Below are 115,343 nucleotides of genomic sequence, written 5' to 3'. Positions count from 1 at the left end.
AGCTATCCGCAACACTGACTGGTTAGTGGTTAAACCCGTTTCAGCGATTCCGATCGCTGTGGCAGAGTGGCGTCTTGGGGCCGGAGAATCTGCCGTGCTTGCGCTGGCGACAGAGTACGGTTTAGAAGCCATTATCGATGATCTGGCAGGTAGAAAATGCGCTGCAAGCCTCGACGTTTTTGTTAGAGGTACGCTGGGCATTGTATTGGTCGCCAAACAACGAGGAACGATTGAACTGGCTCGGCCCGTTATTGAAGATATGATTACCGCCGGACTTTACCTATCCAGAAAAGTGCTCGATAGGGCATTACAGCGCGTTGGTGAATAGCCCATTTCAACGTGAGAGGCTCAACCGAGCTGATCGAAAAGCGCCTGCAAAAAAGCACCCCACAATCACTGCTCATCACATCACCAAAATAACCGTTTACAAAAAAACTGGACAAAAACTGGACAGGAATTAGCTAAAAACAGCTAACCTATTGATTTAAAACAAGAATAATGGCGGACCGGACGGGACTCGAAACCGACACCCGACCGACGTCCGCAGACTGAGGTTTTCACCGACTACTCTCCCGCAAACATCAGGCACTAGCCCAACTACAACCGCAGGCGCTGTTTGCGAAAATCCCCCAATACTTCCCGCGCAGCATTATGCCCGGGTATACCCGTCACCCCCCCACCGGGATGGGCACCGGAACCGCACAGGTAAAGATTGCCGATGGGCGTGCGGTAATTCGCATAACCGAGCAGCGGCCGGTTGCTGTAAATCTGGTCCAACCCCATACAGCCGTGAAAAATATCGCCGTCCACCAGCCCAAACTTTCTCTCCAGATCCAATGGCGAGTGTATTTGCGTGGCGATAATACTGTCGCGAAAGTTCGGCGCATAGCGGGTCACTGTGTCGATAATAGTCTCGGCTGCCGCCTCTCGATGCCGATCCCAGCTAGCACCGCCGGCCAGGTGCGGGCGGAACTGCTGGCAGAATAGACTGGCCACATGTTGACCGGGCGGCGCCAGGGAATCATCCACGGTAGAGGGAATCAACATTTCCACAATCGGCGCCTTGGACCAACCGTAACGGCGCGCATCGGTGTAGGCACAGTCCATATAATCCATGGTGGGTGCGATCACAATGCCGGCACTGTGGTGCACGCCACTGCCGGGCCGGCTGCGAAACTCGGGCAGCGCCGACAGTGCCACGTTCATGCGAAACGTACCGGAGCCGCTGCGGTAGCCGCGCAGGCGCCGCACTAACTCCGGCGCCAACTCCCGTTCGTTAATCAGCCGCAGATAGAGCAACTTGGGCCCGACGTTCGCCACCACCGCGCGCGCTCGCACAGTGCTACCGCCAACAAGTCTGACACCAGTGGCAACACGATTGTGCACCAGCACCTCGGCCACTTCGGCTTCGGTCTCCACCTCCACCCCACGGGCCCGCGCCACTTTCAGCATCGCCTGCGTAATGGCCCCCATGCCGCCCACTGCATGCCCCCAGGCACCGCGCACCCCATTGGCTTCACCAAACACATGGTGCAGGAGGACGTAGGCGGAACCGGGCGCATAGGGACTGGTAAAATTGCCCACGGTGGCATCAAACGCAAATACCGCCTTGACATTTTCGTGCTCAAACCAGGTATCGAGAATGGCGGCGGCACTCTTGGTAAACATATCCAGCAGGTCGCGCCGGCGCGCCATGGGCAACTTGCGCAAACGCCGGCCCAACCCGCCGGCGCGCATCAAGTCGGCAAGGCCGCCGCCGATATTGGGCGGCGTGCGCAGCAGCTCGCCGCGCAACGCGTCCACCACACCGTCCAGCATCTGCTGGTAAGGCGCCAACTGGTCCGCGTCGTGCGCCGACAACGCGGCAATCGCCGCATAGTCGGCTTCACGGCCGGCGCCAAAACTCAGGTTTTCGGTGGGCGACAATAAAAAGAAATTGGATAACGGCCGCAGCAACACCTGCAATCCATGCTGATATAACTGCAGGTCATCGATGACTTTGGGATTGAGCAGGCTGACGGTATAGCTGGCGACGGAATTTCGAAACCCGGGGTGGAATTCTTCAGTAACCGCAGCGCCGCCGACCAGGGCGCGGCGTTCGAGCACTTTTACCTTGAGCCCGCCGGCCGCCAGGTAGGCGGCGCAGACCAGGCCATTATGCCCGCCGCCGATAATCAGCACATCGCAGTCGGTCGCCATGGCGCCGGTTAGCCGGCCCGACGCTGCGCCGGTTCAGGCCGGCCACCGATAGCGGTGCTTAGTTGAGTTCTTCGTCCTTCCAGAACTTGGTCCCCTTGATCGTAGCCTGGAGCACCAGGCCGCTCTCGGTCAGTTGATAAACGGTGATATCGTCGATAATCGCCTCACCGCCGACCGCACCGCCTTTATCACTGGCTTTGGCAGCCGCATCGGCCTGGGCGCCGAAAGTCCAGCCGCTGTCCAGAAAACGGTTCATGGCCGCCCGTGTATGGTAGACGAACACCAGGCGAAAATCCTTGGCGCCGGCGCCGAGCCCGAGTCCGAACTCACCCATTTTCATATAGGTGTCCCTGGCGGCGGCATTGTCCCGGACGATGCCGTAACCACCGCCAAAGCTGGCGAAAATGACATTGATATTGGCGTTGCTGAATACCCCGTAGCCGGCCGCACTGTTGACCTGCGCCTGTACATCGGGCTTGAGTTTGTACAGATCATTCAACACCTGGGTTCTCATATTTAAAATGGACTGGCGTTTCTCCGCGGGTGTTACGCCACCGGTGGTCGAGCAACCGCCGACAAACACCGCCACACCTATAATAAGCCCGCACAATATACGAATATTCATGGTTTTATCACATCCCCCTTTGCCACACAGATACTGCCAGAACAGCTAGCTGCCGTCCTTACCCGGCCACCATACTACTGCTGGTCGCTTAATAACAACTGAACAGGTGTCAGGCCTGCACCTAATTGACGCAGTTCACATAAAAACCACCTATCGACTGCCCTCAATAGAAAGCTTTTAACAATAATGCTCAAGAAAGCGCCCGCCGGCAGTGTCATTGTAGCCCCACTACCGTCCCATGGTACGCCCTACACAGCGCGGTTTTGCTTTGCAGTCAGGGCGAGACCCGGCGCGTTTTCGACCCTGAGTTCACTGGCGCGAAAAATATAAACCGCACCAGTACCGGGCTGCCCTGATTGTGCCTCCCCACGGCGGTGCAGGCCCGACACCGGAACAGTGCTTGAGAGCGGATTTTGAGTGGCCCGTTAATTGCTCCGATATCTACTCAACCTGACCGGGAGGCGGGTATGCAATACACGAGACCCATGATCGAGTTGGTGTACGAACTGCGCAGGCGTGTGCACGCGGACCTGAAACCGAGCATTAAACTCAGCAATCCCGAACTGTTCGACGAGTTGACGACACACTTCCACGCCACAAAATGCCCCATTACCAGAGCACTCACCAAAGAACTGTTTTCCCTGGCGGGCGATCCCTGGACGACCCTGCTGGAAAAAAATGAAAAACACGCCAGCAAACAGGTGGCCAAGGTATATCGGGGCCAGGCCAGCCTGGAGGACGCACCGGACCGGTCCGACAGCGGCCAGACCAGGCAAAAGCCGGTCAAGATATACCGCGGTCAGGTCGTCAGGTAACAGGGTCGAGCCGTCATTGCAGCCAACAGCCGCCACGTCCACAGAGCCGATGGAGACCTGCGGGCCTGCCGTTCAAACCACTCGCTGTCGCCACCACCACAGCACATGACTGCCGTCATGCCCCTCTTCCCACCCCCGCCTCATAAGGTTTGATAAATTGCAAAAATAACAACGAAAATTCCAATATCAAAAAATGCACAGTTATCTAGCAAAAAGCAGGTAGTAACAGCTATATCAGCCACTTAACATCCGGCACTTAAGGTTTGACGGTACCATGTTGCCTGGTCGTCTCCCGGTCGAATACCGCCTTTGGCAATTCATAAAGATAGCAAAAAGTCCTATTCTACAGACACACTGAGAGATAATTTATGAACTTCTTTAAGCTACTTGCAACAGGCGCGATGGTCGCGATACTAGCGGCCTGTACCACCGGCCAGCATCCGCTCACCGACGGCGCCAACGCACTTACCACGTCTACAGTTGGTAAAAATGCACAACAGACATTCGCGTCGACGGGTGGCCGGCTCTCCTTCGAGGACGAAATAGTTTACCACCTGTTTCAGCGCAGTTTCTACGACAGCAATGGCGACAATCACGGGGACCTCAACGGCATCACTAAAAAGCTGGACTACCTGCAGGAACTGGGGGTCACATCAATCCTGCTCACACCGCTCTACGATTCCCCCTTCTATCACAACTACTTCGCTGACGATTTTGAAAAAATAGACCCGCGCTACGGCTCCCTGGCCGACTACCTGAAGCTGGTGGAGGAAGTCCATCGCCGCGGCATGAAGATCTATATGGACATGGAAGTGCACTACGTGGCGGAAAACCATATCTGGTTTAAGGATTCGCTGCACAACCCAGACTCCAGGTACTCCGACTACATCCTTTACAACGGGCCGAACAACTCCAAACCGGAATCGGCCATCTTCTTTTTGGAAGAAATGTACTCCTACACCGGCGATAAATACAAGCTCGCCACCATCAATCTCGAAAGCGATAAGGTGAAGGCCTATCTCAACAATCTGTTTGCCTACTGGGTCGACCCGAACGGCGACGGCGATTTCAGCGACGGGGTCGACGGCTTTCGCATCGACCATATGATGGATGATTTGGATTTGAAGGGCCAGTTGACCAACCTGTTTACCGACCTGTGGGCACCGATTTTCGCCGATATCAAGCGTATCAATCCCAACCTGGTCATTATTGCGGAACAGGCTGACTGGGGTTACGGCGAGGAATTCTGGACCAAGGGTAACGTCGATGCCGTATTTGGCTTCCCGATCATGAAAGCACTGGTGGACTTTGACAAAGCGGCGCTGGGCACTGCCATAAAAACGACACAACAAAAACAACCGGCCGGCAAATTCAACCTGTTGTTTATTGAAAATCATGATACCCATCGTTTTGCCTCGGTTGTCGACAACGATCCCGGCAAGCTGCGTGTGGCCGCCGCGGCAAACATGCTGTTACCGGGTGTGCCGTCGTTGTACTACGGTCAGGAAATCGGCATGCAGGGAAAAAAGCAACAGTACAACACCTCTGACGCCAACGATATTCCTGTGCGTGAAGCCTTTAACTGGAAAACAGATAAAAACTACGACGGTATGGCATTCTGGTACCGGGGTAACGGGCCCTGGTGGGCAGACTCCGCAGTCAAGGACGACCGCACCCGGTCACTGGAGCAGCAGGCCGCCGATCCGCAATCCCTTTGGAATTTTTACAGGAAGCTTATCGCCCTGCGCAAACAAAAAGACGCTTTGCGATCCGGCGATATCCGCATTTTGAATCGCGAGCATGCCTCCGTGCTTTCCTTTATTCGCAGTGACGGCGACGCCGCTTACCTGATTTCAATCAACTTTGGCGACCAACCGGCCCGGACTAACCTGGCTGTCGCGGACTTAGGTACCGTGGGTGGATTACAATTGAGGAACTTAAAATCGGAGGCATCGAGCACACTATCGGTAAATGGAGGCAGATTGTCTTACGACCTAAGTCCTTACGGTGTCTATCTAACGAAACTTCGATAGACTGCATCCCGGGAGTTCTGTAGCAGTAAAGGAATCTGATGCGGGCGGCCAAACCAGCCCCCGCAAACTCCCAACACCAATTGTGCTCGCACCTGAATACCGATATAATTGCGGACCTGATTTATTCAGTTCGCAGCATCCTCAGGAGCCGAGAGACTCAGAAGCAGAGAGACTCAGAAGCAGAGAGACTCAGAAACAGAGAAAAAATAGGGACGAAAATAGACACGAAAACGCAGATAAAATGGGGCCAAAAGTAGAAACAAAAAAGCAGACGTGCAAATAAAATGTAAACAGCAGTAAAAGACATCGGGATAGAAATACAGAAGTAAAAATATATAAAACATATAATGAGAAGCCCTGAAAAAAGCACTGAAACGACAGCGATAAATAAAAAAAACAAAAATGAAAGCACTAAAAAAAAGCACTAAAGAAAAAGCACTGAAATGAAAATACTGAAATAAGAATACCGAAATAAAAATTCAGAAACAGGGTCGCACAAATATAGGTTGCACAAGTAACGGCACTACAGATAATGCAACCCGCACAGCCAGAAGGTAACTCACAAAAGAAATAGGTGCAGAAAGACAGGTGGACCCCAAATTTGAGGCTATAGAATCCGACGCTAACAGCTCTTTTCGCTGTCATCACTTCTACTGTACCAGTTTCGCGGACGATCACACCTGGCACTACCACCCCGAATATGAATTGACCTGGATTATTCAAAGCTCGGGGACACGCTTTGTCGGCGACAGTATCGAGCATTTCAGCCCCGACGACCTGGTACTGGTCGGCCCCAATCTTCCGCACTGCTGGTACAACGACCTGATTCCCAGAACACCGGATTCCCATACGGAAACCATGGTGGTCCAGTTTCGCAAAGACTTTCTGGGCCATGATTTTTTGCGCTTGCCGGAGTCTGTACCGATCAAATACCTGCTGGAACGCGCCAAAAACGGTATCGCCATCGAAGCCGATACCGCGGTCAAGATTAGAAAGCTACTGCGGGATATGTTGGCGGCAGGCAGCCTGGAGCGGATGATTATCTTGCTGCAAATACTGCACGCACTGGCCAGCTCCAAAGATATTCGCACTCTGACTTCGGAAAAGTATCATCTCGAAAACGACATCAATCCCCTTAACCGCAGTCGTATAGAGCGTATTCACAAATACGTCAGGGAACATATAGGCGAGGAAATCAGCCAGACTGAAATTGCTAAGCTGGCGGCGCTGACACCGCCGGCCTTCAGCCGTTTTTTTAAAAAGGCAACCGGACTGACTTTTGTCAAATTCGTCAACCTGCTGCGTATCAACGAGGCCTGCAGGCTGCTGGTTATTGACGAAATGGAAATCACCGAAATTGCCTATGCCTGCGGCTACAATAATATTTCCAACTTCAACCGCCAGTTTCTCAGTATCAAAGGTCTTAACCCCAGTGACTACAAGGCCCACTGGGTCAAGCTGATGGAAAACGACAAACCCGGTCCAGAATAACAAGCGCAGCCCCGTAGAGCACAAGGTCCAGCAACCTACGGTGATAAACAGCACCCATAGAGCGAAAGCAGATACACCCTGCCTCACTGCCGTATTGAGGCTTCGTTCACCAAATAGATCAGATGCCGGTAGGGAATGCCGGCATGATGGCTCAAACCAATCTCGCAAGTGCGACTGTTCGAATAACCCCGGGTGCAACCGGCAGGTATCTCCGCGGCCAACGGCGCCAGTGCCGAGGCATTTAGCGCCGGTAGCGAGAACCCCTTATCACCGGCAAATCCGCAACAGGAGACACTTGCCGGGCGCACCACTGTCCGGGCACAACGCTGTGCCACACGCACCATCTTCGCCGCACTGCCGGCGAGCTGGGTGCTACAGGTAACATGCAACATAACCGTATCGTCCACCGGCTCCAGCTCCAGCCGCGGCAGCAGATAGTCGTGAGTAAACTCAACCAGATCCATAACCTGTAAAGAGCGGGACTTTAAATGCGCTGTTACACGGTCGCTAAAGGACCTCAACATCGTTGCACACGGGCTTGCATCCGTTACCACAAGCAGGTCCCTGTCGGGACCGGCATCAATTATCCCGCCCAGGCAGTTCTCGCCGCAGCGCCTGGCGACCTCGGCAAACCCTTTGCTGGAAAACGGCATCCCGCAGCAATGACTCTGCGCATCCGGCGCAAGCGCGAATGCCAGCCCGGCGCGGCTGACCAGGCGCTCGACAACCTTTGGCAGCTTCTCAGCTTCGCCCGCTGTTCCCCCCGCCAGCAAACGACCGGGACAGGACGGAAAATATACCACCAGGGGCTCGTCGGGCCCGGGTGGCAACGCCGCTGTCGGTGGGTAGCCAGCCGTCTCGCCCCTGGCGTCTGTGTGCCTCGACTCGGTCGCCAGGTCTGTCAATAACCCCGGCGACAACAGCGGCACCAGTCCGCCGCTGGTCTTATTGACCCATCTTATCCAGCGATGCAAGCGCACCGGGCCAATAACCCGAGCCGACAGACCGCAGATTCCCAATACCCGCCGAAACACTGAACTCACCAGCTTCATATGTCGTGCCGCAACCGCTGCCAAAGAGGCGAACCGGCGATTGCGCCGGCCCCTTAACGCGCGGGTCAGATCGCCGGTATTGATATCCACCGGGCAGCTTATCGAACACAAACCACAAGCAGCGCAAGAGTCCAAGCCGGCATAATCGTAGTCTTTACTGAGTTTGCGGTATCGCCGGCGCGCCGCCGGCGTCGACTGGTCGCCCAGCCGTGTCAGCTCACGCTGCACGGCTATGCGTTGGCGCGGTGTCAGGGTTAAATTCTTAGACGGGCAGGAGGGTTCGCAAAAACCGCATTCAATACAGCGATCGACCAGCGGATGGGTAACGGGCAGGGTTTTCAAATGCTGTAAATGTAACTGCGAATTACGGGACAGTATCACCTCGGGATTTAACAAATTAGCAGGGTCGAGTATCTCCTTGATACGCCACATCACGGCATAACCGGCATCACCCCACTCCTGCCGCACAAACGGCGCCACATTGCGCCCGGTGCCGTGTTCAGCTTTCAGTGAGCCCCGATACCGGTTGATCACCAGATCGGCCAATTGCTGCATCAAGCGTTGATACCGGTCTACGGCGGACTTGCTGTCGAAACCCTGCGTAAATACGATATGCAGATTACCGGCCAGGGCATGCCCGAAGAGGACGGCATCGTTATAACCATTGCGCTCAAACAACGCCTGTAAATCCCGGACTCCATCGGCCAGGGTAGGAAGCGGAAAGGCAACATCTTCGATGATCACCGTGGTACCCGCAGCGCGACCGGCGCCGACGATCGGCAAGACGGATTTGCGCATCGCCCACAGCTTCTCGTACGCCTGCGTATCACTGCAAAAGTCAACCGGGTTCAACAGGCCCGGAAACGTTGCCGGCATACCGGCCAGGCTGCCGGCAAGCGCCTGGGCAGTCTCGCACCGCACATCCACAAGCAGCGCGGTAACACCACTGCCGGCGTTCATCACACTGTGCTGGATGGTAGCCGGTAGCTGCTCAACGACACAATGCAGGCAGCGACTGTCAAGAAGCTCAACGGCATTGACCTCTCGCTGCCTTAACGTCGATACCGCCGCAACAGCACATGCGATCGATTCAAACAGCAGTAAAGCGGCGGCCTTATGCGGGTGATCCGGTACCGTCGCCAGACAGAGTTCCGCGATAAAGCCGAGCGTGCCTTCCGAGCCCACCATCAGGTGTTGCAGCATATCGATCGGGTCCGGGAAATCCAGCAGGGCATTGAGACCATAACCCGTGGTGTTTTTAATACGGTACTTGTAGCGAATCTTCTCTTCCAGCTCCCGGTCTTCCAACACCTCCTCTCGCAGTTTTACCAGTTCCCCCAATAATACCGAGTGACTGCGCCTGAATTCTGCAACACTTTCTTCACAACCGGTATCCAGTACCGAGCCGTCGGCCAAGACCAACTTCATGGAACGCAGCGTGTTATAGGTATTCCAACTGGTGCCGCAACACATACCGCTGGCGTTGTTGGCCGCAATACCGCCAATCTTTGCGGTGTTGATCGATGCCGGGTCCGGCCCTATCTTGCGGAAGTGGACCGCCAGCGCGCGATTAGCATCGGCGCCTACAACCGCCGGACCCAGGACAATCTGCCACCCCTCGTCGAGTACTTGCAATTGTGCCCACCGCCGGTGTGTCAACAAAACAAGCACACTGTCGGACACCGCCTGGCCGGACAGGCTGGTGCCCGCCGCTCTAAACGTCAGTGCCACTTTATAACGACCGGCTGCCCGGATAACGGCAACGACCTCATCCAGCGCGTCCAGCTTTAACACCAGCTCGGGCACCAGCCGGTAGCAACTCGCGTCGGTGCCGAAAGCCACCCGCTCCAGGTAGTTGTCGATAATGCGCTGTTTCGGTAAAAACGCAGCAAGCGCTTTGACGAAATCGCGATAGGGCTGCACCAGAGTCTTCATCCGGCCGGTCTACGGGTCCTTGTAAGGCCAAGCCGGCTGGGTGAAGACACCGCCGTCGACATAGAGGGTCTGGCCGGTGACATAGCGACCGGCATCAGATGCAAAAAACAACACCACCTCGGCGACATCCGCCGGTAGCCCGGGGCGCCCCAGCGGTACAAACGCCGACCACACGGTGTGATAGTCGGGGTTTTCCTGCAGCGTGCGCTCTATTTCGATGGCGCCGGGGGCGACGCAGTTGACGCGGATATTATGCTTTCCCAACTCCACTGCCGCAGACTGCGTCAGCATCTCGATGCCGCCCTTGGACGCCGTATAACTCACCAGATTTGGAAACGGGTGCTTATTGCAACCGGAGCCGATATTAATAATGCTGCCGGATTTCCCCCCCGCCACCAGCAATCTCGCAAACGCCTGCATATTCAAAAAACAGCCCTTTAAATTGGTCTGGATAACGCGGTCCCAATCGTGCTCCTCCAGCTCCAGCAGGGAACCCCAGGCCTGGATACCGGCGTTATTGACCAGCAGATCCGGCGCCCTGCCAAAGCGCGTTTCCACGCATTGATAAAAGTGGTCGACTTCACTTTTCACGCCCGCATTACAACGCTGCGCCAGCGCCGCGCCGCAGCTGGCGCCTGCGCCGGCCTCCAGTTGCGCCAACAGCGCCGCCTGAGCCCGGTCGGAACCAAACCAGGTAAACGCGACATCCCAGCCGGCGGCCGCCAGTGCCAGGGTAATTTCTCTACCAATACCCGAGGCGCCTCCGGTGATAACAGCGAGCTTGCCCGTCATCTTGCCACTTCCTCTTCACCGATGTCGGCAGATACCTCCGCGACGACACACTGCCGCTGAACGCCCAGCCCCTGTATCCCCAGACGCATGACGTCCCCAACCTGTAAAAAGCGCGGCGGCGTCATTCCCAGCCCCACACCCGGCGGCGTGCCCGTGCTGATAATGTCACCAGGCTCCAGTCTCATAAACTGGCTGATGTAATGCACCAGATAAGGCACATCGAAAACCATCGTGCGCGTATTGCCGTCCTGGACCCGCTCGCCGTTGAGTTCCAACCATATCGGCAGCGCGTTGATATCGTTCAGTTCATCCAGGGTAACCAGGTAGGGTCCAATCGGCCCGAAGGTGTCGCACCCCTTGCCCTTTACCCATTGGCCGCCGCGCTCCAACTGAAATTCCCGCTCGGAGATATCGTTGACGACAGTAAGCCCGGCAATATAGTCAAGGGCCCTGGCCTCGGGCACATATTTGGCCGTCTTGCCAATCACGATACCGAGTTCAACTTCCCAGTCCACTTTGTGGGCATTGCGCGGAATCACAACGTCGTCACCGGGACCGACAATGGCGGTGGTTGCCTTCATAAACAAAATGGGCTCCTGCGGCACGTCCATGCCGGACTCCTGCGCATGGTCGCGGTAATTCAACCCGACACAGATCATCTTACCCACACCGGCCACCGGCGGTGCCAGTCGCGGTTGCCCCGGCACCATCGGCAGGCCGGAAACTTCAGCCGTTTTCAACCAGGAGAAGTTCTTACTGTTTAAAAATGCCGGGGTGATATCATCAACCACCTCGGACAAGTCCCTGATGTTATTGTCCTGGTCCAACAATCCGGGCTTTTCATGCCGCCGGTCGCCATATCGCAACAATTTCATAACACGTTATTTACTCAAAGAGTAAATCCTCCATCGATAATGATGTTTTCCCCGGTCAGAAAACCGACCTCGTCAGAGGCCAGAAAAACAACCGCCGCCGCCACTTCATCCGGCAAACCAAGGCGTCCCATCGGTTGCCGCGCGATAAAAGTCGCCCGGGTGCCGGCGTAGTCGCCGGTGTCTCTAAGCCGCTGCTGCAACGAGGGGCTGTCAATGGTGCCGGGGCTTATAGCATTGCAGCGGATGCCCTGTTTGATATAGTCCAAAGCAACGGATTTCGTCAGGGCAATCACACCACCTTTAAAAACCGAATAGGCAAACCGCGAAGGCGCCGCTTTTACGGTGGAAACGGTTGACGCGAGATTGATAATATTGCCTTTTTTTCGCGCCAGCATATTGGGCAGAATATTTTTAATCATGGTAAATATGCCAAACAGATTCACCTGATAAGCAAGCTCAAACTCCTCGGCACTGCACTCCAACAGCGTGCCGTTGGCTACATAGCCGGCGCAGTTGACCAACGTATCTATTCCCGGGTGGCTCCGGGCCACTTCAGACACAGCGGCACCGTCGGTCACATCCAGCAAGACCGGGGTAACGCGGGGGGTATCTGAAAGACTGTCCAGGGTTTCGCTGTTGCGGTCGGCGGCCAGAACCCGGGCGCCCTGCTCCACAAGCCGGTTGACAGCGGCCAACCCGATACCCTGCCCCGCCCCGGTAACCAGGACCAATCGATTTTGCATTCTATTTTCCATACGCTATCCCCTGCCGCCAATATGCAAACCCATACCCGTTATTGCGGTCGCAACCGCACCGCCTGACCGCCGCCCGGGGCGAGCTTTATAGTCAGGCTGTCGGCGCTGGTCACGGTGCGCTGTTCAATAGCGTAAGCCAGGGGTCGCGAGCGCCAGTCGGCATCATCGCCATCCCGGTAGATATCGGCTACGTAGGCAACGCCGGGCGTGAGAAAATCCAGGGGGACCTGCAACTCGCGCCCGTTTTCGTCGGTTACACTGCCGATATACCAGTCTTCGCTATCGCGGTCTTTGCGCGCCACGGTAAAGTAGTCACCGATCTCACCATTTATCGCGCGGGTCTCGGCCCAGTCCACCGGCACGTCCACGACAAAGGTAAACATCGGATGTCCTTCATAGTTTTCCGGAAAGTCCGGCACCATCTGCAGCGGACTGTAGACCACCACATAGAGCGCCAACTGTTTCGCCAGCGTGGTGTGTATACGGGTCTCCAGGATGGTGATGGTTTCCGCCGCCTTTTTGGTGGTGTCGTCGTCCTCACCGCTATCCTCGCCACCAGTACTGTCGTTTTCAAAAATCGATGCCGTTGCCCGGGTTTCCGGCTGGCTGCTTTCGAACAGGAGGTCGAATATGCCCGGCGTGAAATCCATGGGTCCCGCCAACATCCGGGTGAACGGTAAAATCGTCGTGTGCGCCGGCGGATTACCTTCGCTCCAGGCATTGTATTCCTGGCCGCGCGCCGCTTCGCGGGTCATCATATTCGGGAAGGTTCGGCGAATGCCGGTGCCCTTGATCGGCTCGTGGGAAACAATCATTAACTTATTGGCAGCCGCTTCTTTAACGACCCGGCGAAAGTGGTTTACCATCGGCTGACCGTGGTGCCACTCCTTGTTGATCCGGCCCTCGGCATCCGCAATATCTATGTCCTGGCCCTCGGCAACATAACCGGTCTTCACGCCGATGATGCCCAAGTCGCCGTATTTCTTAAACGCTGCGGCGAGATGCTGCTCATAGTTGGCAACACCGCCGGCGGTTTCATTCTGCAGAATCAAACCGACATTGCGCTGGCGGGCATAATCGACGAGGTAATCGAGATCGAAATCCGCATAGGGTGTGTCGTACTTAAACTGCCAGCGGTTTTTCAGCCAGTTGCCGTCCCAACCCTGGTTCCAGCCCTCCACCAAGACCCCCTCGAAACCGTATCTGGCGGCAAAATCAATATGCCTGCGGGTGTTTTCCGTGGTGGCGCCGTGAGCCGGACCCGAGCCCCAGGTTTTGACCGCCCGGTGCATCTCCCACCAAACCCCTACATATTTACCGGGCTGAATCCAGGCGGTGTCGGCCAGTGCGTTGGGTTCATTGAGATTCAACTGCAGGGTTGACTCCACCAGCCCGGCGGCATTGTCAGCCACCTGAATCGTGCGCCAGGGGGACACCCGCTTATTGCCACCGGCCAGTTTAACGGCACTGCCGTCGGCCCGCGGCACCAGTTCGGCCAGCAGTCCGCCGCCACCGTCGCCCGCCAGAATCATACTTGCGAAGTCCGTCAACGCCGCCTCGTGAATGCTGATATGGATGCCTTCGGATGATTGCAGTGTCAGCGGTGTATGCACCTTGGCCACGGCATCGAGCGGCTGTGACTCATAGAGATATTCATAGCGAAAGGGGCTCAACGCCGGCGTCACCCAGGCGCGATAATCGCCGACCGGTTTAAACTCGGTCAGTTCGCGGTCGATTTGCAGCACGGTATCAGCCGGCAGCGCCGGCATTTCGTAGCGCAACCCAAGACCGTCGTCGAAAACCCGCACTCTCACACTCAGCTTGCGCCGCGGCGCCTGGCGCTGCTGCATAGCCACCAGCAGCTCCTCATAGTGGTCGTCGACAAAACGCTGCTCGCCCCAGGGCTGTTCCCAGGTGGCGCGATGCGATTGACGGGTCACCTCGAGCACAGTGTAGCTGTTGTGCTGCGGGGTATCACCGGCGAACTGCAGACCGAGCACCGAGTTTTCAAGCAGCGGTTTGTCGCGGTAGGTTACCGCGTAGTGCGCGGTTCCATAATCATCCAGGGAGAGCGAAACCTTCAGCAGGCCGTTCGGCGAGACCGCCGAACCCACCACACCCTGCTGCGGCACCGTGCCACTACAGCCCGCCAGCAGCAGTAGCACCGCGACTACCCCGGTGCCAAACAATGCGCTGCACCTGGCCGTCGCTGCCACTCTCGCAATACGCCCTGCCGGGATACTGCGATAAAACACCTGCACTAGCCGTCGAAAATCAATCATTTGCCACCTGTTACCCGCTGTTGTCCACTCTCGGTCATTTTTACACCCTGAGCAGGTTCACTTCGCACGCCCTGCGCCAGTTGTTGTTTTCCCGCTACTTTCGCATTTACAAGCCCCGCTTTTCTAGCTCTTTATTGGCCAGTTATCGATACTTTTTTGCAGGCTTTGCGGCGGCTAAAAAAATAGCAGTTGCCGGTCAATTGAGCGGTAGCAAATTCGGTGCGACGCCACTATGGTCAAGGCTTACCGACCCCCAGTTACCCACGCGGAAATCCTATATTCCTATGCGAAAACCCGACAGCAAGCCCCGCTCTTTATTGCGCAGCGAACAGTGGTTCAACAACCTCGCCCGGGCGGATCAGACCGCCATCTACGTCGAACGGTATTTGAACTACGGACTGACCCGCGAAGAACTGCAGTCCGGCAGACCGATTATCGGTATCGCCCAGTCCGGCAGTGACCTCGCCCCCTGCAACCGCCACCATGTGCAACTGGCCGAGCGGGTCAAAGCCGGTATTCGCGATGCCGGCGGAGTGCCGTTTGAGTTTCCGGTGCATGCGATTCACGAAATGGGCAAACGCCCCACCGCCGCGCTGGACCGCAACCTGTGCTATCTGGGCCTGGTTGAAATCCTCTACGGTTACCCCCTGGACGGCGTGGTGTTGACCACCGGTTGCGATAAAACCACGCCGTCGCAGTTGATGGCGGCCGCGCTGGTGGATATTCCGACGATTGTGTTGTCGGGCGGCCCGATGTTAAACGGCTGGATCGACGGCCGGCGCTCGGGCTCCGGCGCCATGATCTGGCAGTCCCGGGAAGCCTACGCCGCCGGCACCATCGATTACGACCAGTTTATGGAGAACGTCATCAGTTCGGTGCCGAGCATCGGCCACTGCAATACCATGGGCACAGCGCTCACCATGAACTGCCTGGCCGAGGCCATGGGTATGTCACTGCCGGGCTGCGCCGCGATTCCGGCCCCCTACCGGCAGCGGGCCGAGATAGCCTACAACACGGGGCGGCGCATCGTCGCCGCCGTGGGCGCGGACTTGACGCCGTCGGCAATTATGACCCGCGCCGCTTTTGTCAACGCCATTCGGGTCTGCACCGCCTTGGGCGGTTCCACCAATGCACCGATTCACCTGCAGGCCATAGCCGCGCAACTGGATATCGAGCTGGATATACAAGACTGGCAGGACTACGGGGAGGCCGTGCCGAGGTTGGTGGACTGCCAGCCTGCCGGCGACTATCTCGGCGAGGACTTTTATCGCGCCGGCGGCGTGCCTGCAGTCATTGGAGAATTGCTGCGCGGCGACCTCTTCGACGGCGAAACACAGACCGTCAGCGGCATAAAAATGTCGGAACTGCATCGGGGTTGCCGCAGCCGGGACACTCGCGTTATCGCCAGCGCCGACCAGCCGTTTCAGTCCGATGCCGGCTTTGCGGTTATGAAAGGCAACCTGTTTCGCTCGGCGCTGTTGAAAAAATCGGTGATCAGCCCTGAGTTTCGCCAGCGTTACCTGTCCGATCCCGACTCGCCCGAGTGTTTTACCGCGCGGGCCATTGTGTTCGAGGGACCGGAGGATTACCACCGGCGTATCAACGACCCGGCGCTGGAGATTGACAAGCACTGCGTGCTGGTAATGCGCTACTGCGGACCGCTGGCCTACCCCGGTTCCGCCGAAGTTGTCAACATGCTGCCGCCGGACCACCTGGTGCAAGAGGGTATCACCAGCCTGCCCTGCATTGGCGACGGTCGCCAGAGCGGTACATCGGCAAGCCCCTCGATCCTCAACGCGGCGCCGGAAGCGGCCGCCGGCGGCGGGCTGGCGCTACTGCAGACCAATGACCCGGTGCGCATCGACCTGGCCAACAACACCGTCGATGTACTGGTGGACGAAGCCACCTTGACCGCACGGGCCCGGGCGCTCAAAATACCCGCGCTGGAAAACCAAACGCCCTGGCAGGAAATTTACCGGGACACAGTCAACCAGTTGGACGAGGGCGGTGTCATGCGTCTGAAGTCGCACTACCGCTCCCTGCATAAAACCAAAGGTATTCCCCGCCATTCCCATTAGTCAAACGGTTATAAAAAAAGCGGTTATGAAAAACGAGGCTAACCACGGCGACACCGACAACCCACCCACCACAGCGAACGCCGGGGCGCATTGCGTTTGGCAATTGGAGTCCGCACTGGGCGAGGGTATTGTCTGGTGTCCCGATCTGCAGGCGCTGCTGTGGACAGATATTCTCGGCCATCGCCTCTACTATTACCAACCCACCACCGGCAGCAAAGCGACATGGACTCTGCCGGAGCCGCTGACCTGTATTGTACCCTGCATCCAGGGCGGCTATCTCGCCACTTTTCCCTCGGGCTTGTATCTGTGTCAACTGAAACTTGACGGTGAAAAAAACTTTTCGCGTTTAATGCGCCTGGCGAGCCTCGACCAGGAGCCCGCCAATAACCGCCCCAATGACGGCTGCTGCGACTACTGGGGCAACCTGTGGTTCGGCACCATGGACAGCGGGGAAAAGCAGCCGAGCGGTGCCTTCTACCACTACAGTGCGTTGGGGGGACTCAGGAAAGTCGTCGACGGCATAGCGATTACCAACGGACCGGTTATCACACCTCCAACACCGAGTGCAGACACAGGGGACGCGAAAGAAACCACCAGTCGCATCTACTATACCGACACCGTGCAACAAACCCTGTTTCAGGCCACCATTACCGCTGCCGGGGAACTCTACGATGCACGCAGTTTTTATCAGTTCTCCCCTGCCGACGGCTATCCCGACGGTATGACGATCGACGCAGAGCATCACCTCTGGTGCTGCCTCTGGGGCGGTGGCAGGATTGTCCGTATCAGTCCTGCCGGCAGTATCGTAGATGAGCTTCCACTGCCCGTAAGTCAGGTTACGAAATGCGCCTTTGCCGGTGCCGGACAGACAGGCTTATATGCCGTCACAGCGCGCAAGGGACTCGACGCCACCGCCCTTGCCGGGCAGCCACTGGCCGGCAGTCTGTTTTATCTGCCGACGGTAACCGGCGGCCTGCCCACCGCCCGCTTCGCGCTGAGCGATTGAACTCTACTGGGTAGTCATTCGACAGCGTAATTACAGGATCGAAAAGGCAAGATCGAACCAAACACCGCCGGCGTCACCACCAGGTCGTATAAAAAGCCACCAGCACCAGCACAATCATCAAAGTAGCCACATTGAATTGCGCCGTGGTTGCAAATGCGGGGTTGTCGAGGCGCGCGATATCGTGGTACAAACTGCCGCCGTAAACTCTCCACTCCCACTGAGTAACCGCCACCGCCATCAACAACGCCACGCAGAAGGCAACCCCCATGCGGTCCAGAAACGGGAAGTCCGGCAGCAACACCTTCATTAGAAAAGACAGAATCACCGAAGCCAGTGCCGCCACTATGGCCGACAGCGAGGTCGCCTTGTCCCAAAAAAAGCCCAGCAGAAAAATAACCAGAATTCCCGGTGAAAAGAAACCGGTAAACTCCTGGATATACTGAAATGCTTGACTGAACTGCCCGAGCAACGGCCTGGCGACAGTAACGGCAATCAACAACGATACCACGCTTACCGTCCGGCCGACAAAAACCAGGTGTCTCTCGCTGCTGTCTTTTCGCAACACGGATTTATAGAGGTCCATGGTAAATATCGTCGATATGCTATTGGTCATGGAACTCAACGACGATACTATCGCAGCCACCAAAGCGGCAAACGTCAGCCCCAGAAAGCCGCTGGGCAGGAGCTGCATCAGTGCCGGGTAGGCCCGGTCTGCCGGCGACAGACCGGGCATCAGTTTAACTGCGGCAATGCCCGGTATCACAACGATCAGCGGCAGGATCAACTTCAATCCCGCCGCAAAGAGAATGCCTTTTCTCGCCTCGTTCAGGCTGGCCGCCGCCAGTGCGCGCTGGGTGATATATTGGTTAATCCCCCAGTAAGCGAAATGTGCTATCCAGAGACCGCCCAGCAGCACCGACAGGCCCGGCAGGTCTTTGTAAAACGGGTGATCCTGCGCCAGGATCATATCGAACTTCTCGGGCATGGTATCCCACAGCACCATAAAACCCGCGTAGACACCTTTCGACTCCGAGATTTCATTCAGAGCAATCGCGGTCAAACAAAACCCGCCGACCATCAGAATGACTATTTGAAAAATATCCGTCAACGCCACAGCCTTAAGGCCGCCGTAGAGGGAATACAGCAGTGAAAAAGCCACCAGGCCCAACATCGCGTAATACATATCCAGGCCGGTGACGGCGTTAACCGCCAGGCCACCCAAATACAACACCGCGGTCAGGTTGACAAAAATATAAACACCCAGCCAGAACACCGCCAACACCGTGCGCACCCGGCGATCGTAGCGCTGTTCGAGGAATTGGGGCATGGTGTAAATATTTTTCTGCAAGTAGATAGGCAGAAAGTACTTGCCCACCACAATAAGCGCGATGGCGGCAGTCCATTCATAGGTCGCAATACCGAGTCCGATCAGATAACCCGACCCCGACATACCGATAATCTGCTCGGCGGAGATATTCGCGGCAATCAATGACGATCCGATGGCCCACCAGGGCAGCGCCTTGCCCGCCAGAAAGTAATCTCGGGTATTTTTTTTGTGGCCGGGTTTTTCCCGAGAGACGTAGAGTGCAATGAGTAACAGGCAAACGCCATAAATACCGAGAACCGCCAGATCGAGATTGGATAGCTGCATAATTATTTTTTATTGATTCGCTGTGCATTGGAGAGAATGCCGCCAGTGTGCAGACATATCACCACCGCCGCCACCAGCAGCTTGCCGTTTTATCAATACTTAATTGACGCATCGATAACGGATAGCCACCACGAAATGACGGCGAGTTTATGGGCAAAAGCCAACAGCGCAAGTTTGCGTTGTCAAAAATGTTGTAGGTCTACTACATGGGTACTGACCTGGATGGTAATTACTTAAGCAAATGCGTGCCAACTGACCGGTCCGCCCGCCCGGGCCGCTCCGCTCGCCAAAGGCAAAAATGTATCGGCCAAACGTTAAAGCCAATGTGGCAACACCACCCACATGAGGTCTAAGGTGTACTCTTATAACTAATACAAGCATATATAATAATCAGGAGAGATAGACGATGAGACCACAGCTTCTCGCGGTGATCGCCGCGCCCTTGTGCTATAGCGGTTTTTTGTCGGCGCAGACTGACAATGAAGCCGAGAAACTGTCCGCGCTGGAGGAGGTGGTCGTCACCGCCCAGAAGCGCGAAACAACCCTGCAAAGCACGCCGGCCACCGTCGCCGCCCTTGATGGTGCCGAACTGGCAAGCCGCAATGCCGTCACCCTGCAGGACCTCAACAGCTTGCTGCCCAACACCCATGTGGGCGAGGAGGGACTGCGGCTGGAGTTCGCCATCCGCGGCGTTTCCAACGGTTCGGCAAGTGCGGGTGGCGATGCGTCTGTCGCGGTGCATACCGACGGCGTCTATACCGAGGGCACCGGTGCGCTGTTTTACGATTTGGAGCGGGTAGAAGTCATTTACGGCCCGCAAGGCACTTTCTACGGCCGTAACGCTACCGGTGGCGCCATCAATGTGATTTCCCGTAAACCGGATTACAAAGAGTTCGCCGCCGACTTCAGCTACACCCGTGGCAACTACTCGCAGGATTTAACCCGGGCGCTGATCAACGCACCGCTGATTGAAGATACCCTGGCCCTGCGCCTGGCGGTCGTCGCAGAGGATCGGGAGGGTTACAACATCAATACCTTCGATGGTGCAAGGGAAAACAGCAGTGACGATGCCGAACGCTGGAGCGCGCGCTTGTCGCTCGGTTACCAGCCCCGCCATGATTTGTCTATTACGTTGCGCGGCACCTTCAATGAGGTCGACGGGGTTGGCGGCGGCGAGGTGCCCAATGCGCATATTCAAGTGGTCGATCCGCTGACCGGGGAAGTACTGGCCCCCTTACCCGCGAACCTGGCATCACTGACGGCCGAGCAGATCCGGCAAAACCGCGATGACCCCCGCGCCTTTCCCACCTTCTTCGCCGGTAAGACGTCACTGGAAGAATACGCCTACAATATAGCGGTGCAATGGCAACTCGAAAATATGGTCGTCAACTATATCGGCGGTATCTCCAACACCGACGCCGGCGGCGGTGCGGGGGCACGGTTGTTCAGCTCCAGCCAAATACCCAGTATCCCGAAATCCGTTACGGATCAATACAGCAACGAGCTTCGCCTCACCTCAAACACTAATGGTGACTGGCAGTGGGTGGTGGGCCTGTTCCAATATCAAAGCGAGCGCTCATCCAAGATACTCGTGGAGTCCGGTAACCTGGCGGATATCCTTCAGCCAATCTCGGTGGACATTGATACTCGGGCATTTGACGCCGAAGCAACGGCCGTCTTTTCATCTGTTTCTTTTCAGGCGAGTGAAAATCTATCTTTAAGGGCCGGCGCCAGGCACAGCCGCGATAAAAAAAGTATTAGTCAAACCACCACTGTTATAAGCGATCCGCTTCTTGCCCTGATATTCGATATTCCCGAAGTGCTTGTCAGACTCAACGACAACGAATCAGACTTCGACAATTTCGATTGGATGCTGGGTTCAGAATATCAGTTCAACGCCGATCAAATGCTCTACTTTTCCGCATCGACCGGCTACAAGGCCGGCGGTCTGAACGGCAGCAACGCCTCTTCGCTGACCTTTGATCAAGAGCAGGTGCTGGCCTTCGAACTCGGTTCAAAAAATAAGTTCCTGGACGGACGTCTTATCCTTAACTCAGCACTGTTCGCCTACGACTATGAAGACTACCAGGTAAATACCCGGGACCCTGTCACCCTCGACGGTATCGTAACCAATACGGACGGCGCTGATTTCTCGGGCGCGGAGGTAAGCTGGATGTTCAGCCACAACCAGCTTTTGTTAAGCGGCGGCCTCGCTTATCTGGACGCGAACTTCAAAAATGATACGGTCGTCTTCGATTCAACCCTGGGGCGCGAAGTGGATGTCAGCGGGCTGAGACTGCCGAAAGCCCCCAGATGGTCGGCAACCCTGGGCGCCGAGCACACCTGGGAGGCCGCCCCTCTGAAAGGCTCTATCAAGCTGAAAGCCGATCTCTACTTCGAGGCGGAGACCTATCTGTCTTTCACACCGCTAACCAACCTGCAGGACGAGCGGGTGGACGTACAAGACAGCTACAGCCGGCTCGATTTAAGCCTGGGCTATGAAAACGCCGGCCGCGACTACCTGATTGAATTGTTTGTCACCAACGTCACCGATGAGGAAATTATGACGGGTTATTCGCAGGTGGATGCCGGCTTTGCCAGGTTCAACTTCAGCCCGCCCAAAACCTACGGCGCTCGCTTTAATGTACGTCTGTAGCTCCTAACTTCGCCACACCGCGGCCGCATGGACAGCGGCCAGCCCGGTTGGGCTCGGTAAGACTTGTGCCCAAATTCAGGTTTAACCTCTGGTTTAATCCTAAGCTTGGACTCAGCTTGGGTTTTGGGCCAGGACAAGCGGGGTCATCCTGCTCCCAGACGCGAAAATACTTCGGCACCGGTTTCCGCGGTCGCTGTGCGGCCGCCCATTAAAAAGCGCATTAGTCCCGCACTCAAACCGCTACCGGCCACATACAAACAGGGTATAAACAATAATGTAATAAAAGTGGCAAACAAAACACCAAAGGCCAGCGATACCGCCATGGGGATCACCGTCCTGGCTTGCAAACTGGTCTCGGCGATAATGGGGATCAGGCCGATAAACGTGGTCAGCGAAGTCAGTAATACCGCCCTGAAGCGCTGGCAGCCCGATTGCACCACCGCCTCCACCACCGGCAATCCCCGCCGGCGGGCGCGATTGATGTGGTCGACGATTACCAGCGAGTCGTTGATCACGACGCCCGCCGCCGCCACGATACCGAATAAAGAGAATGCGTTCATATCCATACCTAAAATAAGGTGTCCCAACATAGCGCCAATCACCCCAAAAGGAATCACCGACATAATGACCAGGGGTTGCAGGTAAGATCGCAGCGGCACCGCCAGCAAGACAAAAATGACCATCAGGGCAATCAACATATTGCGCAGATTGGTTTGTTGACTCTGTTCACTTTCCGTGAAACTTCCGCCCGGTTCATAAACGATATCGGGGTAGTGCCGGGCCAGTGCGGGCAGAAACACCCGGTTAATCCTGTCGTGCACCGCGCGCGGCTCAACCCGGGCCGGATCGATAGTGGCCCACACGCTGATATTCTTACGGCCGTTCTCCCGCCGGATCTGGTCAGCACCCGGGATTAACGTAAACTCCGCCACCTCGGACAGTGCTATTTCCTGCCCGGTACCCGTCTGGATCAGGGCTTCCTCCAGAGTGCCAAATCCATTGCGCTGTCGCTCGGGATAGCGAACCATCACCTTGATCTCTTCTCCATCGCGCATCAGTCTCTGGGCTTCGAGACCGTAATAACCAAAATTCAACTGCGAGGCGATATCCTCCAGGGTCAGTCCCATCGCATAGGCTACCGGCCTGAGGGAAAAGCGCACTTCCCGGGTCGGTAACATTCTGCTGTCGTTAATATCGACAATACCATCGATACTGCTCAGTTCCCGGCGCAGGTCCCCGGCTGCTAAAATCAGCGCATCATAATTATCACCGTTGAGGCGGAAACTGATATCACCGTCTTCCAACCCCGGCGCAAAGAGGTTATCTTTAATCGTCAGGGACTTCCTGTTCGGCATCAAAGGCATGGCCTCCCGCCACCGGTTTGCCAGTTCGAAGGTATTGATCGGACGTCGCTCCGGCTCAATCAGTTTCACTTTGACAACGGCATGAGTGCGCGACTGCAGCTCTACCTGCCGCCCGGCTATCATACTGAGACCATACTGCGCCTGAATAGCAGCATCCACCTTATTCAACACCTGCTCTACTTGCCCGACGGCAGCCAAAGTGGCTTGCTGTGAAGCGGTACTGTGCATTTCAATTTCGATACTCGGGAAGTCGTGCGGCACCTTCGGCACGCCGACATAGCGAATCACACCGCCTTGGAACAAACCGATACTCACAAAAATCAAGGCGACAGAAAAGGTGATCACGCAATACCTGTAAGTTATAGCCGCACGCAGCAGTGGCCGATAACAATCCTGAATCAGGCACTGCAAACCACGATTGACTGCCCGGCGCAGCCGCATCGCGGCATTGGGCTGCGTGGAGGGCGGGGGGCTTTTCATAGCGGCGAGATGGGCGGGCAAGATCAGCTTGGACTCCACCAGCGAAAACGCCAGGCACAGCACCACCACATAGCCGATAGAGTGCGCTATGGGCGCTTCCGGACCGGAGGATGCAACCAGGGGGGAGAATGCCGCTATAGTCGTCAACACCCCGAAGGTAGCCGGCAAGGCCACGCGCTTCACGCCCCGCACAACACTATCGGCGCTATGGCCGTGTTGTTCAATCGCCGTATTCACGCTCTCGCCGATAACAACGGCATCGTCCACCACGATACCGAGCACCATAATAAATGCAAACAGGCTGGTAATATTGATACTGACATCAATCCAGCTCATCGGCATTAAGAACAGCGCGCCCAAAAACGCCACCGGCAAACCCAGCATTACCCAGAAAGCCAGGCGAAAATGCAGAAAGATACCGATCACGATAAAGACCAGCAAAGCGCCGTAGAACATGTTTTCAAGCATCATATTCAGTCGTCCCTGCAGATAAGTCGTAAAATCGACCCATGACTCCAGGTGAACATTGTGCGGCAACGAGGTGTTCTTGCTGTCCACATAGCGCCCGACGGCAGCGGAAACATCGGTGATACTTTGTGAATCGGTAGCCCCGATAAAGTAGGTCACGGCGTTTTGACCGTTAAACCGGGTAAGCTGGCCGCCGTCTGTAAAACCGTCTTTTACCGTTGCCACCTGCGACAGGTAAATACGCGAACCGTCGTCCAGGTTGAGCAGGGGAATCGATTCGAAGTCCCGGGCCGTATACGCCTGATTTTGCACACGCAGGTTGATGGTGCCATCGGCGGCCTTGATCTGTCCGGCGGACTGGTTGGTGGAGAATTCCCGAATGGCGGTGGCAATATCCTGGAAGCTGATAGCATATTCCCTCAACTTATCCCGACTGACTTCAATGGTGACCTCAAAATCCGGCCCGCTGTAGTACTCGCTGACATCCACCGCGGGAATCTCTTGAATCTCCCGGTGAATTTCACGCCCGAGACGCTTTAACTGGGCGAGGGGCAGGTCTCCGTACAAACTGATGTAAAGCACCTCCTGCCGGTATCTGTCGACTTTCACCACCGGACGTTCGGCGCGCTCGGGCAGTGATGATATGGCATCTACCTGATTTTTGACCTCATCCAACACTGCCTGAACATCATAAGCATTTTCCACCCGAATATAGGCCTGAAAGCTGTCGCGCCTGGAGTAGGTGATCACCCGTTGCAGACCCTGGATGCCCTCCAGCGACTTTTCAACCTTGATGGCAATGCCCTCCTCCACTTCTTGAGGTGCAGCGCCGGGGTACTCGATATCGATACGGATGGCATTGATGACAAAAGGGGGAAACGCCTGCTTTTTAATACTGAATGTGCTGAGCAAGCCGCCGAGTATAATAAAGATCATCAGCAGGTTGGCGGCGACGGGATTGCGGGTAAACCAGGCGATCAGCCCGCGGCTGTTTTCACTGGGTTGTTCAGACATACCCCGGCCCCTCTGAAGTTAGCGCACATCAACGAACAAGACCCAATGTATTGTCCGGAACCTGGCTTACATCGACCGCCGGGGTAGCGAGCGGCAACAAGTCGGTGCCTTCAACCGCATAGGTCAGCGCCGACAGTATCAGGTGTTCACTATCCTCGATACCCGACACAATAATGACATCGTCGCCCTCTCGCCTGGCTATCTCAACAGTCTTCAACCTCAACTTGTGGTTTTCGTCCATGACCGCAACGCGCTCGTCAATCACCAAGTGTTGGGGAATGGAGCTGGCTCGCGATAGTTTCTTTCCGGCAATAACCGCCGTCACATAGATACCAAACTGCAACGGCGCTCCGTGTCGATCAACCGCCTGTAAGCCATAGGGGTCCGGTATTTCCGCGACCAGGTAGGTCATTCTGCTGGTTTGATCAATCACGCCTTCTTCGCGCACGATACGACCTGACCATTGCTGCTTTTTACCCTCGTACAGGGCCTCTATAACCACTTCGCGGACTGCGTCCGGTGCCGGCAAATACTGTAGCTGGTTACCCGCCACCGGCAACCGGACCTCAGCGACGCTGCTGTCAAACACCGTGCCGATGTCCTGTCCTTTTTGTACATAGGTCGCCAGACTCACATCGCGTTCATAAACCAGGAGATCGAAGGGCGCATGTATATTCGTCTTGGCCAGATCGCTCTCAGCCCGCCGCAACGCCGCCGAGGCTGCCTTCACGCGCGCGGTTTCCATAGCCAATTGCGGCTTTCTCAACCCCAGACGTGATGCTATGGCCTGGTGGGTGCGGCGTTCGTCGCGAGCGATACGCCCCCGTGCCAGCTCCAGTTCATAGGCCGCCTCCGCCTCGGCCAGTTGCGCCTCGGCTTCGGTCAGCGCCGCCTGGTAGTCTTCAGCATCGACCTGCACCAACAGCTCCCCTTTCTTTACAAAACCCCCGCGCACAAAGCCGCCGGCAAGGTAAATGATTTTACCCTCGACTTCCGCGGTTAACCGGGTCTGGTATTTTGGCTGGACAACCCCTTGGGAAAAGACCCTGAGTTGCCTGGCGGTATACTCCACCGGCGCCACATGCACCGGCTGAGCCGGGGTTTCGACCACCCGCCTCACCGGTTCTTTACTCAGTGACGCAAACCCCAACATCGCGCCCAGGCCGCAGAGGAGAATACAGACGGGGTAGAGTAATTTTTTGTATCCGGACATAGCCTCTATCAACTAAATGGCAACGAGATGCCTCTGTCGCCGGCATCTCCTACCCATTAACTTGCCGCCGCCAAAATGAGATCCTCCAGGTATCTGCCATAACCGCTCTTGTGGAGAGGCTGGGCCAGATCGAGCAACTCCTGATCGTCTATCCAACCCATGCGCCAGGATATTTCTTCCGGGCAGGCTATTTTTAGACCCTGTCGGTGTTCTATGGTCTGGATAAACTCCCCCGCCTGTAACAGCGAGTCGTGGGTGCCGGTATCGAGCCAGGCGGTGCCGCGGCTCATCACTTCCACACTCAGGTTCTCAGCTTCCAGATAGACGTTGTTAACATCGGTAATTTCCAGCTCCCCGCGATGGGAAGGCTTTATGGCCTCAGCGATATCGACCACCGAATTGTCATAGAAATACAAACCGGTGACCGCGTAGCGGCTCTTCGGGTCACTCGGCTTTTCCTCGAGACTTATCGCCCGACCGTTGACATCGAACTCCACCACGCCGAATTGACGCGGGTCCTCCACCGGATAGGCAAATATCGTCGCGCCCTGTTGGCGCGCGGCTGCCCGCCGGCCGGCCTCGGACAAATTGCTGCCATAAAACAGGTTATCCCCGAGCACCAGCGCACAGCTATCGTTACCAATAAAATGCTTGCCGATAATAAATGCCTGCGCCAAACCGTCGGGGCTTGGCTGCACAGCGTACTGGAGACTTAACCCCCAAGTGGCGCCGTCGCCCAGAATCTGCCTGAAGCGATCGATATCCTGCGGTGTGGATATCACCAGAATCTCGCGAATACCAGCCAACATCAGGGTGGTCAACGGATAATAGATCATTGGCTTGTCGTATACCGGCAGCAGCTGTTTACAGACACCCAAGGTCACCGGGTGCAGCCGTGTACCGCTACCGCCGGCCAAAATTATGCCTTTCATGATAGATCACCTTCCTTCACAGTGAGAGCGCCCAATCGCTCTCGTTGATAACTGCCATCCTGTACCCGACGGCACCATTCGTTATTTTCCAGATACCAGACAACGGTTTTGCGAATGCCCGTTGCAAATGTCTCTTCCGGCCGCCATCCCAACTCGCGGTAGATCTTACCGGCGTCAATCGCATAGCGCCGGTCGTGCCCGGGCCTGTCGCCCACATACGTGATCAAATCACTGTACCTGGCAATACCTTCGGGTTTCGGCAGCGCCAGCTCTTCGAGTACATCACAGATAGCGCGCACCACCTGGATATTCCTGCGTTCATTGTGACCGCCGATATTGTAGGTCTCACCCACTGCCCCTTTTGTCAGCGCAGTCATCAAAGCGCGCGCATGATCTTCCACGTAGAGCCAGTCCCTTACCTGACACCCATCGCCATAAACCGGCAGCGGCTTTCCTTCCAACGCGTTGAGGATCACCAGGGGAATCAACTTTTCCGGAAACTGGTAAGGCCCGTAGTTATTGGAACAGTTAGTGACCAGCACCGGCAGGCCGTAGGTGCGATGCCAGGCGCGCACCAGATGATCTGACGCTGCCTTGGATGCGGAGTACGGTGAACTCGGCTCGTAAGCTGTCTGCTCGGTGAACAGGGTGTCCGACTCCGTATCCAAGTCGCCGTAGACCTCATCGGTGGAAATATGGTGAAAGCGAAAGCGAGCCCGCGCTTCCGCATCCATTTTCCCCCAGTAGTAACGCGCCGACTCCAACAGTGTGTAGGTCCCGACAATATTGGTATCAATAAACTCGCTGGGGCCGTCTATCGAGCGGTCGACGTGACTTTCGGCAGCCAGGTGCATCACACAATCCGGCCGATGACCGGCAAAAACCCGCGCTATCTCGCCCGAATTACAAATGTCGACCTGCTCAAATTTATACTGTGGACTGTTCGCAACCGGAGCCAGGGAATCCAGGTTTCCGGCGTAGGTCAACTTGTCGACATTAACCACGCTGTGCTGCCCTTGTTTTATCAGGTGGCGAATCAGCGCCGAACCAATAAAGCCCGCACCGCCGGTAATTAGAATCTTCATACCGCACCTTCCTGCAGCGAACCCGCCTGCGCCTTATTACACCGATCAAAATGCCACACCCGCCGCTTCAACCTCTCCAGGTAGCTGTCAGCTTTGACACTGCCCTCCCGGGGTGCCCAGGGCGCGGCATCCACTGCAGCCAGAGGGACATAAGGTCCCTGCTTGACTTCAAATACCACACCGCCGGGCTCCAGGCTGATCAGGGTATGCCATATGCCCGGTACGATATCCACGCCACGATCACTGTTCTCACCTAAATGGATGGTGTGCGTAATGTCTCCGCTGTTATTGAATATGACCACAATAAAGCTACCCCGCAACACGACAAAGCACTCCTGCCTTTCAGGTTGGGTATGCCGGTGCGGTTGTACGTAGGCATCGGGTTCGATGGCATTCAAAAACCGGTGCACCGGATCGACCATCTGATGCAAATTATAGTTCTTGCGACGTCTTTGCGAGCGACCGGCGTCAAAACACAGATTACCGATCAATTCGTTATCGATAACTTGAATGGCAGCACTGTTCATTTAAAAGCCTCCTGCATTAGGGTCTTCATATTCACTGTCAGTATTCAAAAACAGCCGGTAAGTGCGCAACAGCAAAAACGGCATAACAAGAAATGCACTTAAAATAAAACCGCCGGAGATTAAGACAGTGACCGGTATAACTTCGGCCAGCATCCCACTCAACAACATGGCTACCGGGGTCAGTGAGAGTATCACAGCGCCCATCAAGCCCAATACCTTACCGCGATCGCCTTCCGGTACGACGAGTTGGATCACGGAGTTTACGATGACGTGCATATGGGCGGTAAAAATACCAACGACAAACATCAGCGGAATCATCGCGTAGAACATCAAATGCGGGAATACAGCCATTAGTGCCAGCGCCCCATAGATAGAGGTAAAGAAGTATCTGCTGCGGTGGGAAGATTTGATATGCAGCATGGCCGTCAGGGCAAAGCCGCTGAACATACCGGCGGTAAGGCTGCCGAGCACCAATCCGTAGCGGGCCGGACCCAGCCCCTCGGACTGATGGAACAGCGGCACCAGAAGAATCAGCGTGCCGACACTGACAAAGGTTATCAGGGCAAAAAACAGGATATGGCAGCGCAAACCGACAAAATGCCACACAAAGCGAATACCGCCTTTCAAATCCTGCATAAAAGAAGTGCGCACACCGTCGGGCTTGATTTTCTCAGGCAACTGTAAAAAAGTTTCCGAGGCGGCAGAAACCAGATAGCTGAAACCGTTGAACAAAAACAGCAAAGGCGCTCCCAACCATTGATAAAGAAAACCCGCCAGCATATTGCCGAGCACACTGGTGCCGGTGTCGGTCATACCCCGAAAAGAATTCGCTTTCGTCAAAAGTGTTCTGGGCACGATAGACGGGATCAGCGCATTGACCGCCGGGTTAAAAAAGACGTCACACAAACCGATCACTATGGCGGCCACGAATATCATCCAAATCTCCAGCCCCCCGAGCAGGGCTGCCAGCGCCACGCAAAGCACACAGACGCCGCGGACAACATCCATGGCGACAATAAGCCACTTCTTGTTCATTCTATCGACAACAATACCGGCAAAAGGAGAGACAAAGATAGCCGGCAACATAGCGGATGCCATAATAGACCCCATGATCGCAGTAGAATTGGTGGCACTGAGAATCCAGAAAGCCAGCACAACCTGATATATTTTGTCTCCCAACTGGCTGACAAGATGGCCTTGCAGTAACAAGACGAAATTTCTACTCCACAGAGTCTCTGCGGAGGCAGGCTTTTCTCTTAACCGGATACCGCTATCTACTTCTGCACGCATAGTATTAAACGCAAATAGCGGCCTCGGTTGGTGGAACTGTGAGTCTGATACAGTCACCTTCGGGAACGATGCAAAGATCATGTAGCACCTCCCGCAGCGCGCCCGGGTCCCTGCACCCCAAATCCCCGGACGACAGCTCGACGGTTTGTGCAGCGGTGCTTCTGTTGACGATCACATAGGCCTTCTCTACCGCACTGAACCGCTCGTAAACATATATCTCCTGCTCGTCATCGAGAGCAACGGTTCTGATATCACCTGAACGTAAAGCCCGGTATTGCTTGCGAATCGATATCAGCTTTTTGATATAGGCCATCAACGTTTTATCCCAGGTTTCTACATCCCAGTCCATGGGAAATCTGATAAACTGGCTCTCGTGCCCGGATTTCAACCCGGTCTCCGTGCCGAAGTAAATACTGGGAACGCCGGGATAAGTCATCTGCATGGCAAACATCAAGCGCAATACAGCTTTGTTATCGTCTGTGGAATAGAGAATACGATGCGTATCATGGCTCTCGATAACGTTCCAGGCGGCGTGTACCGCTTTTTTTGGGTAGCTGATCCGGTTTAACGTCAATTGACCGTCAAATTCGCTGACTGATAACTTGCGTTTGTAGAAGAAGTCGAACAAGGTAGTGGCCAGATGGTAGTTCATGACACCATCGAGCTGATCGCCATGTAAAAAGTCTATGCTGTTGTGCCATATTTCACCGACGATATACACATCTTTCTTGCAGGCTTTTATCCGATTGCGAAATTCCCGCAAAAATTTATGGTCTACCTCATTGGCAGTATCGATACGCCAACCGTCGATATCGAACTCGCGTGTCCAGTAGCTGGCGATGTCCAGCATCAATGCCTGTACCTTCGCATTACCTATTCGCAGCTTCGGCAGCCGCCAGGAGCCGGCAAAGCAGTCGTAATTCGGCGGATCGCGGCGAACGGGGTATGAGTACAGGTAGAACATATCCCAATACTCCGACTTTACACCCTTTTCCACCACATCCTGAAAGTAAGGTGAATAGTAGCCGCAACTATGGAAAACACCGTCCAATATAACCCGCATGTTGCGCTTATGGCATTGCTCGACCAGATGCTTAAAATCGGCCTGGCTGCCAAACCGGGGATTGATACGATAGTAGTTGGAGGTATCGTAACCATGATTGGTATCGGCATCGAAGATGGGGCTCAGGTAGAGGACGTTGACCCCCAGCAGTTTTAGATAATCGAGTTTTTGTATAATGCCGGCAAGATCGCCGCCGTAGAAGTCCAGATCGCCCTCGGGCGGCACACCGGCGGCTAACACATCGGCATCGTCCTGTTCGGTGCTACCTTTGCAAAAGCGGTCCACGAACACCTGGTACACTACAGCGCCGTCCAGCCAGCGGGGAACTTCATACAGGTCACTTTCGCCGATATGAGGATAGTGAAAGTAAGCGCCGTTGAAACCTTTGCTGGGTTCCGTGTAGAGACCCAATTCGTTATACCAAAGCGTCTCCCGGCCATCGTCAATAACGAAATAGTAGCGAAACTTTTTGCTGCGTTCCTTTACCTGGGCCCGGTAGTAGTCATATAGAAGATCGGACGCATATTTTTCCAGAACGACTTCGGTTTCGTCGACATCATAGCGGCTGCCGTAGACCACACTAACACGGCGCACGTCCTGTTTGGCGGTACGCACCTGAAGCAGTAGCGTATCCTTGGCAACCGGGTAAGCATAATTCGCGCCGGCTTGATGGTGAATCGCTTCTCTAAGCAACGTATCTCTCCTTCTAAGCCGTCATGCCGCCGTCGACACACAGCACGGCACCGGTGGTCCAGGCAGAATCTTCGGCGGTGAGGAATTTGATAGCCGCGGCAATTTGCGCCTGACTGCCGAAGTGTTTAATCGGTTGGTGGGCGAGAAATCGGTTCAACGCCTTAATTTTTTCCAGGTAATCAGCTCCGGCGCCGGAGGCATCGGGGCTCAGAATACCGGGGCAAACACAGTTGACCCGTATGTTGTGGATACCCAACTCGACCGCCAGCATTTTACTGAACTGGATAACACCGGCTTTGACAGCGGCATAGTGAGAACAGGGCGTATCGGGGAGCGACTGATAGCCGAGAATGGACGCCACATTAACGATAGCCCCTTTACTTCTGTCTATCATATACGGGACCACTATTTTGGTGGTATTGAATATGGCCAACAGGTTGATGTTGAAACTACCGATGAAGTCGGCCGGCTTCAGTTCGGTGATGGTACCGGCACTGAAACTGCCTACCGCATTGATCAGGTAGTCCACCCGCCCTCCCAGACGCGTTATCGCGGCGTCCACTTTATCTCGGGTCTGTTCATAATCGACGATATCCGTCTCGACCACATGCGGTTCAATATGGTTGGCTTGATCCGGAAAGTATTCGAGCAGCTTGGACTTATTGCGGGTAATCGAAATGACATCGACTCCCTCTGCAATATAAGCTTGCAACAGCTCGCGGGCCATCTCGGACGTTGCCCCGGAAATAACAGCGACTTTATTCGTATTCAATTGACTAACTCCAGCTTGACGTTGTCGTTCAATAGAGATCGATACACATCGAAAGTCTGCGCGACTACATCGTCGAGACTACGACTGACCCTCGGCAGGTTTAGGGAGTCATTTCCGCTTTTGACAGCTTGTGCGGCGGTCTTCATCGCCAAATAAAGCTCATCCACATCGAGCGGATTGACTTTTATCAGCGACTCACACTCCGTCACTATTTCCTCTATGCCGCAGAAACGCGATAGCACCAGGGGGACATGGAGTGCCACACAGTCATAGCCGATTATATTGAAAGGATCGTAGAGGCTCGGCAACACCATAACGTCGCACCCCTTCAAGAAGTCTATATAGCGCTTTCTCTCTTTTTGCCAGGGCAGGACTTCTATAGCACCGATTTTCGACAAGGCCTTAAATTTGCGCACGGTTTGCGGCTCCATGACCACATCCAACTCCTCATCTTCCGGAATATGAGAAAGAATTCGAAGTTGCGAGTTTTGGTGCATGGCGAAATACCGGAAAAAACTCTCAACCAGAAATTGGATACCTTTGCGGTACTCCCAGCGACCGGCAAAACCAAATACGGTTTTTTCCCGGGCCTGTGCCGGCGCATAAATTTTAGGCTCCTCATTGACAAAAGGTAGCGGGTAGATAGCTGAATGTCGCTTGATAGCCGACCCGAAATATCGCTCGCCGTAGAAAGCGTCGCTGGCACTATTGAAGATGACATGATCGGCATTTTCAATGGACTTTTTCTGTTCCGCCAGGGCCAGGTCATACTTGTACCACTTACTCTGTTTGACAATCATATACTCATGCCAGAGGATAGACGGCAACCAATAGATGACCTGAGTGCCGGGATAACGGGTTTTCAGCTGCTCCAGCACGTCACCCCAAAAGTAGATAGTGCTGACAATCAGGTCGCAATCACTCAACTGTTGCAGCTCAGCCTCGGAGAAATCATAACAGTCAGTCGAAACTACCTTGACGTCCTCCGGATAGTCACTGATACGGAAATCCGCCATAATCTCTTCGAATGTATATTCGGCACCCTCACTACCTTTATGGGTATAGATAGAGAACTCATCGCCTTCGAAGCAGCTTTTGCAGTAGCTCAAAAGGACACCGATATAGTAGTTGATGGAAAAGCTTTTATTTCCCAAAAAATCAACAGTCAAAAAAGCGATTTTTGTTTTCGATGACATAACTTAATCCTCAAGCGGTTTCGACATCCTGGTATAAACTCGAGCAACGAGTACATATGGGAAAACGTTCAACGGTCATCAATTTCTTTCTGAAATTGTCACTCTTGTCACCACCCCAGGCATCCCAAAACCCCTCGGCCTGAATATTGCCGGCGGCATATCCGAGACACAGCGATACGTCGCCATTGGACTCGATAGTGGGGAATTGCCAGGGCTTCAGGCAGACGCGTTTGGGAAGAATGAGAAAGTGCTCCTGTTCGGAGTAATACCTTTTGATATCTGACACAGATATGTCCGGCGTGAAGACAATATTGAAATCCGAGGCGTAACAGGCCTTTATTTCAGCTACGACATCGGCCACTTTCTCACTGAATTCAGCAGCCTTTATCGAGGTCGCGGTCGGGATATGACGCTCGTCAAATCCTGCACTATATTCCTTGTCCCAGCAGGCCTGCATAAGATTGTTCAACAACGGTGATGAAAATTGCGGGTGCTGAAACACCATTTTTACCGGACTTAGCGACTTAGTCCTCTCAATAAAGGCGACCGCGTCACTGACATTGTCAGGCAAAAAAGTGTAGTGTAGCGTGATCTTTTCGTAGCCCGCTTTCTTCAGGCCGCCCAATGCACTGATCGAACGCTGAAAGCTGTCATCCACACCGAGTATCTTATTATGGCTTTTTTCATCACCCGCGAAGCAAACAGTAAGCTCGGTGTGGTCGGCCAAGATGCTGTCCATATAATCGTTCAGCAGATAACCGTCGGTAATGATTTCCGTGCGACAATTGTTCTCGCCGAGCATATCTAACAGCGATTCGAAATCCGGGTACAGTAAGGGTTCACCACCGGTCAGCACCACTTTTGGGGTGGTCCAGCCTATGTTATCTATAAAGCCTTCCCACACCGACACTGGCAGCTCCGGTTCGTCGGCTGACGTTACCACACACTCCTGCGTATCAAATCTATGTGAGAAGTTGGTTTTGCTGGTGAGTTTTAGCACAAATTTTTGCGGCGCAGAAAAGCCGTTTCGCAAACCTTTGTAGTCCACGGCATATTTCACGTCATCTTTGGAAACCTTTTCCAGGTTGTGTGGAATTGCCATTTTCTAACTCCTTAGTAATTAACTATAGATACCGCTGTAAGGAAAATTTCGCTGTTTACTACAAAAAGGTGCTTCGCCTGTATTGCCTTTAAAACCAGTTTTCTAAAAATTTTCGGCATACTCAAAAGTAGCAAGAGCAAGTGGGCAACAACATGTTAATTTCGCACACATCAATTACAGGTGCAGACAACATGCCAAATGTTTCGCCTCACTAACGCAAGCCCAAAAATTCCAACATATACAATTGGTTACCGGCTCAGGAGCGATAAAACCGAACAGGACGCAGAAGGGATTTAGCAATCCTATATGCGCTAAAATATATCAGCACTTCAACGGTCGCACCAAGACCTCGCCAGCTTGACAAAAGCGGGCTGTGCTGAAAAAAATGGAACGCGCGTCGAGACGTACAGAAACGCGACACGAGAAAAATCAGTTGAGCTGTCGTGCGAAACTGTTTTACCTTATGCCCGTAGTCGGCAAAATTTTTTTACTACATTTTCGCAGCCAACTTTCAGATCGGATAATAATACGAGTCGTGGTTTCGCTCTGGGGCATCGTGAAAGTCAGTATGCACAAGCATGGATTAGCAAAAAACGTAGGCCATGCAGCAGGACAGATAGTGTCGGGGCGGTAGAGAATGGCACTCGCCTCAGATGCCTACTTCTGGTACTTAAGAGGATTTGCACAGTTTATCGACCCTCACTCTCTCTCGATATTGATTAAAAATACCGAGGTAGGTCTGCCTCTGAATGGGGCTTTCAGAAACTCTCGACAGCAGGGATGCTGTCGTGAAGTCCCCATGGACGGGTTCACGACGTGTTTCTGAAAGCCCCATTCAGAGGCAGACCGGTCAATTGGCACGCCTTCGCTTAAGTACCAGAAGTAGGCATCTGAGGCGAGTACCATTCGGGTCGGAGAACAACTGAGAAACGGGCGGGCAACCTCCGCCCGCCCGGCAAAACTGGGATCGACGTTATCGAAGGTTCATACAATTAGCGTAGTAGGTTACCGTAGCCGGCCAGTCGGAAAAGATGCCGATAATGCCGACATCCTTAGCCAGCACATGCAAGACTTCCAGCATATCGCCATCATTATTGATAGCCTCGGTAGTCGTCTGGTAATACCAACCGCCGCCATCTTTTAAGAGACCTGAGCGCTCGATAGTCCAGGTAATGATATCGAGACCTGCGGCCCTGGCAAACTCCGCGTAGGGCGAAGGCACTATAGCACCGCGCTCGTTTAGTGTTAGCAGCGCCCACATGGGAGGCGCGACAATGTTTACACCCTGCCCCGCCAAAGCTTCCATATCCGCCAGCGAGGCGGTGAAATTGGGATCATTGTAGACCCGGTCGTCCAGAAAGACTGCCTGCCTGCCAAACCGCGGTTCATTCTCGATCCAGTAAAGTACATCACTGAGATTAAATGACTGCGCCCACACCTTGCGCGGATGCACCCCGGCCGCCTTGTATTCATCAATCATTTGCTGGGCGTAGTCTTCCTGAGTGTAATCACCCTCATAAGGCATGGGAACGCTGGGCGCCTTAAGTTCCGGCGTAAACTTTACGCGCAGTTTCTTAAACAGTTCAATACTCTCGGCGTGTGTCAGTAGAGTACCGCTGCCCGTATACAAGTCGGTGCGCCAACCGGGAGTGGCGTTCAGGTAATCCTCGACAGTGGTGGCGGTCGGATCGGCCGCATCCATCTTTCCGGTCAGCGTTTTGAACTCCGTCAGTGTGATATCACTGGTACAACAGCGGGCGGAAGCCGGTGTGCCATTCACCGGGTCGGCTGGGGTAAATGGCTGCGAGCACTTCTGCGCCAAAGGTGTGGCGAGAATATTGGTGGTGGTGTGAAGGTCGCACTGGGAGTGACGGCAGACCAGTTCACGGTCCTTGGTAAAAGTTACATCGCACTCCATGATACCGGCCCCCATTCTGGCGGCAGCCTCGTAGGATTCTTTCGTGTGTTCGGGAAACTGCAGCGGTGCCCCGCGATGGCCGATGGAAAAATCCGTCTTGTAGAACGGCCGCCTGGCGCACTGTTGTAGACGTCGTTTGAGGCGACTGTCGTCCATATCTTCAACCAGGTAAAACGGCCTCGGTCCCAACTCTGCCCGCGACCCACGCTGCCAATAGCTTTTATGCTCCCGGCTTTCATCGGCGTTGAGGTTCCCGGTCAAACCCTCACGGCCATCGGATATTGCACAGGCGGATGTAAAAACTGTAACTGCCGCCACAGTCAGGCTTGCAATTGTTTGGCGCATAATGCTCCTCCGTTTGTCGATATTTAAGTACCCGTTGTCGACCATACAGAGGTTTTATTGCTGTCACATGCCGGTTTTATGACAGCGACAACCGACAAGAAGATCAGCAGCCATTCAAGGTTCAGCCTGGATAAAACGCTCCATACGCTCACGGGTTCCCGGGTGGGAAGAAAGATAACTCGACCAGTCGTCCTTCGTGCCCGGCTCCAGACAGTCCTCACAGGCAGGCCGTTCATCCTCGTTTGCCTGCGACGTGTGACTATCCATCAGTTTGCCGAGCATACTGGCAAAGGCTGACAACGGTAACTGGTGAGCCCGCATCCCCTCCAGCGCATAGGTATCCGCTTCCCATTCCATAGCGCGGGAGTAATCGGCATTTAACAGCACCGTCGGCGCAATAACAATCAGCGAACTGGCCGTACTGATATCGCCGGTTATCCAGACGATCAGGGACGACAGCAGCGACTGGCGAATAACCTGCTGCAGGCCGTGACGATGAACCACATGACCGATTTCATGCAGCATAATCCCCTGTAGCTCCGCGTCGTCCTCAGCCAGTGCGACAATTTCATCGGTAAACACGACGGTGGCATCAGGCAGCGCAAAGGCGTTGGCGCCAATACCGTCACCGCCCTGGCGAAACAGTATCCTGTAGTCAAAGCCCTCGGTGTCCCGCGGCAACAGACGTTTGAACTGTGCCCGCAACTCCTCCTGTCGCTGCTCCGGTAATTCCGAGGGCGAAAAAAAACTGGCATCGAGAAAAGTCAGGGTCTGGCTACTGACCGAGTGGGTAACGGCTACCGGCAACGCATGAGCGGTAGCTTCGCTCACCGCCGGCACCCCGTAACGCAGCAGCGACCAGATGCCAGCCACCACCACTACCACGGTAGCGGCAATAAAACCTTTATGGTTTTCTATCGTCTCGGCAAACGCCATCAGGTGAAAACCCGGCCGGTGCCGGCGCAGCACCGCATCGATGGCGTCGTTCTCGGGAGATTCAAATATCTGGCCGTCGGGAAAGGTGATCATCCGGGCGGTTGCCCCGACCCGCGGCGAAACCGTGGCTTCGTCGAAGGCGACACTGAGTATCGTATCGCCGTCTACCCGCAGTACCCAGCGCCCGCTGCCGCCACAACTCAGTTCAGCTGCCCGACGCCTGGAAGTCTTACCGTCAAAAAACCACCCTTGGATCATATCCCTATCTCGAGGTCGAAGACGCCGTCCACCTCCTCGCCCAGCGCCCGTACCTGTTCCCGTTCGCCGGCGGCAAAGTCGTTCAGGTCGGCAACCGCCACCAGTACCAGGGTCGAGGCCCGGTATTTAGCCGTGCGCACCTTGGCCCAGGGCAGCAGTAAACCGAGGGAAACAACCACCGCCAGGGTATTGGTAAAAATCAGGAACATCATATAGCCCACCCGCAACCGACTCTCGAAGTAATGTCCCTGCTCGAGCTGCAGGTTGTTGTAGAGCAGGTTCTCCCTGGCCACTTTGAAATAGGCAAACAGCCATAGGTACAACACCATACCGGCAACCGCCATCAGGAGAGTGATACCAGTGCCGGCAGCCCCCGTTGTCCCCTCGCCTATCTCAACACCCGCCGCCATATTGATTCCACCGGCCATCAAACCGATGACAATGCCAAAGAGAAGGAACACGCCGACGGCGACGGCGTAAATCTTATAAAAGTCCCAGTGACCGGCGCCGAACCGAAAAGCACTCTGGCCATAACGCACGCCAGTCGTCACATAGCGATAGAGAAAAAACTCCACCAGGGGGGTGAACAGACCGGCGAGAAGGAAAACACCGAGCATAATCAACATCGGCACCATGGACACCTGATCTCCCTCCTCCTCCGGCATCACTCCCCAGACCGTTAAAAATATCGCGCCGAAAAAAAGCAGCGTCGGCAGGAGAAGAATCAGATAGGCCTGGAGAATATCGCCCTTAAAGGCAAAAGTCACACCCCGATAGGCGGTGTGGCGCATGCGAAACGACATGGCGGCGACAAAGATAAACGGCAACGCCGCAAACAGAATGACAATCGCCGCGATACCGGCTATCGGTGATATCCAGTCCGCCAGCAAGTAGGCCAGCAATGCCAGACAGGCGAAAATACGGCCACGCAGAATCTGCATCGGCGTGGCCAGATACTGGAACGACGACCCGTCCAACTGGGTGTGCCCATAAAAATACTGGTTAGTGCGCACTTTGGCCCAGGCCGAGTAAATACCGAGGGTTACTATTGTCAGCAGGATATTGACGATCCAGACACTGAAATAACCGGCCGCAGTGCCGGCGAAAGAGAAGGGTTTTACCTGTTGCTTTGTATCTTCCATGGAATCCATCCCCCATTAGATGAATATCTGTTTTATTAGATGGCTTGCGCCTGCTTTATTACTGCTACTCTTTGCTACTACCCCATTGTGTTAAGTATTGGCAAACGGGCGTAGCCTATAGGTATTGAGACGACATATCAACACCCCGACAGATCCGGTGCCCAGCTACTGTGATTGGTCAATGCGATATTGAAGCTCAACCCGCTAACAGGGTTGCGGGGAGAGAGAGTGAACCGGATATAAGTCTCGGCTTGCCGGTTAGCCGAAGACCTGCTAGCTAACGGGAACGCACAGTCAATTTGAGCAACAACTGTACGCCGAAACCGCCGGGCGCGCTGAAAACCGATCCCTACACCAGCCCGTTTGCCTTGTTTTTTGGGGGCGGTTATTTTTTGGTCACAACTGTTACATAAAAGCAGAAACAGAAAGGGAAAACAGCGATTTCTTCTCGACCGCAAATCAATAGGCAAGTTTCTAATGCAGCAATAGTAGCCCTGTTGCCTAACTTGCCGGCAGCTTATCTAGTGTAAAAGCTCCAAGAAACTTAAAAACTCTAAGGTAGTTTTCTTCCAGCAATAATTTAATGAATACTCCCGGGCATCAGCCGAATCTAGCTTAAGAGCCTTCTCAATCGCCACATCCAAGTTACCATCCATAGCGCCGACCTTTGAGTTAAGAACATTCTTCGGCCCTTCTGCCGGGAATGCAGCAACAGGCGTTCCTGAGGACAGGGCCTCAAGTTGAACCAGCCCATACGTCTCCACTTTACTTGGAAAAACGAAAACGTCAGCTCCCGAATAGAGCTGAGCCAATTCCTCTCCATTTCTAGCGCCAAGAAAAAGAATGCTCTTATTATTTTTATAGCGCGACTTAAGGCTACCAAGCCCTGGCCCGTCACCGACAACAATTTTTGTTCCCTTCACATTAGAAGAAAGAAATACTTCAATATTTTTTTCTGCAGAAACTCTACCAACATGAAGCATGTAAGGACCTTTTCCACTTTCAAATATCTCTCTAACCTCAGGCACAAAATCAGCCCTATCGCGAGGTCTAAAAAAGTCTGTATTCACACCATGAGACCAGATTCGAACTTTGCTCTCATCAAATCCCATATTAAGAACTCTCTCTTTGACTGACTTAGAAGGAACCATAACACCTGCCGCAGGCGCGTGGAAGAATCTCATAAAAGCCTCTCCCCAAGAGATAGGTATACCGATAGCTCGATTTGCGGCCTCCGGCCAGGATGTATGATAAGCCGTTGTAAAGGGAATTTTGTTTTTTTTGCAATAAAATCGAACGCAATTGCTCATAAAAAGCTCATTGACAATATGTATAGCGATCGGGTCATATTCTTTAACAAGTTTGTCAATTTCTTTTTGTTTAAAATACTTAAAAGCAATCTTGACCCCTACATCTATTGCGCGATTAGGTCCAGGCACATCATCAGGGTGAATAATAATATAGTTAACACCAAAGCCATCCAACTCCTTAAGAACGGCATTCATTACAGTTTGCACCCCGGTAATATCACCTTTAAGGGTATTGGTTATGATCAAAATAGGTTTATTAGTTCGTTTGAATGGTCTTAAAATATCATCTTTACCAGCAGCAAATTTGTGGGCGAGATTGTCAGTATAAGAGTGTGGGATAGGCAAAGAGACTACTCTCCTGTAACATTTCATCAAATATTTTTGTCAATTCGTTCGCATTGATGCAAAATAAAAACCACTTCATTCAATCAGCACCTTCTTTTGTCCTTGCCATCCTCAAGCTCAGCAACCGATTCAATCAAGCTCCGGGGATTCCTCGGACTGTTTAGAAGATAGGCAGTTTCTTGCAGGGCTTGATCGTCATCCATCGAAACTATTACCACAACTCTCTTACCTCAGCATGTAATCGCCATGGGGCAGTGTTTTAAAAAACCTGCTCCATTGCCTTGGCATGGTTGTTTCGGACAGTGGTATAGCTTATGCTTTGCATGCTATAAACCTCGCACCCAAACGCCCCATAGTACGCATTGCGGTGACATTTAGCAAGGCACTCCAAATCGACCGCTAACGCTGCGCTGGCTATTGAGACGCTATACGAGCGTATGAAGCAATATTACGGGTTAAAAACAATGAAAGAAGATAGAGATATAGAGAAAGGCTATACGACTTCAGAGTTTGTATCTAAGTTACGGCGATTGGCTGATGCCTTGGAACAAGGAGAGAAATTTGAAATTCAAATTGCTGGAGAGCGCATCTACGTTCCTGTTCGCGCGGTTTATAACATTGAGCATGAGCGAGAGGGACCAGAGGAAGAAATAGAATTTCAAATAAAATGGTCAAACTAAACCACATAAAAGCGTTAGCACTCAAGGAGACTTATGAGCGCATCACTTGACGAACTTAAAACAATAAAGTGGATTCTTGTCGGGATTTTGCTGGTATTTACCGTCTTCTTCATATTTGCGTCTGTGGTGCTTAAGGGAGTTCTTGGGGCAATTCGAGACATGAGAGAGCTTAGGAAATCAGAAGGTTTCCGTATTCTTGGCGAGCAGTACCTGGACAAAGGACAAATATCCGAGCTTATGGCCGAAGCTAAAGATGTTCTTAAAACCCACCCTAACCATGCTTATGCAAATTACTATTTGGCTATGGCCTACTACCGAAAAGAAAGGTGGGTAGACGCTCAAAAAATATTTGAAACGCTACGCGACAACAAACCTGAATGGGGTGACGCAGTAGACCCTTACATAGCTGAAACAAGAGAGAAAATAAGTAATGGCAAACCTAAATTGGTGCGGTAGTGCCGGCAAGCTGCAGCAGTTGGCGCCTGCGGCGCCGGACCCTTGTACACCGCACTGGCTGTTTTGGCATTAAGGGTAGCTATGGGTAGAACTATCGCCGGCATAATGTCAGTTAGTGGGGCAGAAAATACGGCACCGATTGGCGTTTTTGAAGTGGTCTACGCTGATAACGCCTTTAACCAACTGGCTACACCAACAAACAGCACCGGCAGAAACACAAATCCCGCACTTACTTTAGGTAAAGGATATAACGTTACCGAAGGGCGATATACCACTGATACCTATTTGGACACTTCAGATTTGACCGAGGTTTTTACCCCTTACCCTGAAAATCAGGCCTACACAGCTAAGCTCCCGGTATTGCCGGGAGCGCTAGCAATAATTTAAGCTCTCGAATTTGCAGCTTTTCCTGAGCAGGCTACAGTTTCGGAATCGCGACTGTGATCTCGGGGATCTGAGCTGGCCCAGAGTAGTGTCGCTGCCAACATAGTTGAATATTTCACTGCCAAACATATCCGAATCAGCTATACCTTTAATGACATCTTCGGAGTTTCCCAAAAAGTATAGATGGATAGTGAAGTCTATAGGGTTTGGTATATTCCAAAAAGTTATATTTTCCTTTGTTGTCTATAGAGGCTGGTTATGTCATCGCCCGGTTCATTTCAAAATCTTACTGCAGAAGAACAGCTTAAAATTTATAAGGCCGAACTCGAGGCCATCGGTAAGTCGCAAGGGGTGATCGAATTCAATATGGATGGCACCATTATCACCGCCAACGATAACTTCCTCAATGCCATGGGTTATCGCCTCGATGAAATCCAGGGCCGCCATCACAGCCTGTTTGTGGAGCCGCAGTATAAAAACAGCAGTGAATACAAGGCATTTTGGGCAAAACTGAACCGGGGTGAATACGATTCACATGAATACAAACGGCGTGGCAAAGGCGGTAAGGAAGTCTGGATCCAAGCTTCCTACAACCCGATTCTGGACCTAAACGGCAGGCCGTTTAAGGTGGTCAAATACGCCACCGATGTCACCGAGCAAAAATTGCAAAGTGCAGATTTCGCGGGCCAGATCAAGGCGATTGATATGTCCCAGGCGGTGATCGAGTTCAATATGGACGGCACGATTATCACCGCCAATGAAAACTTCCTCAATGCGATGGGTTACCGCCTCGATGAAGTCCAGGGTCGCCACCACAGCCTGTTTGTGGAGCCGCGCTACAGAGACAGCGCAGAGTACCGGCAATTTTGGGCAAAGCTGAACCGGGGTGAGTACGATGTTCACGAGTACAAACGGCTCGGCAAAGGGGGCAAGGAAGTCTGGATCCGGGCCTCCTACAACCCGATTCTGGATTTAAACGGCAGGCCCTTTAAAGTGGTGAAATATGCCACTGATGTCACCGAACAAAAATTGCAAAATGCGGACTTTGCCGGCCAGATCAAAGCCATTGATATGTCCCAGGCAGTGATCGAGTTCAATATGGACGGCACGATTATCACCGCCAACGATAACTTCCTCAACGTCATGGGTTACCGTCTCGATGAAGTCCAGGGTCGCCACCACAGCCTGTTTGTGGAGCCGCAGCACAGGGACAGCGCAGAGTACCGGCAATTCTGGGCGAAGCTGAATCAGGGTGAATACGAGGCACATGAATACAAACGGCTTGGCAAAGGCGGTAAGGAGGTCTGGATCCAGGCTTCCTATAACCCGATTCTGGACCTAAACGGCAAGCCGTTCAAGGTCGTGAAATATGCAACGGATGTTACGGAGCAAATGAATGCGTTAAAGCAAATTGACAAACTCGTCCAGAGCGCTATCGCCGGACAACTGCAAAATCGTATCGACACCTCACAGTCAAAAGGCTTTACCGCATCGCTGGGCGATGGCATCAATCAGTTGCTTGAAGCGGTCACTGTGCCTGTCAGCGCCAGCGCCCGGCTTATGGAAGCCATCGCCAACGGCAACCTCAGCCAGAGTATGTCCGGTGAGTTCCAAGGAGAATTTAAAACACTGAGCAATGCAATAAATTCGTCAGTGGCTAACTTGCGTAGTATGGTGGATGAAATTCGCTGTGTGTCGAGAAGCGTTTTTAGCGCATCCAGAAAGATTGCTCAAGGGAATACCGATCTCAGCCAGCGTACTGAAGAGCAGGCTGACAGTCTTCAGAAAACTACTTCAGCAATAGAAGCACTTACCGACACTGTGCAGAAAAACTCGGAGAATGCTACTGAAGCCACGAAGAAGTCCAGCAGCGCCATGCAAAAAGCCACCGCCGGCAGTGAGGTCATCTCCAATGCCGTTGCAGCAATGGAGGCTATTGATAAGTCCAGCAAACAGATTGCCGATATCATTGGTGTTATTGACGAAATTGCGTTTCAAACTAATCTTTTGGCTTTAAATGCCGCGGTGGAGGCAGCCAGGGCGGGAGAACAGGGCCGAGGGTTTGCTGTTGTGGCCGCAGAGGTACGCAGTCTGGCCGGGCGCAGTGCCAGCGCGGCCAAGGAAATCAAAGCGCTGATTAACGACAGTGTAGAAACGGTCGGCGAAGGCACGCGTTTGGTGGACGAAACCGGCCGGACTTTTACCGAGTTGGCTGAGGCGGTTGACGAGGTGGTATCCATGATTTCCGATATCGATATCGCCAGCCAAGAACAAGCGCAGGGAATTAACGAAGTGAGACAAGCAGTTTCAGTGATGGAAAAAATGAGAGAAAAAAACGTTGCCTTGGTAGAAGATGTGATGTCTTCCAGCAAAGCTATGGAGCAACAGGCTCAGACCCTGTTAAACCAGGTGGGCTCTTTCAATACGGGTAATCAGTAGTTTTTTCAGTCCTGGCAGGATTTTCCAGATGGCAGCAAGCCAGTGGCAAAAGCAAGCCTGAGTCGGGACAAAAGGTTGACAGCAAACGCCCTTAGCCGGTCACAATCAGGCTTCCGGTGCTGTCGCCTGGTTGTGACCGGCTGTAGATTCAAGAATTGTAATAATAGGTAATCCGCGCACTGATCGCCTCGCCCTCGCCACTCACGACATTGACGACACCGAAATACTGATGCAGGCGCCGGCTGCGACGGTCGTAAACCAGTTGCAGCGGATCGACAAACCAGCGCAGCAAACGATTTTTCGGCTCCACAAAGAAGCATTGCAAACGATCATCGGCGATATCCTCGCCGGTCTCCGGCGTATCACAATCCGCCCGTTCTTTGGCCACCACCTGCAGTTTGATACTGCGCTGATGTACCGGTGAAGCAAAGTCGATCACAAACGGCTTGCCGCTGACCAACTCGTCCCAGTGATCGCGTACCACAACATCGAACCCGCCGTCGACCACATCGATTCGGCGGCTCGCCACCTCAATTTCGCGCCAGGGCTGCTGCGCCGAGGATTTGTAACGCAACAACATATCGTCGCCACGCCACAGCGCCTGGCGCTTTTCGCCGATGCGGAAGTCCTCCTGTTCAACTTCGGGGCGGGCCAGGTCCAGACCGTCGTTATCGCCGGAGTAACGCAGCAGCTTTTTGGCAAACAGGCGGCTGCTGTCCTTGCGATACTCCACCGTGGTGGTTTGGCCATCGGCGGCGATAAAGTGATACTCGCAATAAAGAAACTCACCCGTTTCCACATCGGTGGCACGTCCCACGATGGAGGCTTGGGAGTCCGGACTGCATTCGGACAGCGTCGGTGAGGACACAGTCAAAATACCCATAACTAGTGCGCTGGTAAACATGGTAATACTCCCGCTAAACAGTCCCGGTTTTTCTGCCCCAGTACAGCAATCCCGGCAATAACACCGCCCAATAGACCGCCAGGGCGGCAAAGGACAGCCACAGCGGCTGGGCAAACTCCACACCACCATTTAAGGCCGCACCGGCCAGATAACTTAAAGGCCCGGCCACCGCACCCACCAGCGCTGCCAGCCACCAAAAATTGCCCAGCTTGGCAAAGCTGTGCTTCAACGTGGTGGCAAACGCCAACCACAACAACATCAGCCACAGCGGCGGCAGCAACATCTGGTCGGTGCGTTGAAAAACGCCGAATCCGAACCACAGACAATCACCGGCAATCCCCACCAGCGCCACTGCGGCGATAAATCGCCACTCGGCCGTATCGCGCATCACCAACCAGCCGTGCACCGCAAGCAAGGCAATGACTGCCGCCGCCGCCATCCCGTCACCACCCCAGACACAGGCAAACCACACGACCTCGAACAACGCGGCATTGAGCACCAGTCGTCCAAGTTCGGAGTTTTTCACCCGTGTCTGCAGGCGTTGCGCCAGGGCCGTCACAATGCTAGCCCCGCACCCCGAGGTGGGTCGATACGGGCAGTTGGTGACAGCGTGGTTTGGCAAACAAAAACTGCGAGGTGCCGATCACCCGTTCGGCAAAGCCGCCTTCGCAATAACTCAAATAGAAATCCCACATACGGATAAAAATATCATCAAATCCACATTGCCTGACTTCATCGAGACGCAATTGGAAACGCTGCTTCCATTCCGCGAGGGTTTTTGCGTAGTGGTGAGTGATATCCTCGAGACCGACTATCTGCATATCGGTGTCACTCGACACGTGTCGGGCAATTACCTCGATCGAGGGCAGGGCCCCGCCCGGGAATATATAACGCTGAATAAAGTCCACCGTGTTGCGCGACTGTTCGTAACGCTGATCAGGAATCGTAATGGACTGAATCAGCATCAGGCCATCCTGTTTCAACAACGCGGCACAGCGGCGGAAGTAAGTCTGGTAATACTGGTGACCGACCGCCTCGATCATCTCGATGGAAACGAGTTTGTCGTACACACCGGTAAGCTCCCGATAATCCTTCAGCAATACCGTGACGCGCTCCTCCAGCCCTTCCTGCCGTACCCAGGCCAGGGCGTGGTCGTGCTGCTCTCTGGAAATAGTGGTTGTGGTTACCCGGCAGCCGTAGTGTTTGGCCGCGTAAATCGCCATACCGCCCCAGCCGGTGCCGATCTCCAACAGGTGGTCGGTGGGGCCGAGTTGCAAACGCTCGCAAATATGCTTGAGCTTGTTTTCGGAAGCCTCTTCCAGACTCGCCGCCGCTGAGGGAAAAATGGCCGCCGAGTACATCATCGAGTGATCCAGAAACAACTGGAAAAAATCGTTGCCCAAATCATAGTGCGCGGCAATGTTCTTGCGCGAACCGGTGCGGGAGTTGTGGTTAAACGCGTGCATCAGGCGCGCCAGCGACTGCTTGATCCAGTTCCACTTCGAATCCATCGCCTTCAACATCGACATATTCAACACCATCAGGCGGATGACTTTCACCAGATCCGGCGAGCGCCAACTGCCGAGCATATAGCCCTCGCCCGAACCGACGGTGCCATTGAACAACACATCACGATAAATTGACGGGTGCTCGACATGAATATGCGCGACCAGGTCAGTCTGGTCTTTGGGTTGACCGAAGTTATAGGTAACCCCGTTATCTTCTACAATCAGGTGGCCGACGGCAATGTTTTCCAACAGCTTGAACACCATCTTTTTCGCTATATTATCCACGAAGCGCGGTTTGAGTTTTTTTTGTGTTTTAGTTTCGTTTACACTAACTGCGGTCATGTTTGTGCCTCAACTTTTCTTTCCTGGTTAGGTCTTTACAAATTAAGATTTTCCGGCCACCGACTCGGGGTGTCCATAAAAGGGTATGCGTTTCATAAACAGCTTCAACGCCTGCCAGTAGATACCGCCAACGACTTTACCGGTCATAAAGGGGTATTGCCAAAGCACACGGCGCAAACTGGCAGCACTGATCTCCTCCCGATTGAGCGTCAGGGTCGCATCGAAGAAGCGCTCGCTGCCGGAAAAATTCTCCATATGCAGAGCCAGGGTTTTTCCGGGACAGTTGCTCAACCACAGATAACGGGTGTCCATGGGCTGAAACGGCGAGACGTGAAAGGTTTTGCCGAACGTCAGCCGCTGCTTATCGCGGCCAGGATCACAGTTGAGTACATAGCGATGGCGCTGATTCCAGGGCGTGTTGTTGACTTCCGCCACTATGGTTTCCACGCCCTGGCCACTCTCATCGAAACAGTAGTAACAGGTAATCGGGTTCATGATATACCCAAAGTACCTGAGATTGGCCAATAGCCGAATCGGCCCTCGCGGGCGCCGCCCGGTCTGCTGCAGCACGTGATCGCGCACGCTGTCGGCCAGTGGTGTGTCGCCCTGGTCAAAGAAATCCCGGCGCCGAAACCGGGCGATAGCCGGGCGGGTAGCAGACCAGCACCAGCTCTCGGCAAATACCCGATCGAGTTCGTCGAGATCGAGATACACCATAAAAACATCGTAGGTAAAAGCGTGGGACCTGGGACTGAAACGGCGGTGGCGAACACGCCCTTTGTAGATCGCGCTGTGCAGGGCCGTGTCACCACCGGCGACCGGACTGTCCACGGCTGCCTCACGCGAGACAGGATCAGGCGCAGTGGAGCTAGGCATAGGACGCTTCCGCCGGCGAGTCGGTGCTGGCGGCCGGCGCATCAGGTGCTGCCAGGGGAGTATCGCCCAGCGCCTCGGCTACCCGCAACGCGCTGCTCACGCCGTCTTCGTGAAAACCGTTACCCCAATACGCGCCGCAGAACCAAGTCCGGTTGACGCCGTTGATATCGCCCCAGCGCTGCTGGGCTGCAATGCCATCGAGATTGAACACCGGGTGTGCATAGTTGAAGTGACCGAGTATTTTGGCCGGATCGATCGCCGCGGTCTGGTTGAGAGTGACGCAAAAGGTGGTGGGGTGATCAAGCCCCTGCAGGATGTTCATATTGTAAGTCAACACCGGGCGTTCCTGGCGATAGTCGGTCAGCAGGTAATTCCAACTGGACCAGGTGGAGCGCCGCCGCGGCAGCAGGGTGGTGTCGGTGTGCAAAATCACTTCATTGTCCTGGTAGGGTATGGCGCCGAGCAGCCGCTGTTCGGCCGCGCTGGCATCACCCAACAGTTGCAGCGCCTGATCGCTGTGACAGGCCATCACCACATGATCGTAGCTTTCCGTGCGCGGGCCGTCGTCACCCCGATAGCTGAGCAGAACCCGATCTCCCTGCCGCCGCACCGACTGAATCGGCGTGGCCACCTTGATGCGCTTCTTGAAGCCTGCCGTCAGCGGCCCGAGGTATTCCCGCGAGCCGCCTTTTATAACACGCCACTGGGGTCTGTCGGTGATACTGAGAAGACCATGGTTTTTAAAAAAACGCACGAAAAATGCCAGGGGGAAATTAAGCATGGTATCGGTGCTGGCCGACCAAATGGCCGCCCCCATAGGCACCAGATAATGTCGGATAAACGCCTGCGAGTAACGCCGCCGCGTCAGGTAATCACCGAGTGTGGCAGCGGCATCGATACGCCCCTGCTCCAGGTCCGCGACAGCTTCGCGGTTAAACCGCACGATATCGGCCAACATGCGCCAGTGCCGGGGGCGCAGCAGATTGCGGCGCTGGGCAAACAGCGTACTGAAACCGGCGCCGCTGTATTCCAGTCCGGTCTGCCGGCAACTGACGCTAAAACCCATATTGGTTGGCTGGGAAGCCACCCCCAATTGCGCCAACAGATCGATAAAGTTGGGATAAGTCCAATCGTTATATACAATAAAACCGGTATCTATGGCCTGCTCACTGCCATTGACCGAAACATCGATGGTGGCGGTGTGGCCGCCAATCCGGTCCCGACTCTCAAACACAGTAATATCGTGTTCACGGTTGAGCAGGTAAGCAGCGGTCAACCCGGATATACCACTGCCGATAATGGCAATTCTCATACGTCTCTCTCTCTGGATATCCTGTTTATCAATGTTCTCTCTCCGGTACGACGTCGGTTCCCGCTCGTCACAGTTTGCCGCTACAGTTTATTGGCGCGGTTTAAGCGCGGCGCCGCCACCCGATACCACAACCCTGAACACAGCGCCGCCAGTTTCAGTGACCAACTCAGCCGCAGTGGGAATTCAACCACCCGCTGCCGCCCGGCAATACCGCGCAGGATGATAGTTGCCGCTCGCTCGGCGTCCATGGCAAACGGCATGGGAAAATCATTGGCGGCGGTCATGGGTGTTTCCACAAAGCCGGGGCGAACCACAGTAACGTCTATCTTTTCATGTGCCAGGTCTACGCGCAGGGAGTCGAGCAAATACTGCATGGCCGCCTTGGAGGCGCCGTAGGCTTCCGCCCGGGGCAGCCCCACCACGGTCGAGAGACTGCCGATGCCGACGATATGTCCCCGCCGCTGGGCTTTTTGCAGCAGCGGTTTGGCCACCGTCAGCGTATTGACCACGCCAAACAGGTTGACTGCGAATACACGTCGAAACAGCGCGTTGTCGAGTTCGGCGTTATCGACGTATTCACAGGTGCCGGCGTTCAGGATCACCATATCAAGACTGTCGGTCATGGACCGCAGGCGGCGACCCGCCTCCTCCATCCCGTTATCGTCGCTGACGTCGCAGGCCAGCGCCACCAGCCGCTGGGGATTTTGGGCGCACAGACCTGCCAGCGCCGCCTCGTTGCGACCACTGGCAAAGACAGTATTGCCGGCCTCCGCCAGCTGCAGGGCCAGCGCCCTGCCGATGCCTGAACTGGCACCGGTGATCCAGATATTTGCTCCGCTTACTGAAGCCATGGTTTACATTCCCAAGTCGTTGGGCGCTAGGGCGCCAGGCGTCGTCGCAGCCACTGGACCAGGCGGCCGAGCAGCGGTACATGCTCGTACACCATAGCACCCATGTCGTAAAAATCTTCGTGGTAATAGATGCGTTCATTGAACCGCACCTCGGTTATCCCGCGTACCATCACCTCTTTACCGCCCGCCAGTTTCGGGTGGCTGAAATGCATATTCCACTTGATGAAGGCCACGCCGGGCATCACCTGCTCATCCAGGTAAAAAAAGCGACAGGAGTTGAGATTGCGAGCCATATCGCGGAGATAGGCTTTAACCTCGATCCTGCCGGACAGGGTGTGAATGGGATCGCGGAATTCGATATCGTCGCTGTAGACGGCGTCCAGGTCATCCAGCGTGTCGGGATCATAGATCTCGTAATACCGTTTGAACCGCTCAACGACATCAGTCATGGCAAACGGCTTTCCGGCGGTGAGTGTGGTTGGAGGCTGCACTGTAATATTCATACCCCAAATTACGATTTAGCCGGCGCCTTGGATCACTGGCGTGCCACACTGCTGCCGGCTTTCTCTATATACTGGGCCCGTGGATGCGCCGGTGATCCAATCGCCGGAAAAGTGCGTAGAGTTGTGCTGAAGATACCAACTATTCGATATTGGCACTCACACAGCGACTGGTTACTATGCTTAAAAGCCACCCAGATTATAGGGTTGAATCCGGCCCTCATGCCAGACCCGACCCGGACAGAGACAGCGTAATGGAATTGAAGTCCGAGCGCCGAGACGACTGGAGCAACCTGCTATCACAGGTGGGCAAGCAGCGGGACCGGAGCGCCTTCAAAGAGCTATTCAAACACTTCGCGCCCCTGATCAAGGGCTACAGCCTGTCGAAGATGCCGGCGGCGGCAGGCCCCCACGGCGGCGACGAGCTGGTCCAGGAGGTCATGCTCAAAGTCTGGCAAAAGGCCCCTTACTTCGATCCCCGCAAGGCCGCCGCCAGCACCTGGATTTACACCATCGCCCGCAACTGCCGCATCGATCTGTTGCGCCGCGGCGCCAAGCACCAGAGTACGAGTCTGGCGGCGGACGATGTCTGGCAACAGGAAGATGAAAACGAACCCTACTCGCTGTTGCAGCACACGCGCAATCAGGACTCCATTCGCTCATCGTTCCGCGAACTGCCGCCGGAACAGTCGCACATCCTGACCAAGGTCTATATGGAGGGCAAATCCCACGCCGAAGTGGCTCAGGAGCTGGACCTGCCCCTGGGGACGGTAAAATCCCGGGTGCGCCTGGCAATCAAGAAACTACAGGTGCTGATAACAGCCCGGTAGGATTAAGGTAAGGCCTCACAGGCAAAGGCTATTTCAAGGTTAAGGTTATTAAAGGTTATAGGTGAGTACGATGGTAAAACACCACCCCAATGAAAACCTACTGGCAGAGTACGCCGCAGGCAGCCTCCCGTTCGGTCTATCGATCGGCGTCTCGGCACACCTGCACTTCTGTTCCCGCTGCCGGCATCGCCTGGAGTCGCTCAACGACCTCGGCGGCACGCTGCTGGCCGATACCCAGGCGGTACCCGTTGCAGCCGACCTGCTCGACAGCGTCATGGCCCGACTTGACACCCCTGTGCAGCAGCAGCCCAAGCCGGCCAATCGCTTCAACCTGCCCCAGGTGCTGGAAAAGCTGGTGCCCGACCTTAAATCCCTGCGCTGGCGGCGACTGTCGCCATCGCTGCGGGTATCGCGGCTTCAGGCCGGACAGGACCGTTATGAAGTCGCGCTGCACAAAATCAGCCGCGGCGGCAAGGTAGCAGAACACGATCACCGGGGCCAGGAAGTGACAGTAGTGTTAAAGGGCAGCTTTTCCGACGATGAAGGGGTTTACACCCCGGGTGACTTCCTGTTGCGGGAGCCCGGCGACGTACACCGCCCCCGCGCGACACAAAATCAGGATTGTCTGTGTCTGTCGGTAGTCGAGGCCCCGGTACTGCTGACCGGTTGGTTCAATCGCTGGCTAAATCCCCTGCTCAGCTTTAAACCCGGCTGAGCATTTACGCTCTGAGTCCCCCAACTTCAGAGCCCAGGCTCGGGTTACAAGGTCAATCCGGGCCTTTTTTACATCCCAATAATTTAAAAAATCTATAAAATAAATACTTATAATTAATTTTATCTATGTAAAAATACGGCCTATTATGCTTCTCGAATTCAAACACCTTATGAGAGGCAGCACACATGTTACTGAATAAAGAAGGTCATCAAGTCCCCCAGGTGACTTTTCCGATCCGCCGGGACAACGACTGGGTCAAGCTCAACACGGACGACATTTTCAAAGGCAAAACCGTGGTGTTGTTCGCCCTGCCCGGCGCTTTTACGCCCACTTGTTCGTCCACCCATTTACCTCGCTACAACGAATTGGCACCGGTTTTCAAAGCCAGCGGGGTCGATACGCTGGTATGCCTGTCGGTAAATGACACCTTCGTCATGAACGCCTGGGCCGAAGATCAGAAAGCTGAAAATATTGTATTCCTGCCCGATGGCAACGGGGAGTTTTCCGCGGAGATGGGCATGCTGGTGGAAAAACAGGGCCTGGGTTTCGGCAACCGCTCCTGGCGCTACAGCATGCTGGTAAAAGATGGCGTGATCGAGAAAATGTTTATCGAACCGCAGGAGCCCGGCGACCCGTTTACCGTGAGTGACGCCGATACCATGCTCAGCTATATCAACCCCGACGCTGAGCAGCCGCGCCGTGTCACCCTGTTCAGCAAGCCCGGCTGCACCCACTGTGCACGCGCTAAACGGCTGCTTGACGGGGCGGGCCTGCGCTATGAGGAAATCGCTCTGGGCGCCAATGGCGTCAGCCAAAACTCCCTGGCGGCGGTCACCGGGCGCGGCACCACACCGCAGGTTTTCGTCGAGGGCGATCTGGTCGGCGGCGCCGATGAATTGCAGGAGTGGCTGCAGGCAGGCTAGCCCTGCAACACCGGGCAGAGTGGCCCCGCGGGCCCCCGGTTTCGCCCCACGGGGCATTTGGGCTACACTAGCGCCCCTCTTTACCAAGGCTTTACCCGGATAGATGCCAGCGAGTCCAACCAACACCGGCACCGGCATATGGTCCCTCGCCTGGCCCAGTATCGCGGTTTACCTGCTCAATACGCTCAGCGGCCTGGCGATCATCAAAATTGTCAGCGGCCTCGGCACCGACGGCGTCGCTGCGGTAACCGCCGGTACCCGCGTGTTGTTTATTCTGCAGGCGGTGATGATGGGGCTCGGTGCCGGCGCCACCGCCCTGATCTCCCGCGCCTGGGGCGCCGGCGACCGCGACGACGTCGCCCTCTACACCAACCTGGCCATGTCCACCGGCGTGCTGATCACCCTGCTGTTCAGCGCGCTGATCATTGCCGGCGCGCCCCTGATTGCCGATTTATTCCGGCTCGCGGCCGGGGCTCACAGCGCCGCCGTCAGCTATATTCGCTGGACCATGCTGTTCAGCGTCACCTTCAGCATCAATATCGTTCTGGCCACCGCCTTGCGGGCGGCCGGTGACGCCCGCACGGCCCTGTATATCGTCGGCGGTGCCACCGTTGTTTATCTGCCGCTGAGCGCGGCGCTGACCTACGGCTGGTGGGGCATGCCCGACTGGGGCATCAGCGGCACCGCCCTCGGCGGCGGTATCGCCTATGCCCTGGGCAGTGTGGTCGCGGTGTATTTATGGATCGGCAATCGCCTGGTCATTCCATTCACCGTCACCCCGCTGGCGCGCCTGTGCGCGCAGTTCAAACGGCTATGGCATGTCGCCTACCCGGCCATGGCCGAACAGGGCGTGATGCAACTGGCGCTGTTTCTGTTCGTGTGGCTGATTTCCAGTTACAGTACCGCCGCCTTTGCAGCCTACGGCATTGGCCTGAGCCTGTTGTCGGTCACCATGGTCATCGGCCTGGGATTTTCCATTGCCGGCTCGGCCCTGGTGGGCCAGCAACTGGGCGCCGGCAATCCCGCCGGCGCGGTAGCGATGGGCTACCGCGCCCTGCGACTGGCGCTGGTGGCCATGACCGTATTTGGGGTGCTGGCCATTGTTTTCGCCCGACCGCTGGCGGCGATGATGATCGACGACCCGGAGGTGATTCGTCTGACCGTGGTATTCCTGTGGTGCCTGGGTCTGGCGCAACCCCTGCTGGCGGTGGACTTTGCCCTCGGCGGCGCCCTGCGCGGCGCCGGTGACACCCGGTTTCCGCTGCTGTCTACGTTTTGCGGCTTTATTTTGACACGCATGGTAATCGCCGCGCTGTTTACCCGGCTGGGATTGCCGGTGGAGTGGGTGTTCGCCACACTGATCGGTGATTACCTGGTCAAAGCGAGCATGATTTTGTGGCGGTTTCGCTCGCGCCGCTGGCTCGGTACACGCTGAGTGACATCAGGCCAGGACTCGCCGACGTGAAAGTCCTGCCCTGATTTCACTTTAAGGACCTGACCATGAATCAATCGCGTATCGTTATCGTAGGAGGTGGCGCCGGCGGCCTGGAGCTGGCTACGAAACTGGGAAAAAAACTGGGGCGTAAAAAAAAGGCGGAGATTATCTTAATCGACGCCAGTCCGGTACACCTGTGGAAGCCACGTTTACACGAGGTGGCCGCCGGCGTGCTCAACGCCAATATCGACGAACTCAGTTATGCAGCCCACGGCCGGCACTGCCACTTTCGCTATGTGCTGGGCCGTATGCACGGTCTCGACCGCAAGGCACAAACTGTCAAACTGGCCGCCCATTGCGATGATGCCGTCAATGCACCTGAAGACCGCCAAATCCTGCCCGAACGCGAGGTGCGTTACGACTATCTGGTGTTGGCGCTGGGCAGCCAGACCAACGATTTCGACACCGCCGGTGCCCGGGAGCACTGCATTTTTCTCGACAATCGGCGCGCCGCCGAGCATTTTCACCAATCGTTTCTGAACGTCTACCTGCGCGCCTCTCAAAAAAACACCGATCGGCAACCGCAAAAGTTTGCCATCGCGATTGTCGGCGCGGGCGCGACCGGGGTGGAGTTGGCTGCCGAACTCAACCATACCGCCCACCAGCTCAATCACTATGGCTTTGACGGCATCAAACCGGAAAACGTGGAAATCACGCTGATCGAGGCAGCCGACCGAGTAATGCCGGCGCTGTCGGAAAAAGCCTCCGCCGCCATTGCGCGGCAACTGCAAAAACTCAATATCCGCATACTGAGCAGCGAGCGGGTCACCGAGGTGACCGACAGCGCGGTGATCACCGGCAGCGGCAAGACAATTCCGGCACAGTTGAAAGTCTGGTCGGCAGGCATTAAAGCGCCGGCACTGCTCGGTTCGCTGGACGGTCTGGAAGCCAACCGCATCAATCAACTGGCGGTCACCTCAACGCTGCAAACCACCAGAGACCAGCGCATTTTCGCCATCGGCGATTGCGCCCACTTCCAGCCACCGAACAGCGACAGACCGGTGCCGCCGCGGGCCCAGGCCGCCAGCCAGCAGGCAAGCCTGCTGGTCAGGGCGCTGCCGGCGCTACTCAATGGCAGCGCCCTGCCCGAGTTCCGCTACCGGGACAAAGGCTCGCTGATCTCGCTGAGCAGGCACAGCAGTGTCGGGCAGCTGATGGGCAACCTGAGCGGCGACTTCACCTTTGAGGGAAAACTGGCCCGGCTGTTTTACATCACGCTCTACCGGCTGCACCAAATTGCCCTGCACGGCGTGTTTAAAACGGGGTTGCTGCTATTGCGGGACCGGCTTAACCACCGCACCGGGCCGACCATGAAATTACATTGATATGCCATGAAAAGTAGAAGCATATAAACGGCAAACCGAGGGAGGCGGTCACTCCCCCAGGTACAACGCCCCAATATAGCGGTCAATGCTTGCCTGCCAGGAAAAACGCGCCGCCGCCGCCGCGCGGCGCAGTTTCTGCCACTGTTTCGGCTTATCGGTTTTGCACGCCAGTGCCATCGCGAAGGTCTCCACCAACTGCGCCGCCTGGTCAACAAGGCTGTCGCCGTTGAATGCAAAGCCGTTGACACCGTCGGTCACCGTATCCTTGAGCCCGCCGACACTGTGCACGAGACAGGGTTGCCCGGCGCGCAGCGCCAGCATCTGGCTGATACCGCAGGGCTCGAACGAACTGGGCATCAGAAACAAATCGCCGCTGGCATAAAGGGCCTGCGCCAGCGCATCCGAATAGCCGCGCAGGAAAATAAAATTATCAAAGCGGGCATTGATCTGCGTAAGAAAAAGTTCCAACTCCGGATCGCCGCTGCCGAGAAATATATACACGCCGCGCGGGCCCAGGGTCTCGAGAATGCCCGCCAGTGCCGGTCGGCCGTTCTCGTCGACCTGGCGCAGCAACTGCGCTTTCTGCTCGGTAATGCGCCCGACGCTGGTCACCAGTATGCCGGGTTTGTGCTCCTCCCAGCGCGGCAGCTGCTCCCCGGCGACAAAGTGGGCGGAACGAACCTGCGGCTGCTGCGCCACCCAGCGCAATAACTGGTCCCGCAGTTGGGCCACCAGCGCCTCCCATTCCAGAGGTTCGGGCAGGGCCGCCGTATAATCGCAACCGTTGAGGATGCCGTGTAGACGCTTCTCTCCGTGGGCCCGCACCAGGTCCTGTTCCAGGCCCTCGCCGCCGTAATAGCCGCGGCTGCCGACCTCGCTCGGCAACAGAATTTCGCGCGCGTAGGTGGGCGATACGGCGTGCACGGCATCGGCCAGTCGAATCCCCACCGCCATCGGGTTCAGGCAGTCGGGCCAGCGGGGATCGGCCAACAGGGCGCGATCATAGTGCAGTGACGGGTACCAACTGTGCAGGGAAGACGGGTGGCCGGAAAACGGCCTGACCCCCTGCAGCCCCAGGTTGTGGATGGTGTAAACACAGCGCACCCCCTTCAATACCTCAAACCCCGGATCAAACTGACGCAGCACCAATACCAATGCCGCGTGCCAGTCGTGCAAATGCAACACATCGAGCTTGCCACAGTGACCCTGCTCCACCATTTCCGCAACGGCGGCGGCAAACAGTGCAAACTTATTCGCATCGGTGGCAAAGGGCGTCTCCGGCAGGTCGTCGCAATAGATAACACCGGCCCCGCCACTGCCAAATAGCGAATGTTCCAGGACCCAATGGCGCACGGCAGGTGTGCCGGCGGCACTTCTGACTTCGTAGAGTTCCACCAGTTGGTTCACGCCTCTGAAATCCACTTTCAGAATCGCCAGACGACGGGCACCGGCAAGGCGATGAAACGCGCCGTAAGCCGGCGTCACCACCGTGACCTCGCAACCCTTTTGCGCCAGCTCCTGCGGCACCTCGCGCACCACATCGCCAATGCCGCCGACTTTACCACCGGCCAGGGCGCCGTTTTCCGCCGCTACCATGAGTATATTGAGGGGATTTGCCATAACTACCTTCTATTGTTCTTATGGGTTCCTGCTGTTGTTCTTGAATTGTGCTTAGCATCTATTTGAGCGCCGGGCGGTCATCCCAATCGATCCCGCGGCCGATCTTTGCCCCGGATGATAAAACACGCGCGCCCTGACGGCTACCGGCGATATTGCCGCCGGGTTGGTCCAAGTGCCAGCCCGGCCCAACATCCAGGTTTGTTAACTCATATTTACATTTACCGACACGAAAGGCATTCGCTTCAGGCGCCTGCTTCTGGTGGTGACGATGGCGGTGGCGGTGCTTTAACAAGCAAGTGCAATTATTTACCGACTCTCGAAAAGTTCGAAAAAAGCCATCTGGAATTTTCGACTTGCACACCGGTGCGAAAATCACTGCTGAATTTTCACAGCAACGGGTGCAGTGAAACCTGTCACAGGACGCTGTAACCGGCGATTGTAACCTCGTCGCAATTATAATAGACTGCTGCCGGTTTGCCTGAAGACCGGGAACGCCCTGAGAGCTAATGACCTCAGGGTTAATTACATGAAGTTTAATAACTGAGGTTTAATAACTGAAGGTTAATACCTGAAGTTTAGTAAGAGTACTGAACAGTCATATTTAGACTGCTCTAGAAAATGAACTCGCATAAAGCGTGCACCCACTAGAAAGTGTACCGACAAAGTAAAGCGTACTGATATCAACAACACACTGTTAAGCCTGGTGTACCGGCAAACCTGGTGTCCTGATAAGCGAGGGAAACCGGTTGCCTTTCTCAACTCGGACCAGAGTGGAGAACGGCGCAGAGCACGAGGTTGAGGTTGAGGTTGACAACTACAACAGAAATTCCCTGTTCGCGGAATCAAATTCGGCACTGTTGTCAAAGCTCGGGGCCCAAGCCTGATATCAAAGCCTGGCAGCAAATTGAGCGTTTGATCACAGGCCGACCAGCCGACAACCCCCTGCAGCGACAGCAGTGAAATCCAGCTCCCGGACTCTTTTCAGTGCAGGGTCGGGTGCTCATCGGTACATTGAGTTACTGCGCCGGGACCAACGGGTCAAACTCGGCCTTCAAGCCAGGTAAAAAGAAAAAGCGCGGGGCATTGGCAATAATCCGCAGGTTTAACCCGACACCTCGGCAACATCCGGGTTATAAGTGGATGACTTCTGGTTAACGCTAAACAGGTGAGGCAGGCAAATGTCCATTCAATTCACATCCAGACAAAAAAGCCCCTGGCAGGAATTAACGTTAAGCAAACAGGAAAAAACCGGCGCAAACGTCGAAGCGACAGATACTTATAGTCCGCAACAGTACCTGCCGCAGTTACATCAGACCAAAGATATGGAAGAGCTGCATCTATCGATACAAAAAATCCTCAATAAAATGAACTTTTCCGATTACAGCTTTATGCGAATAGACAGTGCGGGCTATCACATTCCGTTAACCACCTTTCCCGCCGCGCTGACAGAAAAATATGCCGCCAACAACTATTTCAGCAAGGATTTTTTAGTCCACTACGTCGCGGGGAACGAGCGTCCTATTTTTATGTCGGAGCTTTACAGCGTCGCCTATGACACCCCCTACGATGTCGATTTGTTCCGTGCCAATCAAAAGATCTACGAACTCAATCAAACATTTGGCTATTTAGACAGCTACTGCGTGCCCTTGGACTCCTGCCGGGAAAACAGTAAAGCGGTGCTGATCGTCTCTCAACGCAACAGCGGAGCGAAAAACTACGAACCGGCGGCGCCAATAGAATTCCGAGCCAGGGCCGCCGTCCATAAACCCACGTTGCGAGTCTTGTGTGAGTTCATCGACAGCGCTGTTGCGCGGCATTCCCCGCAGGACGAACAGTATTCACAGGAAACCGAAGCCACTAAATTGACGAAAAAACAGCTGCTGGTGCTGAGCACTTTAGCCAACAATGATTTTACGATGAAGCAGGTAGCTGAAGAACTCTGTGTCAGCCCAATCACTGTCAACCAGCACGTCGCCGCTGCCAAAAAAGCCCTTAATGCCAAAACCACCATAGGTGCCATAAAAAAGGCGATAAAGCTCGGGCTTATCAAGTATTCGTAGTATCTACCACAGTGCCGATCACTGCAGTAAGTGCCGGTGTCAAAAATCAAGTAATCACAGTAGGCGCGGCACGACCGGTGCGGCGCCGAATAGCGGCTATCTCATCGGCCAGATCGATTAAACCTTGCAGCGCGATCTGGGGGTCTTGCTCGTGTTGGGTGGCATCGGTTTCCAACCGCTCGATATAAACCCGCAGCGTCGCGCCTTCGGTGCCGGTACCCGACAGGCGGAAGACGATGCGCGCCCCGCCGGCTAACAGGATGCGCACACCCTGCCCGCTGCTGACAGTGTCGTCCACCGGATCGCGATAACTGAAGTCGTCGGCCTGCTCAACCTGCCCCGCCGCGAAACGCTCGCCTACCAACTCGGGCAGGCGCGCTTTCAGATCGTTCATCAGGGTCTCGGCCAGTGTTTTGTCGAGGGCCTCGTAGTCGTGTCTTGTGTAGTAATTGCGTCCGAAGTGCCGCCAGTGAGAGCGCACCACCGCCGCCACCGACTCACCGCGCACGGCCAGCAGATTGAGCCAAAACAGCACTGCCCAGAGGCCGTCTTTTTCCCGCACGTGATCGGAGCCGGTGCCGAAGCTTTCCTCGCCGCACAGCGTAATCTTGCCGGCATCGAGCAGGTTGCCGAAGAATTTCCAGCCGGTCGGTGTTTCGAAACACGGCAGACCCAGGGTATCGGCGACCCGGTCAACCGCCTGGCTGGTGGGCATGGAGCGGGCCACCCCGGCGATGCCGGCGGCATAACCCGGCAGCAGGTGGGCATTGGCCGCCATAATGGCGAGGCTGTCGCTCGGGGTCACATAAAAATTCGCGCCCAGAATCATATTGCGATCGCCGTCGCCGTCCGAGGCGGCACCCAGGTCCGGCGCGCCGGGGCCGTTCATACGCGCCACCAGGTCCCGGGCATGGGCCAGGTTGGGGTCGGGGTGGATGCCGCCAAAGTCCGCCAGCGGCCGGTCACGAATCACGCTGCCGGCCGGCGCGCCCAAACGCTCGATAAGAATCTCGCGCGCATAGGGACCGGTAACGGCATTCATGGCATCGAAGCACAGCGACAGCTCGCCACTGCTCAGCAGCGCGCGCATGCGCTCGAAGTCAAACAACTGCTCCATCAAAGCGGTGTAATCGGCCACCGGGTCGATGACTTCAACCGCCATCTCCCCCACCCGTGCGCTGCCGATACGATCCAGCGCTATGTCATCGGCGTCGCAGCTGCGGTACTCGTCGATGGCAAGGCTGTTGCGATAGATAGCCTCGGTAATTTTCTCCGCTGCCGGCCCGCCGTTGCCGGTGTTGAACTTGATACCAAAGTCGGCCGCCGGACCGCCGGGGTTGTGACTGGCCGAGAGAATGATGCCGCCAAAGGCGCGGTGCTTGCGAATCACACAGGATGCCGCCGGCGTGGAGAGAATACCGTTCAATCCCACTAAAGCTCGCCCGAAACCATTGGCAGCGGCCATTTTGAGAATCGTCTGCAGCGCTTCGCGGTTGTAAAAGCGGCCATCGCCACCGAGGACCAGGGTCTGGCCCCGATAGCCGTCCACCGCATCAAAGATGGACTGGACAAAATTTTCCAGGTAATGAGGCTGGCGGAAAACCTCGACTTTTTTTCGCAGCCCCGAGGTACCCGGGCGCTGATCGGTAAACGGCTGTGTCGCCACCGTGGTGATATTCATTACACTACTCCCCAAAACCCTCTTAAAAAATAAACCCCCCGCCGGGTCAACGATGCACGTGCATGCGCTGGCCCAACATATCGGGCGTTACCAGTACCACGCCGCTGGCGCTGACGCGGTATTGCTTACTGTCCTGCTCGGCGTCCTCCCCGATGACGGTTCCCGCCGGTATTTTACAGCCGCGATCAATAACCGCTTTGCGGATCCGGCAGTTCTCACCAACCTCCACCTCGGGCAGCAACACCGAATCTTCCACCAATGAATAGGAGTGCACCCTGACTTTCGAAAACAGCGCCGAGTGATGCACTTTGGCGCCGGAAATAATGCAACCGGCGGACACAGTGGAATCTGTCGCCATACCGCGCCGGTCTTCATCGTTAAACACAAATTTGCACGGTGGCAACTGCGCCTGATAGGTGAGAATCGGCCAATCGCCGTCATAGATATCAAGCGGCGGCGTCACGTCCGCCAGTTCCAGGTTGGCCTGCCAGAATGCATCGACAGTGCCGACGTCGCGCCAATAGGCCTGCTCGCCGGTGACCGGGTCGCGAAACGAATAGGCAAACACGCGGTGATCGTCCAGCAGGGTGGGAATGATATCGTTGCCGAAATCGCGGCTGGAGTTGGGGTTGTCGGCATCCTTGATCAGTTGCTGGTAGAGAAACTCGGTGTTGAAAACATAATTGCCCATCGAGGCCAGGGCCACATCATCGCGGCCGGCGACCGGCTGCGGCTGCTCGGGCTTTTCGTCAAATCCGACCACCCGCCCGTCGGCATCGGCGGTCATGACGCCGAACTGACTGGCCTCCTCCAGCGGTACCTCGAGACATGACACGGTCATATCCGCGCCGTTCTCCACGTGGTGGGCCAGCAGCGGACCGTAGTCCATTTTGTAGATATGATCGCCCGAAAGCACCAGCACATACTTGGGCATGCGCCGGCGGATGATATCGAGGTTCTGGTAAATGGCATCGGCAGTGCCGCTGTACCAGCTCTCGGAAGTGCGTTGAGAGGCGGGCAACACTTCCACGAATTCGCCCAATTCACCGCGAAAATCGCCCCAACCGCGCATCAGGTGGCGAATCAGCGAGTGCGCCTTGTATTGGGTGAGCACCCCGATACAACGGATGCCGGAGTTGACGCAGTTGGACAGCGGAAAGTCAATGATGCGAAACTTACCGCCGAAATAAACGGCGGGTTTGGCGCGCCACTGGGTGAGTTCGTGTAACCTCGATCCCCGTCCACCGGCGAGAATCAACGCGAGGGTGTCGCGGGTTAGGCGGCTGACGAAGCGCGGGTCTCTCTGTGTATCTGACGTGCTTGTAGAGATGGTTGTGGACGTATTTGTGGACATGCTCAAGCCTCCCCGGTTGGGAACTACCGCAGTTGCTCACAACTGCAGTTTCGTCTGACCGCTCGGCGTCACCTGGACGACAACCGAGTGGGTAACTCTCAACCCGCAAGCGACCGCTCATGGGCGACGCCGAGTAACAGCGCGCGCAGATTGGCAGTCCCAAAAATGGTTTCTATCGGCACCGGCAGGCGCCGCCGCCAATTGGGGTGCTCGTGAATGGTACCGGGTAAATTCGTCTGCTGTTCAACGCCCAGCGCGTCTTCCAGCGCAATCATCTGCAACCAGCCCGGCGTGCGCGCCAGGTACGCCTGGGTGGCACTGAGCAGTGTCTCAAGGGGCAGGTCATCGACGCTCGTGTCCGGCGGCAAGGCCCCGACATCGACCAGCGCATCCACCAGCGCGTGGCGATCACCAGTGCGGTGGCGCAGCTCGCGGTCGGCGTCGGCCGGCTTCTCGTAAAGGCCCAGCTCTTGCCGGCAGGCGATGTCGCAGCCGTTCCACCAACCGGCCAGCGGCGGCAGGTCGTGGGTCGACACGGTAACTACGGCGTTGCCGGGATAGGCATCGGGGCGTTTGAACCAGCCGTTGTCCCAGCGTTCGAAATACAGCACCCGATAAGATTGAATCCCCGCCTCGGCCATGGTGTCGCGAAACCCTTCCGGCACCGTGCCCAAATCCTCCCCCACCACCACACAGCGAGCGCGCTGCGATTCCAGGGCGATGATGCGCAGTAAATCCTGCAGCGGAAAGTTGATATAAAGGCCGGCGCCGGCCGACTGACCGGGCGGCACCCAAAACTGGCGCATCAGACCCATCACATGATCGATGCGCAGGGCGCCGGCATAACGCATGTTATCGCGCAGCAGCGCAATAAACGGCGCATACCCCTGCTCCCGTAACGTGTAGGGATTGATCGGGGTCAGTCCCCAGTTTTGGCCGGCGGCACAAAACTGATCCGGCGGCGCGCCGATGCAGGTGTCGCGCACATAAAGGTCCTGCGCCGCCCAGACATCGGCGCCGCCGGCATCGCAGCCCACCGCCAGATCGAGGTACAACCCCACCGGCATGGCCGCAGCCGTGGCGGCGGCGGCGGCCAGTTGCTCCTCCGCCAGCCACTGCAGGTACTTGAAGTAGTTGACGCGGTCGCTATGTGCGGCGACAAATGACTTTACCGCGGCCGTATCCGGTTGCTGAAACTCGGGCGGCCACTGCTGCCAGCGCCGGCCGCCGTCGCGCCCGCAAAAATGTTCGTAAAGGGCGTCGAAAGTCGCCAGCCGTTCCAGCGCCGGGTCCCGGGCGGCGCAGTAGTCGGCAAACGCGCGGCCCCGCGGCGTGTCCTGACCCAAGTCGGTTTCACAAAAGCCGGCGTAGATCAGCGTCAACAGACGCTGCTTGCAGGCCGCCACCGCCCCGTAGTCGAGCTGCCCGGCGGCGCGCAGCCGTGCCAGCCGCGCCTGCCATTCGGCACTGTCCAGGAGGTCGTTGGCCGCGGCACAGCCGGCTAAATCCGCCACCGCTGTCACATCGATATAGAGGGTATTGAGAAACGAGCGGCTGGTGGGCGAGTAGGGACTGCAGATTTCCGGATCACCGGGGTACAGCGGGTGCAGCGGATTGACACCCACCGCCGCGGCACCGGCCCGCGCCGCCCGCGCCACCAATTCATTCAGGTCGCTGAAATCGCCAACGCCCCAGTTATGGTCGCTGCGCAGGGCGTAGAGCTGGGCCCCGAGCCCCCACAACCGATCGCCATCGAAATCAGCGGGCCCGTAACACTGCCGGGGTGCAACGATCAGGGTGGTGGCTGCGTGCGCGGCGCGGCCCGCCAGTTCGTAGGTTACGCTGAGTCGATGGTAACCCGGCGGCAGTTGGCCGGGCAGGGAGCGGGCATAGCGGCGATAACTGCAGCCGTCGATGTCCCGGGTGCCGAGCAGCCGCAGGGTTGCCGCCGGCGGATCGGGCCGGCTGCCGCCGTCTTCGCACACCACCTCGACAGCACCCAGTTGCGCCGCCTCCGGCAGTGCCAGCAGCACCTCGGGCTGCGCCTGCTCGGCGGCGACAATAACCGCCGGCGGCAACACCCGCCGCCACTCGAGTTCTTCGAGCTGTTGCAAACTGGCGGCGACCTGGTTTTCATCGGCCACGGCAAATCCCATCGCCGCCAGCAGTGCCCGCTGTGTCTGTGGATCAGCGCGGTGCTGCTCGCCCCAGATATCGTGATAGGCCGGTTCGATACCCGCCAGCGCCGCCAGGCGCTCCAGGGCACTCATACGTTCACCCCGGCAGAACCCTGCCGGCGGGTTGCAGGGGGTGGTGCAGATGGTGGTGCGGCCGTCATTCTCACTATCGCCATAACTCTGCTCAAGTTGCGCGCCGGGGGCATCCAGGCCGTGGCTGGGGTTCCACTTGCGGGTTTTTGGCCCGCGGCTATTGAGGTCGCATCGGGGACCTTCCGTTCTCAATCACTCGCTATTGCTGTCAGCTTCTTCAGCTGTCGTGGGGATATCTGTTACGACATCTTTCGCGGCATTTGTTACAACCTGCGCGGCAACATTTTTCTCAGTGATCCTGTCATCGGCGCTGGCGGCGGCCGCACCAGGAGGCTGCTCCTCCTCGGGACGCGTCTGCACGTCCAGGTGCAGGACAAACACCAGCACCGATTTCGCCGGCACTTCGTAAACCGCCTCGCTCGCAACACGGGTGGGTTTATCGCCGAGGTTCGGATCGGCGCTGCTGAGGCGGCAATTCCAGTGACCGGACACTTCCGGCATCTGGAACGGCAGCGCCCGCGCGTGGGCGTTGAAGACAATCAGCAGTGAATCGTCCGTCGGTGCCGGGGCACTGTTGCCGGCGGCAACATCGCCCGCCAGCAACATCCCCAGGCAGCGCGAATCGTGCTGATGCCACTCTTCTTTGCCCATGACCCCGCCGTTCGGCCCGACCCATTGAATATCGGTAAAACCGGTGGCCGCGGACACCGCGCTGCCGTGCTGAAACCAGGCGCGCCGCAGCACGGGAAAGTCGCGCCGCAGGCGGCTGAGTTCGCCGACAAAGCCCCGCAACTGCTCGGCACTGTCACCGAAGGTATCCCAATTGACCCAACCGACATCGTTGTCCTGGCAGTAAGCGTTGTTGTTGCCCGCCTGGCTGTTACCCATTTCGTCGCCGGCCAGCAGCATCGGTGTGCCCTGGGCCAGGAACACCGTAGCCAGCATATTGCGCTGTTGCTGCAATCGCAACGCCCGCAACGCCGGGTCGGCGGTGGGGCCTTCCTGACCGTAGTTTTCACTGTGATTGGCCTGGTGCCCGTCTTTGTTGTCCTCGCCATTGGCCTCGTTGTGGCGCTCTTTGTAACTGACCAGGTCCGCCAGCGTGAAGCCATCGTGGGAGGCGACAAAGTTGATACTGCTCCAGGGCCGGCGACCGCCGTGTTCAAAGATATCACTGGAGCCGTGCAGGCGCTTGGCCAGTTCCGGCAAGATCGCCTGGTCACCGCGCCAGTAGCGGCGCACGCAGTCGCGAAAGCGGTCGTTCCACTCGGCCCAGCCGGCCGGGAAGTGCCCCAGTTGATAGCCGCCCGGACCGATGTCCCAGGGCTCGGCGATCCATTTGACCCGCGCCAGCGCCGGGTCCTGGCGCACCGCATCAAAAAAACCGCTGCCGGGATCGAAGCCGTAATCCTCGCGCCCGAGAATGGAGGCCAGGTCGAACCGAAAGCCGTCCACGTGCATATCGTTGACCCAGTAACGCAGGCTGTCCATGACCATCTGCAACACCCGCGGGTGACTCAGGTTAAGGGTATTGCCGCAACCGGTGTCATTGATATAGAAACGCCGGTCGGTCTGCTGCAGGCGGTAGTAGGAGGCATTGTCGATACCGCGAAAGCTGAGCGTCGGACCGATATGGTCGCCCTCGGCGGTGTGGTTGTAGACAACGTCGAGAATCACCTCGATGCCGGCGTCGTGAAAGCGCGCCACCATGCGCTTGAATTCGGTGTGATCGTCTGTGGACAGGTAGCGCGGCTCCGGCGCGAAAAAACCGAGACTGCTGTAACCCCAGTAATTGCGCAGCCCGCGCTGTACCAAAAAGCGATCGTCCACGAAGGCGTGCACCGGCATCAACTCCACCGCGGTAATGCCGAGCGCCTGCAAATGCTCGATGATGCGCGGCTGGGTCATGCCGGTAAACGTGCCGCGCAGGTTCTCCGGCACATCCGGATGGCGCATGGTATAGCCACGCACATGGGCCTCGTAGATGATCGACTCGGACCAGGACCGGCGCGGGTGGGCATCGGTACCCCAGGTAAACGCCGGGTCCACCACCACACACTTGGGCATGCAGTGGGCGCTGTCGCGCCGGTCAAACGACAGGTCCTGCTGGGAACTGCCGACCCGGTAACTGAAGTGCGCATTCGACCAGCGCAGGGCGCCCTTGAGTTGTCGCGCATAGGGATCGAGCAGCAGTTTATGGTGATTGAAACGATGGCCCAGGTGCGGCTCGTAGGGGCCGTGTACCCGATAGCCGTAGAGCAGGCCCGGCTGGGCATCGGGCAGGTAACCGTGCCAGACCTGGTCGGTATTTTCCTCCAGCGTCACCCGCTCCACTTCGCGCCGGCCGTTGCGGTCAAACAGGCACAGCTCCACCCGCTTGGCATTGGCGGAAAAAAGCGCAAAGTTGACACCGCGGCCGTCCCAGGTCGCCCCGAGGGGGTAGGGTTCGCCCGGCCAAACACGCATTCCCATTAAACTTGTCCTTTCAATGGCTTCACTCTATTGCTGACCCGAATGGCAGCCAAGAGAACGTGCACAGGTTTACCGATCTGCCCCGGTCGTATTAGTTAAGAATACTTCGGGTAGGTCTGCCTTTGGATGGGGCGTTCAGAAACTCTCGGCAGCAGTGATGCTGCCGTGAAGTTTCCAGGGATGGATTTACAACGTGTTTCTGAACGCCCCATCCAAAGGTAGACCGATCAATTGGCACATCTTCGCTTAACTCAAGTAGTTGCCGTTCGTCTTCACCCATTTACTACACATTATTTATTCCCGAGTCCATCGCCAACGGCCCTTTTTTCCGACCATCACCCGACGAAACAACCGCCGTGTCGTTAGCACTTACCCTGCGTGCTGCAACTCGAAGACCAAGGTCGCCAGCGGCGGCACGGTAATCAACAGCGATTGCGGCTGCCCCTGCCAGGGCAGCGGCTCCGCATGGAGGCCGCCGGCATTGCCCAGGTCGCTGCCGCCGTACACGGCGGCATCGGTATTGAGGCGCTCGGCGTAATAACCCGCGGCCGGCACCCCCAGGCGGTAACCGTGGCGGGGCACCGGCGTAAAATTACTGATCACCGCCACCGGCGCACTGCCCTCGTAGCCAAACCGCAGATAGGCGAAAATGGAACTCTCGGCATCGAGGTGGTCGAGCCAGGCAAACCCGCAGGATTCGCAGTCGCACTGATAGAGTGCGGGGGTGCGGCGGTAGAGGTGGTTGAGGTCGCGCACCAGCCGTTGCACGCCGGCGTGCAGGGGGATATCCAACAGATGCCAGTCGAGGCTGGCCTCATGGTTCCACTCGCGCCCCTGGGCGAATTCGCCCCCCATAAACAACAGCTTTTTGCCCGGGTGCGTCCACATAAAACCGAAATAGGCGCGCAGGTTGGCAAATTTCTGCCACTCATCCCCGGGCATCCGACCGAGCAGCGAACCCTTGCCATGCACCACCTCGTCATGGCTCAGCGGCAGCACAAAGTTTTCATCGAAAGCGTACACCAAGCCAAATGTCATTTCGTTGTGGTGATGAACACGATGTATCGGGTCGCGACTCATGTAGGACAAGGTGTCATTCATCCAGCCCATATTCCACTTGTAGCCGAACCCCAGCCCGCCGCCGTCGGTCGGGCGCGACACACCGGGCCAGGCGGTGGATTCTTCGGCCACGGTGAAAGCGCCCGGGTATTCGCGGTAGACCTCTTCATTGACCCGGCGCAAAAAATCGATCGCATCCAGATTCTCGTTGCCGCCGTGGGGATTGGGAATCCACTCGCCCTCCTCGCGACTGTAATCCAGGTAGAGCATGGAGGCGACGGCATCGACCCGCAGGCCGTCTACATGGTAGCGGTCAAACCAGAAGTGGGCATTGCTGCGCAGAAAATTCGACACCTCGCGCCGCCCGTAGTTATAGATCAGTGTATTCCAGTCGGGGTGAAAACCCTGGCGCGGATCGGCGTGCTCGTACAAATGGGTGCCGTCAAACTGCGCCAGCCCGTGGGGATCGGTGGGAAAATGTCCCGGCACCCAGTCGATCAGCAGGCCGATCTCGGCGCGGTGGCAGGCATCCACCAGATACTGAAAATCCTCCGGGCGGCCAAAGCGACTGGAAGGCGCGAACAGCCCCACCGGTTGATAACCCCAGGAACCGTCAAACGGATGCTCGTTGACCGGCATCAGTTGCAGGTGGGTAAAGCCCATGTCCTTCGCGTAGGGAACCAATTGCTCGGCGAGTTCCCGGTAGGTGAGAAAGCGGTCCCCCTCCCCCGGCACCCGCCGCCAGGACCCGAGGTGCACCTCGTAAATGGTCATCGCGGCATCGCGGGCATTGTGCGCCCCTCGCGACTCCATCCAGGGTTGATCACTCCAGTTGAACACCTCGGTGGATTCGATGACCGATGCCGTATCCGGGCGCAGTTGGGCATGGGCGCCGAAGGGATCGGACCGCAGCGGCAACAACTCGCCGCAGGGTCCTTTGATCTCATATTTATAGAGCTGGCCGGGCTCCGCCCCGGGGATAAACAGCTCCCAAATGCCGCAGTCGTGGCGCAGGCGCATGGGGTGGCGGCGCCCGTCCCAGCCGTTGAACTCACCGACCGCCGCCACCCGTTCTGCATTGGGCGCCCAGACGGCAAAAGCCACGCCGGCCACGGCGTCGATAGTGCGCGGGTGCGCACCGAGCTTACGGTATAGGTGCAGGTGGGTGCCTTCGGCAAACAAATGAATATCGAGATCGCTCAACAGGACCGGAAAGCGGTACGGATCATCGATCACCCGGCTGCCGGCGGCATCCACCACCCGCAGCCGGTAGGGAAAAGGTGTTTTGCGCCGCCCCAGGGCCCTGGCAAACAGGCCGCTGTCATCGACCCGTTCGAGAACCGTCACGGTCTTGCCGCTGTCGGCATGTAATACGGCGACCTCTTCGGCACCGGGCTGGAAGGTGCGCACCACCAGCGTGCCGCCCGGACCGTCGCCGTGCATGCCCAAAACCGCGAAGGGGTCCCGGTGGCTGGCGCCGTTGATGGCCTGGATCGCTTCGTTACTGGGTATTACTGACATTGATTCTCCCGCTGTGCGACTGACTGAGCATGATCACGGTGCGCGGCAGTATATTGCCGGCGCTGAACTGCCACCGCTGCCCTACAAGCCATCGACGTCCCCCATCGACCGCAGTCGCCAGATATCCCGGTTGTATTCTTCCATCGTTCGATCGGTGGAGAAGCGGCCGCTGGCGGCGCTGTTCATTATACTCATTCGCGTCCAGCGTGCCCGGTCCCGGTAGGCCGCAGCAGCACACACCTGGGCGTCGACAAAGGCGCGAAAATCCGCCGCCACCATCCAGGGGTCATGGGGACTGGTAATGGCGGCGATCAGGGGGTCGAAAATGCCTGCCTCACCACTATCGAACTCCCCGTCGCGCAACCGCTGCATCACCCGGGACAGATCGGCATCGGCGGCAATAAGCGCCTGCGGATCATAGCCCTGGCGGGCAGCTTCAACACCGGCAGCGGTGAGGCCGAAGAGAAAGAAATTGTCTTCACCCACTTCCTCGAGTATTTCCACGTTGGCGCCGTCGAGGGTGCCGATGGTGACGGCGCCGTTCATCATAAACTTCATATTGCCGGTGCCCGAAGCCTCTTTGCCGGCAGTGGATATCTGTGCGGACAGATCGGTGCCGGCACAGATAGTCTCCATGGTCGATACCCGGTAATTCGGCAAAAACGCCACTTTCAGCCGATCGCCCACCGCCGCGTCGGCATTGACCACCGCGGCGATGTTGTTGATAAATTTGATGATGCGCTTGGCGATAAAATAGCCCGGTGCCGCCTTGCCGCCGATCAGTACACAGCGCGGCGTCCAGTCGTCCACCGCGCCGCGCTTGATGCGGTCATAGAGGTGCACGATATGCAGGGCATTGAGTAATTGGCGCTTGTATTCGTGAATGCGCTTGACCTGCACATCGAACAGCGCGGCGCTGTCGAATGTCACGGCGCACTCGGCCTGTACCAGCTCCGCCAGGCGCCGCTTGTTTTCCTGCCTGACCCTGTGCCAGCGCTGCTGGAACTCACTGTCGTCGCCGTAGGCGCGCAACTGCTGCAGTTGGGAGAGATTGCGCACCCAGCCGGCGCCGATGGTTGCGGTGATCAGTCCGCTCAGGGCCGGGTTGCAACCGGCCAGCCAGCGACGCTGGGTCACACCGTTGGTCTTGTTGTTAAAGCGCTGCGGCCACAACTGATAGAAATCATTGAACAAACCCTGTTGCAGCAACTGCGAGTGCAGCGCGGCCACACCGTTGACGGAAAAACTGCCGACAATCGCCAGATAGGCCATCCGCACCTGCGGCCAATCGCCCTCCTCGATCAGCGACATGCGCCGCAACCGCTCCGCATCGCCGGGCCAGCGTTCGGCTACCTGGGACAGAAACCGCGCATTGATTTCATAGATAATGTCCAGCAAGCGGGGCAACAGCCGTTTAAACAACTCTACCGGCCACCTTTCCAGCGCCTCGGGCAGCAGCGTGTGGTTGGTGTAAGCCATGGTGCCGGTGGTGATGGTCCAGGCCTGGTCCCACTCCAACTGGTGCTCATCGATCAGCAACCGCATCAACTCCGCCACCGCACAACTCGGGTGGGTGTCGTTTAGTTGAAAGCAATTAAGCTCGGCAAAGCGGCTGAAGTCGCTGCCGTGGTTGTCCCGCCAGCGCGCGAGCACGTCCTGCAGGCTGGCCGAGGCGAGAAAGTACTGCTGGCGCAGCCGCAACTCCTTGCCGTTTTCACTGGCGTCGTTCGGGTAGAGAACGGTAGTAATATTTTCCGCGGCATTTTTGGCGGCCACGGATTCCGAATAGCGCCCGGCATTGAACTCGTTGAAATCGAATTCGTCAGTGGCCGCCGCCTTCCAGAGACGCAGGGTGTTGACCGTGGTATTGCGGTAACCGGGCACCGGTGTGTCGTAGGGTATGGCCAGCACATCGTGCGAGTCGATCCAGCGCACATGCTGGCGGCCGCGGGCATCGCGATGAAATTCACAGCGCCCGCCGAACTGGACCCGCCGGGCCCGCTCCGGGCGCTCCAGCTCCCAGGGGTTGCCGTCGCGCAGCCAGTGGTCCGGCTCCTCCACCTGCTCACCGTCGACGATATGCTGGCGAAACATACCGTATTCATACCGCAGGCCGTAACCCACCACCGGTAATTGCAGGGTGGCGCAACTGTCGAGAAAGCAGGCCGCCAGGCGCCCGAGGCCGCCGTTGCCGAGACCGGCATCGTGTTCCGCCTCCGCCAATGCCTCCAACTGCAGGCCGTGATCGCGCAATACGGCGGCGGCTGTCTCTGTCAAATCGAGGTTAAGGGCGGCGTTGCCCAGCGCCCTTCCCATCAGAAACTCCATGGACAGATAATAGGCGCAGCGCGTGTCGGGCGCCTCGCTGAGCGCCAGTGTCGCCTTCCAGCGCTCCACCAGGCGGTCCCGCAGGCACAGCGCCAGGGCCTGGTAGAGATCGTAGGCGTAAACCGGGCGCCGGCAGTCACGGCCCAACGTCAGTTCGTAGTGGTGGTGAAAGTCCTCCGCCAGACTGGCGGCATCCATCCCCAGCGGCGGCACCGGCGGCATGGTGCGATCGCCAGCCGGGGTAGAAGCGGGTTTGCTATCGGTACTCATTCAGTCACTCGTCCAATCATCTGTTTCTGTAACGCGGCGGGCACCGCTCCCACAGCACTGTTTTGGGGCGCATCCGGACCTTCAGAGATATAGAGTGGAGGGACCACACAAACGACCTCCGGACGCCGTTATCTCGCTTACTGGTATCAGTTGACGTTGTCGGGGCCAGATTGTGATTAAGCATCAGGCTATACGAAACGTCCCCGCTGTTTTTCTTCAGACCCCCTGCAGTTTCTTCGCAGTCTCCTCGCCATTCCTGCGCAGCCCTCCAGCCTTCTTCAATAATTTCTTGGTAATCTTTTGGTAATTCCTTAGCAATTTCTGTGCAAGCTCCGGCAGTCATCTGCGGCAGCAGACCACGGAGGTCGCAAGCATCACCACAACCTCCTGTTCGGCGCCGGATTTTATATGATTTATTAGCCTGCAACTATAGCAAGGATTCATACAGAATTGGGCAGAAGCCCCGCCGGAGTCACTCAATATCACCCACTTCTATAGTCAACCATCAGTAAAAACAAGTGTTTGCCGACAACATCTAACGGTAGTATCAGGCGACGTTTACGACCCGGAGCCCCCCAATGAGCGACCTTATTCTACATCACTACCCCGCCTCTCCCTTCGCCGAAAAGATTCGCGCCATCCTGGGCTATAAAGCGCTGCCTTACCGCAGTGTCCTGATCCCTTTGATCATGCCGAAACCCGACCTCACCGCACTCACGGGCGGCTACCGTAAAACGCCGGTGCTGCAAATCGGCTCACATATCTACTGCGACACCCGCCTGATGGCCAGGGTTCTGGACCAGCGGGCGCCGGAGCGGGCGCTGATTCCGTCGGGCCAGGAGGCCAGCGCCAATATCATGGCCCAGTGGATAGATGCCCAGGTGTTTGAGTTGAGTGTCGCCAGCGTGTTTTCCCCCGCCGGTATGGCGGCCCTAAAGCAACAGGTACCCGAAGATCGATTGCAGGCTCTGCTGGCCGATCGCATGGCCATGCGTAAAAACGCCGCCACACCGCCGGCAACCCCGGAAAAAGCCCAAGTGCTGCTGCCGGTCTATCTGTCGCAATTCGAACAGCAGCTTGCCGGCGGGTCAACGTTTCTGCTGGGACCGCAGCCGGCGCTGCCGGATTTCAGTCTCTATCACTGCGTTTGGTTTATAGCGGGCAACCCGGGGGTGGCACCGATGCTGGATGCCTACCCGCACCTGCAGGGCTGGCTGGCCAAAATGGCGGCGTTTGGCAAAGCCGGTAAAGCCGGCGCAGCAACGATGAGCAGCACCGAGGCACTGGCAGAGGCGAGCGACTGCGGCGCCGACTGCGATGCCGGCGAGTGGTGCGACAACCAGGGCCTGACTGCGGGCACCCGCGTCAGCGTGATGCCGGCCGACACCCGCCAGGACCCGGTGGAGGGCGAATTGGTGATCGCCAGGCTCGATGAGATCGCCGTGCGCCGCCAAGACGATCGCGCCGGCGCCGTGATCGTACATTTTCCCCGAGTGGGATATCAGGTGGCGGCAGTGTGAGTGCCGATTGATACCTGACTTAACAGCGCCGCCTCCTGCGGCACTCAGTCCCCACTGCCAAAGCGCTGTCGCAAAGCCAGGCGGTTGGTAAAGATCCGACCGCCGGGTATCGGCAGCCCGCTAAAGCGCCCTCCTCGGCGGGGGCGCGCCTCGCCTTCAGGCCCTGACTTCTCGACCGCTTCCACATCTTTGGTAGACATCCCGGCCCTTTGCTAAGCTTTAGCAGGAGGTGCCAGATGCGCCACTTTTCGTCTACCCGTGAAACAGGGAGCCACTATGTACCTAGTTCGCCAGCTCAGTATCCAGACCCGCTTGTGGCTGCAGCTCGGTATTGTGACAACCGGTCTGCTGTTGGTGATACTCGAGGGTCTGGCCCAACTCCATGCGGCGTTACTGGAAACCAAGTCCCAAAATACCGAGCTGCTGGTTGACGTCGCCTATAGCACCCTCGAACGCTACCATGCGCTGGAGGTATCCGGTGAGCTAAGCCGGGAAGAGGCCCAGGCAGCGGCCAAGTCACTGATATCCTCTCTGCGCTATGACGGTAATAATTATTTCTGGATTCAGGATATGCACCCCAGAATGATTATGCATCCGATTAAACCGGAACTGAACAATGCCGATCTTTCCACCAATACCGATGCCAAAGGTAAACGTCTCTTTGTTGAAATGGTAAAAGTCGTAAAAAGGCAGGGGGCCGGAATCGTGCCCTATATGTGGCCGATGCCGGGAAAAGAGGAACCTGCCGATAAAATATCCTATGTGAAAGGATTCAAACCCTGGGGCTGGGTCCTGGGCTCCGGCGTCTATATCGCCGATGTCAATACGGCCTATTGGGAAGCGGCGCCCGTGCCGATCACTATCGGTGTCGTTATCGTATTGTTGGTCGCAATACTCACACTCCTGCTGACCCGCACCATTATTACCCCCATCGCCCGGACGTCGGCCGCCCTGGATAATATCGCCGCAGGTGACGGTGATTTAACCCAGCGTTTAGACGAGACGGGTTCCGACGAAGTAGCTTCCATGGCGTCCAGTTTCAACGCTTTTGTCGATAAAATCGATAAAACCATTATCCAGGTCAAACAAGCCACCCAACCGCTGGAACAAGCGGCATCGCGCTTACAACAGTCGATGGAGCGCAGCCGGGATTCCATACAGCAACAGCAAAAAGAATCACAGGCTGTCGCCACCGCGATGACGGAAATGGTCGGCACGGTGAACGAGATAGCCAAAAATGCGGCCTCTGCCGCCGAGTCCGCGGCGGAGGCCAACCGCGAAGCGGATAGCGGCAATACCGTCGTGGTGGAGGCCACGGCCTCTGTGAACTCGCTGGCATCGGAGGTTAACCAGGCGGCCCAGGTTATCGACAACCTGAACAACCACACCCAGTCAATATCCTCCGTATTGGAGACCATCCGCAGTATTGCCGAACAGACCAACCTGCTCGCTCTCAACGCCGCTATCGAAGCGGCCCGGGCCGGTGAACAAGGTCGGGGCTTTGCCGTCGTCGCCGATGAAGTTCGCACGCTCGCGGCCCGAACGCAATCCTCTACCACAGAAATCCAAACGATGATTGAGTCCCTGCAATCCGGTAGCCTCGAAGCGGTCAAGGCGATGAGCAACAGTGAAAATACGACAGAAAGAACCGTGTCAAAAGCGGAAGAAGCCGGGCAGTCATTGACCAGTATTGTTTCTTCTATCACAGCCATCTCTGATATGAGTATTCAGATCGCCAGTGCCGCTGAAGAACAATCCGCTGTCGCCGCTGAAATCGATCGAAGTATCGTGATGATCGCTACGTTAACCAATCAGTCGTATGAGGAAATTGAAAATACTTCCTTGTCAAGCCGGGAATTGGAAGAACTCAGCATATCGCTGGGGGAATTGGTAGCCCAGTTTAAATTGAGCGCCTGATTTTTGGATACAAGGTTTGGCCGGTGCTCGTGAGCGGCAGGAGAAGCCAATAGCAACTGTCCCGATTGGGGCAACACACAACCGCCGGGCAAAGCTGGCACAACAGGGCAAACCCGCATGTGAACACAACTGCTGTTTTGTCCCCTGCCGTTGGGGTCTACGACAATCGACGATGGTCGCCGTCAAGCAGATCAAAGCATTACGTCCGGCTGCCTGCAACCCTGCGACGGCGGCGGGCTCCCCTCCTCGTTGATGATCCCGCCACTGTTCGAATTCATCTCCATATATCTTTACTCGAATGATGGAAATCGCACAGAATTCTGGTAACATTCCGCCACAGCGAGACGCGCTTGTGATGGGATGTAGTTAAATGCAGTTAAACGCAGTCAAATGCAGTTAGACATTTGGTTAGACATGACGAGAATGTGACTGGAGGCAAGTAGAAGTCATTACAGTCAACTCAGCTTTGCAGGAAATTTCCGCCGCTTTTCTGTCCCCTTATTGCAATATACAGCGCAACATTCCAGTGCAATGTTTAGCACGGTATGTGGGCTGGGTCACCGAAGCTCCGCGCGCAGCGACTTCAATGATGTAACGTGAATACATACCGGAGAGACTAAATGCTTAAGTCACTGTCTGCGGGATTACTGAGCCTATACGCGGCATGCAGCTTCGCATTGTCCGAGTGTCGCGACATCCCCGATGACCGCGAGCGCCTGGCCTGCTATGACGACCATGTGCGCCCAGCCGATCAAAAATCCGGTCCGCCGCCGGCTACCGGTAAAAAACCACAGAAGAAGACAGACTTTTCCCTGGACAGAATGAGTTTGCCGACAATTGCCAACTACTTCGATCAACAAAAAACCTTTGAACTGACACCTTACAAGGCCAACTACTTCCTTCCCGCTGCCTACAATGACAAACCCAACCAGGAACTCTGGGAGTTACTCAGGCCCGGTGCTGAAATCAACAATACCGAGGTCAAATTCCAGCTCAGCGGCAAGGTGAAGCTGTGGGACGATATGTACAGGGGCAATTGGGACCTGTGGGCGGGCTATACGCAGACCGCCTGGTGGCAGCTCTACAACAGCGACGAATCGTCACCGTTTCGCGAAACCAACTACAGCCCCGAGTTATCTGTGAGTTACTACTCCGATATCGACATTTTCGGCTTTACACTTGCGCAGACAGATATCGGCCTGGTACACCAGTCCAACGGTCGGGCCGAGCCGCTGTCGCGGAGCTGGAATAGGATTTATGCACAATTCAACTTTATCAAAGGCAACTATTTTATTTCCCTCAAGCCCTGGTACCGAATTCCAGAGGACGAGGATGAGGACGACAATCGCGACATCGACGATTTTATGGGTTACGGGGAATATCAGGTTACCTATAAAAAAGACAAACACCTGCTCAGCTTTATGCTGCGCAACAACTTACGCGGGGACGACAACCGCGGCGGCGCGGAACTGGCCTGGGCGTTTCCCATCAAAGGTGCCGTTAAGGGCTACCTGCAATACTACAACGGTTACGGCGAGAGCCTGATGAACTATAATCACGCCGTAAACCGCTTAAGCCTGGGGATATTGATTTTCGACTGGTTTTGATAGTCTGCCGTAAAACACTGTCGGGGCCACGCTATGAATCCCGACCACGACGTAGATTTATTCTACCGAGGAAAATAAGCAAAGCCCCAATGACTGCAACCATGCAAAAATTCAGCCCGCCACTTTCAGATGGAACAATTTTATAGAAAGTATTTGCGTCGCTATTGGTCAACCACCCGCCAACGGTTTCCCAGAAGTTGACGGGCAAAAATTCAGCCAATGACGATATGATTGAAAGAGCCAACAAAGCATATCCGGTTCTTATCAGCCAAATCGACAGCGGCCGCGTATCATTGATCACTTTGCGTCCGCGCCGGCAACACCAGTTCTTCCAACCCCCGGCGCGGCGGCCGATACTGATTGACCTTGTCATCGCTCGGATAACCGAGCGACACCCCGCACAGCAGTTGGTAGTCATCGGGAATCGCAAAGTGACGCTCCAGCGGCGAGCGCCACATGGCCAGGGCACCCTGGGCGCAACTGCCGAGCCCCTCGGCGGTGGCAGCCAGCATCAGTGTCTGCAAAAAAATACCCGCATCCAGGGCACTGTACACCCCCAGCCCTTTATGCATAAAAACAAACAGCGCTACGGGCGCGTCAAAGAAACTGAAATTGCGGGCCATTTGTTCGTCGCGGGCGCGGTAATCCTGCCGGGCAATCCCCAGCGTGTCGTACAGCCCCAGACCGGTCCTTGAACGGCGTCGCTGTAATTCCTCGGGATACTTCAACACCGGCCGGAAGTCGCCGTCCGGCATATCTTTATTGACCAGCCAGGCAAAGAGTTTTTGCCAACCGGCAGAACGCCGCAATGCATTGATCCGCCAAAATTTTTGCGGCAACTCGACGCGCAGCGTTTCGATCAATTCACCCTGGGCTATGGCAACGCGGTAGGGTTGGGTGTTGGACCAACTGGGGGACTCGAGCGCCTGCCGCAATATTCTGCCGAGCACGTCCCGCTCCACGGGCCGCTTTGAGAAAGCGCGAATACTGCGACGCGATTGATTGGCTGCACTGAAATCCATAGCGGGACCTGTACCTAACGGCACTTACTTAAAAGAACTGGCACAACTTATCGACCCTCACGTTATCGCTACTCTTTCCAGGCAAGCCCCAACTTAAACAGCGCCGCCACCGACAAGGCATCGGTGATTTCGCCGGTCATGGCCATGGCAATGGCCTCGGTCAGCGGCAGGCGCCGGATTTCGATATCCTCGGTATCTTCGTGACAGGTGACACCCTGAGAGAGACCGCGGGCGACATAAACCACCGCACACTCATCGGTAACCGAGTTTGAGGTGTGCAGCCGCAGCAGCTCCTCCCAGTGGGTCGCCCGCAACCCGGTTTCCTCGGCCAGCTCCCGCTCGGCCGCCGCCCGCGGGTCTTCGTTAACGGGCGCGCCGCCCTCGGGAATTTCCCAGGTGTACGCATCCAGCGTATAGCGGCTCTGCCTGACCAGCCAGGTAAACCCCTCCTCATCGACCGGCACCACACCCACAGCCAGATTCTTGAAATGCACCACGCCGTAGATGCCCGCCGTGCCCGCCGGGGTGATCACGTCCTCATGCGTGACCCTGATCCAGGGGTTGTCGTAAACTTCAGTCGCCGACGTCTGCCGCCAGCCACCGATCTTTTTTACCGTCACTTCACTTACCTCACAGGAAATCCGGGCCCCCGGTAATGTACTATGTCCATCCCACTAGCCGCCAGTGTCAATGGCACTGTGCAGCGGCTGCGGGCGGCCGGACAGAGCCCGCTGGCGATATTCTTTCGGCGTTGCGTCGAAATGCTTCTTGAATACCGCGTACATATACTGCAGCGAGGGGTAGCCGCAGATATTCGCCACCTCGGCAATCGCCGGACTGTCCGACTGCAGCATCAGGCAGGCTTTTTCCAGCTTGGCGTTGTGAATTTCGTGGTGCAGCGTGTGCCCTACCTCATCTTTGAAGCGCTTCTCCAGATTGGACCGCGAGACACCGACATAATCGAGCACCTGGTCGACCTTGATACCCTTGCAGGCATTTTGGCGAATAAAGTGCATAGCCTGCATGACATCGGGATGGCGCAGCGCTTTAAAATCCGTAGACTGCCGCGCAGCAACGCCAGTAGCGGGAACCAATAAGCGCCGCCGGCCGATATCGCGCCCGCTCAACGCCAGATGCAACAGCCGCGCGGCGTGATAGCCCATATCGCGACAGCCCTGGGACACCGAGCTGAGACTGATGCGGCTGAGATGGCGGGCAATTTCATCGTCGTCGATGCCGATCACGCCGACCCGATCCGGCACCAGCAGTTCGGCCTCCTCGCAGGCCTGCAGCAAATGTCGCGCACGGGCATCGGTGACGGCGACAATGCCGATCGGCGTCGGCAGCCGCAGCAGCCAGTCGGCCAGGCGATTCATGGTGTAGTGCCAGGTCTGCGGCGCCGTCTCCCGGCCCCGGTAAACCTGGCACTCATAGCCGTCGGCCTGGGTCAATGCCAGCATGGCCTGCTCGCGCTCGCGGCCCCAGCGGTTACCCGGATGCGGCGGCAGGCCGTAAAACGCGAAACGTTCGAATCCCTTGTGTTTTAGATGTGCGTAGGCGGTTTTTACCAGATCGTAGTTGTCGGTGGCCACATAGGGCACAGGCGGGTAGTCGTCCTCGTTCATATACGAGCCGCCCACCGCGATGACCGGCACCTGGCTGTGGCTGAGGGCCGCGGCAACATCCGGATCGTCAAAGTCGGCAATCACCCCGTCGCCTTTCCAGTCGCGAATCTTATGCAGACGCACATGGAAGTCTTCTTCCAGGTACACATCCCAGCCCACCTTCGACGCCTGCAGATAGCGCCCGATCCCTTCAATCACCTGGCGATCGTAGGCCTTGTTGGCGTTGAACAACAGGGTAATGCTGAGTCTGCTTTGGGGCATGGATACACCTCACGGCTGAGCGGTTAGTTTAAAACCAGAGCGGGCAGCATTTGAATAGTGATATTCGGAAAATCCGTTACGGAATTTCATAATTGCAAGTGCCGCCGATAGCACCAAAGATAAACCCACGAATCCTTATGCAGACCAGTGGGGCCGACCGACATTATGTATTTGGGTATTGATTTAGGCACCTCCGGCGTGAAGGCTGTGTTAATCGACGATGCCGGCGAGCTGCTTGACAGCGCAACGGTAGCACTGGCGGTTTCCCGCCCGCAACCACTGTGGTCGGAACAGGACCCGCACGACTGGTGGCAAGCCTGCGAGCAGGCGGTAACGGCTCTGGGCCGCACCCAATCGCTGCGCAAAGTGGCCGCTATCGGCCTCAGCGGCCAGATGCACGGCGCCACCCTGCTGGACGCCGCCGGCACCGTGTTGCGCCCGGCCATCCTCTGGAACGACGGCCGCTGCGCCGCCGAGTGCGAGGCCATGGAGCAGTTGGTCCCCGCCGCCCGGGCGCTTACCGGCAATATCGTCATGCCCGGTTTTACCGCACCGAAGCTGCTGTGGCTGCAGCGCCATGAAGCGGCGCTGTGCCGGCGCATCGACAAGGTACTGCTGCCCAAGGACTACCTGCGTTACCGCATGACCGGCGACTTTGCCAGTGATATGTCCGATGCCGCCGGCACGGCCTGGCTGGATGTGGGGCGGCGGCGCTGGAACGACGACCTGCTCGCGGCCTGCGGCCTGACCAGCGCCCAGATGCCGGGGCTCCACGAGGGCAGTGATATCACCGGGCAATTGAGCGCCGCCGTCGCCGCGCGCTGGGGCATGGCGCAGGTGCCGGTGGCCGCCGGCGGCGGCGACAATGCCGCCGGGGCGGTGGGCGTGGGCATAGTGCGCCCAGGCCAGGCCATGCTCTCGCTTGGAACTTCCGGCGTCTACTTTGTCGTCAGCGACGGCTTTCACAGTAATCCGGCGGCCGCAGTGCACAGTTTCTGCCACGCCCTGCCCGCCACCTGGCACCTGATGTCGGTGATGCTGAGCGCCGCCAGTTGCCTGGACTGGGCGGCAAAGCTGACCGGTATCCGGGATATTGCCAAGCTGGTGGCGGCTGCGGAACAATCGGCAAAAACCGCCACCCAAGCCTGGTTTCTGCCCTATTTGTCCGGTGAGCGCACACCGCACAATAACCCCCGGGCCAGGGGGGTGCTGTTCGGCCTCGGCCATGACAGTGATGCGGCGCAGATTGCCCAGGCGGTATTGGAGGGGGTGGGGTTCGGACTTGCCGATGGTATGGACGCACTGCACGCAACCGGCCTGCAACCGCGGGAGATCACCCTGATCGGCGGCGGCAGCCGCAGCCACTACTGGCGCCAGATGCTGGCCGATATCCTCGCCCGCCCGCTGACCTATCGCCAGGGCGGCACAGTCGGGCCGGCCCTGGGCGCGGCGCGCCTGGCGCAACTGGCCAGCGCCCGCGGGCGCACGCTGGACGACGTCTGCCCGGTGCCGGAACAGGTACAGACCTACCGGCCCACTGCCGCGGCCAGCGACTACTTTGCCGGGCGCCGCGAGACATTCAAGCAGTTGTATCGCCAACTGGCACCGGCTTTTCCAGCGCTTTGATCACGTCCCCTCTCACCGACACCCGTGCTCAACCGCATAAAGCCGTCAGCCATCCGACCTCGCCCCACCAGGCAAGGGGTCGCTACGCCATCCGTGGCCCGCTGCCGGCCATGGTCGTGGACGGCACATCGCTTTCGACCACAGGGCAGCAATGAAGAAAAACCGGAAGAAGGAACGGAAAAATCATAATTGCCGAGCGCCGCCGCAGCGACGAAGATTTATATCAGCACCCCGGCGCACCGATACCCGCGCCGCAAACACCTCACCATCAGGGACGAGCAGCATCGACGGAGAAACGACATGTCTGCCTATTTTGAAAAACTCGACCGGGTCGGCTTCGAAGGGCCGCAGTCCGACAACCCGCTGGCGTTTCGCCATTACGACGCCGGCAGGATCATCTTGGGAAAAACCATGGCAGAACACCTGCGCTTCGGGGTGTGTTACTGGCACAATTTCTGTTGGAACGGCGTTGACGTGTTTGGCGCGCCCACTTTCGAGCGCCCTTGGCACGAGGCCGGCGACGCACTGGAAAGAGCGCGGCAAAAAGCCGATGTGGCCTTTGAGTTTATCGGCAAGCTGGGGGCGCAGTATTATACATTTCACGATATCGATGTCGCCCCCGAGGGCGGCAGCCAGCGGGAATATCTCCAAAACTTCCAGGCCATGACCGAGTACCTGGGTGAAAAACAACAGGCCACCGGGATTGGACTACTCTGGGGCACCGCCAATTTATTCAGCCATCCGCGCTATGCCGCGGGCGCGGCCACCAACCCCGACCCGAGCGTGTTCGCCTGCGCCGCCAACCAGGTCTTCCACGCGCTGAACGCCACCCGTTATCTCGGCGGCGCCAACTATGTCATGTGGGGCGGGCGCGAGGGCTACGAGACGCTGCTCAATACCGACCTGCGCCAGGAGCGCGAACAGTTGGGCCGCTTTATGCAGATGGTGGTCGAACACAAGCACAAAATCGGTTTCAGCGGCACATTGCTGATCGAACCGAAACCGCAGGAACCCACCAAACATCAGTACGACTATGACACCGCGGCGGTGTTTGGTTTTCTCAAGCAGTATGGGCTGGAGAAAGAAATCAAAGTCAATATCGAGGCCAACCACGCCACGCTTTCCGGCCACTCTTTTCACCACGAGGTCGCCACGGCTATCAGCCTCGGTATTTTCGGCAGCCTCGACGCCAACCGCGGCGACCCGCAGCTCGGCTGGGACACCGACCAGTTTCCCAACAGTGTGGAAGAAATGACGTTGATTATGTATGAGATTCTGAAATCGGGCGGTTTTTCCAGCGGTGGCCTCAACTTCGATGCGAAGCTGCGCCGCCAGAGCGTCGATAAATACGATCTGTTCCACGGCCATATCGGCGCTATGGACACCTGTGCACTGGCATTGGAGAAGGCTGCCGGGCTGATTGAAAACGATAGGCTCAGCGAGTTTGTGTGCAAGCGCTACGCCGGCTGGAGCCGGCCGCTCGGCAAAGCTATTCTGGAGGGTGAAAAATCCCTGGCAGACCTGGCCGAATTGGCGCTGGAGCAGGAGCTGGCGCCCCGGCATAGCAGCGGCGGTCAGGAGTATTTGGAAAATATCTTGAATAAAATCATCTATGGATAGTGGCGGCGCTCGCTTGTCGCGCCTACTTTCGCTTGAGACGACAGTAGACGCCCAAAGCGAGTGCCGTTAGCTACCGATTAGTGGGTAACACGCTTTTAGAAGCGATAGAGCTTTATATTCTTCCCTCTGTCTCAAACATCAGAGGCATCTTCGTGCGTGTCACAGCCGAACTTCAGATCGGCTTTTTTGCGTCTAAAAACTGTCATTGTCCAATAAAGTCCGCACCCGTTGCCGCAGAAACGGCACTACATCCTCTTCGAACCAGGGGTTTTTACGCAGCCACAAACGATTGCGCGGCGACGGGTGTACCAGCGGCAACGCTCGCGGCAGGCAGTCGCGCCAGGCCCTGACGCGCTCGGTCAGGGTTTTGTAACTGTCCTCGAGATAATATGCCTGGGCGTAGCTGCCGATCAACAACACCAGCGCGATGTCGGGTAAATGAGCAAGTATTTTTTCATGCCACAAGGGCGCGCACTCCGTGCGCGGCGGCAAATCGCCCGACTTGCCCTTGCCCGGGTAACAGAACCCCATCGGCATAATGGCGATATGCGAATCGTCATAGAACGTCTCGCGGTCCACCCCCATCCAGTCGCGCAGCCGGTCGCCGGAGGGGTCGTTCCAGGGGATGCCGGTGGCGTGCACCCGTGTCCCCGGCGCCTGGCCGATCACCAGTATGCGGGCACTGCCCTGTGCCCGCACCACCGGGTTGGGCCCCAGGGGCAAATCCGCCTCGCACCGGCGGCAGGCCCGCACGTCGACCAACAGGTTGTGCAGTGGGACCAGGTCGTCCGTTTCGCGTGTTCCAGCCAAGCTATATTACCTTTTGTTCAGTGTTGTCTGCCATTGTCGGATATCGGGAATTAGGACCTGCTACCGGTTTGATCGAATACGTTGAATAGATCACAAAACCAAAGTAACGACAATATTTTGGCCGCCGCTGACCTTATCAAAACTTAACAAAAGGACAATAATCAATACATAAACCTGCACATGCCGGAACCCACAAACATCTTCAAACACGAACGGAACAATAAAGGTCACTAAATCGATGCGCTCCCTTGGCTTACTGACGATGATATTGCTGTTATCGGCATGCGCACAAACCGTTCGTGTCACTCCCACCCTGCCCGCCGGCAGTGACGGGGTCACCCAGGGTATCGAGACCAAGGTGCTGATCCAGGTACCCCCGGATGCCGTGCAGAAGCACCACGTAGAGTCGGGTCTGGTGGTATTGGGGCTTATCAACGACTGGAAAATAGATGCCCACAGCAACCTGCCCGATGCTGTGGGCAAGCTGTTCGAGCAACACTACGACACTGTGACCCTGGTCAAAAGCCATCACAATGACTGCAGTGACTGCAGCCTGATCGTGCGCCCGCGCATCACTGAGGTAGACGTCAGCAAGGTCGCCATGCAATCGCTGGTGACCCTGGAGCTGTCCATTCACGATGCGCGGGGCAAACTGATCACCACGCTGACCAGCACCGGCAGTTCACCGTTTCTCAGCGCTACGCGCGTAGGGGCGGGCGTGGCCGGCTACTTTATCCCCTTCTTTGGCAATATGCTGGGTTCCAAGGTGGTCGCCGGCACCGTGGAGCGGGCCATGGACGAGGCTTTGACCGATATCGGCAACCAACTCGCCCACGAGGCCAACAGCGGACAACTGGCGCGCACCTGGCTGCCGCTCGATCTGGCCCGCAAGCAGAAGTACGGCCAGTACGAATACACCGCCGAGCGCGTGGCCCGCAGCCACGGCTGCGATATGCGCACCGACGGCCTGCGGCTGACCGAGAAAAAGTATTTTAAAGAGAGCTACCAGGCCTACTGCTGGGGCAAGCCCCGCTTTACCATCAATTGCGAATACGGCCGTTGCAGCGCCGACGAGAAAAATTCCGCCTTTGCCGCCACTGATAACTGAGTCTCCAACTCTCCAGTGGTGCAGTGCGGGGACGCAACTTTAGTTGCATCCCCCTCGAGAGGAACCACTCCCTGTTAACGAAGGCACCTCCATCTGACTACTGCGATCTCGTATAAATCTATTCAGCACCTATAAATTTTTTTAATCCATAAAAAAGCGAAGCGGTCCGAATGGCAATGCCTTAAGCGAAAGCGTGCCAATTGACCGGCCTGACGTCCCTAAACCCTGACACTGGCAAGATGCCCCACCGGCAACAAACTACTGCGGCGGCGGCTCATCCGAAAAGTGCACCCTGCCCTCGCTGTCGACCCAGCGATGAATTTCCACCGGCGGGCCCGGCTGCACGGGCGCCGGCGCTGCCACCGGCGGCGGCAAATCGGCGCTGCCGGCGGCGTAGACGATTTCGGCAATCTGCTGCACTTTGGGATTGGTCCAGAGCGTGGCCGGATTGCCGGACTTGATCTGCTCCTGAAACTCCGGGTCCTGCAAAATAGCCTGTAACTGCGGATCGTCTTTCACCTGCTGGGCACGGCGCCAGAGCCGGCTAAAATGGGCGGCCAGCTGCTCCGGGTTGTCAGCGGGCAGGCCGCCGGCTTTTATCAGTCCCTGCAAATCAGGATTTTGGTAGAGTTGCTGAAATCCCGCCTGGCGGGTCAGGGCGACGGCGTCACCGGCGTTCATCAGGGCCTGGCTGCGGCTGTCGTTGAGAAACTGCCGCAATTCCTCGCTGCGCATCAACCGCTGCATCTGGCCGGTGGTTTCAGCGGGGGACTCTAACAGCGCCTTGGTCGCCCGGGCCACTTCCGGCGTGTCGCTGACGGCGTCCACCGCTACCGCCACAGCGCCGCCGGCAGCCTGCCGGGCCACCCGTTCGATGGCACTGGGCGGCGCAGCGACCACCGGTACCTGTTGCGAGGCAACCGCCGCGGGTTGCAGCTCCCGGATAAAGCTTATGCCCCAGACCAAAGCCAACCCCACCACCGCACCCACCAGGGCGCCGGTAATGCCGCCGCCCACGGAGGAGGCCAGCGACTGCCCCTCACCGCTGCGCAGCAGCCGGCCGAACAGCGAAAACACCAGACTCACCAATAAGGTACCACCGAAAAAGAGGATCATCCCGGCCACCGCATAGGTGACAAGCCCCTGCAAGCCGGTGCGCGCCTCCAGCAGGGCCGCCAGCGACGGCGTAAACAGAATCGCGCAGGCATATCCCGCCAGCAAGCCGAAAATCCGTGACAGCGAGGCTCCCAGCCCGCGGCGGTAGCCCCGGTAACCGAAAAACACCACGGCGATAATAAAGACGAGCAGTGATATATCCACTGTTTTGACTCCCCTGATTGCGGCTAGGCCGGGCGACCTGACAGCTGCAACCTATCAATTAAGCCCCATCAGTTACCGTCCATTAGCAGGTCCAAACAGGGCCGGGCCCAGCGCCTGTACACACTATTTCCGTTGGCGCCGCCGGGTTTGTTTGGCCCTGATGGTGCCGAGCACTCACTGATTGGAGACTGGCGCTTATTCAGGCCTGACGGGGGACCTGACAACAGTATGTAAAGACCCTAGCGAGAGGTAACCCAAAGCACCTCCCCGTCCTCGGCACTTACCGATACCAGGCAGTGCCCCATACGGGCATCATAGTACATACTGTCGCCGGCGCTGAGGCGCACCGGTTCGTAGAATTCGGTGTAGACCTCGATTTCGCCGCCCAGCACGTAGAGAAACTCCTCGCCATCATGGCGCACCCAGTCGTCAAAATCATCAAAGCTGCGCGCCATCACCTTGCATTTGAAGGGCACCATCTTTTTATTGCTGATGCTGTTGGCCAGCAGCTCGTGCTCATAGGTGGTGGTGGGGTGCAGCAGCCCCTCGCCGCTGCGGGTGATATCGCGACGGCTGTTGGCCTCGGGACCCTCGGCGGGCGGCACGAACAACTGCGGAATGTCGATACCGAGCCCGCTAGTCAACTTCTGCACCGCCTGAAACGTGGGGGAAATCTGCTCGTTCTCGATTTTCGACAAGGTGGAGCGGGCCAGCCCGGTGAGCCGGCTCGCCTCCTCCAGCGTAAGACTGTTGGCGAGGCGGATTTCCCGCAGCCGCTTGCCCAGTTGCAGCGGCTCCACAAAGCGCGCGTCATCGCGGCGGGCAACGGCGAGAACAGAACTGTCTGCAGGCGATTTCGGCACGCTGTTTTCCGGGTCGGCATGAGGAGTCTGCCGGCAAGGTTACTACATCTGGCAGCGGTTAATAAACACGAGTTTCCTATAGGAAATTTAAATTGCCTATAATAGAACCCATTGTTAATATTGCGCCGTTCACCGTCCTCTCAGCATCAGGTTAAGCACCATGCCCACACCTCTGTACGATACGCCTTTGCAGCAACTGGAAAACCGGGGCGAGTTCATCGGCCGCCATATCGGGCCCGACGCCGACCAGACCCGCGCCATGCTGGCCAGCCTCGGCCTCGACTCGCTGGAGCAACTGATCGACAACACGGTTCCCGAGGCCATCCGCAGCCGCGCGCCCCTGGCGCTGGACAGCGCTGTGACCGAACAGCAGGCGCTCGCCGAGCTGCGCCGTATCGCCGCCGGCAATCGGGTCTTCAAGAGCTATATCGGCATGGGCTACCACGACACCGAGGTGCCCGCGGTGATTTTACGCAATGTACTGGAAAACCCCGGCTGGTACACCGCCTATACCCCCTACCAGCCGGAAATCGCCCAGGGCCGGCTCGAGGGGCTGCTCAACTTCCAGCAGATGATTCTCGACCTCACCGGCATGGACCTGGCCAACGCCTCCATGCTGGACGAGGGCACCGCCGCCGCCGAGGCCATGGCCATGTGTAAACGCCAGGCCAAAAAGAACAAGTCCGATATCTATTTCGTCGACCGCGACACCCACCCCCAGACCCTGGCCGTTTTGCGAACCCGCGCCGAGCACTTCGGCTTTGAAGTAGTGGTGGGTGACCCCCACACCGAGCTGGACGGCCTGAACTGCTTTGGCGCGCTGCTGCAATACCCGGGCAGCAGCGGCGCCGTACACGACCTGACGGCGTGTATCCAACAGGTGCACGGCAACGGCGGGCTGGTGACCGTAGCCGCCGATATCATGAGCCTGGTGCTGCTGAAAGCGCCGGGCGCCATGGGCGCCGATGTGGTGGTGGGCAACAGCCAGCGCTTCGGCGTACCCATGGGGTTCGGTGGCCCCCACGCCGCTTTTTTTGCGTTTCGCGACAAGTACAAGCGCTCGGCGCCGGGCCGTATTATCGGCGTTTCCGTGGACAGCCGCGGCCGGCAGGCGCTGCGGATGGCCATGCAGACCCGGGAGCAGCATATCCGCCGGGAGAAGGCCAATTCCAATATCTGTACATCGCAGGTGCTGCTGGCCCTGATGAGCGTCTTCTATGCCATCTACCACGGTCCCGAGGGGCTGCGGCGCATCGCCACACGCATTCACCGCCTTACCGCAATGCTAGCGACCGGCCTCCAACAGCAGGGTCTTGCCCTGGCTCACACGCAATTTTTCGATACCCTCGCCGTCGACACCGGCGCGCAGACCGACGCCATCTACCGGCGGGCGCTCGACCATGAGATCAACCTGCGGCGCCTTAGCGACACCTGCCTTGGTGTCAGCCTCAACGAAACCACCAGCCTCGACGATCTGGATGCACTGCTGCGGGTATTCTGCGCCGGCGACCAGGATTCGGAACCGGACCTGGCGGCACTGGACCTGGCGGCAGCCAAACGCGACGGCGGGGGACTGCCCGCCGGACTGTTGCGCGACGACACCATCCTCACCCACCCGGTATTCAACAGCCACCACAGTGAAACGGCGATGTTGCGCTACCTGCGCCGCCTGGAGAGCCGCGATATCGCGCTCAACCACTCGATGATTCCGCTCGGCTCCTGCACCATGAAACTCAACGCCACCGCGGAGATGATCCCGGTGACCTGGCCCGAGTTCGGCAAGCTGCACCCGTTCGCCCCCATGGAGCAAGCCCAGGGCTATAGCCGGCTGTTCGAGGAGCTGCAACGAATGCTGGCGGCCTGCACCGGCTACGACGCTGTCAGCCTGCAACCCAACGCCGGCTCCCAGGGTGAGTACGCGGGTCTGGTGGCAATTAAAAAATACTTCGCCAGCAAGGGCGAAACCGATCGCGATATCTGCCTGATTCCCGCCTCCGCCCACGGTACCAACCCCGCCTCGGCGCAGATGGCGGGCATGAAGGTGGTGGTGACGGACTGCGATTCCCAGGGCAATGTCGACCTCGCCGACCTGCGCGACAAGATCGCTATCTACGGCACCCGCATCGCCTGCATCATGATTACCTACCCTTCCACTCACGGCGTGTTCGAGGAGGGCGTAAAAGACATCTGTGAATCGGTTAATGCGGTCGGCGGCCAGGTCTATATCGACGGCGCCAATATGAATGCCCTGGTGGGCGTCGCTGCGCCGGGCCGCTTCGGCGGCGATGTCTCACACCTGAACCTGCATAAAACCTTCTGTATTCCCCACGGCGGCGGCGGCCCGGGCATGGGTCCCATCGGGGTGGGCGAGCACCTGCGGCCGTTTCTGCCGGCCCACCCGGTGCAGGAAGTACCCGGCACCGATCCCGCCAACGGTACCATTGCCGCGGCGCCCTGGGGGTCGGCGAGCATACTGCCGATAAGCTGGATGTATATCAAAATGATGGGCCGCGAAGGCATGGCCGATGCCACCCGCTACGCTATTTTGAATGCTAACTACGTGGCGAAAAAGCTGGCTGACCACTACCCCATTCTCTATCGCGGCAGCAATGGTTTCGTCGCCCACGAATGCCTGCTGGACTTGCGGCCGCTAAAGGAATCGAGCGGTGTCACCGAAGAGGATATTGCCAAGCGCCTCAACGACTTCGGTTTCCACGCGCCCACCATGAGCTTCCCGGTGGCGGGTACGCTGATGATCGAACCCACCGAATCCGAATCCCAGCAGGAGCTGGACCGCTTTATCGAGGCAATGATCACCATCCGCCATGAAATCGCCAAGGTGGAGAGCGGCGAATACAGCGCCGGGGACAATCCGTTACACAACGCCCCGCACACCCAGGCGGATATTCTCGATGAGCAGTGGCAGCACTGTTATTCCCGCGAGGTGGCGGCCTGGCCGGCGACCTGGTTGCAGACACACAAAGTGTGGCCGAGCGTAAACCGGATTGACAATGTTTACGGGGACCGCAATCTGGTCTGCTCCTGTCCGAGTGTGGAAAGTTATCGGGACGGCCTGTAGGTGCCGGCGGGTAGAGTAGCCTTGGAAAGTATGGGGTCAGAGTAAAAATAGCGTTTTAATTTTTTACTCTGACCCCATACCATGTTCTGAAGGCGCTGCAACGTGCTGGGCCGGCAAATTGGCCCAGTTGCCCTTACAGCCCCCCCAAAAAAAAGTGGTTGCCTGAAGCGAGTACCCTTGCCAGGAGAGGTATTTCACTCGACAACCCCCGCTTCGGATAACAGCGTTAACAAACTGATCTGGATCCCAACATGGCCGTCCTGGTTCTGCCACCACTCGCCGGGCGAGTGGGCCTTACCGCCTACACCTCCGCGACTCATGGTGACTGCCGGAATACCCCTGGAGATAGGAATATTGGCGTCGGTAGAGGAAACCGCCAGCTTCGGCTGTATGCCAAAAGCGATGGTCGCTGCCATCGACCGCTGTACAATCGGCCAGTCGACCCGGCCTTGGGCCGCCGGGCGCGTACCCACTCTCTTGACATCGACAGTCAGCGCCGGCCCCAGGGTTCTGCCGTCATTTTCCTCCTGCAGCGCCTGCTGTACGGCCGCCTGTAGAATCGCATCGATGGCATCGATTTTCTTCTGATCACCGGAGCGGATATCGACCTCGGCCCAGGACTCAAACGGTATCGAGTTAATGGAAGTGCCACCGCCGATAAGGCCGATATTGTAACTGGATTTCTCGCCTGACGATGTCACCGAAGGCGCCCGCTGATCGAACAAGGCAATAGCGCGCCCCAGGGCGTGGTGTGGATTGGCCGCCCCAAACGCGCCCCAGGAATGGCCGCCGGGGCCTTCGAAAGTTACGCGATAACGGTGTGAACCGACACCGCCGTATACAATGCGATCGGAGCGACCGCCGTCAACGGCAAGCAGGGTATCGATCTTGTTGGCACCGTCGCGAAACAGGTGTTTGGTGCCGCGCAGATCACCGAGCCCCTCTTCGCCCACATTGCCGATAAACAGCACATCCGCATCGGTTTCGATACCGGCGTGCTGCATTGCCCGCAGCACGGCGAGCACCACAATCATTCCCCGCGTGTTGTCACCGATGCCCGGGGCATACATTTTTTCACCTTCCACGCGCACGGTGACATCGGTTTCTTCCGGAAATACCGTGTCGATATGGGCGCTGTAGGCAATCGTCCGCATGCCGCTGCGGCCGGGGCGGCGGCCCACCACATTGCCTACCTCATCGATCTTCACATCCGCCAGACCGGCCTGTCGCAACATGTCGGCAAATCGTTTGGCCCTGGCCTCTTCTTTAAACGGCGGTGCCGGAATCTGTGTCAGTTCGACCAACTCTTCCAGGTGGCGGGCCTCGAGTTCGACAATACGGGCAAGCGCAGTCTTAACCTGAGGTTTGGCTCTCAAGATCCGTATTTCCTCGGTATACTTTTTTTGTACGACAGGCGCCGCACTGTCTGCCGCTGCCAGCGTCGCCGGCAGGACTGCCCACAGGAACAGTGTACCCGCCACAATGTTTCCGGTTAGATTCTTGAGCATTGCTTTTTTCACCCTTTCTTTACTAATCTCTTTATCTATATCATCAGCCGGCGCTGCCCGCGACAAGACGCTAGTGTACTACAGGAGAGGTGGGTTTTAGGCAGGCCTGCTATGCAAGTTTTACATACCTTATCGCGATCTGCGCCCGCACCCTGAGGCGGTCCGTATGGCTGCACCCACGGCGACGCGTCGCAAAAACATTGCTCAATTATTGTAGGATCGATTGCCAGTAGCCCCAGACACCATTAAAGTAAATTTCTACAAATATCCTGGGCCAAGTTACAGGACTCGACGTTTGCAGGAGATATCGATGAGAATACTGGCGAATATATGTGCGGATGATTTGCAAACAAGCAAAGCTTTCTACGTGGCGCTGCTCGACTTAAAAGTCAAGTACGACAGCGACTGGTACATTCAGCTATGTACACCGGATAACCCCGAAATCGAGTATGGTATTATCGACCGCCACCATGAGCTGGTACCGGCTGACTATCGGCAGGCACCGGCGGGGGTCTATATTACGTTTGTGGTACCCGATGTCGATGCCACTTATCAGCGGGCACAGGAACTGGAGTTGCCGATCATCCAGCCACCGCGCAACGAATTCTATGGTCAACGACGATTTCTGACCCGAGACCCCAGCGGCTGCCTGATTGATATCTGTTCGCCCTGGGAATCTGAATAATATGTCCGTCTGACAGCTCGTTCATTGAACGACAGCATTGTAGCGGACGGCAGCGGCAAGTAATATAGGGCTCAATCCAACAACGGCTGCAAGCCAAGTGCTCGCACGGTTTACCCGGTATCCCCCGGAGCCGATTCCACCTATTGTCCCAGGAGCAGGAAAATGAAAACGCGGCTTTATCGACTGCTGAAGGAAAACAGGGGTCTACTGGTGTTTATCGCATTGATGCTGGTGTTTCGCAGCGCTATCGCCGATTGGAACGAGGTCCCGACAGGCTCGATGAAGCCGACCATTTTGGCGGGTGACCGTATCTGGGTGAATAAAATGGCCTATGACATTCGCGTGCCGTTTACCCACATCTCACTGGTCAAACGCTCGGACCCGCGCCGGGGCGATATTGTCGTCTTTGACTCCAAGGTTTCCGACAAACGACTGGTCAAGCGCGTGATCGGCCTGCCCGGTGACGTTATCGGGATGCGCAACAATGTTCTTAGCGTCAATGGCAGGGCGGTGGATTACGAGCAGATTTCCAGCACTGACCGGATGGAGCGCCTGCCGGGCGCGCAACATCGGGTCAGGACTCAGGCAAGCAGCTCTCCCCTGTCGAGTTTTCGCTCTGTCACAGTACCGGCACAACACTATCTGGTACTGGGTGATAACAGGGACAACAGTTCGGATTCCAGAGTGATCGGCTTTATCCCGAGACATGAGATAGTCGGCAGAACCAGACACGTGGTGCTGTCTTTTAATTATGACAACTTTTATATTCCACGCTCAGATAGATTTCTTCATACTTTGTGAGAAACAAGTGGCCAATAGAGGGGATAGTTTGTGAAAGGAAAACTGAGAGGTTGCTTAGTTGCCGGGGCGTTAAGCTTCGCATTTTTTGCGCACGCCGAGACCTCTAACTGGCACCAAGTGGAAAAACTGATTATTGGGTCAAATGGTGCCCACGGCACCCTGGTATTCCTAAGCGGCTCGAACTTCAATGGCTGTCCTGTCAACCAGTCCGCACTGGTCGACAACACCAATCCCAACTACAGCAGTATCCCGAGCGTCCTGCTGGCCGCACGACTGGCCGATAAGCCGGTAAGAGTCACTTACTCGGGGTGCACCGGCGACTATGCCAGGGTCTTGGAAGTCCAAATATAGCCAGCTTTCGTTCACAGCAGGCCAACATGCTGTCGCTTAATCCCAATTAACACCTAGCCGACAGCCTCACCGTCTCGAGCAACACTTTAGGGGAGTGGTCGGCATTGCGAGCTTGGAGCGGGTGATGGGAATCGAACCCACGTCATCAGCTTGGGAAGCTGAGGTTCTACCATTGAACTACACCCGCCAACTCAGCCCTTTTTACCACAAACACCACTTTTACTACAAACGCCCCTCTACTACAAACGCCACCGCTACCACAAACACCACCGCAATTGAAGAGAAGTTACCGCCGCGGCGAAATGCGCATGGTGATATCGGCGTGGAAGACTTCGATGTCATTCGTGTCGAACACACTGACCGGCATGATCACGTCTCGGGTGCCTTGCCACTGATAGCCCTCCACTTTGCACACCGCCCGCAAATCGGTTTTTGCCATCTTCAGGTACTGCACCTGCATCCCCACCGGTATCCAGCGATGTTTAGCATCCAAAGAAACATCCATACACAACCCTCCGGCCAACTCCGCCGCATTACACATGGCAATGGCATGGACGGTTTTAATATGGTTGGTAACCCCCCGGCGTTTACGGAAGGTGAGTTCGACATGACCAGCGGCAACGTGAGTCAGGCGCGGCTTTATGGTGCGGAAGTAAGGCGCCCTGAAGCAGACGAGTTGCGACACCAGCCAGCGCCCCACGGCAGAACCTTTCAACTGGCTCCAGGGTTTTAGCAACGGACTTTTTGCAGGGGTATATGTCATTCGTTTACTCCACTGTTTTGCTCTCGCCGAATCTCACTCAATTCGCAGGCTCTAACTCCCCGTTGTCGCAAAGGTGGTTGAGAAAGCGCAACACCACGGCAATTTCACTGTCACTGAAACCTCGCACCAGTTCGGTATTCTGTATTTTTATAATAGGTTTGGCCTGCTGCAATACGCGTTTGCCCTTGGCTGTCATAAACACCCGGGTCGCACGCCCGTCGAGCGCATCGGGCTGCTTGCGTACCAGGCGGTTATCTTCCATTCGTTTGACCAATCCGGTAACACCGGACTTGTTCAGCCCCAAAAACCGCCCGAGGCCTTTCAGTTGGCTGCCGTCGCGGGACTCCAGCGCCAACAGCGCCACCACCTGGGTCACGGGCACACCGATGGCTGCCTCCATAATACGCTCCATACGTTTATGAAGGTTATGCCTCGCCTTACTGATCAGAAAAAAGATGCGCTTATCCATACGCCCCGCAGGCCCTACCATGGTGTCTATGACAGGCTGCCAATATAGTCCGCATACGAACTAAATGCAAGGCAACCACTACATACCAACCATAGGGCATGTAAAAGTGGCAAAGATTTGGGTCGCGGTGAACGGTAGTTAAGAATGGATACATTCGCTAAGACTGGGTAAAACGGCGATCAGTAACATCAGGTTCTTCCCGCCGGGCAGTATTTATGCTATTCCTAATGGCACTTCCTTGAGGAGAACTGTGCGAATCGATTTGCTCCCTGCTGTAATACCATCGATTATTCAGGCTGCTCAATTATGGGGACTGGTATGAAAATCGAGCACATCGCCATTTGGGCAGAGGATATAGAAAAACTGAAAGCCTTTTATACCACCTATTTCAAGGCAAAACCCGGCAACAAATACTTTAACCGGAAAAAAGGCTTTTCATCTTACTTTCTGACTTTCGAGACGGGCGCCAGACTGGAAATCATGCAGATGCCATCGATACCCAAGACCCGTAACGATCCTTACAGACAATTTACCGGCTTTATTCACCTTGCCATTTCCGTCGGCTCGAAGGAAAATGTCGACAGCCTCACCGCCCGGCTGGCCGGCGCCGGCCATGAAGTAGTCGACGGTCTGCGCACCACCGGCGATGGCTACTATGAAAGCGTGGTGTTGGACCCCGAACACAATCGTATCGAAATTACCGTATAGCGCGATACAGACGCTTTAGTCCACCAATCAAATACACCACTGCTGCGGGGCGAAACGTTACCGCGCGCCGAAGCAGATATGCCGAGGAGAAGTCCATCTTGAGCTTGATTTCATCAGTATACATTGCCACCAGTCTCGACGGTTTTATCGCCAGGGAAAATGACGATCTCGATTGGCTGGATGCGGCCAACGCCACTGTGCCCGAAGGTGAAGACTGCGGTTACCAGGATTTTATGAGCTCTGTCGATGCTCTGGTGATGGGCAGAAGCAGTTATGAAAAAGTGCTGTCTTTTGGCGCCTGGCCCTACGATAAACCGGTAACGGTATTGAGCCGCAACAGTCTCGACATCCCCGCCGCTATCAGCCACAGGGTTTTTCATTCCAATGAAACACCTGCGGCGTTACATCAACGGCTGAGTCAACAAGGCGTCAGGCGTTTGTATGTCGACGGCGGCATTACCATACAGCGATTTTTATCGGCGGGCCTGATCGACGATATAACCATTACCGTAATCCCTGTAATCCTGGGTAGTGGTAAACCCTTGTTCGGCCCCCTTGAAAAAGATATTGCGCTGCGTCACGTCGCGACAAAAACTTACGACTGCGGCTTCGTTCAGTCAACTTATACCGTGATAAAAACATAAACCGGCAGTTGAATCCGCAAGCGGCGCCACCCGCCGCCGCTTTACCCTGCATTAACCAACTTAGCAATTCTTATCTTTGCAACTGGCGCATCGATTCCCATACTAGTGCTTCGACCGGAAAATAATTTCACTTTGATGGCACTTAGGTCTCAATCCAGGCATAGCCCTGTAGGCTCTTCGCCAGCAGGGACGCTGGCGAAGAGCCTACAGGGATGTATGCACGGCGTGTCCCAAAGGGCTATGCCCGGATTGAGACCGGGCTGGCTAAGGACACCAAGACCCGTTTTGGAGTGAAAAGATTTACTGGTCAGAGTACTAGGACACGAATCAGACATCATTAAAACACCGCCCCACCGAGGCTATATAGTGGAAAACAGCCGGGGTCAAGCGAGTCAAAACAGATAAAAGGCACTTGAGCAGGTCAGGAGACGATTATGCCCAGTCGCAACACTCACTCCGTACTCATTGGTTACCTGGCGTGGATTTTCGGATTCATGGGTTGCCATAGATTCTATTTCGGCAAACCGGTTACCGGGACCCTCTGGTTTTTCACCCTGGGGTTGCTCGGTATTGGCTGGATTATCGATTTTTTTCTGATTCCGTCGATGGACCGCGAGGCCGACCGGCGTTTTCTGCCGGGCCCTATCGACTATTCTGTTGCCTGGATTCTGTTGGTCTTCCTCGGCTTTTTCGGCATTCACAGAATGTATATGGGCAAGTGGCTGACCGGTTTTCTCTATCTGTTTACCTTCGGTCTTGTCGGTCTGGGCTACCTGTACGATTTGTGGACATTGAACGACCAGGTGGATGAGGAAAACGAGTACTACTAAACGGCCGGCACGCTGCACCAGCATACCTGCGATAGAACACCTAACCGCCCACGAATAATGTTTATCAGATCAAAGTTTTATTGAAGACCGCGGCAGATGAAAACTCGCGCACCGTCACCCGCACGATCGCCGCGCTGGTAGCAGTTGCTGCCCGCGGGTGTGGTGCTGGAGACGATTTACGACCGCGCCGCACTGGTGTCCAAATTCATCGCCACGGTGCAGAAAACTCTCGCCGAGAGTGCGCTGCTGGTGGTTGCCGTGTTACTTTACTGCTCGGCAACATCCGGGTCAGGGTCGCCGCTCGATCACCAGCAACAGACGCCCCACTTCAAAACCGAATTTCCTCAGAGACGACTCGTTGATCAACACGTTCGGTGACACCAGGTACATGCGGTCGTCGACGCGGATATCCAGGGTGCCGTCGCCGTAGGGTATGCGCAGCACATAATCCAGAAACATGGCATTGCCCACCACAGTGCCCCGCCCTTCGCCCACCACATCACCTGCCGTGCCGATATACCTGCCCTCCCCGGCCGGTCGCAAAGTCCAGACCCGGCGCTGTTTTTCACCGTCGTCAAACAGGAAGTCCTCATCGAGGGTGCCGACCCCGTTTTCCCACGATGCCTTAATATCGGCATTGAAGTAGCGAATGACTTTACCGGAACGGTTTTTTACCACCCCGTGGGCACTGAGGTTGCCGTCGAAAAACTCCTCCAGCACCAGCGCGGGCTGGTTGGAGCGATAATCATTGATACTCACACCGGAGCACCCCACCAGCAACACCATCAAAAATGCCAGCGCTGCACTAGAGAACTTGGGAAAAAAGTTGTTAGAAACCTTATCGAAAAAAACCTTGCCGAACGTGGCGTTAAAACTGTCGCGGAACGAAAGAAGCATGACCGTTATCCTTCAGTTATAGCTACTTATACGCGCCACCCCGGAAACGGATTACAGCGGAAAATCAGCCGTTTCAATAAACGCCGCGGCTGGTATAGTACCGGGTGCGTCAGGCACAGATATCAGCAGGTAAGGCGTGTACCCCGTTCCCAGTTACGATCTCCGGCACTTGGGCTTTGCCCGCTTTGCACCGCCCGCGGCGCTGGCGCCCTATATCCAGTGCTATTGGCTTATCCGCAACCGGTCGTCGCCGTTGCCGCCGCGGACAGAAAAGCTCTACCCCGACGGCGGCACCGGGCTGATTTTCAATTTCGGCGCACCTTATACCGTCGATCGGACCCCGGTCGATTCGCGGCTGGTCTACCAGGGTGCCGGTGATCGGCTGCAGGGGATGGGGCTGAACGGCAGCATCGACGCCATCGGTATCCGTTTTCGCCCCGCCGGGGCCTACCCCTTACTGGGGGGCATGCCGGCGCGGGAACTGCAACACAGTTGGCTGCCGCTGGATCACTTACTGCCCGAAACGGCGCCGCTGTTCGAACGCCTGGTCGGCACGCCCACGCCGGCGCAGAGGTTGCGGCTGATCAATCAGTGGCTGCTGCGCCGCCTCACCTTATTCGAGCGACAACCGACCTCGATACTGCCGCTGATCGACACCCTCGCCGGCCCCCATTCGGCCGTGAGCAGCCTGGCGCGCTCGAGTGGTATCAGCCGGCGCCGACTCGAGCGCCTGTTTTCCCAGCAGGCGGGGCTGGCGCCGGCCCGCCTGGGGTTGCTGCTCAAGGTGAGCAGGGCCCGCGAAACCCTGAAAGCGGACTTTCTCACCCCCCTCACAGATATCGGTCAGGCCTGCGGGTTCTACGACCAGGCGCACTTTATCCGGCACTTCAAGACTATTATGCAGGTAACGCCCGGCCAGTACCGACAGCACAAGCGCCGCCAACACACACTGGCGCAAACATACAATTCCTGCAGAGCTGCAAGACGGTAGGCTCGTGTCTCCCTGGAAGCTGTTTAACTACCGCCGGGCGTAGCGAGGCGCGCGATAAGTCGCCCTGGGTGTGCGTTTGTGCAGGGCAAATCGCGGGATTGTTTAACGCAAACAAACCGATGTCCGGCGCAATTGAGTGCCAAAGCAAAAGCCTGGCCATGATTAAGCCGCTTCTAACAATTTGTAACCCTTCAGGAGCTTTATCATGAGAGAACTACGCCAGCGCTTATTAGCGGCGCTACTGGTTTACCTGTGTTGCCAGAGTGCCGTCGCGGCCGACAACACCATCGGCATACTGGTGTTCGACAAGGTGCTGACCAGCGATATTATCGCACCGGCGGAAGTCTTCGGTATCGCCGAGCGCAAGTCCTGGTTTGCCTCCTACCAGGTCAAATTTATCGGCGTGACCGACGCCGCCACCATCACCACCGAGGAGGGTATAACCCTGCAGGTGGACCACTCGATTGCCGACGATATCGACCTGAGCGCCCTGATCGTACCCAGCGCTTACGATATGAACCCGCTGCTGAACAACCGCCAACTGATCGACTTTATCCACCGCCACGGCGAGCGTGTCAAGTGGCTGGCCAGCAACTGCTCCGGCGCCTTTCTGCTCGGCAAAGCCGGACTGCTCGACGGGCGCCGGGCCACCACCTGGGCCGGCGGCGAGGCCGACCTGCAACGGGCCTATCCCAGGGCCAAGGTATTAAAGGATCGCAATATCGTGGTGGATGGCACTATAATCACCGCCAACGGCAGCCTGATCAGCTATCCGGCCGCACTGGTCTTGTTGAGCATGATGAGTTCGCCGGCCAAGGCGAAACAAGTGTACGCGACCTTGCAAATGGAGCGGCTGGTCACCTGGCAGGCCATCTCCCATTTTATTCCCGACCTGTAACCTCTGTATTCTGCCCTCGCACTATCGCCGCCGGGGCCGAAAGCCCCGAGCGGAGAGATGAATGACTGAGCGACGCGCCGAGTTATCACTGGTGGCGGTCACCCTGGTGGCCGCCGCCGGCTGGGTGTTTACCAAATTCGCCCTGGCGGGGTTTACGCCCTATGCGTTTTTATCTATCCGCTTCGCCATTGCCGCGGCAGCCCTGGCACTGTTTTGCTGGCCGGCCCTGCGCCGCCTGCAGCGCCGGCAGTGTCTGCGCAGCCTGACCACCGGCGCGGTTATGGGTCTGGCGCTGTTGATCTGGATTCAGGCGATTGATCGCACGCCCTACATCGGTGAAGGCGCCTTTATTGTCAGTCTGGCGGTAGTGGCGGTGCCGGTGCTCGGCCGCCTGTTGTTTGGCGACAAGATCAGTATCGGCCTGGTTATCGCACTGGTGCCGGCCCTGGCCGGCCTCGCCATGTTGTCGCTGGATCAAGGGTTTCACCTGGCGCCGTACCAGTTGTATTTTCTCGCCTCTATGCTGGCTTTCGCCCTGCACCTGAACCTGTCCAGCCACTATGTACGGGGCATTCCCAGCTTGCCGCTGGCGACGCTGCAGTTGCTCACCGTCAGCATCATCAGCGCCATTGCGGCGCTGGCCACCGAAACCTGGCCCCGGGAGGCCTCGGCCACGGCTTGGTTTTGGCTGCTGTGCGCTGCCCTGATCGCCACCAGCCTGCGCTTCGCCCTGCAGACCTCGGCGCTGCAACACCTCAAGCCCAGCCACGCCAGTATGATCTTTCTCGCCGAACCGGTGTGGACCGCGGTGTTGGGCGCGCTGCTGTTGGGCGAGGTGATGTCCGCCAACCAGATCGCCGGCTGTGTGTTGATCTTTACCTCGCTGCTGATCTTTCGCGGCGGCACCGCGCTGCGGCTGTGGCGGCGCTAGCCCGGATATTGCCGCTTAGTGTTCGTCGCCGCTCAACACCCGGGCAAAGATCAGCGCATCTTCACGACCGCCGCCGCGCGGGTAATAGTTGGGGCGCACACCCACCTCATTGAAACCGCGGGAGTGATAAAGATCGATAGCGGCGGCATTGGAAGGACGCACTTCGAGAAACAGCAGCTCCGCTTTGGGTGCCACCTGCGCGACGACAAAGTCCAATAAGACCGCGCCGATACCCTGCCCTTGGTCGGCGGCGGCGACGCTGATATTCAACAGCTCGGCCTCACCGCCGCCGGCGGCGGCCACCAGGTAACCCAGCGGCCGCTGGCCGGCCTCCGCCACCCAGCAATCGTGGCCCGCGGCGAGACTGCTGGTAAAGCTGTCGCGGCTCCAGGGGTGGCTGTGAACGCTGGCTTCGATGGCCGCCACAACGTCCAGATCGGCAGCCGTCATGGGTCGCAGGATCACGACTGCGCCTTTGGCAGTGGTACGGGAGTAGGTTCGGGAACTGTTCGAAGGGGCGGTCATCAGTGCTGGCGCAGCGGCTGCACAGCGCGCCAGGTCACGGCTTTTTGCGCCGGGTCCTGCAGCATGGCCGCCAGGCTGGGCACCACTATGGCGGCGGCAGACAGCGGCGCCACCGGCATCGCAGTCCCCAGGATATCAACGAAGGGTACAGACTGATCAAGCACGTAACGGGCGGCCGTCTCGCCCATCACCAGCAGGTGGGTAAGTGGCTGTCGCGCTGCCTGGGCCTGGAGAAACGCCTGTACCATCTCGCGCGCCTCTTGTTCGCCCTGGTCGGCTGCGCCGTTTTCCAACACCGGCCAACGCAATACCTGTGCCTTCGGCAACTGCGGCAACCGGTAGCCAAGTGCGGCGACAATATTCGCCAACAGCCGGTCGGTGGGTAGTGCCAGTTGCGCCTCGCGGGAATCGATCACCAGCAGTTCAGTGCCGATGCGCCAGACGGTCAGTGCAAAGCGCGGCACCTCGGCAGCGACAGGAGCAACTGCCGTCTGCCGCGGCGGATCGGCAACCGGAGCGGTGGCCGGCGGGTTTATCTCGGTCGGGTTGGCCACTGGCGCGGCAACAGGTTCGACAGCGGCGGTAGACGCAGCCTCTGCAACGGGCGAGGGCGACAGCACCGGGGCGGCCGATACCGGAGCGGCCGAAGCTGCGCCGGCCGGCGGCAGCGGACAGGCCCGCGACGGCGCTGCACCCGGCAGCAACCAGCGCGGACTGTAACTGTCTACGCCGAGATGCTGTAAATAGGTTTGCCGTTGATAGTCGTCCACGCCGCGGAGTCGTCCTGCTGTAGCTACACCCCGTCGCGTTGCGGATGGGGCCTGGCCCCGGATTCTAGCAGATTTAACGCGTTCAAATAGGCTTTAGCCGAGGCGGCAACGATATCGGTGTCGGCCCCCACGCCGTTGACCAGATGGCCGTCGCGCTCCAGTCGCACCGTCACGTCGCCCTGCGCCTCGGTGCCCTGAGTGATGGCGTTGACCGAATAGAGTTTTAAATCCGCGCCGCTGTGAACCTCGGTCTCGATCGCCTTGAACACGGCATCCACCGGTCCGCTGCCCTCGGACCCGGCGGTTTTGACGGCATCGCGGATACTGAAGCTAATAGTCGCACTGGGTGCCTGGCCGGTTTTGCACTGCACCTCCATACTTTCGAACTGGAAGATTTCCCGGGCCTCCTGGCCGGCATCGGACACCAGGGCCTGCAAATCCTCGTCGAAAATTTCGTGCTTTTTATCCGCCAGCACCTTGAATGCCTGAAATACCGCATTGAATTCACCCGCATCGGCAAAGACGATACCCAGTTCCTCGAAGCGTGCTTTCACCGCAGCGCGACCCGAGTGCTTGCCCAGCACCAGTTTGTTGGTGTTCCAACCGACATCCTCGGCGCGCATGATTTCGTAGGTCTCGCGGTGCTTGAGGACGCCGTCCTGGTGGATACCGGACTCGTGGGCAAAGGCGTTGGCGCCGACAATGGCCTTATTGGGCTGCACCGGAAAACCGGTAATGGTCGACACCAGCCGCGAAGTGGGCACGATATGCGCCGGATCGATACGGGTCTGCACCGGAAAAATATCCTTGCGGGTGCGCACCGCCATCACGATTTCCTCAAGCGAGGCATTGCCCGCCCGCTCACCCAGGCCGTTAATCGTACATTCGACCTGCCGCACACCGTTCATTACCGCCGCCAGGGAATTGGCCACCGCCAGGCCGAGATCATTGTGGCAATGAGTGGAGAAAATCGCCTTGTCGGCGTTGGGCACATTGTCGATCACGCGCTTGAACATGGCGCCGTATTCGCCCGGCTCGCCATAGCCCACAGTGTCGGGGATATTCACGGTGCCGGCACCGGCGTCGATAACAGCCTCGATAATGCGATACATAAAGTCGTGTTCCGAGCGGCTGCCGTCCTCGAGGGAAAATTCGACATCATCCACCAGGTCGCGGGCCTTTTTGACGGCGATAACCGCCTGCTCCAGCACCTGTTCCGGCTCCATTTGCAGCTTGTATTTCATATGGATGGGCGAGGTGGCAATAAACGTGTGGATACGACCGGCCGCCGCGCCTTTCAGCGCTTCGCCGGCGCGCAGAATATCCGGTCCGACCGCGCGGGCCAGGCTGCATACCCGCGCGTCGCGCACAGCTTCGGCTACCGCCTTGACCGCCTCGAAATCCCCGGGGCTGGCAATGGCAAAACCCGCCTCGATGACATCGACACGCATTTTCTCCAGCATTTTGGCAATCCGCACCTTCTCGTCCCGCGTCATTGAGGCACCGGGACTTTGTTCGCCGTCGCGCAAGGTGGTGTCAAAAATAACTAATTGGTCGTTACTCATAACAAATATCAGCTCTTATAAGGTTTTTCTCAAACTGCCGCCGACCGGCCATGAGCAGGCGGCGTCAATTTCGATAGTGTAAGTCGTGTTGGATAGAGACGGGGGGATTATTTGCCGCACCGCGGCAGTCGTAGCGATGCCCGAAACAAGCGTATGTCGCCCGTGATGAAAGCTGCCCGCACTGGAAAGATATGCATACTGCGACCCAACTCTGATGGATTATTCTCAAGTACCGGCCACTATAATAGTAGTCTAAGCGGGGGTCAATACGCATCCTACACTTGAATCAGATATGGGATATATATCCTAATATATACTCTTTAATTACGTCAAAATAGGATAGATATTTCGCATATTAACCCTGCCCGGCTTGTGGCAGCTGCTCCAACAACAAGCGCAGCTGCCGGCGCAGGGCCGCGACATCGACAGCACCCGCTGCGCGACTCTGCGCACCGGGGCGCAGCCAGTCGAGCGCCCGCTGCCGCAGGGCCAGGCCCGCCGCGGTGAGGGACAACAGCACCCGGCGCTCATCGCGCGGGTCGCGAGTCCGGCACAGCAGCTGCTGTCCCTCCAAGCGTTTCAGCAGGGGGGTGAGAGTCCCCGAATCCAGATACAGGCGTCGTCCCAGCGCCGTGACAGTTGCTTCTACCTCGCTATCGCCCTGCCACTCCCACAGTACCATCAACACCAGGTACTGCGGATAAGTAATCCCCAACTCCGCCAGCATCGGCTGGTAGGCCCGCGTCATCGCCCGGGAGGCGGCGTACAGCATAAAACACAATTGTCGGTCGAGCGCGACCAGGTCATCATCGCCGGACATTAAAACGCCTCCTGCGGTCCGGGCGGCTACAGCAGGGGCTCAATAGCGCCGGCGAGTGCTGCCGGCTTGTCGGTGGGCGCAAAACGCTTGACCACCTCACCCTCGCGGTTGACCAGAAACTTGGTGAAGTTCCATTTGATCCGCTGTGAACCCAGGATGCCCCGCGCCTGGCTTTTCAGGTGCCTGAACAGTGGATGGGCATCGTCGCCGTTGACAGCCACCTTGGCGAACAGCGGAAAGGTCACACCGAAATTCAACTCACAGAATTTGCTGATATCGTCGCTGTTGCCCGGCTCCTGGTTGCCAAATTGATTACAGGGGAAGCCGAGGATTTCAAAACCGCGGTCTTTATAGGACTGATACAGCGCCTCCAACCCCTGATACTGGGGTGTAAATCCACACTTGCTGGCCGTGTTGACGATCAATAACACCTTGTCTTTGAAATCGGTGAGATCGGCGCGCTCGCCGGAAATCAGGTCTGCCTGGAAGTCGTAAACCGATGACATGGGAAATACCCCGCATTTGAATTTCAGGCAATTATATTGTGCACAATTTATTTTGCAAGACTATTCCACCCTATGGGCGTTATTTGCTGTCTGCGTCAGCGGAAACTCGCATTAATCGTTTGCAGCACCTCGCGGCCGGGGCACAGCTCGCGCTCTCCCAACTGATTCAGGGGCTGCTCCGCGGTCTCCATCACTTCATGCATATCGGGCGCATTGGGCTCCAGGTAGAGCAGCCCGGTCAAGACCTCGCCGGCAGCACTGCGGCGCTGGATATGGTCCAGGGCGGCAACCCGATCCTGCGGATCATAGCCGGCGGCGCCATCTGCGGCCATCTTGTGCAGGCGCATCACGGAACCGTCGTGCAAACAGACATCGGTGAACTCACCGGGTTGATAGTCCGCCGTTATCTCCTCTTTCATCGGGATAAAGTCGGTGCGATTAAGCGCGGTATTATGCTCGCGCACATAGTCAAAGCTCTTGGTGGAGCCGCGGTGATTGTTGAACGTCACACAGGGCGAAATGCAGTCGATAAAGGCAAAACCATTGTGAGCTATGGCCGCCTGCAGCAGGGGCACCAACTGCGCCTTATCGCCGGAGAAGCTGCGTGCCACAAAGCCGGCACCGGCCTGGATCGCCATGGTAACCAGGTCGACATTGTCCCAGGGGTTGGCACTGCCCTTTTTGGCGAGTGAACCGCGGTCAGCGGTGGCGGAATTTTGCCCCTTGGTCAAACCATAGGTGCCGTTGTTGGCGACGATATAAACCATATTCAAACGCCGCCGCACGGCGTGAATAAATTGCCCGATACCGATAGAGGCGGTATCGCCATCGCCCGACATACCGATATAGATAAGGTCGCGGTTGGCGAGATTGGCACCGGTGGTCACCGACGGCATACGCCCGTGCACGGCATTGAAACCGTGCGCCTGATTCAGAAAATAATTGGGGGTTTTTGAGGAACAGCCGATACCCGACATCTTCGCCACCCGATAGGGCTCCAGCGCCATCTGGTGACACGCCTGCATCACGGCACTGGAAATGGAATCGTGGCCGCATCCGGCACACAGGGTCGACAGCGCGCCCTCGTAATCCCTCACCGTCAGGCCCAGGTCATTGACCGGCAGTTGCGGGTGGCGAAATGACGGTTTGGGGATATAGCTCATTGCTCCACCTCCTGCGGGGGTACCTGCACAGCCGGCGACGGCCTTCCGGTTTTTACGTCGAGGTGACCGACAACCGCATCGATAACGGTAGCAGCCGTAATCGGGTGGCCGTCATAGTGCAGGATGGACACGAGTTTTGCCGGGTCGATATCGCCCTCATTGATCAGCAGGGTACGCAACTGGCCATCGCGGTTTTGATCGATAACAAAAACCTTCTGGTGATTTTTAATAAATTTAAAAACCTCGGCATGAAACGGAAATGCGCGCACCTGCAGCGTGTCAAGAGACACCCCGAGTTCACCCAGCCGATCGATCACCTCATTCATAACCAATGCCGTGGTGCCGATATATACCACGCCGTGCAGACTGCTGGAGCGCTTGCTTTTCCCCACTACCGGCGCCGGCAACACATCGCAGGCGGTGGTGAATTTGCGAGTGATGCGATCGACGTTCTCAACGTAGTCGGTATTGGACTCGGAATAACCGGCAAAGGGATTGTGCGAGGTACCGCGGGTAAAGAAAGCGCCCTTGTCCGGATGGGTGCCGGGATAGGTGCGGTAGGGTATACCGTCACCGTCGACATCCACATAGCGACCAAAAGTATCCAGTGCCTGTAGCTGTCCGGCATCGAGCACTTTGCCGCGATCGTAGCGGCGCCGGTCGTCCCAGTCGAAAGGCGGGCTCACCCAGTCGTTCATCCCCAGCTCCAGGTCCAGCATAACAATGACCGGCGTCTGCAGGCGCTCGGCCAGATCGAACGCCTGTGCCGCCAGCTCGAAGCTGTCGCGGGGATCGGCCGGGAACAGCAGTATATGTTTGGTGTCGCCGTGTGAAGCATAGGCCGATGACAGCAGATCGGCCTGCTGGGTGCGGGTCGGCATGCCGGTTGAGGGCCCCCCGCGCTGCACGTTGAACAACACCACCGGAATTTCAGCATAGTAAGCCAGCCCCAGAAATTCCGTCATCAGCGACACGCCGGGTCCGCTGGTGGCGGTAAAGGCCCGGGCGCCGTTCCAACTGGCACCAATAACAATACCCATGGCCGAAATTTCATCCTCCGCCTGTAGGATGGCAAAGTTTTTGTTGCCGCTGCCCGGATCGATACGCAGCCGGTTGGCGTATTTCTCAAACGCCTCCACCAGCGAAGTGGACGGTGTGATCGGATACCAACTGGCCACAGTGGCGCCGCCGTAAACACACCCCAGGGCGGCGGCGGTATTGCCGTCTACCAATATCGCGTCGCCCAACAGATCGCGGCGGCGCACCTGTATACCGAGCGGGCAGTCGAAATTCTGGCTGGCGTACTGATGCCCCAGCTCCAGCGCGTGAATGTTGGGGGCGATGAGTTTTTCTTTACCGCGAAACTGATCGGCAATCAGGTCCTTGACCACCGGGAATTCAATATTGAGCAGCGCCGCCAGCGCTCCTACATAAATGATGTTCTTGAAAATCTGCCGCTGGCGGGGGTCCTGGTATTCGCGCATACAGATATCCATCAGCGGTATGCCCAACCAGTGGATATCGTCGCGGTAGCGCGACAGATCGATCAGCTTGGTGGAGTCGTACAGCAAATAGCCCCCGGGTACCAGGCTGTCCACATCGGCGGTGAAACTCTGGGGATTCATCGCCACCACCAGCTCCACCCGGTCGCTGCGCCGGCCCAGATAACCTTGTTCACTGATACGCACTTCGTACCAGGTCGGCAGACCCTGAATGTTGGAGGGAAACAAATTGCGCGGACTCACGGGGATGCCCATACGAAACAACGCTTTGGCAAACAGGTGATTGGCGCTGGCCGAGCCGGTGCCGTTTACATTGGCAAATTTGACGACAAACTCATTGGTACTCGCGACGGCAACCATAGATCAACATGCCTGTGCCATTTTGATTAAGAACTTCTGCATATCCCAGGCACCGGTGGGGCAGCGCTCGGCACACAGGCCGCAATGCAGGCAGACGTCTTCGTCCTTGACCATGACCCGCTCAGTGGCCAGGGGCGCCGACACCAGCAACGGCTGCTGCAGGTTCTGCGCCGGTGCGGTCAGGCGCGCGCGCAGTTGTTGTTCCCCGGTGTTGGCCACGAAGCTAATGCAGTGGGTGGGACAAATATCCACGCAGGCATCACACTCGATACACGCTTTTTCCGTAAACACGGTGTGCACATCGCAATTCAGGCAACGCATGGCCTCGGCGTAGCCGGCAGCGGTGTCGAAACCCAGTTCGACTTCCATCTTCTGGTCGAGCAGGGCAATCTTTTTATCGGCATGGGGCACCTGGTAACGGGGGTCTTCGGAAATATCGTTATCGTAGCGCCACTCGTGCATACCGATTTTTTGGCTGACGCAGGTGACGCCGGGCGGCGGTCGTTCCTGTAACGTCAACCCCTGACAGTAGCGATGTATGGATATGGCTGCCTGATGACCGTGTTCGACGGCGGTAATGATATTTTCCGGTCCGAAAGCGGCGTCGCCGCCAAAAAACACCTGCTCATGGGTAGATTGGAAGGTCACCCGGTCCACCACCGGCATACCCCAACTATCAAACGTCACACCCATATCCTGTTCGATCCAGGGAAAAGCATTTTCCTGGCCGACAGCGATGATGACCTCGTCGCAGGCAATCTCCACCGGCGGCTCGCCGGTGGGTACCAGCGAGCGCTTGCTGCCCTGGTAAACCGCGCGTACCGGCTCGAACCGCATGCCCGTCAGGCGACCGTCGGTATGCAGGAACGCCTTGGGCACCAGGAAATTGAGGATTTCCACATCCTCGCGCACGGCGTCGTCTTTTTCCCAGGCGGACGCTTTCATCTCGTCGAAACCGCTGCGCACCACTACCTTGACACTCTCACCCCCCAGACGCCGCGAGGTCCGGCAGCAATCCATCGCCGTGTTGCCGCCGCCGAGGATAATCACCCGTCTGCCGACACGGCTGACGTGCTCAAAGGCCACACTGGCCAGCCATTCGATACCGATATGGATGTGTTGCGCTGCAGCGGTGCGCCCGGGAATATCGAGATCGCGCCCGCGGGGCGCGCCGGTGCCGACAAATACCGCATCGTAGCCCTGTTCCACCATCGCTTTGAGACTGGTGACCTCGTAATTGGCGTGAAGCTTAACGCCGCGATCGAGAATGTAATTGACCTCCTCGTCGAGTACCCGGGCCGGCAGACGAAAGCGCGGGATCTGCGTCCACATCATACCGCCGCCCTTGATTTCACGATCGAATATTTCAATCTCATAGCCGAGCGGGGCCAGGTCCCGGGCCACGGTCAGCGACGCGGGACCGGCACCGATCAGGGCAATTTTCCTGCCGTTTTTCTGCTCGGGTACTGCGGGTAGGAGCGGTATCACATCGCCGCGATTATCGGCGGCCACCCGCTTCAGGCGGCAGATGGCCACCGGCTCCTCATCGATCCGCCCCCGCCGGCAGGCGGGCTCGCAGGGACGATCGCAAACACGCCCGAGGATGCCCGGGAACACGTTCGATTCCCAGTTGACCATATAGGCTTCGGTATAACGCTGGCTGGCTATCAGGCGAATATATTCCGGTACCGGCGTGTGGGCCGGGCAGGCCCACTGGCAGTCGACAACCTGATGATAGAAGTTTGAATCGGTCTGAGTCGGTTTCATGGCAACTCGATTCCACTGGCGCCTGCCGTTCACTTTAACACGGAAAAACGCTAACCGGTAAACGGAATCGAGATCGAAATCCGGCCGGCAGCGGAATAAAACCGACGCCGTACCTCAGGCGAGATAAAAGGCGTTGTAACCGGCCTGGCGCAACAGATAGGCACCGAGTTCACTGCGCCGGTCAGCCTCCGGCCCGACGATATAGGTGGTCTGGTGTTTGAAATTTTGCAGCCGCTGGCGCAGGTGGGTAATGGGAACATTGAAGGTGCGTTTGGCTTGCGTGGATCGATACTCCACTGAAAACCTCACGTCGATACATTGATAATCGTTGACGCCCATCTGTGCCACCTGCTGCACACTGATGGGACTGATAACACTGTCTTTGATAATGGCTTCGAACACATCCCGGTTGATTCGACCGAGCACGCCGTCGGTTTTCATGGTGACCGAAGCATTGCGCGGGGTATCGGCAATCAGCGCCTCGTCGCCAAAGTACTTGCCGGTTGCCAGATCGATAAACTGCCCGCTCTGGGGGCCAAACCGGTCGAGGGCCACCCTGGCTTCACCCTCTTTGATGATGTAGAAAAAATCGCCCGGCGTGTGCTGCTGAATCACCGTTTGTCCGGCCTTGAAATCTACATCATCAAGCTCCCGCAACAGGGTGGTGATAGCAGCCGAGTCGAGATGGTTGGCCAGAGAAGACTGTAGAAAAGCCTCGGTCCAGTCGTCCTGGTAGCTGTCATCTATCTCGACGGCGTAGTCCAGCGACGTTTCACCTTCCTGGAGGTGGGCGATATGGTAACCCGCCAACTGACTGCTGGCCTGAGTGCTCCACAATGACAACCGCTCCAACACCTCGGCATCCACCCGCAGTAACTGGCACTCGCTTTTAGCCCTTATTACCCCGGCGCCCTGTAACAGTTCGTTGAGCGGTTTTTGGCATTGCGGTGAATCCTGGCGGAGGTAGAGACGCTCGTGAAACGAGCGGCGTATTTCCACCTGTCCCCTGACCAAAAAGCATTTGTAACGCTCCATATCCCTTTGTTTGAGGGCAATGCCGCCGGCCGCCACCGGCCGAATTTCACTGTGTTTGATCAGCTCGGCCATATGCTGGGGGGCCACTTTATCAAGGGGGGAAAACTTCTTGACCAAGCAGGGGTTGATACCATTTGCCATAGGAGCTACCGATAACCGCTAAAATTCTGGGGAGGGATGGTTCGGCAAATACTACTCCCGGGCGCCAGGGGGCACCGATAACTGCGTCACGATTACACTCCGGGTTGAGTAGCAAGTTGGCAAGAAAGCGGCGCCTGTGACACAAGAGATTTAAGATGCAACAGGGACCCTATTTTCGGCATCGTGAATCGCATCGCCAACTGCGGCGCCAATGCTACTTTTAAAAGCCGTGCGACCGGTGGCCCCTCAAAACCGCGCAACCGCCGACTTGACCTTGCTGTCGGTATCCATATTTGGCATCGGTGTTGTCGTAGTGGTTAATGTTGCCGTAGTGGTTAGTGTTGCCGTAGTGGTTAGTGTTGCCGTAGTGGTTAGTGTTGCCGTAGTGGTTAGTAGCGACAGATGCCGAACAGCCCCTGATAGAGTCGACAGGCCTTGAGAGTTATCGGCGGAGAAAAAAAAGACCGGTGCCAGGCACCGGTCTTTATATTGAACGAACAGCAAAGTGAAAGCGCGTTATCGGCTGGCTCTGCGTCGTGCCGCGCCCAATCCCAGCAAGCCAATACCGAGCAGTGCCAGGGAATAAGGCTCTGAGACCGGCACATTTTCATAGGTGTACTTGACGTAGGCCGAGCCCCACCAGTCACCCGCGGCTTCGCTGTAGCAGTAGTCATCACCTTTGTGACAGTCAAAAAGGTTGGACCACAAGTCCAGATCGAACTGAATGCCAACAGTGTCCTCACCGCCGACAAAAGACCCGAGGCCGATGTCGGAAAGATCGAAATCGACATTGAACTTACCATTGTCGTATTCAAAATCGTCACAGTCGGCGTAGTAGGGATCATTTCTGTCGCGATCTTTACAATCGCTGTAAACACTTTTCCAAAGGCGTTCTTCATCAGCGCCAAAGGGGTCAAAGATCTGGGCGCCCATACGCATGACACCTACGCCCTTGGCACCGGCTGTCGGGTTCCAGCGCCTGCTTTCGTCTTCGCTGTAAACTTCGTTGCCCAGAAACCAGTAGCTTTCAAAGTAGATATCGACACCGACCAGATTACCCAGGTTGGAGTCAAAGCCATCGAAATACAGGGCATCGCCATCATAGCCGTAGCCGAGGGAAAAGAGACCCCGGTCTTCATCGAGGGCACCTGCCCACAGGTCAAAGTCCTGCGACTGTGAGACCGTCATCAGCGCAGCGTTGGCTGACGCACAGGACAGGATACCAACCAGTCCCAATAATTTAACTGTGTGCTTAGTAAAAGAGAGCATTGTTAATTTCACCAAGTTCCTAACTTCCGATTTTTAAAGGCCGGTATATCACCGGACTTCCCCAACTTAATCGTATATCAGCAAGAAGCAGACCAATACTCTTAACTTATTGTTTTTTATATATTTTTATTGTTTTTCTATAATTTCCGCAGGCAGGTTTGTAAATAATATCGACATTATACGCGCCAAATCAGATATTTCGATGCCGTGCTGTCGCAAGCCAGGAGAGCCGGGCACGCAGCGAAGGCGCCCTCCCCCCAAGAAAAAGCCCCGGCAAGTGACCCTGCAGGGGCTTTGAATTAAGAGCCTGACGATGACCCGGCCGGCGAACCGGTGCTCTCACGTGAGAGTAGGTCCGGGGAGCAGTGCGCCAACGTAAAAACCCCTGCAGGAATCCCTACAGGGGCTTTGAATTAAGAGCCTGACGATGACCCGGCCGGCGAACCGGTGCTCTCACGTGAGAGTAGGTCCGGGGAGCAGTGCGCCAACGTAAAAACCCCTGCAGGAATCCCTGCAGGGGCTTTGAATTAAGAGCCTGACGATGACCCGGCCGGCGAACCGGTGCTCTCACGTGAGAGTAGGTCCGGGGAGCAGTGCGCCAACGTAAAAACCCCTGCAGGAATCCCTACAGGGGTTTGGCGTTTAAGAGCCTGACGATGACCTACTCTCACATGGGGAAACCCCACACTACCATCGGCGCTGAGTCATTTCACTACTGAGTTCGGCATGGGATCAGGTGGTTCCAACTCGCTATGGTCGTCAGGCAAAGCGGTTTGACTGGGCTTGAGTCTTATCTCCCTCCTGCGGTCTCAAGCGGGAGTGCATTGCCGTCGTCAAAAAGGGCGGTGGTCGGTAAAGTTGCTTTGCCTGCTGTTAGGTATAGCGCGGTGTCATCTCTTCTGCGTCTCTGACCCACTACCTGTCACGACGGTCACCACAACCAATCGCTTCGGTTATATGGTCAAGCCTCACGGGCCATTAGTACTGGTTAGCTCAACGCCTCACAACGCTTCCACACCCAGCCTATCAACGTGGTGGTCTTCCACGGCCCTTTAGCACCCTCAAGGGGTGAGGGAGATCTTATCTTGAAGGAGGCTTCCCGCTTAGATGCTTTCAGCGGTTATCCCGTCCGAACATAGCTACCGGGCAATGCGATTGGCATCACAACCCGAACACCAGCGGTTCGTTCACTC

At 56.8% G+C, this 115,343-nt stretch carries 91 protein-coding genes, 1 tRNA gene and 2 rRNA genes (1 of these 94 running past the window's edge); 33 read left to right on the top strand and 61 right to left on the bottom strand.

Going from position 1 to position 115,343, the window contains the following annotated elements:
• Positions 1-328 carry the 3' portion of a PIN domain-containing protein gene (locus tag FKG94_RS10595; RefSeq protein WP_142904207.1) on the top strand. It extends 155 nt beyond the left edge of the window, so 328 of the gene's 483 nt are visible here — the last part of the coding sequence; its start codon lies beyond the left edge, outside the window; it ends in the stop codon at positions 326-328.
• 269 nt (positions 329-597) lie between these two features.
• On the opposite strand, the gene FKG94_RS10590 is transcribed toward FKG94_RS10595, so the two are convergent.
• Positions 598-2,199, bottom strand: coding sequence for a phytoene desaturase family protein (locus FKG94_RS10590; RefSeq protein ID WP_142904206.1), 1,602 nt, complete (start codon positions 2,197-2,199; stop codon positions 598-600).
• A gap of 58 nt (positions 2,200-2,257) precedes the next feature.
• Entirely contained in the window at positions 2,258-2,824 is a 567-nt protein-coding gene (locus tag FKG94_RS10585; RefSeq protein WP_142904205.1) for a lipid-binding SYLF domain-containing protein, read from the bottom strand.
• Positions 2,825-3,291: 467 nt separating this feature from the next.
• Here FKG94_RS10585 and FKG94_RS10580 point away from each other — a divergent pair, with 467 nt between their 5' ends.
• From FKG94_RS10580 to FKG94_RS10570, 3 genes are all read left to right on the top strand, one after another.
• Positions 3,292-3,639 (top strand): hypothetical protein, encoded by a 348-nt coding sequence (locus FKG94_RS10580; protein ID WP_179957591.1) that lies wholly within the window; start codon positions 3,292-3,294, stop codon positions 3,637-3,639.
• A gap of 368 nt (positions 3,640-4,007) precedes the next feature.
• A complete protein-coding gene (locus tag FKG94_RS10575; RefSeq protein ID WP_142904204.1) occupies positions 4,008-5,672 on the top strand; it encodes an alpha-amylase family glycosyl hydrolase in 1,665 nt (554 codons plus the stop codon).
• Positions 5,673-6,260: 588 nt separating this feature from the next.
• The gene (locus FKG94_RS10570) at positions 6,261-7,163 is read left to right on the top strand and encodes an AraC family transcriptional regulator (RefSeq protein ID WP_142904203.1); all 903 of its coding nucleotides are present in this window, start codon (positions 6,261-6,263) and stop codon (positions 7,161-7,163) included.
• An 83-nt stretch (positions 7,164-7,246) separates the two neighbouring features.
• Here FKG94_RS10570 and FKG94_RS10565 read toward each other — a convergent pair whose 3' ends face one another.
• From FKG94_RS10565 to FKG94_RS10545, 5 genes are read right to left on the bottom strand one after another with little or no spacing between them, the layout of a single operon-like run.
• On the bottom strand, positions 7,247-10,150 hold the full coding sequence (locus tag FKG94_RS10565; RefSeq protein ID WP_142904202.1) for an FAD-binding and (Fe-S)-binding domain-containing protein: 2,904 nt from the start codon (positions 10,148-10,150) through the stop codon (positions 7,247-7,249).
• 9 nt (positions 10,151-10,159) lie between these two features.
• Complete coding sequence (locus FKG94_RS10560; protein ID WP_142904201.1) at positions 10,160-10,942, bottom strand: SDR family NAD(P)-dependent oxidoreductase; 783 nt, start codon at positions 10,940-10,942, stop codon at positions 10,160-10,162.
• On the bottom strand, positions 10,939-11,817 hold the full coding sequence (locus FKG94_RS10555; protein ID WP_142904200.1) for a fumarylacetoacetate hydrolase family protein: 879 nt from the start codon (positions 11,815-11,817) through the stop codon (positions 10,939-10,941). Before FKG94_RS10555 ends, FKG94_RS10560 begins: the two co-directional genes overlap by 4 nt.
• Before the next feature lie 14 nt (positions 11,818-11,831).
• A complete protein-coding gene (locus tag FKG94_RS10550; protein WP_142904199.1) occupies positions 11,832-12,572 on the bottom strand; it encodes an SDR family oxidoreductase in 741 nt (246 codons plus the stop codon).
• 38 nt (positions 12,573-12,610) lie between these two features.
• The gene (locus FKG94_RS10545; RefSeq protein ID WP_142904198.1) at positions 12,611-14,854 is read right to left on the bottom strand and encodes a glycoside hydrolase family 97 protein; all 2,244 of its coding nucleotides are present in this window, start codon (positions 14,852-14,854) and stop codon (positions 12,611-12,613) included.
• 284 nt (positions 14,855-15,138) lie between these two features.
• Between FKG94_RS10545 and FKG94_RS10540 the strand changes: the two genes are divergently transcribed.
• Both FKG94_RS10540 and FKG94_RS10535 read left to right on the top strand, forming a co-directional pair.
• Positions 15,139-16,932, top strand: coding sequence for an IlvD/Edd family dehydratase (locus tag FKG94_RS10540; protein ID WP_142904197.1), 1,794 nt, complete (start codon positions 15,139-15,141; stop codon positions 16,930-16,932).
• Between the two features lie 25 nt (positions 16,933-16,957).
• Positions 16,958-17,938, top strand: coding sequence for an SMP-30/gluconolactonase/LRE family protein (locus FKG94_RS10535; RefSeq protein ID WP_142904196.1), 981 nt, complete (start codon positions 16,958-16,960; stop codon positions 17,936-17,938).
• Positions 17,939-18,011: 73 nt separating this feature from the next.
• Here the strand turns inward: FKG94_RS10535 and FKG94_RS10530 are convergent, their stop codons facing one another.
• Positions 18,012-19,589, bottom strand: a complete 1,578-nt coding sequence (locus FKG94_RS10530) for a sodium/sugar symporter (protein ID WP_142904195.1) — start codon at positions 19,587-19,589, stop codon at positions 18,012-18,014.
• Between the two features lie 406 nt (positions 19,590-19,995).
• On the opposite strand from FKG94_RS10530, the gene FKG94_RS10525 reads away from it, so the two are divergent.
• Entirely contained in the window at positions 19,996-22,245 is a 2,250-nt protein-coding gene (locus FKG94_RS10525) for a TonB-dependent receptor (RefSeq protein WP_142904194.1), read from the top strand.
• A gap of 143 nt (positions 22,246-22,388) precedes the next feature.
• On the opposite strand, the gene FKG94_RS10520 is transcribed toward FKG94_RS10525, so the two are convergent.
• From FKG94_RS10520 to FKG94_RS29515, 15 genes are all read right to left on the bottom strand, one after another.
• Positions 22,389-25,571, bottom strand: coding sequence for an efflux RND transporter permease subunit (locus tag FKG94_RS10520; protein WP_142904193.1), 3,183 nt, complete (start codon positions 25,569-25,571; stop codon positions 22,389-22,391).
• Between the two features lie 28 nt (positions 25,572-25,599).
• Positions 25,600-26,784, bottom strand: a complete 1,185-nt coding sequence (locus tag FKG94_RS10515; RefSeq protein WP_142904192.1) for an efflux RND transporter periplasmic adaptor subunit — start codon at positions 26,782-26,784, stop codon at positions 25,600-25,602.
• A 56-nt stretch (positions 26,785-26,840) separates the two neighbouring features.
• Positions 26,841-27,716 carry a glucose-1-phosphate thymidylyltransferase RfbA gene (rfbA, locus tag FKG94_RS10510; protein WP_142904191.1) on the bottom strand — a complete coding sequence of 292 codons (876 nt, stop codon included), beginning with the start codon at positions 27,714-27,716 and terminating at the stop codon, positions 26,841-26,843.
• A complete protein-coding gene (gene rfbB, locus FKG94_RS10505) occupies positions 27,713-28,801 on the bottom strand; it encodes a dTDP-glucose 4,6-dehydratase (RefSeq protein WP_142904190.1) in 1,089 nt (362 codons plus the stop codon). The genes rfbA and rfbB overlap by 4 nt, the downstream gene beginning before the upstream one ends.
• Positions 28,798-29,328, bottom strand: coding sequence for a WbuC family cupin fold metalloprotein (locus tag FKG94_RS10500; protein WP_142904189.1), 531 nt, complete (start codon positions 29,326-29,328; stop codon positions 28,798-28,800). Before FKG94_RS10500 ends, rfbB begins: the two co-directional genes overlap by 4 nt.
• The gene (locus tag FKG94_RS10495) at positions 29,329-30,618 is read right to left on the bottom strand and encodes an MFS transporter (RefSeq protein WP_246125077.1); all 1,290 of its coding nucleotides are present in this window, start codon (positions 30,616-30,618) and stop codon (positions 29,329-29,331) included.
• Between the two features lie 4 nt (positions 30,619-30,622).
• Entirely contained in the window at positions 30,623-32,374 is a 1,752-nt protein-coding gene (locus FKG94_RS10490; protein WP_142904187.1) for a glycoside hydrolase family 13 protein, read from the bottom strand.
• 13 nt (positions 32,375-32,387) lie between these two features.
• The gene (locus tag FKG94_RS10485; protein ID WP_142904186.1) at positions 32,388-33,146 is read right to left on the bottom strand and encodes an SDR family NAD(P)-dependent oxidoreductase; all 759 of its coding nucleotides are present in this window, start codon (positions 33,144-33,146) and stop codon (positions 32,388-32,390) included.
• The gene (locus FKG94_RS10480; RefSeq protein WP_142904185.1) at positions 33,143-34,342 is read right to left on the bottom strand and encodes a glycosyltransferase family 4 protein; all 1,200 of its coding nucleotides are present in this window, start codon (positions 34,340-34,342) and stop codon (positions 33,143-33,145) included. The genes FKG94_RS10485 and FKG94_RS10480 overlap by 4 nt, the downstream gene beginning before the upstream one ends.
• Before the next feature lie 10 nt (positions 34,343-34,352).
• Positions 34,353-35,444, bottom strand: coding sequence for a radical SAM/SPASM domain-containing protein (locus tag FKG94_RS10475; protein ID WP_142904184.1), 1,092 nt, complete (start codon positions 35,442-35,444; stop codon positions 34,353-34,355).
• Positions 35,445-36,417: 973 nt separating this feature from the next.
• Positions 36,418-37,707, bottom strand: a complete 1,290-nt coding sequence (locus tag FKG94_RS10470; RefSeq protein ID WP_142904183.1) for a glycerophosphodiester phosphodiesterase family protein — start codon at positions 37,705-37,707, stop codon at positions 36,418-36,420.
• Between the two features lie 114 nt (positions 37,708-37,821).
• Positions 37,822-38,901: a M48 family metallopeptidase gene (locus FKG94_RS10465; RefSeq protein ID WP_142904182.1), complete on the bottom strand. Its 1,080-nt coding sequence runs from the start codon at positions 38,899-38,901 to the stop codon at positions 37,822-37,824.
• Positions 38,898-40,043: a YjgN family protein gene (locus FKG94_RS10460; protein ID WP_179957589.1), complete on the bottom strand. Its 1,146-nt coding sequence runs from the start codon at positions 40,041-40,043 to the stop codon at positions 38,898-38,900. The genes FKG94_RS10465 and FKG94_RS10460 overlap by 4 nt, the downstream gene beginning before the upstream one ends.
• Before the next feature lie 521 nt (positions 40,044-40,564).
• Positions 40,565-41,698: a glycosyltransferase gene (locus FKG94_RS10455; RefSeq protein ID WP_179957588.1), complete on the bottom strand. Its 1,134-nt coding sequence runs from the start codon at positions 41,696-41,698 to the stop codon at positions 40,565-40,567.
• An 83-nt stretch (positions 41,699-41,781) separates the two neighbouring features.
• A complete protein-coding gene (locus tag FKG94_RS29515; RefSeq protein ID WP_425460043.1) occupies positions 41,782-41,901 on the bottom strand; it encodes a type II toxin-antitoxin system Phd/YefM family antitoxin in 120 nt (39 codons plus the stop codon).
• Between the two features lie 261 nt (positions 41,902-42,162).
• Between FKG94_RS29515 and FKG94_RS10445 the strand changes: the two genes are divergently transcribed.
• The 4 genes from FKG94_RS10445 (at position 42,163) to FKG94_RS10430 (ending at position 45,657) form a co-directional block, all read left to right on the top strand.
• On the top strand, positions 42,163-42,378 hold the full coding sequence (locus tag FKG94_RS10445) for an amphi-Trp domain-containing protein (protein WP_142904179.1): 216 nt from the start codon (positions 42,163-42,165) through the stop codon (positions 42,376-42,378).
• A 33-nt stretch (positions 42,379-42,411) separates the two neighbouring features.
• Entirely contained in the window at positions 42,412-42,834 is a 423-nt protein-coding gene (locus FKG94_RS10440; RefSeq protein ID WP_142904178.1) for a tetratricopeptide repeat protein, read from the top strand.
• Positions 42,835-42,915: 81 nt separating this feature from the next.
• A complete protein-coding gene (locus tag FKG94_RS10435) occupies positions 42,916-43,221 on the top strand; it encodes a hypothetical protein (RefSeq protein WP_142904177.1) in 306 nt (101 codons plus the stop codon).
• A 255-nt stretch (positions 43,222-43,476) separates the two neighbouring features.
• Positions 43,477-45,657 carry a methyl-accepting chemotaxis protein gene (locus tag FKG94_RS10430; RefSeq protein ID WP_142904176.1) on the top strand — a complete coding sequence of 727 codons (2,181 nt, stop codon included), beginning with the start codon at positions 43,477-43,479 and terminating at the stop codon, positions 45,655-45,657.
• A 148-nt stretch (positions 45,658-45,805) separates the two neighbouring features.
• Here FKG94_RS10430 and FKG94_RS10425 read toward each other — a convergent pair whose 3' ends face one another.
• From FKG94_RS10425 to FKG94_RS10395, 7 genes are all read right to left on the bottom strand, one after another.
• Entirely contained in the window at positions 45,806-46,561 is a 756-nt protein-coding gene (locus FKG94_RS10425; protein ID WP_142904175.1) for a hypothetical protein, read from the bottom strand.
• 13 nt (positions 46,562-46,574) lie between these two features.
• The gene (locus FKG94_RS10420; RefSeq protein ID WP_179957587.1) at positions 46,575-47,120 is read right to left on the bottom strand and encodes a DUF2878 domain-containing protein; all 546 of its coding nucleotides are present in this window, start codon (positions 47,118-47,120) and stop codon (positions 46,575-46,577) included.
• Between the two features lie 4 nt (positions 47,121-47,124).
• Entirely contained in the window at positions 47,125-48,411 is a 1,287-nt protein-coding gene (locus FKG94_RS10415) for an SAM-dependent methyltransferase (protein WP_142904173.1), read from the bottom strand.
• Between the two features lie 42 nt (positions 48,412-48,453).
• Positions 48,454-49,287, bottom strand: a complete 834-nt coding sequence (locus FKG94_RS10410; RefSeq protein WP_179957586.1) for a DUF1365 domain-containing protein — start codon at positions 49,285-49,287, stop codon at positions 48,454-48,456.
• Positions 49,280-50,599, bottom strand: a complete 1,320-nt coding sequence (locus FKG94_RS10405; protein ID WP_142904172.1) for an NAD(P)/FAD-dependent oxidoreductase — start codon at positions 50,597-50,599, stop codon at positions 49,280-49,282. The genes FKG94_RS10410 and FKG94_RS10405 overlap by 8 nt, the downstream gene beginning before the upstream one ends.
• Positions 50,600-50,679: 80 nt before the next feature.
• A complete protein-coding gene (locus FKG94_RS10400; protein ID WP_142904171.1) occupies positions 50,680-51,450 on the bottom strand; it encodes an SDR family NAD(P)-dependent oxidoreductase in 771 nt (256 codons plus the stop codon).
• 26 nt (positions 51,451-51,476) lie between these two features.
• Positions 51,477-51,899, bottom strand: a complete 423-nt coding sequence (locus FKG94_RS10395; protein ID WP_142904170.1) for a nuclear transport factor 2 family protein — start codon at positions 51,897-51,899, stop codon at positions 51,477-51,479.
• 305 nt (positions 51,900-52,204) lie between these two features.
• On the opposite strand from FKG94_RS10395, the gene FKG94_RS10390 reads away from it, so the two are divergent.
• The 5 genes from FKG94_RS10390 to FKG94_RS10370 all read left to right on the top strand — a co-directional run bounded on the left by FKG94_RS10390 (position 52,205) and on the right by FKG94_RS10370 (position 57,238).
• A complete protein-coding gene (locus tag FKG94_RS10390) occupies positions 52,205-52,780 on the top strand; it encodes a sigma-70 family RNA polymerase sigma factor (RefSeq protein WP_142904169.1) in 576 nt (191 codons plus the stop codon).
• A gap of 70 nt (positions 52,781-52,850) precedes the next feature.
• Positions 52,851-53,495 (top strand): ChrR family anti-sigma-E factor, encoded by a 645-nt coding sequence (locus FKG94_RS10385; RefSeq protein WP_142904168.1) that lies wholly within the window; start codon positions 52,851-52,853, stop codon positions 53,493-53,495.
• A gap of 185 nt (positions 53,496-53,680) precedes the next feature.
• A complete protein-coding gene (locus tag FKG94_RS10380) occupies positions 53,681-54,418 on the top strand; it encodes a glutathione peroxidase (protein ID WP_142904167.1) in 738 nt (245 codons plus the stop codon).
• 103 nt (positions 54,419-54,521) lie between these two features.
• Positions 54,522-55,853 carry an MATE family efflux transporter gene (locus FKG94_RS10375; protein ID WP_142904166.1) on the top strand — a complete coding sequence of 444 codons (1,332 nt, stop codon included), beginning with the start codon at positions 54,522-54,524 and terminating at the stop codon, positions 55,851-55,853.
• Between the two features lie 65 nt (positions 55,854-55,918).
• Positions 55,919-57,238 carry an NAD(P)/FAD-dependent oxidoreductase gene (locus tag FKG94_RS10370; protein ID WP_142904165.1) on the top strand — a complete coding sequence of 440 codons (1,320 nt, stop codon included), beginning with the start codon at positions 55,919-55,921 and terminating at the stop codon, positions 57,236-57,238.
• A gap of 48 nt (positions 57,239-57,286) precedes the next feature.
• Here FKG94_RS10370 and FKG94_RS10365 read toward each other — a convergent pair whose 3' ends face one another.
• Positions 57,287-58,858: a glycogen synthase gene (locus FKG94_RS10365; RefSeq protein WP_142904164.1), complete on the bottom strand. Its 1,572-nt coding sequence runs from the start codon at positions 58,856-58,858 to the stop codon at positions 57,287-57,289.
• A gap of 1,178 nt (positions 58,859-60,036) precedes the next feature.
• Between FKG94_RS10365 and FKG94_RS10360 the strand changes: the two genes are divergently transcribed.
• A complete protein-coding gene (locus FKG94_RS10360; protein ID WP_142904163.1) occupies positions 60,037-60,918 on the top strand; it encodes a helix-turn-helix transcriptional regulator in 882 nt (293 codons plus the stop codon).
• A gap of 46 nt (positions 60,919-60,964) precedes the next feature.
• On the opposite strand, the gene FKG94_RS10355 is transcribed toward FKG94_RS10360, so the two are convergent.
• The 6 genes from FKG94_RS10355 to FKG94_RS10330 all read right to left on the bottom strand — a co-directional run bounded on the left by FKG94_RS10355 (position 60,965) and on the right by FKG94_RS10330 (position 73,873).
• Complete coding sequence (locus tag FKG94_RS10355) at positions 60,965-62,599, bottom strand: alpha-D-glucose phosphate-specific phosphoglucomutase (RefSeq protein ID WP_142904162.1); 1,635 nt, start codon at positions 62,597-62,599, stop codon at positions 60,965-60,967.
• A 46-nt stretch (positions 62,600-62,645) separates the two neighbouring features.
• The gene (gene glgC, locus FKG94_RS10350) at positions 62,646-63,953 is read right to left on the bottom strand and encodes a glucose-1-phosphate adenylyltransferase (RefSeq protein ID WP_142904161.1); all 1,308 of its coding nucleotides are present in this window, start codon (positions 63,951-63,953) and stop codon (positions 62,646-62,648) included.
• Positions 63,954-64,051: 98 nt separating this feature from the next.
• The gene (malQ, locus tag FKG94_RS10345) at positions 64,052-66,415 is read right to left on the bottom strand and encodes a 4-alpha-glucanotransferase (RefSeq protein ID WP_142904160.1); all 2,364 of its coding nucleotides are present in this window, start codon (positions 66,413-66,415) and stop codon (positions 64,052-64,054) included.
• Positions 66,416-68,695 (bottom strand): glycogen debranching protein GlgX, encoded by a 2,280-nt coding sequence (gene glgX / locus FKG94_RS10340; RefSeq protein ID WP_142904159.1) that lies wholly within the window; start codon positions 68,693-68,695, stop codon positions 66,416-66,418.
• A 369-nt stretch (positions 68,696-69,064) separates the two neighbouring features.
• Positions 69,065-71,275, bottom strand: a complete 2,211-nt coding sequence (gene glgB, locus FKG94_RS10335; protein WP_142904158.1) for a 1,4-alpha-glucan branching protein GlgB — start codon at positions 71,273-71,275, stop codon at positions 69,065-69,067.
• An 81-nt stretch (positions 71,276-71,356) separates the two neighbouring features.
• Positions 71,357-73,873, bottom strand: coding sequence for a glycogen/starch/alpha-glucan phosphorylase (locus FKG94_RS10330; RefSeq protein WP_179957585.1), 2,517 nt, complete (start codon positions 73,871-73,873; stop codon positions 71,357-71,359).
• A 578-nt stretch (positions 73,874-74,451) separates the two neighbouring features.
• Between FKG94_RS10330 and FKG94_RS10325 the strand changes: the two genes are divergently transcribed.
• A complete protein-coding gene (locus FKG94_RS10325) occupies positions 74,452-75,393 on the top strand; it encodes a glutathione S-transferase family protein (RefSeq protein WP_142904157.1) in 942 nt (313 codons plus the stop codon).
• A gap of 44 nt (positions 75,394-75,437) precedes the next feature.
• On the opposite strand, the gene FKG94_RS28730 is transcribed toward FKG94_RS10325, so the two are convergent.
• Positions 75,438-75,593 carry a hypothetical protein gene (locus FKG94_RS28730; RefSeq protein WP_179957584.1) on the bottom strand — a complete coding sequence of 52 codons (156 nt, stop codon included), beginning with the start codon at positions 75,591-75,593 and terminating at the stop codon, positions 75,438-75,440.
• A 76-nt stretch (positions 75,594-75,669) separates the two neighbouring features.
• On the opposite strand from FKG94_RS28730, the gene FKG94_RS10320 reads away from it, so the two are divergent.
• Both FKG94_RS10320 and FKG94_RS10315 read left to right on the top strand, forming a co-directional pair.
• The gene (locus FKG94_RS10320; RefSeq protein ID WP_142904156.1) at positions 75,670-77,310 is read left to right on the top strand and encodes a methyl-accepting chemotaxis protein; all 1,641 of its coding nucleotides are present in this window, start codon (positions 75,670-75,672) and stop codon (positions 77,308-77,310) included.
• Between the two features lie 620 nt (positions 77,311-77,930).
• Complete coding sequence (locus FKG94_RS10315) at positions 77,931-78,917, top strand: phospholipase A (RefSeq protein ID WP_142904155.1); 987 nt, start codon at positions 77,931-77,933, stop codon at positions 78,915-78,917.
• Between the two features lie 290 nt (positions 78,918-79,207).
• Here the strand turns inward: FKG94_RS10315 and FKG94_RS10310 are convergent, their stop codons facing one another.
• The 3 genes from FKG94_RS10310 to FKG94_RS10300 form a co-directional block, all read right to left on the bottom strand.
• Positions 79,208-79,939, bottom strand: a complete 732-nt coding sequence (locus tag FKG94_RS10310) for a nitroreductase (RefSeq protein ID WP_142904154.1) — start codon at positions 79,937-79,939, stop codon at positions 79,208-79,210.
• Positions 79,940-80,007: 68 nt separating this feature from the next.
• The gene (locus tag FKG94_RS10305) at positions 80,008-80,559 is read right to left on the bottom strand and encodes an NUDIX domain-containing protein (RefSeq protein WP_142904153.1); all 552 of its coding nucleotides are present in this window, start codon (positions 80,557-80,559) and stop codon (positions 80,008-80,010) included.
• A gap of 54 nt (positions 80,560-80,613) precedes the next feature.
• A complete protein-coding gene (locus FKG94_RS10300; RefSeq protein ID WP_142904152.1) occupies positions 80,614-81,825 on the bottom strand; it encodes a XylR family transcriptional regulator in 1,212 nt (403 codons plus the stop codon).
• 165 nt (positions 81,826-81,990) lie between these two features.
• On the opposite strand from FKG94_RS10300, the gene xylB reads away from it, so the two are divergent.
• Both xylB and xylA read left to right on the top strand, forming a co-directional pair.
• The gene (gene xylB, locus FKG94_RS10295) at positions 81,991-83,451 is read left to right on the top strand and encodes a xylulokinase (RefSeq protein ID WP_142904151.1); all 1,461 of its coding nucleotides are present in this window, start codon (positions 81,991-81,993) and stop codon (positions 83,449-83,451) included.
• A 300-nt stretch (positions 83,452-83,751) separates the two neighbouring features.
• Complete coding sequence (xylA, locus tag FKG94_RS10290) at positions 83,752-85,071, top strand: xylose isomerase (RefSeq protein ID WP_142904150.1); 1,320 nt, start codon at positions 83,752-83,754, stop codon at positions 85,069-85,071.
• A gap of 192 nt (positions 85,072-85,263) precedes the next feature.
• Here xylA and FKG94_RS10285 read toward each other — a convergent pair whose 3' ends face one another.
• The gene (locus FKG94_RS10285; protein WP_246125074.1) at positions 85,264-85,881 is read right to left on the bottom strand and encodes a uracil-DNA glycosylase family protein; all 618 of its coding nucleotides are present in this window, start codon (positions 85,879-85,881) and stop codon (positions 85,264-85,266) included.
• A 238-nt stretch (positions 85,882-86,119) separates the two neighbouring features.
• On the opposite strand from FKG94_RS10285, the gene FKG94_RS10280 reads away from it, so the two are divergent.
• A complete protein-coding gene (locus FKG94_RS10280) occupies positions 86,120-86,989 on the top strand; it encodes a hypothetical protein (protein ID WP_142904149.1) in 870 nt (289 codons plus the stop codon).
• A 258-nt stretch (positions 86,990-87,247) separates the two neighbouring features.
• Here FKG94_RS10280 and FKG94_RS10275 read toward each other — a convergent pair whose 3' ends face one another.
• Together FKG94_RS10275 and FKG94_RS10270 are read right to left on the bottom strand one after the other, a co-directional pair.
• Positions 87,248-88,309, bottom strand: a complete 1,062-nt coding sequence (locus FKG94_RS10275) for a CvpA family protein (protein ID WP_179957583.1) — start codon at positions 88,307-88,309, stop codon at positions 87,248-87,250.
• A gap of 239 nt (positions 88,310-88,548) precedes the next feature.
• Positions 88,549-89,172, bottom strand: coding sequence for a helix-turn-helix domain-containing protein (locus tag FKG94_RS10270; protein ID WP_142904147.1), 624 nt, complete (start codon positions 89,170-89,172; stop codon positions 88,549-88,551).
• A gap of 160 nt (positions 89,173-89,332) precedes the next feature.
• On the opposite strand from FKG94_RS10270, the gene gcvP reads away from it, so the two are divergent.
• Positions 89,333-92,251, top strand: coding sequence for an aminomethyl-transferring glycine dehydrogenase (gene gcvP / locus FKG94_RS10265; protein WP_142904146.1), 2,919 nt, complete (start codon positions 89,333-89,335; stop codon positions 92,249-92,251).
• Positions 92,252-92,445: 194 nt separating this feature from the next.
• On the opposite strand, the gene FKG94_RS10260 is transcribed toward gcvP, so the two are convergent.
• Positions 92,446-93,759 carry a M20/M25/M40 family metallo-hydrolase gene (locus FKG94_RS10260; RefSeq protein WP_218943499.1) on the bottom strand — a complete coding sequence of 438 codons (1,314 nt, stop codon included), beginning with the start codon at positions 93,757-93,759 and terminating at the stop codon, positions 92,446-92,448.
• Positions 93,760-94,069: 310 nt separating this feature from the next.
• Here FKG94_RS10260 and FKG94_RS10255 point away from each other — a divergent pair, with 310 nt between their 5' ends.
• The 3 genes from FKG94_RS10255 to FKG94_RS10245 all read left to right on the top strand — a co-directional run bounded on the left by FKG94_RS10255 (position 94,070) and on the right by FKG94_RS10245 (position 95,596).
• Positions 94,070-94,444: a VOC family protein gene (locus tag FKG94_RS10255; RefSeq protein WP_142904145.1), complete on the top strand. Its 375-nt coding sequence runs from the start codon at positions 94,070-94,072 to the stop codon at positions 94,442-94,444.
• A gap of 162 nt (positions 94,445-94,606) precedes the next feature.
• On the top strand, positions 94,607-95,245 hold the full coding sequence (gene lepB, locus FKG94_RS10250; RefSeq protein WP_142904144.1) for a signal peptidase I: 639 nt from the start codon (positions 94,607-94,609) through the stop codon (positions 95,243-95,245).
• Between the two features lie 30 nt (positions 95,246-95,275).
• Positions 95,276-95,596 carry a hypothetical protein gene (locus FKG94_RS10245; RefSeq protein ID WP_142904143.1) on the top strand — a complete coding sequence of 107 codons (321 nt, stop codon included), beginning with the start codon at positions 95,276-95,278 and terminating at the stop codon, positions 95,594-95,596.
• A gap of 113 nt (positions 95,597-95,709) precedes the next feature.
• Here the strand turns inward: FKG94_RS10245 and FKG94_RS10240 are convergent.
• From FKG94_RS10240 to FKG94_RS10230, 3 genes are all read right to left on the bottom strand, one after another.
• Positions 95,710-95,783: transfer RNA gene (locus tag FKG94_RS10240), tRNA-Gly, on the bottom strand.
• Between the two features lie 99 nt (positions 95,784-95,882).
• Positions 95,883-96,359, bottom strand: a complete 477-nt coding sequence (locus tag FKG94_RS10235) for a hotdog fold domain-containing protein (protein ID WP_142904142.1) — start codon at positions 96,357-96,359, stop codon at positions 95,883-95,885.
• 37 nt (positions 96,360-96,396) lie between these two features.
• Positions 96,397-96,828, bottom strand: coding sequence for a MarR family winged helix-turn-helix transcriptional regulator (locus FKG94_RS10230; protein WP_179957582.1), 432 nt, complete (start codon positions 96,826-96,828; stop codon positions 96,397-96,399).
• A 318-nt stretch (positions 96,829-97,146) separates the two neighbouring features.
• On the opposite strand from FKG94_RS10230, the gene FKG94_RS10225 reads away from it, so the two are divergent.
• From FKG94_RS10225 to FKG94_RS10215, 3 genes are all read left to right on the top strand, one after another.
• Positions 97,147-97,536, top strand: a complete 390-nt coding sequence (locus FKG94_RS10225; RefSeq protein ID WP_142904140.1) for a VOC family protein — start codon at positions 97,147-97,149, stop codon at positions 97,534-97,536.
• A gap of 98 nt (positions 97,537-97,634) precedes the next feature.
• A complete protein-coding gene (locus tag FKG94_RS10220) occupies positions 97,635-98,180 on the top strand; it encodes a dihydrofolate reductase family protein (protein ID WP_142904139.1) in 546 nt (181 codons plus the stop codon).
• 434 nt (positions 98,181-98,614) lie between these two features.
• Complete coding sequence (locus tag FKG94_RS10215) at positions 98,615-99,010, top strand: NINE protein (protein ID WP_142904138.1); 396 nt, start codon at positions 98,615-98,617, stop codon at positions 99,008-99,010.
• A 288-nt stretch (positions 99,011-99,298) separates the two neighbouring features.
• Here FKG94_RS10215 and FKG94_RS10210 read toward each other — a convergent pair whose 3' ends face one another.
• Positions 99,299-99,796: a DUF3833 domain-containing protein gene (locus FKG94_RS10210; RefSeq protein ID WP_246125089.1), complete on the bottom strand. Its 498-nt coding sequence runs from the start codon at positions 99,794-99,796 to the stop codon at positions 99,299-99,301.
• Between the two features lie 247 nt (positions 99,797-100,043).
• Between FKG94_RS10210 and FKG94_RS10205 the strand changes: the two genes are divergently transcribed.
• From FKG94_RS10205 to FKG94_RS10195, 3 genes are all read left to right on the top strand, one after another.
• Positions 100,044-100,898, top strand: coding sequence for a helix-turn-helix domain-containing protein (locus FKG94_RS10205; protein WP_142904136.1), 855 nt, complete (start codon positions 100,044-100,046; stop codon positions 100,896-100,898).
• 205 nt (positions 100,899-101,103) lie between these two features.
• The gene (locus tag FKG94_RS10200; protein ID WP_142904135.1) at positions 101,104-101,796 is read left to right on the top strand and encodes a DJ-1/PfpI family protein; all 693 of its coding nucleotides are present in this window, start codon (positions 101,104-101,106) and stop codon (positions 101,794-101,796) included.
• Between the two features lie 61 nt (positions 101,797-101,857).
• On the top strand, positions 101,858-102,727 hold the full coding sequence (locus tag FKG94_RS10195) for a DMT family transporter (RefSeq protein ID WP_142904134.1): 870 nt from the start codon (positions 101,858-101,860) through the stop codon (positions 102,725-102,727).
• Between the two features lie 15 nt (positions 102,728-102,742).
• Here the strand turns inward: FKG94_RS10195 and rimI are convergent, their stop codons facing one another.
• The 12 genes from rimI to FKG94_RS10135 form a co-directional block, all read right to left on the bottom strand.
• A complete protein-coding gene (gene rimI, locus FKG94_RS10190) occupies positions 102,743-103,252 on the bottom strand; it encodes a ribosomal protein S18-alanine N-acetyltransferase (protein ID WP_142904133.1) in 510 nt (169 codons plus the stop codon).
• A complete protein-coding gene (locus FKG94_RS10185; RefSeq protein WP_142904132.1) occupies positions 103,252-104,022 on the bottom strand; it encodes a uracil-DNA glycosylase family protein in 771 nt (256 codons plus the stop codon). Before FKG94_RS10185 ends, rimI begins: the two co-directional genes overlap by 1 nt.
• Positions 104,023-104,045: 23 nt before the next feature.
• On the bottom strand, positions 104,046-105,587 hold the full coding sequence (locus FKG94_RS10180; protein WP_142904131.1) for a 2-isopropylmalate synthase: 1,542 nt from the start codon (positions 105,585-105,587) through the stop codon (positions 104,046-104,048).
• A 355-nt stretch (positions 105,588-105,942) separates the two neighbouring features.
• Entirely contained in the window at positions 105,943-106,407 is a 465-nt protein-coding gene (locus tag FKG94_RS10175) for a MarR family winged helix-turn-helix transcriptional regulator (protein ID WP_142904130.1), read from the bottom strand.
• Between the two features lie 26 nt (positions 106,408-106,433).
• Entirely contained in the window at positions 106,434-106,913 is a 480-nt protein-coding gene (locus FKG94_RS10170) for a glutathione peroxidase (protein WP_142904129.1), read from the bottom strand.
• Between the two features lie 95 nt (positions 106,914-107,008).
• Complete coding sequence (locus FKG94_RS10165) at positions 107,009-108,076, bottom strand: 2-oxoacid:ferredoxin oxidoreductase subunit beta (RefSeq protein ID WP_142904128.1); 1,068 nt, start codon at positions 108,074-108,076, stop codon at positions 107,009-107,011.
• Positions 108,073-109,938 (bottom strand): 2-oxoacid:acceptor oxidoreductase subunit alpha, encoded by a 1,866-nt coding sequence (locus FKG94_RS10160; RefSeq protein ID WP_142904127.1) that lies wholly within the window; start codon positions 109,936-109,938, stop codon positions 108,073-108,075. Before FKG94_RS10160 ends, FKG94_RS10165 begins: the two co-directional genes overlap by 4 nt.
• 3 nt (positions 109,939-109,941) lie before the next feature.
• The gene (locus tag FKG94_RS10155; protein WP_142904126.1) at positions 109,942-111,705 is read right to left on the bottom strand and encodes an FAD-dependent oxidoreductase; all 1,764 of its coding nucleotides are present in this window, start codon (positions 111,703-111,705) and stop codon (positions 109,942-109,944) included.
• A gap of 114 nt (positions 111,706-111,819) precedes the next feature.
• Positions 111,820-112,881 carry a cyclic nucleotide-binding domain-containing protein gene (locus tag FKG94_RS10150; protein ID WP_142904125.1) on the bottom strand — a complete coding sequence of 354 codons (1,062 nt, stop codon included), beginning with the start codon at positions 112,879-112,881 and terminating at the stop codon, positions 111,820-111,822.
• Positions 112,882-113,397: 516 nt separating this feature from the next.
• Positions 113,398-114,150, bottom strand: a complete 753-nt coding sequence (locus FKG94_RS28970) for a PEP-CTERM sorting domain-containing protein (protein ID WP_218943498.1) — start codon at positions 114,148-114,150, stop codon at positions 113,398-113,400.
• A gap of 648 nt (positions 114,151-114,798) precedes the next feature.
• Positions 114,799-114,914 (bottom strand): 5S ribosomal RNA (gene rrf, locus FKG94_RS10140).
• A 193-nt stretch (positions 114,915-115,107) separates the two neighbouring features.
• Positions 115,108-115,343: ribosomal RNA gene (locus FKG94_RS10135) — 23S ribosomal RNA — on the bottom strand; the annotation flags it as partial.

The organism is Exilibacterium tricleocarpae (assembly GCF_007004655.1).
GTDB classification, from domain to species: domain Bacteria; phylum Pseudomonadota; class Gammaproteobacteria; order Pseudomonadales; family Cellvibrionaceae; genus Exilibacterium; species Exilibacterium tricleocarpae.
This window is presented reverse-complemented; position numbering and strand designations above follow the sequence as displayed.

Coding starts and splice junctions, on each gene's coding strand:
- FKG94_RS10590 (WP_142904206.1), bottom strand. CDS start 2,199: ATGGCGACCGACTGCGATGTGCTGATTATCGGCGGCGGGCATAATGGC.
- FKG94_RS10585 (WP_142904205.1), bottom strand. CDS start 2,824: ATGAATATTCGTATATTGTGCGGGCTTATTATAGGTGTGGCGGTGTTT.
- FKG94_RS10405 (WP_142904172.1), bottom strand. CDS start 50,599: ATGAGAATTGCCATTATCGGCAGTGGTATATCCGGGTTGACCGCTGCT.
- FKG94_RS10310 (WP_142904154.1), bottom strand. CDS start 79,939: ATGGATTTCAGTGCAGCCAATCAATCGCGTCGCAGTATTCGCGCTTTC.
- FKG94_RS10495 (WP_246125077.1), bottom strand. CDS start 30,618: ATGCGTGCAGAAGTAGATAGCGGTATCCGGTTAAGAGAAAAGCCTGCC.
- FKG94_RS10480 (WP_142904185.1), bottom strand. CDS start 34,342: ATGTCATCGAAAACAAAAATCGCTTTTTTGACTGTTGATTTTTTGGGA.
- FKG94_RS10430 (WP_142904176.1), top strand. CDS start 43,477: ATGTCATCGCCCGGTTCATTTCAAAATCTTACTGCAGAAGAACAGCTT.
- FKG94_RS10565 (WP_142904202.1), bottom strand. CDS start 10,150: ATGAAGACTCTGGTGCAGCCCTATCGCGATTTCGTCAAAGCGCTTGCT.
- rimI (WP_142904133.1), bottom strand. CDS start 103,252: ATGACCGCCCCTTCGAACAGTTCCCGAACCTACTCCCGTACCACTGCC.
- FKG94_RS10155 (WP_142904126.1), bottom strand. CDS start 111,705: ATGAAACCGACTCAGACCGATTCAAACTTCTATCATCAGGTTGTCGAC.
- FKG94_RS10260 (WP_218943499.1), bottom strand. CDS start 93,759: ATGCTCAAGAATCTAACCGGAAACATTGTGGCGGGTACACTGTTCCTG.
- FKG94_RS10465 (WP_142904182.1), bottom strand. CDS start 38,901: ATGATCCAAGGGTGGTTTTTTGACGGTAAGACTTCCAGGCGTCGGGCA.
- FKG94_RS10150 (WP_142904125.1), bottom strand. CDS start 112,881: ATGGCAAATGGTATCAACCCCTGCTTGGTCAAGAAGTTTTCCCCCCTT.
- FKG94_RS10515 (WP_142904192.1), bottom strand. CDS start 26,784: ATGTCCGGATACAAAAAATTACTCTACCCCGTCTGTATTCTCCTCTGC.
- FKG94_RS10300 (WP_142904152.1), bottom strand. CDS start 81,825: ATGCCCCAAAGCAGACTCAGCATTACCCTGTTGTTCAACGCCAACAAG.
- FKG94_RS10375 (WP_142904166.1), top strand. CDS start 54,522: ATGCCAGCGAGTCCAACCAACACCGGCACCGGCATATGGTCCCTCGCC.
- FKG94_RS10445 (WP_142904179.1), top strand. CDS start 42,163: ATGAAAGAAGATAGAGATATAGAGAAAGGCTATACGACTTCAGAGTTT.
- FKG94_RS10165 (WP_142904128.1), bottom strand. CDS start 108,076: ATGAGCTATATCCCCAAACCGTCATTTCGCCACCCGCAACTGCCGGTC.
- xylA (WP_142904150.1), top strand. CDS start 83,752: ATGTCTGCCTATTTTGAAAAACTCGACCGGGTCGGCTTCGAAGGGCCG.
- FKG94_RS10580 (WP_179957591.1), top strand. CDS start 3,292: ATGCAATACACGAGACCCATGATCGAGTTGGTGTACGAACTGCGCAGG.
- FKG94_RS10225 (WP_142904140.1), top strand. CDS start 97,147: ATGAAAATCGAGCACATCGCCATTTGGGCAGAGGATATAGAAAAACTG.
- FKG94_RS28970 (WP_218943498.1), bottom strand. CDS start 114,150: ATGCTCTCTTTTACTAAGCACACAGTTAAATTATTGGGACTGGTTGGT.
- FKG94_RS10540 (WP_142904197.1), top strand. CDS start 15,139: ATGCGAAAACCCGACAGCAAGCCCCGCTCTTTATTGCGCAGCGAACAG.
- FKG94_RS10395 (WP_142904170.1), bottom strand. CDS start 51,899: ATGACTGATGTCGTTGAGCGGTTCAAACGGTATTACGAGATCTATGAT.
- FKG94_RS10360 (WP_142904163.1), top strand. CDS start 60,037: ATGTCCATTCAATTCACATCCAGACAAAAAAGCCCCTGGCAGGAATTA.
- FKG94_RS10365 (WP_142904164.1), bottom strand. CDS start 58,858: ATGGCAAATCCCCTCAATATACTCATGGTAGCGGCGGAAAACGGCGCC.
- FKG94_RS10385 (WP_142904168.1), top strand. CDS start 52,851: ATGGTAAAACACCACCCCAATGAAAACCTACTGGCAGAGTACGCCGCA.
- FKG94_RS10175 (WP_142904130.1), bottom strand. CDS start 106,407: ATGTCCGGCGATGATGACCTGGTCGCGCTCGACCGACAATTGTGTTTT.
- FKG94_RS10380 (WP_142904167.1), top strand. CDS start 53,681: ATGTTACTGAATAAAGAAGGTCATCAAGTCCCCCAGGTGACTTTTCCG.
- FKG94_RS10410 (WP_179957586.1), bottom strand. CDS start 49,287: ATGCCTAGCTCCACTGCGCCTGATCCTGTCTCGCGTGAGGCAGCCGTG.
- FKG94_RS10255 (WP_142904145.1), top strand. CDS start 94,070: ATGAGAATACTGGCGAATATATGTGCGGATGATTTGCAAACAAGCAAA.
- FKG94_RS10400 (WP_142904171.1), bottom strand. CDS start 51,450: ATGGCTTCAGTAAGCGGAGCAAATATCTGGATCACCGGTGCCAGTTCA.
- FKG94_RS10525 (WP_142904194.1), top strand. CDS start 19,996: ATGAGACCACAGCTTCTCGCGGTGATCGCCGCGCCCTTGTGCTATAGC.
- FKG94_RS10555 (WP_142904200.1), bottom strand. CDS start 11,817: ATGAAATTGTTGCGATATGGCGACCGGCGGCATGAAAAGCCCGGATTG.
- FKG94_RS10280 (WP_142904149.1), top strand. CDS start 86,120: ATGCGCTCCCTTGGCTTACTGACGATGATATTGCTGTTATCGGCATGC.
- FKG94_RS29515 (WP_425460043.1), bottom strand. CDS start 41,901: ATGGATGACGATCAAGCCCTGCAAGAAACTGCCTATCTTCTAAACAGT.
- rfbB (WP_142904190.1), bottom strand. CDS start 28,801: ATGAAGATTCTAATTACCGGCGGTGCGGGCTTTATTGGTTCGGCGCTG.
- FKG94_RS10200 (WP_142904135.1), top strand. CDS start 101,104: ATGAGAGAACTACGCCAGCGCTTATTAGCGGCGCTACTGGTTTACCTG.
- FKG94_RS10575 (WP_142904204.1), top strand. CDS start 4,008: ATGAACTTCTTTAAGCTACTTGCAACAGGCGCGATGGTCGCGATACTA.
- FKG94_RS10325 (WP_142904157.1), top strand. CDS start 74,452: ATGAGCGACCTTATTCTACATCACTACCCCGCCTCTCCCTTCGCCGAA.
- FKG94_RS10170 (WP_142904129.1), bottom strand. CDS start 106,913: ATGTCATCGGTTTACGACTTCCAGGCAGACCTGATTTCCGGCGAGCGC.
- FKG94_RS10195 (WP_142904134.1), top strand. CDS start 101,858: ATGACTGAGCGACGCGCCGAGTTATCACTGGTGGCGGTCACCCTGGTG.
- FKG94_RS10210 (WP_246125089.1), bottom strand. CDS start 99,796: ATGGTGTTGCTGGTGGGGTGCTCCGGTGTGAGTATCAATGATTATCGC.
- FKG94_RS10460 (WP_179957589.1), bottom strand. CDS start 40,043: ATGGAAGATACAAAGCAACAGGTAAAACCCTTCTCTTTCGCCGGCACT.
- FKG94_RS10235 (WP_142904142.1), bottom strand. CDS start 96,359: ATGACATATACCCCTGCAAAAAGTCCGTTGCTAAAACCCTGGAGCCAG.
- glgC (WP_142904161.1), bottom strand. CDS start 63,953: ATGTCCACAAATACGTCCACAACCATCTCTACAAGCACGTCAGATACA.
- lepB (WP_142904144.1), top strand. CDS start 94,607: ATGAAAACGCGGCTTTATCGACTGCTGAAGGAAAACAGGGGTCTACTG.
- FKG94_RS10560 (WP_142904201.1), bottom strand. CDS start 10,942: ATGACGGGCAAGCTCGCTGTTATCACCGGAGGCGCCTCGGGTATTGGT.
- glgB (WP_142904158.1), bottom strand. CDS start 71,275: ATGTCAGTAATACCCAGTAACGAAGCGATCCAGGCCATCAACGGCGCC.
- FKG94_RS10545 (WP_142904198.1), bottom strand. CDS start 14,854: ATGATTGATTTTCGACGGCTAGTGCAGGTGTTTTATCGCAGTATCCCG.
- glgX (WP_142904159.1), bottom strand. CDS start 68,695: ATGGGAATGCGTGTTTGGCCGGGCGAACCCTACCCCCTCGGGGCGACC.
- FKG94_RS10440 (WP_142904178.1), top strand. CDS start 42,412: ATGAGCGCATCACTTGACGAACTTAAAACAATAAAGTGGATTCTTGTC.
- gcvP (WP_142904146.1), top strand. CDS start 89,333: ATGCCCACACCTCTGTACGATACGCCTTTGCAGCAACTGGAAAACCGG.
- FKG94_RS10355 (WP_142904162.1), bottom strand. CDS start 62,599: ATGAATATCACCACGGTGGCGACACAGCCGTTTACCGATCAGCGCCCG.
- FKG94_RS10470 (WP_142904183.1), bottom strand. CDS start 37,707: ATGCGCCAAACAATTGCAAGCCTGACTGTGGCGGCAGTTACAGTTTTT.
- FKG94_RS10315 (WP_142904155.1), top strand. CDS start 77,931: ATGCTTAAGTCACTGTCTGCGGGATTACTGAGCCTATACGCGGCATGC.
- FKG94_RS10475 (WP_142904184.1), bottom strand. CDS start 35,444: ATGGCAATTCCACACAACCTGGAAAAGGTTTCCAAAGATGACGTGAAA.
- FKG94_RS10370 (WP_142904165.1), top strand. CDS start 55,919: ATGAATCAATCGCGTATCGTTATCGTAGGAGGTGGCGCCGGCGGCCTG.
- rfbA (WP_142904191.1), bottom strand. CDS start 27,716: ATGAAAGGCATAATTTTGGCCGGCGGTAGCGGTACACGGCTGCACCCG.
- FKG94_RS10520 (WP_142904193.1), bottom strand. CDS start 25,571: ATGTCTGAACAACCCAGTGAAAACAGCCGCGGGCTGATCGCCTGGTTT.
- FKG94_RS10415 (WP_142904173.1), bottom strand. CDS start 48,411: ATGACCGCAGTTAGTGTAAACGAAACTAAAACACAAAAAAAACTCAAA.
- FKG94_RS10530 (WP_142904195.1), bottom strand. CDS start 19,589: ATGCAGCTATCCAATCTCGATCTGGCGGTTCTCGGTATTTATGGCGTT.
- FKG94_RS10320 (WP_142904156.1), top strand. CDS start 75,670: ATGTACCTAGTTCGCCAGCTCAGTATCCAGACCCGCTTGTGGCTGCAG.
- FKG94_RS10500 (WP_142904189.1), bottom strand. CDS start 29,328: ATGAACAGTGCTGCCATTCAAGTTATCGATAACGAATTGATCGGTAAT.
- FKG94_RS10160 (WP_142904127.1), bottom strand. CDS start 109,938: ATGGTTGCCGTCGCGAGTACCAATGAGTTTGTCGTCAAATTTGCCAAT.
- FKG94_RS10390 (WP_142904169.1), top strand. CDS start 52,205: ATGGAATTGAAGTCCGAGCGCCGAGACGACTGGAGCAACCTGCTATCA.
- FKG94_RS10330 (WP_179957585.1), bottom strand. CDS start 73,873: ATGAGTACCGATAGCAAACCCGCTTCTACCCCGGCTGGCGATCGCACC.
- FKG94_RS10230 (WP_179957582.1), bottom strand. CDS start 96,828: ATGGATAAGCGCATCTTTTTTCTGATCAGTAAGGCGAGGCATAACCTT.
- FKG94_RS10180 (WP_142904131.1), bottom strand. CDS start 105,587: ATGAGTAACGACCAATTAGTTATTTTTGACACCACCTTGCGCGACGGC.
- FKG94_RS10435 (WP_142904177.1), top strand. CDS start 42,916: ATGGGTAGAACTATCGCCGGCATAATGTCAGTTAGTGGGGCAGAAAAT.
- FKG94_RS10535 (WP_142904196.1), top strand. CDS start 16,958: ATGAAAAACGAGGCTAACCACGGCGACACCGACAACCCACCCACCACA.
- FKG94_RS10215 (WP_142904138.1), top strand. CDS start 98,615: ATGCCCAGTCGCAACACTCACTCCGTACTCATTGGTTACCTGGCGTGG.
- FKG94_RS10425 (WP_142904175.1), bottom strand. CDS start 46,561: ATGTTTACCAGCGCACTAGTTATGGGTATTTTGACTGTGTCCTCACCG.
- FKG94_RS28730 (WP_179957584.1), bottom strand. CDS start 75,593: ATGTCTACCAAAGATGTGGAAGCGGTCGAGAAGTCAGGGCCTGAAGGC.
- xylB (WP_142904151.1), top strand. CDS start 81,991: ATGTATTTGGGTATTGATTTAGGCACCTCCGGCGTGAAGGCTGTGTTA.
- FKG94_RS10550 (WP_142904199.1), bottom strand. CDS start 12,572: ATGGAAAATAGAATGCAAAATCGATTGGTCCTGGTTACCGGGGCGGGG.